This is a genomic window from Aliidiomarina sanyensis, from assembly GCF_003987175.1.
GTDB lineage: Bacteria > Pseudomonadota > Gammaproteobacteria > Enterobacterales > Alteromonadaceae > Aliidiomarina > Aliidiomarina sanyensis.
Genome location: NZ_PIPM01000004.1, coordinates 57,672 through 173,014 on the forward strand (window position 1 = coordinate 57,672; position 115,343 = coordinate 173,014).

General features: G+C 51.0%; 110 protein-coding genes, 1 pseudogene and 1 riboswitch (2 of these 112 cut by a window edge). Of the genes and pseudogenes, 48 read left to right on the forward strand and 63 right to left on the reverse strand.

Annotated elements, in window-relative coordinates; all coding sequences use genetic code 11:
* The 5 genes from CWE11_RS05510 to trxA all read right to left on the reverse strand — a co-directional run.
* On the reverse strand, positions 1 to 1,214 hold the 5' portion of the coding sequence (locus CWE11_RS05510) for a TonB-dependent receptor (RefSeq protein ID WP_126776607.1). It extends 916 nt beyond the left edge of the window; 1,214 of the gene's 2,130 nt are visible here — the first part of the coding sequence; the start codon lies at positions 1,212 to 1,214; its stop codon lies beyond the left edge, outside the window.
* A gap of 61 nt (positions 1,215 to 1,275) precedes the next feature.
* Positions 1,276 to 1,389, reverse strand: a riboswitch (TPP riboswitch).
* A 47-nt stretch (positions 1,390 to 1,436) separates the two neighbouring features.
* Complete coding sequence (fre, locus tag CWE11_RS05515) at positions 1,437 to 2,162, reverse strand: NAD(P)H-flavin reductase (RefSeq protein ID WP_126776608.1); 726 nt, start codon at positions 2,160 to 2,162, stop codon at positions 1,437 to 1,439.
* 2 nt (positions 2,163 to 2,164) lie between these two features.
* The gene (ubiD, locus tag CWE11_RS05520) at positions 2,165 to 3,634 is read right to left on the reverse strand and encodes a 4-hydroxy-3-polyprenylbenzoate decarboxylase (protein WP_126776609.1); all 1,470 of its coding nucleotides are present in this window, start codon (positions 3,632 to 3,634) and stop codon (positions 2,165 to 2,167) included.
* A gap of 3 nt (positions 3,635 to 3,637) precedes the next feature.
* Positions 3,638 to 4,900 carry a transcription termination factor Rho gene (gene rho, locus CWE11_RS05525; protein ID WP_126776610.1) on the reverse strand — a complete coding sequence of 421 codons (1,263 nt, stop codon included), beginning with the start codon at positions 4,898 to 4,900 and terminating at the stop codon, positions 3,638 to 3,640.
* 311 nt (positions 4,901 to 5,211) lie between these two features.
* A complete protein-coding gene (trxA, locus tag CWE11_RS05530) occupies positions 5,212 to 5,538 on the reverse strand; it encodes a thioredoxin TrxA (RefSeq protein WP_126776611.1) in 327 nt (108 codons plus the stop codon).
* 98 nt (positions 5,539 to 5,636) lie between these two features.
* On the opposite strand from trxA, the gene rhlB reads away from it, so the two are divergent.
* Both rhlB and CWE11_RS05540 read left to right on the forward strand, forming a co-directional pair.
* Complete coding sequence (gene rhlB / locus CWE11_RS05535) at positions 5,637 to 6,902, forward strand: ATP-dependent RNA helicase RhlB (protein ID WP_126776612.1); 1,266 nt, start codon at positions 5,637 to 5,639, stop codon at positions 6,900 to 6,902.
* A gap of 24 nt (positions 6,903 to 6,926) precedes the next feature.
* Positions 6,927 to 8,414 (forward strand): Ppx/GppA phosphatase family protein, encoded by a 1,488-nt coding sequence (locus CWE11_RS05540; protein ID WP_126776613.1) that lies wholly within the window; start codon positions 6,927 to 6,929, stop codon positions 8,412 to 8,414.
* A 5-nt stretch (positions 8,415 to 8,419) separates the two neighbouring features.
* Here CWE11_RS05540 and hemB read toward each other — a convergent pair whose 3' ends face one another.
* From hemB to CWE11_RS05605, 13 genes are all read right to left on the reverse strand, one after another.
* Entirely contained in the window at positions 8,420 to 9,430 is a 1,011-nt protein-coding gene (hemB, locus tag CWE11_RS05545) for a porphobilinogen synthase (protein WP_126776614.1), read from the reverse strand.
* A 61-nt stretch (positions 9,431 to 9,491) separates the two neighbouring features.
* Positions 9,492 to 11,153 (reverse strand): sensor domain-containing diguanylate cyclase, encoded by a 1,662-nt coding sequence (locus CWE11_RS05550; RefSeq protein ID WP_338022161.1) that lies wholly within the window; start codon positions 11,151 to 11,153, stop codon positions 9,492 to 9,494.
* Positions 11,110 to 11,325 (reverse strand): hypothetical protein, encoded by a 216-nt coding sequence (locus CWE11_RS05555; protein WP_126776616.1) that lies wholly within the window; start codon positions 11,323 to 11,325, stop codon positions 11,110 to 11,112. The genes CWE11_RS05550 and CWE11_RS05555 overlap by 44 nt, the downstream gene beginning before the upstream one ends.
* The gene (locus CWE11_RS05560) at positions 11,318 to 12,142 is read right to left on the reverse strand and encodes a TatD family hydrolase (RefSeq protein WP_198675602.1); all 825 of its coding nucleotides are present in this window, start codon (positions 12,140 to 12,142) and stop codon (positions 11,318 to 11,320) included. The genes CWE11_RS05555 and CWE11_RS05560 overlap by 8 nt, the downstream gene beginning before the upstream one ends.
* 11 nt (positions 12,143 to 12,153) lie before the next feature.
* Entirely contained in the window at positions 12,154 to 12,837 is a 684-nt protein-coding gene (locus tag CWE11_RS05565) for a hypothetical protein (protein ID WP_126776617.1), read from the reverse strand.
* Positions 12,834 to 13,562: a twin-arginine translocase subunit TatC gene (gene tatC, locus CWE11_RS05570; protein ID WP_126776618.1), complete on the reverse strand. Its 729-nt coding sequence runs from the start codon at positions 13,560 to 13,562 to the stop codon at positions 12,834 to 12,836. Before tatC ends, CWE11_RS05565 begins: the two co-directional genes overlap by 4 nt.
* Positions 13,563 to 13,564: 2 nt before the next feature.
* A complete protein-coding gene (tatB, locus tag CWE11_RS05575; protein WP_126776619.1) occupies positions 13,565 to 13,945 on the reverse strand; it encodes a Sec-independent protein translocase protein TatB in 381 nt (126 codons plus the stop codon).
* A 40-nt stretch (positions 13,946 to 13,985) separates the two neighbouring features.
* Positions 13,986 to 14,234: a twin-arginine translocase TatA/TatE family subunit gene (gene tatA, locus CWE11_RS05580; protein WP_126776620.1), complete on the reverse strand. Its 249-nt coding sequence runs from the start codon at positions 14,232 to 14,234 to the stop codon at positions 13,986 to 13,988.
* A gap of 15 nt (positions 14,235 to 14,249) precedes the next feature.
* On the reverse strand, positions 14,250 to 15,890 hold the full coding sequence (gene ubiB, locus CWE11_RS05585; protein ID WP_126776621.1) for a ubiquinone biosynthesis regulatory protein kinase UbiB: 1,641 nt from the start codon (positions 15,888 to 15,890) through the stop codon (positions 14,250 to 14,252).
* Positions 15,891 to 15,893: 3 nt separating this feature from the next.
* Complete coding sequence (locus CWE11_RS05590; protein ID WP_126776622.1) at positions 15,894 to 16,490, reverse strand: ubiquinone biosynthesis accessory factor UbiJ; 597 nt, start codon at positions 16,488 to 16,490, stop codon at positions 15,894 to 15,896.
* Complete coding sequence (gene ubiE, locus CWE11_RS05595) at positions 16,490 to 17,242, reverse strand: bifunctional demethylmenaquinone methyltransferase/2-methoxy-6-polyprenyl-1,4-benzoquinol methylase UbiE (protein ID WP_126776623.1); 753 nt, start codon at positions 17,240 to 17,242, stop codon at positions 16,490 to 16,492. The genes CWE11_RS05590 and ubiE overlap by 1 nt, the downstream gene beginning before the upstream one ends.
* A gap of 85 nt (positions 17,243 to 17,327) precedes the next feature.
* A complete protein-coding gene (recG, locus tag CWE11_RS05600) occupies positions 17,328 to 19,406 on the reverse strand; it encodes an ATP-dependent DNA helicase RecG (RefSeq protein WP_126776624.1) in 2,079 nt (692 codons plus the stop codon).
* A 12-nt stretch (positions 19,407 to 19,418) separates the two neighbouring features.
* Positions 19,419 to 20,948, reverse strand: coding sequence for a carbon-nitrogen hydrolase family protein (locus tag CWE11_RS05605; protein ID WP_126776625.1), 1,530 nt, complete (start codon positions 20,946 to 20,948; stop codon positions 19,419 to 19,421).
* Positions 20,949 to 21,106: 158 nt separating this feature from the next.
* Here CWE11_RS05605 and CWE11_RS05610 point away from each other — a divergent pair, with 158 nt between their 5' ends.
* Complete coding sequence (locus tag CWE11_RS05610) at positions 21,107 to 22,465, forward strand: Na+/H+ antiporter NhaC family protein (protein ID WP_126776626.1); 1,359 nt, start codon at positions 21,107 to 21,109, stop codon at positions 22,463 to 22,465.
* 23 nt (positions 22,466 to 22,488) lie between these two features.
* Here CWE11_RS05610 and CWE11_RS05615 read toward each other — a convergent pair whose 3' ends face one another.
* The 4 genes from CWE11_RS05615 to gmk form a co-directional block, all read right to left on the reverse strand.
* Positions 22,489 to 22,881, reverse strand: a complete 393-nt coding sequence (locus CWE11_RS05615; protein WP_126776627.1) for a RidA family protein — start codon at positions 22,879 to 22,881, stop codon at positions 22,489 to 22,491.
* Positions 22,882 to 22,885: 4 nt separating this feature from the next.
* Positions 22,886 to 25,000, reverse strand: coding sequence for a bifunctional GTP diphosphokinase/guanosine-3',5'-bis pyrophosphate 3'-pyrophosphohydrolase (gene spoT, locus CWE11_RS05620; protein WP_126776628.1), 2,115 nt, complete (start codon positions 24,998 to 25,000; stop codon positions 22,886 to 22,888).
* Between the two features lie 183 nt (positions 25,001 to 25,183).
* Positions 25,184 to 25,465 carry a DNA-directed RNA polymerase subunit omega gene (rpoZ, locus tag CWE11_RS05625; protein WP_126776629.1) on the reverse strand — a complete coding sequence of 94 codons (282 nt, stop codon included), beginning with the start codon at positions 25,463 to 25,465 and terminating at the stop codon, positions 25,184 to 25,186.
* Between the two features lie 104 nt (positions 25,466 to 25,569).
* Positions 25,570 to 26,199, reverse strand: coding sequence for a guanylate kinase (gene gmk, locus CWE11_RS05630; RefSeq protein WP_126776630.1), 630 nt, complete (start codon positions 26,197 to 26,199; stop codon positions 25,570 to 25,572).
* 221 nt (positions 26,200 to 26,420) lie between these two features.
* Here gmk and CWE11_RS05635 point away from each other — a divergent pair, with 221 nt between their 5' ends.
* Entirely contained in the window at positions 26,421 to 27,011 is a 591-nt protein-coding gene (locus CWE11_RS05635; RefSeq protein ID WP_126776631.1) for a LemA family protein, read from the forward strand.
* Positions 27,012 to 27,026: 15 nt separating this feature from the next.
* The gene (locus CWE11_RS05640) at positions 27,027 to 28,988 is read left to right on the forward strand and encodes a M48 family metallopeptidase (protein WP_126776632.1); all 1,962 of its coding nucleotides are present in this window, start codon (positions 27,027 to 27,029) and stop codon (positions 28,986 to 28,988) included.
* Between the two features lie 34 nt (positions 28,989 to 29,022).
* Here CWE11_RS05640 and CWE11_RS05645 read toward each other — a convergent pair whose 3' ends face one another.
* On the reverse strand, positions 29,023 to 29,964 hold the full coding sequence (locus CWE11_RS05645; protein WP_126776633.1) for an alpha/beta fold hydrolase: 942 nt from the start codon (positions 29,962 to 29,964) through the stop codon (positions 29,023 to 29,025).
* Between the two features lie 135 nt (positions 29,965 to 30,099).
* On the opposite strand from CWE11_RS05645, the gene CWE11_RS05650 reads away from it, so the two are divergent.
* Positions 30,100 to 30,843, forward strand: coding sequence for a ferredoxin--NADP reductase (locus CWE11_RS05650; RefSeq protein WP_126776634.1), 744 nt, complete (start codon positions 30,100 to 30,102; stop codon positions 30,841 to 30,843).
* 3 nt (positions 30,844 to 30,846) lie between these two features.
* On the opposite strand, the gene CWE11_RS05655 is transcribed toward CWE11_RS05650, so the two are convergent.
* A complete protein-coding gene (locus CWE11_RS05655) occupies positions 30,847 to 32,304 on the reverse strand; it encodes a PH domain-containing protein (RefSeq protein ID WP_126776635.1) in 1,458 nt (485 codons plus the stop codon).
* Entirely contained in the window at positions 32,301 to 32,849 is a 549-nt protein-coding gene (locus CWE11_RS05660) for a PH domain-containing protein (protein WP_126776636.1), read from the reverse strand. Before CWE11_RS05660 ends, CWE11_RS05655 begins: the two co-directional genes overlap by 4 nt.
* A 193-nt stretch (positions 32,850 to 33,042) precedes the next feature.
* Between CWE11_RS05660 and CWE11_RS05665 the strand changes: the two genes are divergently transcribed.
* Positions 33,043 to 33,948 (forward strand): ABC transporter substrate-binding protein, encoded by a 906-nt coding sequence (locus CWE11_RS05665; RefSeq protein ID WP_126776637.1) that lies wholly within the window; start codon positions 33,043 to 33,045, stop codon positions 33,946 to 33,948.
* 12 nt (positions 33,949 to 33,960) lie between these two features.
* Here the strand turns inward: CWE11_RS05665 and CWE11_RS05670 are convergent, their stop codons facing one another.
* Positions 33,961 to 34,917 (reverse strand): ATP-grasp domain-containing protein, encoded by a 957-nt coding sequence (locus tag CWE11_RS05670; RefSeq protein ID WP_126776638.1) that lies wholly within the window; start codon positions 34,915 to 34,917, stop codon positions 33,961 to 33,963.
* 160 nt (positions 34,918 to 35,077) lie between these two features.
* Between CWE11_RS05670 and CWE11_RS05675 the strand changes: the two genes are divergently transcribed.
* Positions 35,078 to 35,554, forward strand: a complete 477-nt coding sequence (locus tag CWE11_RS05675; RefSeq protein ID WP_126776639.1) for a peroxiredoxin — start codon at positions 35,078 to 35,080, stop codon at positions 35,552 to 35,554.
* Between the two features lie 52 nt (positions 35,555 to 35,606).
* Here the strand turns inward: CWE11_RS05675 and recD are convergent, their stop codons facing one another.
* The 4 genes from recD to CWE11_RS05695 all read right to left on the reverse strand — a co-directional run bounded on the left by recD (position 35,607) and on the right by CWE11_RS05695 (position 45,904).
* On the reverse strand, positions 35,607 to 37,577 hold the full coding sequence (gene recD / locus CWE11_RS05680) for an exodeoxyribonuclease V subunit alpha (protein ID WP_198675603.1): 1,971 nt from the start codon (positions 37,575 to 37,577) through the stop codon (positions 35,607 to 35,609).
* 14 nt (positions 37,578 to 37,591) lie between these two features.
* Positions 37,592 to 41,338 (reverse strand): exodeoxyribonuclease V subunit beta, encoded by a 3,747-nt coding sequence (gene recB / locus CWE11_RS05685; protein WP_126776641.1) that lies wholly within the window; start codon positions 41,336 to 41,338, stop codon positions 37,592 to 37,594.
* On the reverse strand, positions 41,335 to 44,895 hold the full coding sequence (gene recC / locus CWE11_RS05690; protein ID WP_126776642.1) for an exodeoxyribonuclease V subunit gamma: 3,561 nt from the start codon (positions 44,893 to 44,895) through the stop codon (positions 41,335 to 41,337). Before recC ends, recB begins: the two co-directional genes overlap by 4 nt.
* Positions 44,896 to 44,974: 79 nt before the next feature.
* Positions 44,975 to 45,904, reverse strand: coding sequence for a LysR substrate-binding domain-containing protein (locus CWE11_RS05695; RefSeq protein WP_126776643.1), 930 nt, complete (start codon positions 45,902 to 45,904; stop codon positions 44,975 to 44,977).
* A gap of 137 nt (positions 45,905 to 46,041) precedes the next feature.
* Between CWE11_RS05695 and CWE11_RS05700 the strand changes: the two genes are divergently transcribed.
* A complete protein-coding gene (locus CWE11_RS05700) occupies positions 46,042 to 46,653 on the forward strand; it encodes an FMN-dependent NADH-azoreductase (RefSeq protein ID WP_126776716.1) in 612 nt (203 codons plus the stop codon).
* Between the two features lie 276 nt (positions 46,654 to 46,929).
* Positions 46,930 to 47,529, forward strand: coding sequence for a hypothetical protein (locus tag CWE11_RS05705; protein ID WP_126776644.1), 600 nt, complete (start codon positions 46,930 to 46,932; stop codon positions 47,527 to 47,529).
* Positions 47,530 to 47,554: 25 nt separating this feature from the next.
* On the opposite strand, the gene rimO is transcribed toward CWE11_RS05705, so the two are convergent.
* Positions 47,555 to 48,958: a 30S ribosomal protein S12 methylthiotransferase RimO gene (gene rimO / locus CWE11_RS05710; protein WP_126776645.1), complete on the reverse strand. Its 1,404-nt coding sequence runs from the start codon at positions 48,956 to 48,958 to the stop codon at positions 47,555 to 47,557.
* A 198-nt stretch (positions 48,959 to 49,156) separates the two neighbouring features.
* Here rimO and CWE11_RS05715 point away from each other — a divergent pair, with 198 nt between their 5' ends.
* From CWE11_RS05715 to deoD, 3 genes are all read left to right on the forward strand, one after another.
* Positions 49,157 to 50,695 (forward strand): putative bifunctional diguanylate cyclase/phosphodiesterase, encoded by a 1,539-nt coding sequence (locus tag CWE11_RS05715; RefSeq protein WP_126776646.1) that lies wholly within the window; start codon positions 49,157 to 49,159, stop codon positions 50,693 to 50,695.
* A 27-nt stretch (positions 50,696 to 50,722) separates the two neighbouring features.
* Positions 50,723 to 51,319 carry a hypothetical protein gene (locus CWE11_RS05720; RefSeq protein WP_126776647.1) on the forward strand — a complete coding sequence of 199 codons (597 nt, stop codon included), beginning with the start codon at positions 50,723 to 50,725 and terminating at the stop codon, positions 51,317 to 51,319.
* A gap of 89 nt (positions 51,320 to 51,408) precedes the next feature.
* Positions 51,409 to 52,110, forward strand: coding sequence for a purine-nucleoside phosphorylase (gene deoD, locus CWE11_RS05725; RefSeq protein WP_126776648.1), 702 nt, complete (start codon positions 51,409 to 51,411; stop codon positions 52,108 to 52,110).
* A gap of 25 nt (positions 52,111 to 52,135) precedes the next feature.
* On the opposite strand, the gene CWE11_RS05730 is transcribed toward deoD, so the two are convergent.
* The 4 genes from CWE11_RS05730 to CWE11_RS05745 form a co-directional block, all read right to left on the reverse strand.
* Positions 52,136 to 52,900, reverse strand: a complete 765-nt coding sequence (locus CWE11_RS05730) for an META domain-containing protein (RefSeq protein ID WP_126776649.1) — start codon at positions 52,898 to 52,900, stop codon at positions 52,136 to 52,138.
* Positions 52,901 to 53,040: 140 nt separating this feature from the next.
* Positions 53,041 to 53,367: a YbjQ family protein gene (locus CWE11_RS05735; RefSeq protein ID WP_198675604.1), complete on the reverse strand. Its 327-nt coding sequence runs from the start codon at positions 53,365 to 53,367 to the stop codon at positions 53,041 to 53,043.
* Entirely contained in the window at positions 53,364 to 53,822 is a 459-nt protein-coding gene (locus CWE11_RS05740; protein WP_157981295.1) for an anti-sigma factor family protein, read from the reverse strand. The genes CWE11_RS05735 and CWE11_RS05740 overlap by 4 nt, the downstream gene beginning before the upstream one ends.
* On the reverse strand, positions 53,809 to 54,324 hold the full coding sequence (locus CWE11_RS05745) for an RNA polymerase sigma factor (protein WP_157981296.1): 516 nt from the start codon (positions 54,322 to 54,324) through the stop codon (positions 53,809 to 53,811). The genes CWE11_RS05740 and CWE11_RS05745 overlap by 14 nt, the downstream gene beginning before the upstream one ends.
* 179 nt (positions 54,325 to 54,503) lie before the next feature.
* On the opposite strand from CWE11_RS05745, the gene CWE11_RS05750 reads away from it, so the two are divergent.
* Complete coding sequence (locus tag CWE11_RS05750; RefSeq protein ID WP_126776652.1) at positions 54,504 to 55,457, forward strand: sodium-dependent bicarbonate transport family permease; 954 nt, start codon at positions 54,504 to 54,506, stop codon at positions 55,455 to 55,457.
* Positions 55,458 to 55,507: 50 nt separating this feature from the next.
* Here CWE11_RS05750 and CWE11_RS05755 read toward each other — a convergent pair whose 3' ends face one another.
* Positions 55,508 to 57,514, reverse strand: a complete 2,007-nt coding sequence (locus tag CWE11_RS05755) for a bifunctional metallophosphatase/5'-nucleotidase (protein WP_126776653.1) — start codon at positions 57,512 to 57,514, stop codon at positions 55,508 to 55,510.
* Between the two features lie 152 nt (positions 57,515 to 57,666).
* On the opposite strand from CWE11_RS05755, the gene CWE11_RS05760 reads away from it, so the two are divergent.
* Positions 57,667 to 59,010, forward strand: coding sequence for an MFS transporter (locus CWE11_RS05760; protein ID WP_126776654.1), 1,344 nt, complete (start codon positions 57,667 to 57,669; stop codon positions 59,008 to 59,010).
* Between the two features lie 18 nt (positions 59,011 to 59,028).
* Here CWE11_RS05760 and pgsW read toward each other — a convergent pair whose 3' ends face one another.
* The 4 genes from pgsW to CWE11_RS05780 form a co-directional block, all read right to left on the reverse strand.
* The gene (pgsW, locus tag CWE11_RS05765; protein ID WP_126776655.1) at positions 59,029 to 60,180 is read right to left on the reverse strand and encodes a poly-gamma-glutamate system protein; all 1,152 of its coding nucleotides are present in this window, start codon (positions 60,178 to 60,180) and stop codon (positions 59,029 to 59,031) included.
* An 11-nt stretch (positions 60,181 to 60,191) separates the two neighbouring features.
* Positions 60,192 to 60,767, reverse strand: a complete 576-nt coding sequence (gene pgsC, locus CWE11_RS05770; protein ID WP_126776656.1) for a poly-gamma-glutamate biosynthesis protein PgsC — start codon at positions 60,765 to 60,767, stop codon at positions 60,192 to 60,194.
* A complete protein-coding gene (pgsB, locus tag CWE11_RS05775; protein WP_126776657.1) occupies positions 60,764 to 61,969 on the reverse strand; it encodes a poly-gamma-glutamate synthase PgsB in 1,206 nt (401 codons plus the stop codon). The genes pgsC and pgsB overlap by 4 nt, the downstream gene beginning before the upstream one ends.
* 135 nt (positions 61,970 to 62,104) lie before the next feature.
* Positions 62,105 to 62,611, reverse strand: a complete 507-nt coding sequence (locus CWE11_RS05780) for a TspO/MBR family protein (protein ID WP_198675605.1) — start codon at positions 62,609 to 62,611, stop codon at positions 62,105 to 62,107.
* A 233-nt stretch (positions 62,612 to 62,844) separates the two neighbouring features.
* On the opposite strand from CWE11_RS05780, the gene CWE11_RS05785 reads away from it, so the two are divergent.
* Together CWE11_RS05785 and CWE11_RS05790 are read left to right on the forward strand one after the other, a co-directional pair.
* Complete coding sequence (locus CWE11_RS05785; RefSeq protein WP_157981297.1) at positions 62,845 to 64,332, forward strand: S10 family peptidase; 1,488 nt, start codon at positions 62,845 to 62,847, stop codon at positions 64,330 to 64,332.
* A gap of 193 nt (positions 64,333 to 64,525) precedes the next feature.
* A complete protein-coding gene (locus CWE11_RS05790) occupies positions 64,526 to 66,583 on the forward strand; it encodes a GGDEF domain-containing protein (protein WP_126776659.1) in 2,058 nt (685 codons plus the stop codon).
* A 1-nt stretch (position 66,584) separates the two neighbouring features.
* On the opposite strand, the gene CWE11_RS05795 is transcribed toward CWE11_RS05790, so the two are convergent.
* From CWE11_RS05795 to coxB, 3 genes are read right to left on the reverse strand one after another with little or no spacing between them, the layout of a single operon-like run.
* The gene (locus tag CWE11_RS05795) at positions 66,585 to 67,382 is read right to left on the reverse strand and encodes a cytochrome c oxidase assembly protein (RefSeq protein WP_126776660.1); all 798 of its coding nucleotides are present in this window, start codon (positions 67,380 to 67,382) and stop codon (positions 66,585 to 66,587) included.
* A 4-nt stretch (positions 67,383 to 67,386) separates the two neighbouring features.
* Complete coding sequence (ctaD, locus tag CWE11_RS05800) at positions 67,387 to 69,882, reverse strand: cytochrome c oxidase subunit I (RefSeq protein ID WP_126776661.1); 2,496 nt, start codon at positions 69,880 to 69,882, stop codon at positions 67,387 to 67,389.
* A complete protein-coding gene (coxB, locus tag CWE11_RS05805; RefSeq protein WP_126776662.1) occupies positions 69,875 to 70,585 on the reverse strand; it encodes a cytochrome c oxidase subunit II in 711 nt (236 codons plus the stop codon). The genes ctaD and coxB overlap by 8 nt, the downstream gene beginning before the upstream one ends.
* 32 nt (positions 70,586 to 70,617) lie before the next feature.
* On the opposite strand from coxB, the gene CWE11_RS05810 reads away from it, so the two are divergent.
* Positions 70,618 to 71,097 (forward strand): DUF2231 domain-containing protein, encoded by a 480-nt coding sequence (locus tag CWE11_RS05810; RefSeq protein ID WP_126776663.1) that lies wholly within the window; start codon positions 70,618 to 70,620, stop codon positions 71,095 to 71,097.
* A 2-nt stretch (positions 71,098 to 71,099) separates the two neighbouring features.
* Here CWE11_RS05810 and CWE11_RS05815 read toward each other — a convergent pair whose 3' ends face one another.
* Complete coding sequence (locus CWE11_RS05815) at positions 71,100 to 71,546, reverse strand: CopD family protein (protein ID WP_126776664.1); 447 nt, start codon at positions 71,544 to 71,546, stop codon at positions 71,100 to 71,102.
* Positions 71,547 to 71,752: 206 nt separating this feature from the next.
* Here CWE11_RS05815 and CWE11_RS05820 point away from each other — a divergent pair, with 206 nt between their 5' ends.
* Together CWE11_RS05820 and CWE11_RS05825 are read left to right on the forward strand one after the other, a co-directional pair.
* Positions 71,753 to 73,960 carry an exonuclease domain-containing protein gene (locus CWE11_RS05820; protein WP_126776665.1) on the forward strand — a complete coding sequence of 736 codons (2,208 nt, stop codon included), beginning with the start codon at positions 71,753 to 71,755 and terminating at the stop codon, positions 73,958 to 73,960.
* A gap of 13 nt (positions 73,961 to 73,973) precedes the next feature.
* The gene (locus CWE11_RS05825) at positions 73,974 to 74,447 is read left to right on the forward strand and encodes a DUF4442 domain-containing protein (RefSeq protein WP_126776666.1); all 474 of its coding nucleotides are present in this window, start codon (positions 73,974 to 73,976) and stop codon (positions 74,445 to 74,447) included.
* A gap of 72 nt (positions 74,448 to 74,519) precedes the next feature.
* Here CWE11_RS05825 and CWE11_RS05830 read toward each other — a convergent pair whose 3' ends face one another.
* On the reverse strand, positions 74,520 to 75,461 hold the full coding sequence (locus tag CWE11_RS05830; RefSeq protein WP_126776667.1) for a phospholipase A: 942 nt from the start codon (positions 75,459 to 75,461) through the stop codon (positions 74,520 to 74,522).
* Positions 75,462 to 75,501: 40 nt separating this feature from the next.
* A complete protein-coding gene (locus CWE11_RS05835; protein WP_241971738.1) occupies positions 75,502 to 76,065 on the reverse strand; it encodes a DUF924 family protein in 564 nt (187 codons plus the stop codon).
* Positions 76,066 to 76,207: 142 nt separating this feature from the next.
* Here CWE11_RS05835 and CWE11_RS05840 point away from each other — a divergent pair, with 142 nt between their 5' ends.
* Together CWE11_RS05840 and kynU are read left to right on the forward strand one after the other, a co-directional pair.
* Positions 76,208 to 77,014 (forward strand): alpha/beta hydrolase, encoded by an 807-nt coding sequence (locus CWE11_RS05840; RefSeq protein ID WP_157981298.1) that lies wholly within the window; start codon positions 76,208 to 76,210, stop codon positions 77,012 to 77,014.
* 43 nt (positions 77,015 to 77,057) lie between these two features.
* Positions 77,058 to 78,302, forward strand: a complete 1,245-nt coding sequence (gene kynU / locus CWE11_RS05845; protein ID WP_126776669.1) for a kynureninase — start codon at positions 77,058 to 77,060, stop codon at positions 78,300 to 78,302.
* 103 nt (positions 78,303 to 78,405) lie between these two features.
* Here kynU and CWE11_RS05850 read toward each other — a convergent pair whose 3' ends face one another.
* Positions 78,406 to 78,840: a nuclear transport factor 2 family protein gene (locus tag CWE11_RS05850; protein WP_126776670.1), complete on the reverse strand. Its 435-nt coding sequence runs from the start codon at positions 78,838 to 78,840 to the stop codon at positions 78,406 to 78,408.
* 73 nt (positions 78,841 to 78,913) lie between these two features.
* Between CWE11_RS05850 and CWE11_RS05855 the strand changes: the two genes are divergently transcribed.
* Positions 78,914 to 79,231, forward strand: coding sequence for a hypothetical protein (locus tag CWE11_RS05855; protein ID WP_126776671.1), 318 nt, complete (start codon positions 78,914 to 78,916; stop codon positions 79,229 to 79,231).
* Positions 79,232 to 79,329: 98 nt separating this feature from the next.
* Here CWE11_RS05855 and CWE11_RS05860 read toward each other — a convergent pair whose 3' ends face one another.
* Together CWE11_RS05860 and CWE11_RS05865 are read right to left on the reverse strand one after the other, a co-directional pair.
* Positions 79,330 to 79,656 (reverse strand): hypothetical protein, encoded by a 327-nt coding sequence (locus CWE11_RS05860; protein WP_126776672.1) that lies wholly within the window; start codon positions 79,654 to 79,656, stop codon positions 79,330 to 79,332.
* Positions 79,657 to 79,662: 6 nt separating this feature from the next.
* Complete coding sequence (locus tag CWE11_RS05865) at positions 79,663 to 79,899, reverse strand: DUF1653 domain-containing protein (RefSeq protein ID WP_126776673.1); 237 nt, start codon at positions 79,897 to 79,899, stop codon at positions 79,663 to 79,665.
* Positions 79,900 to 80,098: 199 nt separating this feature from the next.
* On the opposite strand from CWE11_RS05865, the gene CWE11_RS05870 reads away from it, so the two are divergent.
* Together CWE11_RS05870 and CWE11_RS05875 are read left to right on the forward strand one after the other, a co-directional pair.
* Entirely contained in the window at positions 80,099 to 81,091 is a 993-nt protein-coding gene (locus tag CWE11_RS05870) for a GGDEF domain-containing protein (RefSeq protein ID WP_157981299.1), read from the forward strand.
* Between the two features lie 203 nt (positions 81,092 to 81,294).
* The gene (locus tag CWE11_RS05875; RefSeq protein WP_126776675.1) at positions 81,295 to 81,783 is read left to right on the forward strand and encodes a DUF2165 family protein; all 489 of its coding nucleotides are present in this window, start codon (positions 81,295 to 81,297) and stop codon (positions 81,781 to 81,783) included.
* A 107-nt stretch (positions 81,784 to 81,890) separates the two neighbouring features.
* On the opposite strand, the gene CWE11_RS05880 is transcribed toward CWE11_RS05875, so the two are convergent.
* Positions 81,891 to 83,258: a M24 family metallopeptidase gene (locus CWE11_RS05880; RefSeq protein ID WP_126776676.1), complete on the reverse strand. Its 1,368-nt coding sequence runs from the start codon at positions 83,256 to 83,258 to the stop codon at positions 81,891 to 81,893.
* 23 nt (positions 83,259 to 83,281) lie between these two features.
* The gene (locus tag CWE11_RS05885; RefSeq protein WP_157981300.1) at positions 83,282 to 84,601 is read right to left on the reverse strand and encodes a plasmid pRiA4b ORF-3 family protein; all 1,320 of its coding nucleotides are present in this window, start codon (positions 84,599 to 84,601) and stop codon (positions 83,282 to 83,284) included.
* Between the two features lie 161 nt (positions 84,602 to 84,762).
* Here CWE11_RS05885 and CWE11_RS05890 point away from each other — a divergent pair, with 161 nt between their 5' ends.
* From CWE11_RS05890 to CWE11_RS05900, 3 genes are all read left to right on the forward strand, one after another.
* Positions 84,763 to 85,617 carry a hypothetical protein gene (locus CWE11_RS05890; RefSeq protein ID WP_126776678.1) on the forward strand — a complete coding sequence of 285 codons (855 nt, stop codon included), beginning with the start codon at positions 84,763 to 84,765 and terminating at the stop codon, positions 85,615 to 85,617.
* Between the two features lie 92 nt (positions 85,618 to 85,709).
* Positions 85,710 to 86,723 (forward strand): isopenicillin N synthase family dioxygenase, encoded by a 1,014-nt coding sequence (locus CWE11_RS05895; protein ID WP_126776679.1) that lies wholly within the window; start codon positions 85,710 to 85,712, stop codon positions 86,721 to 86,723.
* A gap of 72 nt (positions 86,724 to 86,795) precedes the next feature.
* A complete protein-coding gene (locus tag CWE11_RS05900) occupies positions 86,796 to 86,987 on the forward strand; it encodes a hypothetical protein (protein WP_126776680.1) in 192 nt (63 codons plus the stop codon).
* Positions 86,988 to 87,004: 17 nt separating this feature from the next.
* Here the strand turns inward: CWE11_RS05900 and CWE11_RS05905 are convergent, their stop codons facing one another.
* A complete protein-coding gene (locus CWE11_RS05905) occupies positions 87,005 to 88,312 on the reverse strand; it encodes a sensor domain-containing diguanylate cyclase (RefSeq protein WP_126776681.1) in 1,308 nt (435 codons plus the stop codon).
* A gap of 155 nt (positions 88,313 to 88,467) precedes the next feature.
* Here CWE11_RS05905 and CWE11_RS05910 point away from each other — a divergent pair, with 155 nt between their 5' ends.
* From CWE11_RS05910 to CWE11_RS05935, 6 genes are all read left to right on the forward strand, one after another.
* Positions 88,468 to 89,352 carry an alpha/beta hydrolase gene (locus tag CWE11_RS05910; protein WP_126776682.1) on the forward strand — a complete coding sequence of 295 codons (885 nt, stop codon included), beginning with the start codon at positions 88,468 to 88,470 and terminating at the stop codon, positions 89,350 to 89,352.
* Positions 89,353 to 89,423: 71 nt separating this feature from the next.
* Positions 89,424 to 89,630, forward strand: coding sequence for a hypothetical protein (locus CWE11_RS05915; RefSeq protein ID WP_126776683.1), 207 nt, complete (start codon positions 89,424 to 89,426; stop codon positions 89,628 to 89,630).
* Positions 89,631 to 89,676: 46 nt separating this feature from the next.
* A complete protein-coding gene (locus CWE11_RS05920; protein ID WP_126776684.1) occupies positions 89,677 to 91,575 on the forward strand; it encodes a tetratricopeptide repeat-containing diguanylate cyclase in 1,899 nt (632 codons plus the stop codon).
* Positions 91,576 to 91,631: 56 nt separating this feature from the next.
* Positions 91,632 to 93,071 (forward strand): FAD-binding domain-containing protein, encoded by a 1,440-nt coding sequence (locus CWE11_RS05925; protein ID WP_126776685.1) that lies wholly within the window; start codon positions 91,632 to 91,634, stop codon positions 93,069 to 93,071.
* A 117-nt stretch (positions 93,072 to 93,188) separates the two neighbouring features.
* A complete protein-coding gene (locus CWE11_RS05930; protein ID WP_157981301.1) occupies positions 93,189 to 93,854 on the forward strand; it encodes a HEPN domain-containing protein in 666 nt (221 codons plus the stop codon).
* 53 nt (positions 93,855 to 93,907) lie between these two features.
* Entirely contained in the window at positions 93,908 to 95,623 is a 1,716-nt protein-coding gene (locus CWE11_RS05935; RefSeq protein ID WP_126776686.1) for a class I SAM-dependent methyltransferase, read from the forward strand.
* 18 nt (positions 95,624 to 95,641) lie between these two features.
* Here CWE11_RS05935 and CWE11_RS05940 read toward each other — a convergent pair whose 3' ends face one another.
* Positions 95,642 to 96,175, reverse strand: coding sequence for a hypothetical protein (locus tag CWE11_RS05940; protein WP_126776687.1), 534 nt, complete (start codon positions 96,173 to 96,175; stop codon positions 95,642 to 95,644).
* Positions 96,176 to 96,459: 284 nt separating this feature from the next.
* Between CWE11_RS05940 and CWE11_RS05945 the strand changes: the two genes are divergently transcribed.
* The 6 genes from CWE11_RS05945 to CWE11_RS05970 all read left to right on the forward strand — a co-directional run bounded on the left by CWE11_RS05945 (position 96,460) and on the right by CWE11_RS05970 (position 102,282).
* Positions 96,460 to 96,765, forward strand: coding sequence for an Mpo1-like protein (locus CWE11_RS05945; protein ID WP_126776688.1), 306 nt, complete (start codon positions 96,460 to 96,462; stop codon positions 96,763 to 96,765).
* Positions 96,766 to 98,049 carry a DUF4236 domain-containing protein gene (locus tag CWE11_RS05950; RefSeq protein ID WP_126776689.1) on the forward strand — a complete coding sequence of 428 codons (1,284 nt, stop codon included), beginning with the start codon at positions 96,766 to 96,768 and terminating at the stop codon, positions 98,047 to 98,049. It begins immediately after the preceding gene.
* 47 nt (positions 98,050 to 98,096) lie between these two features.
* Entirely contained in the window at positions 98,097 to 98,942 is an 846-nt protein-coding gene (locus CWE11_RS05955; RefSeq protein ID WP_157981302.1) for an alpha/beta hydrolase, read from the forward strand.
* A gap of 66 nt (positions 98,943 to 99,008) precedes the next feature.
* Complete coding sequence (locus CWE11_RS05960) at positions 99,009 to 99,812, forward strand: DODA-type extradiol aromatic ring-opening family dioxygenase (protein ID WP_126776691.1); 804 nt, start codon at positions 99,009 to 99,011, stop codon at positions 99,810 to 99,812.
* Positions 99,813 to 99,901: 89 nt separating this feature from the next.
* Complete coding sequence (locus CWE11_RS05965) at positions 99,902 to 100,876, forward strand: GGDEF domain-containing protein (protein WP_126776692.1); 975 nt, start codon at positions 99,902 to 99,904, stop codon at positions 100,874 to 100,876.
* A 77-nt stretch (positions 100,877 to 100,953) separates the two neighbouring features.
* A complete protein-coding gene (locus tag CWE11_RS05970) occupies positions 100,954 to 102,282 on the forward strand; it encodes an ethylbenzene dehydrogenase-related protein (protein WP_198675606.1) in 1,329 nt (442 codons plus the stop codon).
* A 1-nt stretch (position 102,283) separates the two neighbouring features.
* Here the strand turns inward: CWE11_RS05970 and CWE11_RS05975 are convergent, their stop codons facing one another.
* Positions 102,284 to 102,730, reverse strand: coding sequence for a YaiI/YqxD family protein (locus CWE11_RS05975; RefSeq protein ID WP_126776693.1), 447 nt, complete (start codon positions 102,728 to 102,730; stop codon positions 102,284 to 102,286).
* Positions 102,731 to 102,840: 110 nt separating this feature from the next.
* Positions 102,841 to 103,239, reverse strand: a complete 399-nt coding sequence (locus CWE11_RS05980) for a pirin family protein (RefSeq protein WP_157981303.1) — start codon at positions 103,237 to 103,239, stop codon at positions 102,841 to 102,843.
* A gap of 156 nt (positions 103,240 to 103,395) precedes the next feature.
* On the opposite strand from CWE11_RS05980, the pseudogene CWE11_RS12210 reads away from it, so the two are divergent.
* Together CWE11_RS12210 and CWE11_RS05985 are read left to right on the forward strand one after the other, a co-directional pair.
* Positions 103,396 to 103,521, forward strand: a pseudogene (locus CWE11_RS12210) (LysR family transcriptional regulator); the annotation flags it as partial.
* 78 nt (positions 103,522 to 103,599) lie between these two features.
* A complete protein-coding gene (locus tag CWE11_RS05985) occupies positions 103,600 to 104,250 on the forward strand; it encodes a LysR substrate-binding domain-containing protein (RefSeq protein ID WP_241971739.1) in 651 nt (216 codons plus the stop codon).
* Positions 104,251 to 104,415: 165 nt separating this feature from the next.
* Here the strand turns inward: CWE11_RS05985 and CWE11_RS05990 are convergent, their stop codons facing one another.
* The 5 genes from CWE11_RS05990 to CWE11_RS06010 form a co-directional block, all read right to left on the reverse strand.
* Positions 104,416 to 105,612: a low temperature requirement protein A gene (locus CWE11_RS05990; protein ID WP_126776696.1), complete on the reverse strand. Its 1,197-nt coding sequence runs from the start codon at positions 105,610 to 105,612 to the stop codon at positions 104,416 to 104,418.
* A 21-nt stretch (positions 105,613 to 105,633) separates the two neighbouring features.
* Positions 105,634 to 105,828: a zinc ribbon domain-containing protein gene (locus tag CWE11_RS05995; protein ID WP_126776697.1), complete on the reverse strand. Its 195-nt coding sequence runs from the start codon at positions 105,826 to 105,828 to the stop codon at positions 105,634 to 105,636.
* Positions 105,829 to 106,020 carry a YgaP family membrane protein gene (locus tag CWE11_RS06000; RefSeq protein ID WP_241971740.1) on the reverse strand — a complete coding sequence of 64 codons (192 nt, stop codon included), beginning with the start codon at positions 106,018 to 106,020 and terminating at the stop codon, positions 105,829 to 105,831. It abuts the gene before it with no gap.
* Between the two features lie 152 nt (positions 106,021 to 106,172).
* Entirely contained in the window at positions 106,173 to 106,382 is a 210-nt protein-coding gene (locus tag CWE11_RS06005) for a cold-shock protein (protein ID WP_126776698.1), read from the reverse strand.
* A gap of 421 nt (positions 106,383 to 106,803) precedes the next feature.
* Positions 106,804 to 107,847: a M23 family metallopeptidase gene (locus CWE11_RS06010; protein ID WP_241971741.1), complete on the reverse strand. Its 1,044-nt coding sequence runs from the start codon at positions 107,845 to 107,847 to the stop codon at positions 106,804 to 106,806.
* Between the two features lie 147 nt (positions 107,848 to 107,994).
* On the opposite strand from CWE11_RS06010, the gene CWE11_RS06015 reads away from it, so the two are divergent.
* From CWE11_RS06015 to CWE11_RS06030, 4 genes are all read left to right on the forward strand, one after another.
* Complete coding sequence (locus CWE11_RS06015; protein WP_126776699.1) at positions 107,995 to 108,753, forward strand: helix-turn-helix domain-containing protein; 759 nt, start codon at positions 107,995 to 107,997, stop codon at positions 108,751 to 108,753.
* An 11-nt stretch (positions 108,754 to 108,764) separates the two neighbouring features.
* Complete coding sequence (locus tag CWE11_RS06020) at positions 108,765 to 109,184, forward strand: secondary thiamine-phosphate synthase enzyme YjbQ (protein ID WP_126776700.1); 420 nt, start codon at positions 108,765 to 108,767, stop codon at positions 109,182 to 109,184.
* 165 nt (positions 109,185 to 109,349) lie between these two features.
* On the forward strand, positions 109,350 to 110,174 hold the full coding sequence (locus tag CWE11_RS06025) for a restriction endonuclease (protein ID WP_126776701.1): 825 nt from the start codon (positions 109,350 to 109,352) through the stop codon (positions 110,172 to 110,174).
* Between the two features lie 113 nt (positions 110,175 to 110,287).
* A complete protein-coding gene (locus CWE11_RS06030) occupies positions 110,288 to 111,025 on the forward strand; it encodes an endonuclease/exonuclease/phosphatase family protein (RefSeq protein ID WP_126776702.1) in 738 nt (245 codons plus the stop codon).
* A 67-nt stretch (positions 111,026 to 111,092) separates the two neighbouring features.
* Here CWE11_RS06030 and CWE11_RS06035 read toward each other — a convergent pair whose 3' ends face one another.
* The gene (locus CWE11_RS06035; RefSeq protein ID WP_126776703.1) at positions 111,093 to 111,572 is read right to left on the reverse strand and encodes an Mpo1 family 2-hydroxy fatty acid dioxygenase; all 480 of its coding nucleotides are present in this window, start codon (positions 111,570 to 111,572) and stop codon (positions 111,093 to 111,095) included.
* 341 nt (positions 111,573 to 111,913) lie between these two features.
* On the opposite strand from CWE11_RS06035, the gene CWE11_RS06040 reads away from it, so the two are divergent.
* Both CWE11_RS06040 and CWE11_RS06045 read left to right on the forward strand, forming a co-directional pair.
* On the forward strand, positions 111,914 to 112,519 hold the full coding sequence (locus CWE11_RS06040) for a hypothetical protein (RefSeq protein ID WP_126776704.1): 606 nt from the start codon (positions 111,914 to 111,916) through the stop codon (positions 112,517 to 112,519).
* Between the two features lie 5 nt (positions 112,520 to 112,524).
* Entirely contained in the window at positions 112,525 to 112,728 is a 204-nt protein-coding gene (locus CWE11_RS06045) for a helix-turn-helix domain-containing protein (protein ID WP_126776705.1), read from the forward strand.
* Between the two features lie 320 nt (positions 112,729 to 113,048).
* Here the strand turns inward: CWE11_RS06045 and CWE11_RS06050 are convergent, their stop codons facing one another.
* On the reverse strand, positions 113,049 to 114,518 hold the full coding sequence (locus tag CWE11_RS06050; protein ID WP_157981304.1) for an ATP-binding protein: 1,470 nt from the start codon (positions 114,516 to 114,518) through the stop codon (positions 113,049 to 113,051).
* A gap of 163 nt (positions 114,519 to 114,681) precedes the next feature.
* Positions 114,682 to 115,343, reverse strand: partial view of a HEPN domain-containing protein gene (locus CWE11_RS06055; protein WP_198675607.1) — the 3' portion only. It continues 451 nt past the right edge of the window; the window shows 662 of its 1,113 coding nt (coding positions 452–1,113); its start codon lies off the right edge, out of view — the gene reads right to left on this strand; its stop codon occupies positions 114,682 to 114,684.

Here is a 115,343-nt window from a genome sequence, read left to right on the forward strand (position 1 = left end):
TGCTGTAGCTCAGCGTACACGGCAGTGCGGTCGGTATCGTATCGGCTGCTGAATGGCGTATTCAAAAATGTGTATTCACGGTCCAAATCCTGCCGACGCTGCTGATAATAGATGCCGTAGAGCCACTCAGTCTCAAGGCCAAGGAACTGTACCGGCTCGTCCGAAAGAACGCGAGTTTCGAGCTCCATCTGTTCACGATCCCGAAAATAGGCATCGAAGCTATTGTATTCCCAGCCTGGCGCAATCCCTTCGAATGCCCAATCCTCGTCGTAGCTATATTCTGACTCTGCCCACAGGCCGCTTGCCATCACTTCCACAACGTAGCCCGGGTTACCGGTGTAGATTGCACCAATACGGCCTGCATGGCTATCAAGGGTGTCTCGTCCCGGCGTATCCGACAAGGTTTGACGATTGCCATCCAATGACCACGCGTCATACCCATTATCAATATCAAATCGGTGATAGGTAAAATTCAGGGTCAGATCATCCGTGGCCAACCAAGTGGCATTCAGACGCAGGGTCAGCTCATCTTGATTCTGGGTATCTTTTCGATTTAAAAAGATATTCTCTTGAAAGCCATCACTGACATAAGAGTAGAGTGAACCGCGCACCGCAAACCGGTCATTGAGTGCGTTACCAAATGCAACACCGGCAGCATATGTATTGTAGTTCGCCCATAAGGCTTCCACGTGGCCACTTGGCGCAAACTCGAGGGGTTCCGAGCCAAGATAAATCACCCCGGCCATCGCATCTGCACCGTAGCGAGTGCTTTGCGGACCGCGAAATACTTCGACTTGGCCGATATCAAACAGGGTCCCGGCACTGCCGATTCCGCTGTAGTTGATTCCATCAATAATTAAACCAACCGAGGGGTTAATTGGATCGACAAACTGGCTACGCTCGCCGATGCCGCGAATCTGGAAAAAGCTCGCCCGACTCGCACCCGAAGCTAAGTTCACGTTGGGAGCCATAATCAGGGCCGACTCGAGATGCTCTGCTTGACGAGCGCGGATATCATCGCCCTGAATGACGGAGACACTGCCCGCTACATCTTCAACACCGCGTGCACGAAAATCACCTACCACGACAATCCGCTCAATCGGGGATTGTGTCGTTGTTTCGGCAGAGGACGCGTCGTCGCCCAGAGCGACAAATGAGAAAGAGGATAGTGCGAGTGCGCTGAGAACTGCGCGAGATACTTTTGATTTGTTCATGGTGGATCTCTTCTTTTAAAAACGGATAAAAAGTCGAGATCCGGTTAGCCGCTGAATTGGTCCGTTCTGTATTACCAATCCCTACGCCAGTATTAACCGGATCAGGTGCAAAGAGTTTGAAGTTGGTAAAGACCAACTTACATCTCAGCCCTTGCGGGCACCCCTTTGGTAATGATGCGACGCGCCTTTGGCTCGCCGACGGTGCGAAGTATACGCGTTTCGCTAGATAAAACTCAAGGCATCGCCAAATAATTGGTCTTTCGGTAAGCCCAGTGCGGTGAATTGATCGCGGGCTACGCGCACCATGTCAAAGCGCCCAGCAATGTAGACATCATAAGCCTTCATTCCCTCGGCAGCGGCACTGGTAGTTGCACTCAGATCGTCAATGACGACATCCAGTACTTTCCCACGCGGATCCGCCCAATTCTCGTCCTGCGGACGTTCCACAACCGGTACATAGGTCAAGTTGGCAAAGCGTTTCGCCATCTCAACCAAGGCTTCATGGTAATAGAGATCCGCCTCTTCCCGAACCCCCCAATAAAGCAACACGGGTTGAGTTTCGGTGCGCGCAAGATGCGCTTGAAGAATTGACCACGCATAGGAAAAACCGGTCCCCCCAGCGATCAGCAACAAAGGGCGTGAACGTGTGGGCTCATAGCCTGCATTCCCATGCGGAAGACTAACCGAAATAGCGCGCTCGCGTTGGATCCGCTCCAACACTTCCCATGCATACGGATTATCTGGACTTGCTCCAATATGCAGCGTCACCTCTTTGCCGTGCGCTGGAATGGAGGCGATGGAAAAGGGTCGTTGATCACCCTCGCCCATATTGACCATCAGATATTGTCCCGGGATGTAGTCGACGGCTTCCTCGAGCACTAACTCAACAATATGGACAAACGAATTAACCGCTTCGCAGCGGCGTACTGTTGCAACACCTTGATACATGCTTAATCCAGAATCCCAAGTTCGTCCCACAACGCATCAATGCGCTGCTTCACGGCATCATCCATTACGATCGGCGTGCCCCATTCACGATCGGTTTCTCCAGGCCATTTGTTCGTCGCATCGAGGCCCATTTTGGAACCAAGACCCGCCACCGGCGAAGCGAAATCGAGATAATCAATTGGGGTGTTTTCAATCATCACGGTATCCCGTGCGGGATCCATGCGGGTCGTCACCGCCCAAATAACATCTTTCCAATCTCGAGCATTCACGTCGTCGTCGCAGACAATGACAAACTTGGTGTACATAAACTGCCGTAAGAATGACCAGACCCCGAGCATGACTCGTTTTGCATGGCCCGGATACGACTTTTTCATCGTGACCACGGCCATACGATATGAACACCCTTCAGGCGGCAGATAGAAATCGACAATTTCCGGAAATTGCTTTTGCAAAATCGGCACAAAGACTTCGTTTAGTGCGACACCCAACACCGCAGGCTCATCAGGTGGCCGCCCGGTGTAGGTACTGTGATAAATCGGATCCTTGCGATGGGTTATATGCGTTACCGTAAACACTGGGAATGATTCGACTTCGTTGTAGTAACCAGTGTGATCCCCATACGGACCTTCGGGCGCCGTTTCCCCCGGCTCAATATAGCCCTCAAGAACGAATTCCGCGTGCGCTGGAACTTGTAAGTCATTACTGACACACTGCACGACTTCCGTTTTGCTATCACGCAACAAACCTGCAAACGCATATTCCGAAAGGGTATCCGGAACCGGTGTCACAGCGCCCAGAATCGTCGCCGGATCCGCGCCTAATGCAACGGATACGGGGAAGCGTTGCCCCGGGTTTTGCAAACAAAATTCACGGAAATCCAGTGCTCCGCCCCGATGACTGAGCCACCGCATAATGAGCTTATTTTTCCCGAGCAGTTGTTGTCGATAGATCCCGAGATTCTGACGCTTCTTGTGGGGTCCGCGTGTGACTGTCAGCCCCCAAGTTACTAAGGGAGCAACATCTCCCGGCCAACAGTGTTGAATTGGGATGTTCGTCAAATCGACGTCATCTCCTTCAAGGATCACTTCCTGGCACGGCGCTTTCTTCAATTCTTTGGGCGCCATACTCAGGACTTTCTTCAACAAAGGCAGCTTCGACATGGCATCTTTAAAGCCAGCCGGCGGCTCGGGTTCTTTTAGATAAGCCAATAGCTTGCCGACTTCACGTAAAGCAGCCACATCAGATTGGCCCATTCCCATTGCAACCCGCTCCGGTGTGCCAAATAAATTGGCAAGCACCGGAATGGAGTGACCTTTGGGGTTTTCAAACAGGAGTGCCGGACCGCCCGCTTTGAGCGTTCGGTCGGCAATTTCGGTCATTTCTAACTTGGGGTCAATTTCCTTCGTGATGCGCTTCAACTGTCCTTGTTGCTCAAGCTTCGCAAGGAAATCTCTCAGATCACGATACTTCATGGATTATTTGGACCGTTTCATGGAGTCAAAGAATTCGTCGTTGGTTTTCGTCATTTGTAGTTTATCGATGACAAATTCCATCGCTTCAATCTCACCCATCGGGTGTACGATTTTCCGCAAAATCCACATTTTCTGAAGCTCATCCGGAGTTGTCAGCAGCTCTTCACGGCGGGTCCCGGAGCGGTTGTAATCGATCGCAGGGAATACACGCTTCTCCGCGATCTTGCGGTTCAAGTGCAGTTCCATGTTCCCGGTTCCTTTGAACTCCTCGTAGATGACTTCATCCATCTTCGATCCGGTATCGATCAGAGCAGTCGCGATAATGGTCAGTGAGCCGCCTTCCTCGACATTTCGAGCGGCACCAAAGAAGCGCTTTGGCTTGTGTAAGGCGTTGGCATCCACACCCCCGGTCAGTACTTTCCCTGAACTCGGAATCACGGTGTTGTAGGCGCGCGCAAGACGTGTGATGGAATCGAGCAAGATCACGACATCTTTTTTGTGCTCAACCAACCGCTTGGCCTTTTCGATCACCATTTCGGCCACCTGTACGTGACGGCTCGCAGGCTCATCAAAGGTCGAAGCAATTACTTCGCCCTTCACTAAGCGCTGCATTTCGGTGACTTCTTCCGGACGCTCGTCAATCAGTAGCACCATCAGATTACATTCTGGGTGATTGGCTGCGATGGATTGAGCAATGTTCTGTAATAACAGTGTTTTACCGGCTTTAGGTGGCGCCACAATCAAACCACGCTGACCTTTTCCGATCGGTGATGCTAAGTCCAAAATCCGGGCCGTAATGTCTTCGGTCGAACCATTACCACGCTCCATGCGAAGTCGCTCGTTCGCATGCAGTGGTGTGAGGTTTTCGAATAGGATTTTGTTGCGGGAGTTTTCTGGTTTATCGAAGTTAACTTCGCGGATCTTGAGAAGGGCAAAATAACGCTCACCTTCTTTCGGTGGCCGAATTTTTCCGGCTACGGTATCACCAGTCCGCAAGTTAAAACGTCGGATCTGGCTGGGTGAGACATAGATGTCATCCGGGCCGGCGAGATACGACGAGTCCCCTGAGCGCAAAAATCCGAATCCATCCTGCAAAATCTCAAGCACGCCATCGCCGAAGATGTCTTCACCGCTTTTTGAGTGCGCTTTGAGGATTGCAAAGATAATGTCTTGCTTGCGCAAGCGGGCCATGTTCTCGAGACCCATCTCGGCGGCGAGGTTTACCAGTTCGTTGACGGGCTTGTTCTTCAGTTCTGTAAGATTCATAGTAGGTAGGTTTTTTCAATTGGTTAGATTTTGGATATGTCTCGTGTTCACGAATATACCGTGAGACGCCACGGAAAGTTCATCGAATTTGAAAGTGTTTTGTGTTTGGATAAATTTTGCTCGCAGATGGGCGGGCAAATAAAAAGTTCTTGAGCAGCAATCTGGAAAGCAATGGAATACTGAGGCGAGTTCGATGTGAGGCTCAGCATCGTAAGAGCTGCCGAGTTAAAAGTAACACCAAATTGGGAAACCGTCCAGTTTTTAAGCGCCCTTGCGCAAAACTTGCACAGGGCGCTTCCAAACCATTGAACTTAGACGTGCTCGTTCAGGAACTCAGCCAGCTGAGTTTTCGACATGGCGCCCACTTTAGTTCCCACAACTTCACCATTTTTAAACAGCAAAAGCGTCGGGATACCGCGGATTCCATACTTAGGAGGCGTTTGGTTATTGTGGTCAACGTTCAACTTGCCCACTTTCAATTTACCTGCAAACTCGTCAGCGACTTCGTCGAGGATCGGCGCGATCATTTTGCACGGACCACACCACTCGGCCCAAAAGTCCACCAGTACGGGTTGATCAGCGTTTAAAACGTCGGCTTCAAAGCTATCGTCACTCAGCTGAACAATATTGTCACTCATGTTGCATCTCCAATCGGTTGCATGCGTCGCATTTTTTTGTAGCAGCGCATTATATTCTGTTTTCTAATGCAAGTCTAAACCTGTTAAACTGTGCACCTATGAGCAAAAAACACCTTACAGAAACCCAATTTGCCGCCTTGGGTTTGCATCCTAAAGTTCTGGATGCTTTAAATCAAATCGGCTACGAGCACTGTACGCCCATTCAGGCAATGAGCTTGCCTATCGCGTTGCAGGGTAAAGATGTTGCAGGTCAAGCACAGACCGGCACCGGAAAAACTATCGCTTTTCTTGTGGCATTATTCAACCACTTGATGACGAATCCGAAACGAAACCCAGACGAAACGCAACCCCGCGCGCTTGTTATGGCACCTACGCGAGAACTCGCCGTTCAGATCGCTAATGACGGAGAAGCCATCGCAAAAAGTTGTGGATTGAAGATGGCGGTAGTTTACGGTGGCGAAGGATATGACGCCCAGCGTGCAGAGCTTCAAGAAGGAGTCGATGTGCTCATCGGCACCTGCGGCCGCCTGATCGACTACTTTAAGCAAGGCGCTTACAAACTTTCGAATATTGATGTCGTCGTGCTCGATGAAGCAGACCGGATGTATGATCTGGGCTTTATCGACGATGTGCGCTATATGTTGCGGAAGATGCCTCCTGCGGGTGAGCGCTTAAACATGCTGTTCTCCGCGACACTGTCCCACCGGGTTAAAGAGCTCGCCTACGAACACATGAACGATCCGACGAGTGTGGAGATCGAACCGGAACGGATGACTGGTGCGCGCATCGAAGAAGAGCTCTTCTATCCGTCCAAACCCGACAAAATTAAGCTGCTATTGACGTTGGTTGAGGAAGATTGGCCGGAGAAAGCAATTGTTTTCTGTAACACCAAGCACGGATGTAACTATGTTTATCATTGGCTGCTCGGTGACAAGCATCGGGTCGGACTCCTCACGGGTGACGTGCCTCAACGCAAACGTCTTCGCATTCTCGAGGATTTCACCTCCGGAAAAATCGATATTTTGGTCGCGACTGATGTTGCTGCGCGCGGATTGCATATCCCAGCTGTAAGCCACGTATTCAATTACGACTTGCCAGACGATTGTGAGGATTACGTACATCGGATTGGCCGCACAGGTCGAGCGGGAGCCAGCGGGAAAGCCATCAGCTTTGCCTGCGAAGAGTATGTGTATAACTTACCTGCGATCGAAAGCTACATTCAGCATGAGATTCCGGTTACCAAATACAACTCGGACGCCCTGCTAACCGACTTGAAAAAGCCGCATATCCCACAAAAACGGCGCATGCAAAGTGGTCGCGAGCATAGTCGTCGGCATTCCGGCCCACGCCAGCGAAAGCACTAATCAAGCGACGAAGGAGCCTAACCGATGCGTTCAAAAGATTATTATGCGGCCATCGACTTAGGCTCCAACAGCTTCCACATGCTGGTCGTGCGTGTGGTAGCCGGCTCCCTCCAAGTAGTCTCAAAAATACGCAGAAAAGTCCGCCTTGCTGGGGGACTTCAAGCGGATGGAACCCTCGATGCTGCGGCGCGAGAGCGGGCTCTCGATTGCCTCGCCATTTTCGCGGATCGGGTCCGCGACATTGCTCCAGAAAATATCACTGCGGTCGGCACAGCCACCCTGCGCAAACTCAAACCCGAAGACCCGTTTCTTGAGCAAGTTCGCAGTACACTTGGGCATCCACTTCGGATCATTAGTGGTGACGAGGAAGCCGCGACCATTTTTCAAGGAATCGCCCACACGACGTCCGTGCAAGGCGCTACCTTGGTCATTGATATAGGCGGCGCAAGTACCGAAATTGTAGTGGGCGAGGGTTTTGAAGCGCGTTATCTGCAGAGTTTGGATATGGGCTGCGTTACGCTGATTGGGGCGTTCTTTGACGACGGCCGGATTACACCAGAAAATACCGATGCGGCGATCACCCATGTCATGCAATTGATTGAGCCTCATGCGGCCGCTTACAAACGCCATGGCTGGGACGCTGCACTGGGTGCGTCCGGGACATTCAAGTCCTTGCAAGAAATGGCGCTCGCGCGCGGATTGCCGTTGCGCTTTACCCTTCCATGGCTCGAACAACTACTAAACGAATGTTTGCAGTACGGTCGTATCGACGCGCTCGAGCTTCATGGTTTACGGCCGCCCCGTCGTCCTGTCTTTATCTCCGGTCTGTGTATTTTGATCGGCGCATTTCGCGCCCTCAAGCTGACGACTATTGAGGCAACAGAAGGGGCACTTCGTGAAGGTCTGATTTACGGAATGCTCCATGAGCTTCAACACACGGATGTTCAACTTCGAACACTTATGAGTTTGGTCGAAAGTTACCACCTAGATTATGATCAAATCGCGCGGGTGGAGAAGCTCGCGCAGCAATACCTTGAGGCATGTCCAACCCAGTGGCACGATATTCAAGGGGAAGATGCGGTCCGTTTGGTGCGTGCAGCAAGCTACCTCCACGAGATTGGCTTAACCCTCAACTACAAACATGCCAGTAGCCATGGTCGCTACGTCCTCGCTCACTCAAATTTACCAGGGTTCTCGGTCCGCGAGCGTGAATTTTTACTGGAGCTTCTCGGTGGAGTCGCGGGAATCATTGATGACGATGCCGAGCCGGACGAACTTCCTGATTATCCGCCTCTCGCTCGTTTAACACGGGTCATGCGCCTCGCAGTGATGGGTTGTCAACGCCGCCGCGATGATATGATCGCCAATGGTGTGTTGACCACCGACGATGAACACCTCACCTTGCACTTCCCGCGTGGCTTTTTACAAGCGAACCCGTATCTTCGAAGCTTGTATGAAAAAGAAGCGCTGTGGCAACAGCGCTTCGGTGGATTGACCCTGAAAGAAGTGTAGGTGTGTTATCCGCGCTGTTGCTCGCGAAGTTGTTGAGCGACTCGTTTGGCGAAATAGGTCAGAATTCCATCCGCCCCAGCGCGTTTAAATGCCAAGAGAGATTCGACAATTGTCTCTTCGCCCAACCATCCTTTTTCAATGGCGGCCATGTGCATCGCGTACTCTCCGCTCACTTGATAAGCAAAAGTAGGCACCTTGAACGTTTCCTTCACGCGCTGCACAACATCGAGATACGGCATGCCTGGTTTCACCATTACCATGTCTGCTCCCTCCTCGAGATCGAGAGCAATTTCATGGAGCGCTTCATCACCGTTCGCAGGATCCATTTGATAAGTCTTTTTGTTGCCACCTTTCAAATTTCCAGCTGATCCCACTGCATCACGAAACGGCCCGTAATAACTTGAAGCATACTTTGCCGAATACGCCATGATCATCACGTTTGGGTATCCCGCTTCTTCAAGTGCAACTCGGATCGCGCCGATGCGCCCATCCATCATATCTGAAGGTGCAACAACATCCGCCCCGGCCTGCGCATGAGATAGCGCCTGACGCACCAGAGCCTCGGTGGTAATGTCATTCTGCACATACCCCTCAGCATCAATAATTCCATCTTGCCCATGGGTCGTAAATGGATCGAGCGCGATATCTGTCATCACACCGAGTTCAGGAACAGCTGCTTTCACCGCTCGGACGGCTTGCTGCGCGAGTCCCTCTGGATTCCAAGCCTCTTCCGCCTGCTCGGACTTTGCCGAAGCGGGCGTCACCGGGAAAATAGCAATCAGTGGAATGCCGAGATCATGCAATACCTTCGCCTCGGCCACGAGCAGGTCGATCGAAAGCCGCTCGATTCCGGGCATGGAGGGGATACTCTCACGCTGCTGCTCGCCGGGCAGCACGAACATCGGATAAATCAGATCCGCGCAACTTAGGCTTTGTTCTGCGACGAGGCGGCGACTGAAATCATGGCGGCGCAAGCGGCGCATCCGGCGCATAGGAAATCCAGCAAATGGGTACATAGAAGCCTATCCTGTGGTAAAGATGTTGCGGACGATTGTACTGGAAAATTCGTAAAAATGCTCACGCATCAGCGTTTACGGTCACGCGGATAACCTGATCGCGACCCTTTGATTTAGCCCGGTACAAGGCATCATCGGCCGCTTTGAGCAACACAAGCGCGGAGTGCGCGGGCTTCTCTACGGTAGTGGTCGCGACGCCAAAACTTGCCGTAACTTGAAGTGGACCCGCTTTACTGGCAAACGGCCGTTTGCGAATAGCATCTTGGAGTCGCTCAGCGACTCGTTTTGCCGCCTCGGCATCCGTGTCCGGTAACACGACCGCAAACTCTTCGCCGCCATAACGACACACAAAGTCTGTCGGACGACTTGCGGTTTCTTGCAGGCGCTTCGCAAACGCAATCAGAACGTCGTCTCCAATCAAGTGACCGTAGGCGTCATTGAGCGGTTTAAAATGATCGATATCTACCATGACAATTGAAAGCGGCTTTCCCTCTTCTTGCGCTTGGTGAAATACGTGCTGCAGCTGTTCATTGAAATAACGACGGTTGAAAACGCGTGTAAGTCCATCCTCACGACTTTTCTGCTCGAGTTCGCTATTGGCCACTTGCAAGCGGGCCGTGACATCCTCTAGCGCTTGTGTCCGCTCCGCAACCCGAACTTCCAACTCTTCGTTTAACTGCCGTTGTGCTTCTTGTGCAACAAATGCCTGCGCCAGCGCTTCATCTTGCGCGGCGATTTTTTGCGTGCGCTCAGCAGAGTACATCAGGGTCACCACCCACGACAGCAGGAGGACTTCAATTCCTGAACCGATCATGATGGCGTAGCGCTGAATAAACTGCCCATCCAAAATACCCAAGTAGGCCAATGAATTGAACAAGATCGAGGCGAGAAAGGTAATCCAAGCCAACATAAAGATCTGCGCGTGCATCATCCCACGGATCCACATTGCGGCGCCCAACACCATCACGTAACTGCAAGCGATGATGGCGAAGCCTAACAACATACGGATCGTCACCGAGTACGGCAACAACACGCTACAAATCGAGATAATGGCGGCACCCACACCGAGCGCAACTAAACCTTGGTGCCAGCGAATTCCATTTGAACGAAGGTTCATGAGCTGGGTAATGAAAATCGAGGCAAAAACGAAAGCTAATCCACCGAAAAGGACGATCGCCCGTTCCTGCATCCACAGAAACTCAGGCCACAAATAGCGGAACCCAACCCCACTGAGTGCAGCCATGAGAAGTCCAGTAAAGATGACGTAGATAGAGTAGCTAAAAAAGCTCGGCTCACGGGTGACAACATAACCAAACAGGTTATACACCACCATACAAATCAGCACGCCAAAATACAGGCCAACCGCAACGTTCAATGGTCCCTGAGCGGCGTGAAAATCACTCTCTTGCCAGATATAAAGTGGGACACGAACCGAGCTGCTGGTTTGCACGCGGACAAAGGCTTCATGTGCTTCGGTGTCAGGCACAGGAAGCACAAAAGAATTGGCAAGCACTGGGCGCTCGGTGAAGGGCTGTTGGTCTCCCACATGATATTCACTGACGACTTCACCATCCAATACGAATGCAACATGCACATTATCAAGTAATGGATATTCGATCTGCAGCAGTCGCCGCCCTTCCCCTGCGGGAATTCCGACCCGGAACCAAATTGGTGTCGTATCATAACCAAACGAGATCGGGATCGGTACCCAAATAGGTCCAATTCGCTTGAGAGAATGTCATGACATCATTGAGGGAGTGCTCATCCTGATGATCAATAAAGTAATCCGCCGACGGCACAATGCGGGTATCCTCGCTCGCCTGCACTGTCGAAGAAAATAACCCGAGCATCAAAAAGACATTCAACAGCAGGCGGAGGTGTTGCCATTTACTCATGGGCTGCCTCCTCATCTTGCCCGACCGACAGTGCCGACCATTCGCCAAATAGGCGCTGCGCATTTTCAGTTGTCGTGTGCATCAGGGCTTGCGCATCGGTTCCACGCAGCTGAGCAACGGTCTCGACGATATACGGAAGGTAACTCGGGAGATTGGTCCGCGATTTTGGCCGAGGCCGAATCGTGCGTGGCAACAGATAGGGCGCATCGGTCTCGAGCAATAAACGAGATTCAGGAATGGCCGGGATTGCTGCTTGCAGGTCGGCACCGCGTCGCTCATCACAGACCCACCCCGTCACCCCGATGTAGCAATCCCGTTCAATGTACTGCTCGAGTGCAGCACGGTCACCGGTAAAGCAATGGGCAAATAAAGCCGGAATATCTCTGCGGAACTCATCCAGAATAGCAAGTTGATCATCTAACGCGTCCCGCTCATGCAAACACACAGGAAGTTTTAAATCGGCCGCCAATGCCAACTGAGCCGTAAAAACACGACGCTGAATAGCCGGAGGAGAGTAGTTTCGATTGTAGTCGAGGCCGCATTCACCCACTGCGCGGACCCGTGGATCGGCCGCCAGCGTGCGTAGTACATCAAGATATCCGGGGCTCACATTGGCCGCATCGTGGGGGTGTACCCCCGCGGTTGCGATACAGCCAGGGTGATGTTCGGCCAACGCGAGGGCTTCTTGGCTACTGTGTTCGGATGTCCCAATCAGTACGAATCGCGTCACCTGCTGACGCGCAGCCTCATCTAAAACCGACGCGTGCCGGTCTGCAAAGGCAGGTGCACTCAGATTGAGACCACAATCGACCAGCATGTGAAAGCAGACTACCGTTCTATCTGCACACGAATACGCCGGTTTGAACCGTCCGTGCCCATGAAGTAGCTATTCAGGAAGCGACCCTCTTCAATGTAGTAGCGGGTGTTCGGGTCGTAATTAAAGCGTCCGGCTTCTTGCTGACGCCAAACTTGTCCATTATCGAGCCGGAAGAACCACAAACCTCGCGCATTTTGCCAAGCCTCATCAATGGTTACATATTCCTTGCCCTCAATCGGCTTTCCACTGCTTCGCGCTTGTTCTTGACGCCGTGCCTCAGCCTCTTGGGCACGAGCTTCGGCCTCTTGCGCTCGAGCTTCCGCTTCACGGGCCCGCCGCTCTGCCGCTTCTGCTCGTTCGTCCGCACGTTGTTGGGCTTCACTCCGCGCTTCAGCTGCGCGCTCTAGCCCCGCACCTTGCCCTTGGCTTTCACCACGCCCTTGACCTAACCCCTGACCTTGACCACGCGCTGGGCCTGATGCGACTTCAGCGCCAAGCTCAAGCGCAATTTCGTCATAACACACCAGACGCTCAAGTGGGTTTTGAATCTCTGCACAAGCTTGAATTCGATTGGAAACGGAGTTTTCGTCCGACCACGCCGGGGCACTGAGCCAAGTCAAACTGACCGCTGCGCTTGCGAGCAGAGCGATCCGTCCAATTGGGCGTTGCGTACGTTTCTGGATACGAGTATTCATGGCTGTTCCTCCTGATTCTTGTTCTTATAAAAACCAGCCAAGATGATACCTAGTTCATACAGCAACCACATGGGAACTGCAAGCAAGGTCTGTGAAATGACATCTGGCGGCGTGAGCAACATGCCCACCACGAAGAGTCCGACAATCACATACGGACGCTTGTTCCGCAACGCTTCTTGGGTGACCGCACCACTCCATACCAACAGTAAGATGGCCACCGGAATTTCAAAGGCGATGCCAAAGGCAAAGAAAATCTTTAATACAAAATCCAAGTAGCTGGAAATATCTGTAGCGATCGTAATGCCCTCCGGAGCCATGCTCGTGAAGAAGGCGAACGCCAAAGGAAGCACCACGTAATACGCGAATGCAATACCAAGATAGAACAGCAAGCTACTACTAATTAACAATGGGGCGACTAAGCGTTTTTCTTTTTTGTACAGTGCTGGGGCTATAAAACGCCATACTTGATGCAGGAGAAAGGGGATGGCAATCAAAATCGAGACCACCAGAGTCAGTTTAAACGGCGCAAAGAAAGGAGCCCCAACATCCGTTGCGATCATACTGGTACCTTCCGGCAAGTGCGCCATCAACGGGTCCGCAAGCCAGCGATACAAGTCGCGTGCAAAGTAAATCAATGATACGAAAATCACCAGCACTACGGTAACCGACCGCAATACAGTCCGCCGAAGTTCAGCTAAATGATCAAGTAACCCTGTTTCTTGCATGGCTACGGGTCCTTTTTATCGTTTGTCGCTGAAGGGGTGTCTTTCGGTTCTTCCGAGGCGTCAGTGGACTCCTTCGACGGTGTTTGTGCACCATAGGGATTACGCACCGAATCCGCAGCTTGCTGCAGCTCAGCCAGGGAACGTTTTAATTCAGGAGACAATTTCTCGATGTCTTCGGCCGACTCGATTTTCTTCAGGTGGTCGTGAAGCTCTTTCACGCGCAGTTCATGATTAATCTCTGCTTCCATCCGGCTTCCAAAAGCGCGCACTTTTGCCAGGGTTCGCTGCATGGAACGGATAGCCCCGGGCAGCCGCTCGGGCCCAAGCACAAGCAACCCAATCACGAGGATAATCAGTAGCTCCCAGAACCCAATATCAAACATACGTCCGTCCGCGTTTCATCACGATGCTGCATCACCACGCTTAGTCGCGCGGTTTGGCGTCGTCATGTTCTTTCGACTGTGGTTTCTGATCAGCCTCAGGTGAAACGGAAGACTTCTCTTCAAGCGATTTCTTTTCCTCGTCAGATGGCTTTTTCTCGTCATCCATCTCTTTTTTGAAACCTCGAATCGCCGATCCGAGATCGCTTCCGAGCGTACGCAGACGCTTACTACCAAAGACGATGACTACCACAAGGAGGATAATCAAAAGTTGCCATAAACTGATACCCATAAATCCTCTCTGCTCTTAAGGTTTCGCTGACCAGGCTCGCCACCAAGTCATTGCGGACAAAATTCCAGTACACAGCGGCCATACAAAATGCATCGGCGCGACGACAAATGCGGCTGTGGTAATGGTCAAACTCGCGGCCAGTAAACTCCACCACCGGCTCACTGCAGCTTGCTTCTGCTGCTCTATAAACAAATCTGCGACTCGTTGCGCATCACGACTACTGTTACGCACTTGCTTTAATGTATCGTACAGCAAGGTGGGCATCTCAGGTAACTTTTCCGCCCAGTACGGCGCTTGCTCTTTCAAGCTGCGGACCAATGCACGCCACCCCACTTGTTCTTGCATCCAACGCTCAAGGTAGGGTTTTGCTGTCTTCCATAAATCAAGCTGCGGATAAAGCTGACGCCCCAACCCTTCCACATACAGGAGGGTCTTTTGCAACAACACCAGTTGCGGCTGTACTTCCATTTCAAATCGGCGCGCTGTATTGAACAAGTTCAATAGCACATGTGCAAATGAAATTTCTGCTAACGGCTTTTCAAAGATAGGCTCGCACACCGTGCGAATCGCAGATTCAAATTCTTCAATGTTCGTTTGTGGCGGGACCCAACCGGAATCCACATGCAACTCTGCTACTTTGCGATAATCGCGATTAAAAAAGGCGATAAAGTTCTCGGCAAGATATCGCTTGTCGTCTCGGTTTAACGTCCCCACAATTCCAAAGTCGACCGCAAAATAGCGGGGACGGCTCGCTGAATCTGGATCGACAAAAATATTGCCTGGATGCATATCGGCATGGAAGAATGAATCTCGGAATACTTGGGTGAAAAAGACCTCGACACCTGTCTCTGCGAGTGTTTTCAAATCAATTCCGAGTGCCTGAATCCGCGCCACATCATTCACCGGAACGCCGTAGATTCGCTCCATCACCATCACCGAAGAGCGCGTGTATTCGCTATACACTTCAGGGATGTACAGCAACGGTGAGTCGGTAAAATTGCGACGCAACTGGATTGCGTTAGCTGCCTCGCGATCAAGACTTAACTCATCATACAGCGTCTTGCGATACTCTTGGATCACTTCCACAGGCTTTAAGCGCTTGCCATCGGGTAGGTATCGGGCTGCAAGCGCAGCAACGGCCTCCATGAGCTCTAGATCTGCGTCAATCGTCTTCACAATGCCCGGACGGATAACCTTCACCACCACGTCTTTGACTGCCTCGTGCTCGGGTAGCTTGAGTGTCGCTGCATGCACTTGTGCGATCGAAGCTGAGGCGAGCGGAGTGACTTCGAAGGTTTCGAAAATCTCGTAAATATCTTCGATTCCGAGCGCTTTCTCGATCATCTGTTTGGCTGCTTCACCAGGAAACGGTACCACTCGGTCTTGCAACAAAGAGAGTTGCAAAATCATATCCGGTTCCAGTAGATCATGGCGTGTGGAAAGCATTTGTCCAAGCTTGACGTACACCGGCCCAAGCGCCTCAAGGGCCATCCGCAGCCTTTCCGAAAGTGGCTTCTCTGGGTATTGATTACGCAGCCAAAACGCGGCTTTACGCCATAATCGGATGTACCATGGGAGCCAACGGCGCGGAATCATCTCGTCGATACCATGCTTGAGCAGGGTGCTTAAGATTTTATAAAGCCGAAATGCGCGCACGGGTTACTCCATATCCTTGATTCGTTTTTCGAGCGCAGATAACCGACGCTCAAGGGCCTTCACATCATCTTCTAATAGCGCAAAAAACACCGGACTCGCAGCCAACGTCGATTCTTGAGTAAGGAATTCACTCACACGCTTTTGCATCTGCTCCGCTTTCGGCATGGCTCCTTTCAGACGGTCAATGCCTTGCGCCAGCCAATACCCCGGCACATCACCGAAGGCATCGGCAAATGCCTCTTCCCAATCCACATTAATTTGCAAAAAGACCTGCGCGGCCTGCTGTGCGAAGACTGGATCGCCCGCAATTGAAATCCGACCCTGTTGAATCATACGCGTGACCGCACTGGCATCTTGCAGCTCCGCAAGATCATGGAGCGCAACGGTAACCGAGCCGTCCACGGATTCATACTCAGGACCAAGTAACTGAACGCTAGTTTCCTGAAAGAACACCGTGATGGGTTCGGGGAGCTCTGGAACGCTCAACCGAAAGCACTTTTCGCGAACACTCTGCAGCCGTTGACGGGCACGGGGATCATGAGAAAGCGCGAGATTGAGTGCGCGTTCTAAACTGGCCCGGACTACCATCATCATCGGCATTAGAACTTGTAACCCCGATGCAGTGCAACAATGCCACCGGTCAGATTGTGGTATTCCACCGAGCCAAAGCCTGCTTCTTCCATCATATCCTTCAGGGTGTCTTGATCCGGATGCATCCGAATAGACTCTGCCAAATACTGATAGGAGTCTTTGTCGTTCGCGATCCACTCACCCATGCGTGGCATGATATGGAACGAATACATGTCATAGGCTTTCGAGAGCGGCTCAAGGACTGGCTTGGAAAACTCAAGCACCAATAACCGCCCCCCAGGCTTCAGGACTCGGAGCATAGAACGCAGCGCGGCATCTTTGTCGGTCACGTTACGCAAGCCAAAAGCAATCGTGATGCAGTCGAAGGTGTCATCTGGGAAAGGCAGTTTTTCAGCGTCTGCTTGGACGTACTTTACGTTCCCGACAATGCCCATGTCGCGCAACTTGTCGCGGCCCACTTTAAGCATCGAGTCGTTGATATCTGCCAGCACAACTTCACCGGTAGGGCCAACCATTCGAGAGAATTTAGCCGCAAGGTCACCGGTTCCACCTGCGAGATCGAGCACCTTTTGTCCACGACGAACGCCACTGCAATCAATGGTAAACCGTTTCCACAAGCGATGAATACCAAACGACATCACGTCGTTCATCAAGTCGTACTTGCCAGCTACGGAATGGAAAACTCCGGCGACCATGTTCGCTTTTTCATCTTTTGCGACGGTTTTAAAGCCAAAGTGCGTGCTGTCATCGTGCTTTTTCATGAAATACTGCCTGCCTCGTAAAATTCCCGCCTAGTGTATACGATAGCGGCAGAATGCCCAATATCCGAAGGACAATCTCACGGATTTAAACTGCCGCGTATCGTTCTTTATCTGGCAGCCAACGTTGCATGATTGCTTCACTTTGGGCTGGGTAATCCCGAAACAGTGCGTGCGCAATGGTTTGAATTTGTGGAATCAGATCACCATCACGTGTGAGATCCGCCACTTTCATTTGGACTAAGCCGGTCTGCCGTGCGCCGAGTAGCTCCCCCGGACCGCGCAACTCGAGATCCTTCTCAGCAATCACGAAGCCGTCATTACTCTCTCGTAGCACCGCGAGTCGCTCCGTGGCCTGCTTTGAGAGCGGTGTCTTGTAGAGTAATACACACGAGCTTGCGACTGCACCACGTCCAACCCGTCCCCGAAGCTGATGGAGCTGCGCTAAACCGAGTCGCTCAGGGTTTTCAATGACCATCAGGCTCGCATTTGGCACGTCCACTCCCACCTCAATCACGGTGGTCGCGACCAACAAATCCAACTCATGGGCTTTAAATGCCTGCATAATCGCTTCTTTTTCGGCACTTTTGAGCCGGCCATGGACTAAACCGACGCGAAGCTCCGGCAAGACTTCTTTTAAATACGCGGCAGTATCTTCAGCCGCTTGGCATTGCAGCGATTCAGATTCTTCAATCAGCGTGCAGACCCAGTAGACTTGACGCTGTTCACCCGTCACCGCATCGCGCAAGCGAGCAATCACCTCATCACGCCGGGTGTCAGGAATCGCAACCGTGACCACCGGTGTGCGCCCCGGAGGAAGCTCATCAATGATGGACGTTGCGAGATCTGCATAGGCAGTCATGGCAAGAGTTCGTGGGATTGGCGTAGCGGTCATCACAAGCTGATGTGGGTGTAACCCTTGCTGCTCACCCTTCGCGCGAAGCGCAAGCCGTTGATGCACACCAAAGCGATGCTGCTCATCGATTATCACCAATGCCAACCCGTGAAAACGGACTGCATCTTGAAACAATGCATGAGTCCCTACCACAAAGCGGATTTCCCCGGCTGCAAGATCAGCAAGGGTGGCTTCTCGTGCTTTTCCCTTGAGCTTACCTGCAAGCCAGCCAACCCGAACCCCCAAGGGTTCAAGCCACATAGCAAAGCTTCGTGCATGCTGTTCGGCCAGCAATTCGGTTGGTGCCATCAGCGCCACTTGATGACCTGCTTCAATTACTGACATCGCCGCCATTGCTGCCACCAGCGTTTTGCCCGAACCAACATCACCTTGGACCAGACGCAGCATAGGGAGCGAACTGGCAAGGTCCTGTTCAATTTCTCGCACGACTCGTGTTTGCGCACCGGTGGGCTGAAATGGCAACGATGCCAGTAATGCAGACTTAAGTCGCTGTGATGCAGGAATAGCGGGAGCCGAAACGGCTTGTTGTTGCTGACGCGCATACAACATACTTAATTGGTGCGCGAGCAACTCTTCAAGCGCTAATCGGCGCTGAGCCGGGTGCGTGCCCGCCAGCAATTGTGCTTGATCCGCATCCGTTGGCGGATGATGTAGAACCCGAATGGCTTGGGCAAGTTGCGGCAGCCCTACTTGCAGATCAGCGGGCAATAATTCTGGCAAGCTCCGGTCATTTAGGTAAGTAAGCGCTTGCTTTACAACATTACGCAAGGTTAATTGATGCACGCCATCGGTAGTCGGGTAGATTGGCGTGAGCGTTTCTTCCACGTGAACCGGTCCATCGGGTTCAATTAATTTGTATTCGGGGTGAACAAATTCAGGACCCGTAGGGCCCGGACGCACTTCACCATATAAATGAATTTTCTGATGGGGCGCAAACTGTTTTTGCTGAGCTGCGCTGAATTGAAAAAATCGCAGAGTCACCGTTCCAGAACGATCCGTCAAACGAACAAGAAGCGCCCGGCGCCGTCCAAAATGAACGCGCGCATCGATCACATCGGCCACGACAGTCGCATGGTCACCCACGCGCAAGGCTGCAATCGGGGTGACCCGCGTGCGATCTTGATAGCGAGTGGGTAAATGAAACAGCGCGTCTTGAACCGAGTGCAGTCCAAGACGTTGGAGCCGTTCTGCCATTTTAGGGCCGACCCCTTTGAGGGTCGTCAGCCCAATCGCTGCGAGCGGACTACTCACGGGCGGTTGGCCTTAGGTCCGCCACTTACGCACAACATCATAGAGGTCGGTGCGGCGATCTTTCAAATTCGTCACGGAACCCTCATGGTGCAAATACCGCAATTCATCCAAATTCAAATCAGAGAACATCAGCATCTCTGTGTTCGGTGTCGTTTCTGACATGACTGCATCATGGGGGAAGGCAAAGTCTGAAGGGGAGAATACCGACGATTGTGCGTACTGCACATCGAGGCTTTCAACTTCTGGCAAGTTTCCAACACTGCCACAAATCACCACATAGCATTCGTTCTCGACGGCGCGCGCTTGCGCACAGTGACGCACGCGCAAGTATGCATTGCGCGTGTCGGTCCAGAAGGGAACAAACAAAATCTCCAGGCCTTCATCGGCCATGAGCCGACCTAATTCTGGAAACTCCACATCGTAGCAAATCAGAATACCAACGCGGCCCGCATCGGTTTGAAACACTTGAACTTTATCGCCCCCTTCAATGACCCAGTCTCGCTTTTCATGAGGTGTGATATGGATTTTCTTTTGCTCTTCCACTGAACCATCGCGGCGACACAAGTAAGTCACGTTATAGAGCGAATCACCCTCTTGTAAGGGCATCGAGCCGGTAATGATGTTGACGTTATAGCTCACCGCCATTTGTGACATTTCTTTTTTGAAACGCTCGGTAAAGCCGGCCAAAAAGCGAATTGCCGACATCTGCTGACTCTTGTCTGATAAACCCATCAACGGTGCATTGAAAAACTCAGGGAACAATGCGAAGTCGCTTTTGTAGCTCGCCATTGCATCGACAAAATACTCGACCTGCTGCAGGAGTTCTTCTACGGAATCGACAGCACGCATTTGCCACTGCACCGCACCCACCCGCACATTGCGCGAGCGTGCAGAGATGACGGTCTCTGCAGGTTCGTACAAGAAGTTGCTCCACTCAAGTAGCGTTGCATAGCCTTTGGATTTGAGGTCTTCGGGCAGATATTTATAGAGCAGACGCTTAACCACAAAATCATTGGCTAGCTGGAAGCTTAAGATCGGATCATAAATTTCGCGGCGGCGGACCTTCTCAAGGTACTGGCTCGCGGTCATATCATCCGCATATTTGTGGTAATTGACGATCCGCCCTCCGGCAAGAATCGCTTTAAGATTTTCCTGAATACACAACTCCTTGCGAGCATCGTAAAGACGCCGGCCAAGTCGGTAGCCACGATAATCTGGGTGAATCAAGACGTCGAGGCCATACAGGGCATCACCATCTTCTTCATTGAGAATGGTATCTCGTTTACCCAACAAGTCATCATATTGGTGGGGGTTGGAAAACTTGTCGTAGGTCACCTGCACAGTTAAGGCAACGCCAACAATGGTCCCGTTATCTTCAAGACAGATTTGTCCTTCCGGAAACTCGCGCACCAATTTGCGAATCGTGTGCTCTTCCCACGCTCCACCAATGTCATCGTAAACTCGGTCCATCAGTGCTTTTAACTGGGGGTAATCATCGTGACGTAAGTTACGTAATTGCAAGTGCAGATCTTCTGGGCTCATCCGGATACCTCATCATGATGTTAGTGAATTTAGTGTACACGCTTTCAAAGGGATACGGGAGGGTCGGAGGCAATTCCCCGTAATCGCCACGAAACGGTTGCACATCGCCATCAAGATGTTTATGCTTCTGGACGTCTAAAATAAATCTGAGAAGTGGTATGTCTGCAAACTATTCATCTAGCACGGCCGCGCCGGTAAAGCCGAGTGCCATTGCACTGCTCCCGCTCGCGCTGTTCCTCACCCTGTTTCTTGGTACGGGTGTTATTTTGCACCTGCAAGGGGTCGAGATGGCCTTTTACCAACTGGCGAGCCCAGTGGCAATTTTGCCCGCCATTATTTTGGCGGTCTTGCTCAGTAAACAGGAACTCAATCGTCGCATTCAAACCTTCGTCGAAGGGGTGGGGCATAACAACATCATCACCATGTGTTTGATCTACCTGCTCGCCGGTGCATTCTCGACCGTTGCCGCGGCGACCGGTGGTGTTGATGCGATGGTCGCGCTCGGCTTAGCCATCATTCCCCCCTCGTTCATTTTGCCTGGTATTTTTCTGATAGCAGCCGTGGTCTCAACCGCTATGGGAACCTCCATGGGTACGCTTGCGGCGCTTGCGCCGGTCGCCTTGGGCCTCTCTCAGGCGGCTGGAATCAATCCAGCATTAATGGCTGGGGTCTTGGTCAGTGGGGCGATGTTCGGCGACAACCTGTCGTTCATTTCTGATACCACCATCGCGTCAACCCGTACGCAAGGCTGTGCAATGAAAGACAAGTTCCGCACCAATCTGCGGATTGCGCTCCCCGCCGCGTTGCTCACGGTGATTGCACTCGCCTTTTTTGATACCGGCAGCGCGCCGATTGATGTCCCGAGTGCGAACTATTGGTTGGCGCTCCCCTACTTTTTCATTATTGCCTTAGCGGTCACCGGGCTAAACGTATTTGTGGTGCTCACGCTTGGGATCATACTGGCTGCCCTATTTGGTTTCGTCGCAGTCGATTACGCTGTCGTTTCGTTCACGCAAGACATCTACGAGGGCTTTACAAGCATGCAAGAAATTTTCTTGCTCTCACTGCTGATTGGTGGGCTCTCGGCCCTGATTCGCCAGCAAGGTGGCTTAGCCTTCCTCTCACAAACAGTGGTCCGTGCAACGCAGAACATCAGCCGCCGGAAAGACCGCTCAGCAGCCTTTGGTATTGCGGGACTTACTGCGTTGACCAACCTCGCGGTTGCGAATAATACCGTGACTATTTTGCTCTCAGGAGAGGTCAGTAAGAAGCTGGCTGAAGAGGGCAACGTTGCCCCGCGGCAAAGTGCGAGCTATCTGGATATCTTCGCCTGTGTCGTACAAGGCGTGTTGCCTTACGGTGCGCAAGCACTGTTGATGGGCGCCACCTTTGGGGTCTCCCCGCTGGCGGTCAGTATGAACACGTTCTACTGCTTTATTTTAGCCGTGGTAGCAATCATTGCGATTCTCACGGTGGGACCTATTCAGGTCAAAGAACCTGAACCGGCCCAACCGTAACATTAAGGACCAAATGGGGCTTCCTAGTTGGTTGAAGGAAGCTCCATGATTCCATCGATTTCGATCTGCGCATTTTTGGGTAAGGCGCGCACGCCTATCGCTGCTCGAGCTGGATACGGGGTCGTGAAATGCTCTGCCATCACCTCGTTGACCACCGCAAAATTGCTGAGGTCCGTCAGATAGATTTGTACCTTGACCATGTTTTGCAATTCACCGCCGGCAGCTTCGCAGACCGCACTCAAATTCTTGAATACTTGCACTGCTTGCGCACGAAAATCTTCGGAAACCATTTCCATGGTTTCAGGAACAAGAGGAATTTGGCCAGACAAATAAACCGTGGTGCCAATTTTAACCGCTTGCGAATAGGTTCCGATTGCCGCGGGTGCTTGATCCGTGGCAACAATCACTTTTGACATGAAGTTATTTCCTTAAACGAGAGACCCTTTGAACATTGGGCATTTTTCGAATCTGCCGCATCACATCCGCAAGGTGTTTTCGATTGCTGATAGTCAATGCAACATCAATATAGTAGATCGTGGCGTCAATTTCTTCTGTTTTTAGCCCCTGAATATTACATCCAGTTTTCGCAATTGACGAGGTTAAGCGAGCCAGAGCACCCTGTTGATTTACGATCTCAACGCGAATCTCTGAGGTAAACATCGCATCTGGTTTATTATCCCATTGCACTGGGAAGTAACGACCAGGCTCATCTTCATGTCCTCGCACGTTTTTACATTCACGCCGGTGAATGACTAAACCTTTGCCAGGGCTGACGTGCGCAATAATGTCATCGCCTGGGATAGGTCGGCAACACTTCGCAAAACTGAGCAATAATCCATCTGCACCCTTGATCGCTAGGCTCCGGCCACTCTCATCATCACCCAGTGCCGCCTTGACCCGCTTGTCATCCCCCAATAAACGCCGAGCGACCGCTAAGCTCATTAAGTTACCTAAGCCAATCTCACGAATCAGCGTCTTTTTATCTTCCCGTTTGAGCTCTTGGGCAACGCGCACAAAGTCTTCTTCTGGAATATCGTCCATGCTGTGTGAGCCAAGCGCTGCACGCAACAAACGTTCGCCAAGTTGTAAGGCTTCATCCGCTTCTGCGTTCTTCAGGTACTGGCGGATCTTTAAACGCGCTTTAGCCGTCACGACAAAGTTCAACCACGCAATATTCGGACGCGAACCTGGGGCCGTGCGAATCTCGACGGTTTGGCCAGTTTCTAGCGGTTTGCTCAACGAATGCGATTTATGGTTCACCCGCGCACCAATACACGTGTTACCAATGTCGGTGTGTACCGCGTATGCGAAATCAACCGCCGTGGCTCCTTGCGGCAGTTCAATAATGCGGCCATCTGGCGTGAACACGTAAATCTCGTCTGGGAATAAGTCTGATTTAACGTTCTCAATAAACTCAAAAGAATTACCAGCACTTTGCTGCAGCTCAATCAAGCTCTGCATCCATTTCTGAGCCCGCACTTGCGCCGTGGTGCCGCTGTCTTCAATGTCTTTGTACAGCCAATGGGCAGCAACCCCGCGGTCCGCCATTAAGTCCATTTCTTCGGTGCGAATTTGGATCTCCACGGGGATACCATGGGGTCCTTTCAATGAGGTATGGAGTGATTGATAACCGTTACTCTTGGGAATCGCGATGTAGTCTTTAAAGCGCGTTTCAATTGGCTTGTACAGGTTGTGGACCGCACCGAGCACCCGATAACAGGTATCCACACTATCCACTACGACACGAAACGCGTAGATATCCATCACCTGATCAAACTTCAGCTCCTTGTTCAGCATCTTTTTATAAATACTGTACAAGTGCTTTTCACGGCCATAAACCCGCGCTTGGATGCCCTGTTCTTCAATGCGCGCAACAAGCTCATTGTGTGTGCGTTCAAGCAGCGCTTTTCGATTACCACGTGCTTTCCGCACTTGGCTTTCCAACAAGCGAGCACGCCACGGATGCATCGCCCAGAACCCAAGGGTTTCAAGCTCATTCTTTACATTGTGAATCCCCAAGCGATGAGCCAAGGGTGCATAGATTTCAAGCGTTTCGCGCGCAATCCGGCGACGCTTGTCGGGGCGCAAGTGGCCTATGGTCCGCATATTGTGGGTGCGGTCTGCAAGCTTGATCAGAATAACGCGAATATCTTGCACCATCGCCATGATCATTTTGCGATAGTTTTCTATCTGCGCTTCTTCTTTGCTGTTGAACTGGAGCTTATCGAGTTTCGAGACCCCTTCCACCAACTCAGCAACTGTCGGACCAAACTGTTCAGCCAAGTCTTCTTTGGTCACAGGGGTATCTTCAATCACATCGTGGAGTAGCGCTGCCATCAGGGTTTCATGATCGAGGCGCATTTCAGCCAGCATGGATGCGACGGCCACAGGGTGCGTAATATAAGGTTCACCGCTTTGCCGCTTTTGTTCGCTGTGGGCATCGAACGCCACTTCAAAAGCCGCTTCGAGGCGGTCCACATGTTCTTTCGGCAAATAGGCTTCGGTTAACTTGCGCAACCCTTCAAACAAATACACTACAGCACTCTCACTTCTTTTGCGTGGCAACCCAATCGAAGATGCCTAAAATTCGTTACTTCTGCCGACATGATGACCTAAAGGCCACTGGATGTGCAAGATCGAGATGATGGGAAACGCGCGGACATACGCGAATGGATGGGGTTTGCAAAAAAAAGCCCACGGGGCGTGGGCTTCTTCGTACTATTCTTCGTTTTCGCTGGTTTTCAGCGCGGTCATAGCCGCCACGTCCGCTTCGTCTCGTGCGAACTTCTCTTCCTGATCATCCTGATCTAAGCGTTCTGCATCGATTAAACCGGCTTCGATCTCGCGCAATGCGATAACGGTGGGCTTTTCATTCTGCGTTTCAACTAATGGCTCTTTGCCCTGACTGGCGATTTGACGCGCCCGACGTGCAGCGACCAGAACTAAGTCAAACCGGTTGCCAATACGATCTACTGCATCTTCAACTGTTACCCGTGCCATTTTTTACTCCGCCTTAAAAAGAATCTTTCGTATTCGTTCAAATTCGAGCCAAAACGCTCAAAAGGGCAAATATTGTACTGTAAACTGCCCACTTAAGCCAAGCGCTATTCCTGAATGAGGTCCTTTAAAACCTCGCGATGACGAATCTGCTGCTTCGAACGTCGCATCCGCTGACACATGACGATATGCTCCAAGTTGGCCACTGAGTCCTCAAAATCCTCATTCACGATCAAATAGCTGAATTCCGCATAATGAGACATCTCGTGATGTGCTTTAGCCATTCGCTTCGCAATCACTTCATCTGAATCTTGCCCGCGCGTCCGCAACCGACGTTCTAATTCTTCAGTCGACGGTGGCAAGATAAAAATGGTGTGGACGCCCGGGTAGGCTGCTTTTACCTGGCGCGTTCCTTGCCAATCAATGTCTAAAAAGACATCAATTCCGTCCGCTAAGGTCTTCTCGATCACGGTGCGTGAGGTGCCGTAATAGTGGTCAAACACCTTTGCCCACTCGTAGAAGTTTCCTTCTTCAACTTGCTGCAGGAAGGTTGCTTCATCGACAAAATGATAGTGCACCCCATTCACCTCTCCGGGACGAGGCTTGCGGGTCGTGGTGCTCACTGAGACCACCATAGAGCCATCGTCGTGACGGTCTAAGAGTGCTTTGATAAGACTGGATTTTCCGGCACCGCTCGGAGCGGCAATGACGAACAGGTTTCCACTGACGTTTGACATAAGCAACCAAGAACCCGTGTATTTTGATTGCACGTTAAAGTACACGAAAATCCCCAAATGCGCCAATAAAACCTGAATCTTTGAGGGATCCCTGGGCCAGTTTTTATTCGTTTGGGACATCGTTTAAATATGCGAGATGACATGTCTTTTCGGGAACTTCCGTGCTATAAAAGTGCCATTGAAAACAGGGACAAAATCCCATTCTTACGAGGATAAAGACCATGGAACTTTGGATTATTATTGCCATTCTCGTCCTGCTCGTTTTCTATATCGTGCGGGTCTACAACCAACTAGTGGCTTTAAAAAACCGCTATCAAAATGCATTTGCACAAATTGATGTGCAACTGAAACGGCGTTATGACTTGATTCCTAATTTAGTGGAAACCGCGAAAGCCTATCTCAAGCATGAGCGTGAAACACTGGAAGCAGTGGTCGAGGCACGAAACCAAGCAGCGGCGGCCCTGAAGAATGCCTCTGCAGCGCCCGGTGATGCGCAAGCGATGGGCCAATTAGCGGGCGCCGAAGGTGCATTGTCCAATGCACTCGGGCGCTTAAACGTAGTCATGGAAGCCTATCCTGATTTGAAAGCTAACCAGAACATGATGCAGTTAAGCGAAGAGCTAACCAGCACCGAAAACCGAGTTGCGTTCTCACGTCAGTCGTTCAATGATTCGGTGATGGCCTACAACACGTATCGCCAATCCTTCCCGCCCGTTTTCTTCGCCAGCATGTTCGGTCATCCGACCGATGCAACCCTGCTGCAATTCGAAGATCGGGAAGCGATCCAAAAAGCGCCTGAAGTGAAATTTTAAGGCGCGAAGTACAGCATGGCATCGATGGACTTTTTTGAACATCAAGCAGTTGCAAAACGGAATACACGACTGCTTGTAATTCTCTTCGGCCTCGCCGTGATCAGCTTGCTGATTCTGACGGGGCTTTTGGTCGCTGCATTTACCGGCGGGGTGCACTCGACCCAGCAGCCGGTTGGCGCAACACAACCATCTGAGTTCATTCTTCAGTGGGATATCATCCTTGCGGTCATGGGGATGACTCTCTCTGCGATCAGTCTTGCGGTACTCTACAAATGGTCTCAGTTGAGGGGTGGCGGCCGTGTGGTTGCCGAAGCACTCGGTGGGCGAAGACTATCTCCCGACAGTACGGATCCGGTTGAGCGGAAGATTCTCAATGTCACGGAAGAAATGGCCATCGCGGCAAATATGCCCGTTCCGCCCGTTTACATGCTCAGCAACGAGTCGGGGATCAATGCATTTGCTGCAGGTTACTCACCGCGCGATGCGGTGATCGGCGTGACCCGCGGCTGTGTCGAAAATCTCACCCGCGACCAACTACAAGGGGTTGTGGCCCATGAGATTGCGCACATTCTGAATGGTGATATGCGCATGAACATCCGCATCATGGCCATTCTCAATGGCATTTTGTTCATCAGCCACGCTGGCTATTTGCTGATGCGCACCGGGATGTACAGCCGACGCAATGATAAAAATCCACTGCCACTACTTGGCATCGGCCTCCTGATTATTGGTTCGGTTGGTATCCTCTTCGGCAACCTCATTAAAGCAGCGGTGAGCCGACAGCGCGAGTATCTAGCAGATGCCTCTGCCGTCCAATTTACTCGGAATCCCGATGGCATTGGGGGAGCTCTTGAGCAAATTGGCGCGCTGCAAAAGAAAGGTCCCGGCAGCAAAGTGGAAAGCAAGAATGCTGATGAAGCAGCGCACCTGTTCTTCGGGCAGGCGGTCAACAAATTCATGTCAGTTTTCGCCACCCACCCTCCACTTGAAAAGCGCATTAAACGCGTTCGTCCATCGTGGGATGGGGTCTTTCGTGCCAATCCTCGGCAAACCCTTGCTGAAGAGCTTGCCCGAGAACCCGGTGCGAACCAAGCGTCACAGAAAGAGCAGACTCAAGCGCGCAAAGACAAGTTGATGCAAACCGTTCTCACCGGTGCCGTCTTAGGGTCCGGTGCTGCAATTGGCACCGGTGTTGCCGGTGGAGCGGATGCCGCAACCATGGGAACACAAAGTGCGATCGCCTTAAGCGACGAGTTGCGGCAAGAAGCCCGCCAGCAAGCAGGCGCAGAAGCGATCATTTTTGCCCTTGCCCTTTCCAGTGTGCCCGATATGCAAGTTCGACAATTGGCCGTCATCGAAAACTCGCACGGGGAGGAATTGCGGAAACGGACAGAAGTCGACTATCAGCGAGTTGTTGATCTCCCGCTTGAACAACGTTTGCCGCTCGTCGAGCTCTCTATCCCTGCGTTGAAGACCTTGGAAGAGAAAGAAGCCTTCGCGATACTTAAAACCCTTGAGCGGGTCATTGCCGTCGACCAACAAATGACTCTCTATGACTGGTGCTTAACACAGATCGTACGGCGCTACGTGCATGCTGAATTTAAACCCAATCAACGGGTCCCACTGGTCAAAACGCGCTTTAAAACCGACGCAGAATATACGCTTTCGGTCCTTGCTCACTACGGTCATCCAGGGGATAAATCGTCGTTTTACGCAGCGTTTGATGCAGGAGCGAAATGTTTCGGCCGCGATCTGAAGCCATTTGAGCGCGATCACTTCAGCTTCGGTGACCTCGGTGACGTGCTTGATCGCGTGAATGAATGGGGCCCTAAGGACAAAGAAACCTTGGTTAATGCATGGATTCTCTGCGCCGAATACGATGGCGAAGTCACCATCATCGAACAAAAGCTACTTACCGCACTTTCCGCGTGCATTGGCGAACCGATTCCTGACACCAGTCTAAACGCAACCGGTTAAAGGTTTGACGCATCAACAGAGAATGTCGGGGTGCTTATGGCGCCCCGATCTCTTGGATCAACTGCTCCGCCGTCATCACTGGATGCTCCTGCATAAAGCAATGACCGCCGGGAACCACTGCCACTCCCCGAACTGCTGGATTGCGCTGCCAATAATTCATCGAGGTGTGCACAAAGGGATAGGTGTGTTCACCCACCCAAACTTGAGTCGGTGTCTCGAGGGTTTGTAATGCCGGCCACAGCCCTTCGGCATAGGACGAGAAGATCTCCGCCTCACGCTCGGGAGCACACTTTAAACGACGTCCACCACCGCGCATGGGTTCAGTTGCGTGCTCCGCATAAGCGAGAAGTGCAGCATCAGTCCATCCGCGAAACATTCCCCGCCCCTGCAAAGACTCAATCACGGCGGCGAGTGATGGCCATTCCATCCGACGTCGGCGCGCCTTACGGGCGATCGGGTTGAGTTTATACACGCCAAACCAGCGAAGCGGCGACAGTACTTGAATCATCCGAGGTGAGAAGACGATCGGATCAAGTAACAGTAACCGATCAAACAGCTGAGGATCTTGAGATGCTGCCAAAGACGTGAGCACGCCCCCAAAACTATGGCCAACGCCCACGGGCTGCTGTCCTGGATAGTGCGCACGCAGGTGATACCAAGCTTCTCGAACGATCAACGCTGAATTGTTCCAGCCAATAAATGGACCACCATGATCACTATCACCATGACCTTGTGCATCGTGCAGGACCAGATCCGCATGGGGGTGAAGTGCCATCAGGAGCGGTAAGTAGGTCAATCCTGAGTAGGAATTACCATGGATGAAGTGGAGCACGGGGCGACTTGAACCTGCGTGGGATTGCGTCCGGAGTCCTCTCAGCTTGAACCCTGCTTTTGTCTCAATAACATAAGGAATCCACGGAATCTCACCATGCTGAACCGTGGTCTTTTGATCGTAAACCCGCGTAACCCATTGCATATCAAGCAAGCACTCCATCCATCTTGTTCTCGAATCGTCGCAATAACATACGTGGGGTGCAAGCCAATTGGTTGTGGTGTGATAAAAAAGTCTTCATCATACCCCTTTTCGATTTAGATAAAGCATGAGGAACCTATGGCCACTTGGATTACCGGCACTGTGGTTGAAAACAAACGTTGGCATGATTCGCTATTTAGTTTACGAGTCAAAACGGAGCCCTTTGAATTCACTGCGGGACAGTTTGTTCGTTTAGGACTCCCAGGACCAGAGAAGCGTATCCAACGGGCCTATTCTTTGGTGAATTCGCCCGGCACAGAGATTCTCGATTTCATGGTAACCACGGTCCCCGAAGGCGAGTTATCGCCCCGTTTAGATCAACTCAAACCCGGCGACACCGTAGAGGTTAGTCAGCCTCCGAGCGGCTTCTTCATTTTAAGCGAGATTCCCGATGGAAGAAGCTTGTGGTTGATCGGCACGGGGACTGGAATTGGCCCGTACTTCTCCATGTTAGGCACCGAGGAGCCCTGGGAACGTTACCAAAACATTTACCTTATCCATGGGGTTCGAAGCCAGGCAGACCTTATCTATCCAGAACTAATCCACCAGTGGCAAGACCGGTACCCAAACCGCTTCACTTACCAACCCGTGGTTACCCGGGAACCGGTCGTTGGTGCCCTACAAGCGCGAATTCCTGCCCTGATTCGCAGTGGAGAGCTTGAGCGAGCCACTGGAGGCACCTTAGATACCGACGCACAAATCATGTTGTGTGGTAACCCGCAAATGATCACCGATGCAAAAGCCGAGCTGTCCGCCAAAGGCCTTGAAATCAACCTTCGTCGCCGCCCTGGAAATGTTACCGTAGAGCAGTACTGGAAATAACGATTACATCCAGCGCCGGTAATCGGAGCGGGTAACGTCCAGCAATTGCGCCTGCAGTGCTTTGGCTTCCTCCAAGGGAACGGAGGCAATATGCAATACCCCCGCGGCACTACTTATGTGCAGATTGGCGACGCCGAGCACACGCTGCAGGGGGCCTTGCGTTCGGGTCACCGCCTGCATTTTTGCCGCCGGCATCCACATTTCGCGTTGCCCGATAAATCCATGGCGGAGCGCCAGCCACAGCCCGTCAAAGTGATAAGCGAAACGTCGCCACCACCGCAAACGCACAACCAGCAAAAAAACAAATACCCCGAGGGCCACCCAAACCCCAAAGAATAACCCAGCGACCAAGGTTAAAAGGGCCACATGCTGCGGAAAATAGCTCCAATGGACCGATTGCCATTGAGGTGATGTCAGTCGTAAATCCGACCGAATGTCTTCAAGCAACGCTTGGTGAGCGCAGGGAATGGTGAATTTCCCATCTTGCTTCTGGGCATGGCCGCCAGCTTGTGAAATTCGAATTTGAAACCGTTGCAGCAAACGCCCCATCCAAGACTGCCGAATATCCACCTGCTGTAACTTCTGCACCCGAAAACTGCGCGATAATGTGGAGGTAAATCCAGCTTGGTAGCGCACGCGGTCGCCCTGCCGTACCAAGCGATAGCCATAGTACTGGTTGAAATAAAACAACACCGTGCCAAGTACAAAAATGACCAATGCAAACAGTGTCACGCTGCCAACCACTAGCACGGCTTCTGCCGTACTCGGAAACTGCTCGAAGACGGTTTCAATCCGATCACGGACACGCTGGCCAACATAAGGGTTTGAGAAAAGCAGGGTGGCAAGCACACCCACAACCACAAACACGTTTTGCATTAATCCAATCCGCAACACTTCGGCATTTCTCAACGTGAATCCAAAATCTGCTTGTTCAGGAGTGACTGAGCTCAACGCAGTGTCGGCGGATCGCTCCACATCAACGTGCGCCGTGGCAGCAGCTTGCTGCTCAGCAAGAATGTCCCGTTGGACTTGCTGGGCCCGCGCACTCCGAATCCCAGCCACTTCGACTTCTTGCGCTTTGCTTCCGGCACTTTGTAACTTGAGTACTGCGAGACCAAACGGACGGAAATAAGCAGGTTGCTCCACATCCGCTTGCTGAATTCGATCATAATCAAGATTGAGTTCAACTTTTCGAAAGACCCCTTGGCGGACCCGAATGCGCCCCTCCTCCGTCACGAAGAAAAAGCGCCGATAACGCAGCACGGTCGTGATCAATAATAAAACGAGAAAGCCGACCAGAATATGGGGAATGAAATCACGCACGCGGTCCACCGCGATAAATAACCCGGCAAGTACGGGAACTGCCTGATACAGATGTTTTCCGGCTAAGCGCACGCTGCTAAAAAAGAAGAAAATCAAGGCGAGCAGTGGCAGGCGCTCCCAGGTTAAACGTCCACTCATAGCGACGTTCCTGTATCGCGCTGAGATTCTGCAGATTCCGTTTTCCCCGCAACGGTAATCGGTTCATCAAGTTGCGGCTCCTCCCGAATGATTTTTAATAAGTCATCACGAAGCGACGTCGCACGGTCTACGGGAAGCCCCGGCAAAATCAGATCCGCCCCGCTGCCACCTGCGGTGAAAATGATCAGTCGAGAGAGACCTAAAAGACGTTCAAATGGGCTTTGCTCGATTTCAAGATGCTGAATTCGATTATGGGTCACAGCTGTGTGGCGAAGCCACAAAGCACCAACCCGAAAATGCACCTCCTCAGGGAGCACCGCATACGCAGTCACGCGATATCGACGTGGAGCCCACAGAAAGACCATTCCAAGCCAAATCAACAGTAAGCTCCCCCAGCCGATATATCCAACCCACAGGGGAATCCGCTCAACAAACACGACGGCCACTGTGAGTGGGATCACGAGCATGAGGACAAAAAGTGTTTTATCGATACGGAGTAGATGGGTGTATTTGGGCGACACCGCCTGCCAATTCGGTTCTTGCATGATCCCTCGCACAGCGAAATGTTTACTTACACTTAAATGTACCAAGGGCGCTGGACGCTGAGAAGTTTTTCTTCAATAGTTAAAGAACGTGAAGGCGGGAATATAGGCCTTCGGACGTTCGTTATCGGTCAGGTACAGCTCGTCTGGCTCCCCTGCATAGAATGAAGAGGAGACGCATCGCAAGGAGGTTCCTATGAAACGCTGGACAATGTGGATAAGTGCCCTCTGCCTTCCCTTGACTTGGGTTGCGACAAGCGCAACCTATGCATCCACAGATATCTCAGGCAACCCCAATGCCAATGCAACAGCAGATAGAATTCATTGGGTCGTCAATACCGCACCTCCATTTCATGTGGTCTCAGGCCCCTTGCAAGGCCAAGGTATTTGCGATGTCCTCATGGAGGCCGTTAAAGAGGCGTTACCAGACGTTCAGAGTACCCGCTACATACTGCCGCAAACACGGATTCGCCAACAGTTCGATCGCAATGAAAATCAATGCTTTCCCTGCATGATATATCGGCCCGAAGCGGTTCGTGGTGTCGCGTATTCAAAGCCGACTCATTTTTATTATCCCCACGGGATTATCACGACCGCAGTGCATGCTCGTCGAATTCGTGAAACCTATGGTGAACCACTCCCCCTACGTCAATTTCTGCGTGAATCTGATCTTCGTTTTGGCTATCCGGCCGGTCGAGTGTATGGCGACCTGCAACCCATCCTCGAGGAAGTCTCACCAGATGATAGCTATCGTGTGGTCCACACCGGAGAAAACGCGACCTTGGCCATTTTAGCAATGATTAAAGCCGGTCGAATTGACTACACCATTGATTACCAAATTCTGGCTGAGTTTGATCGTCAAGTAAGTGGAAACACATTGGAGTTTATTGAAATTGAGGAGACGGCGGGAGCACACATACTCGGCGCCATCGGATGTACCGACAATGCGTGGGGGCACGCCATCATTGAACAAATCAACAACGTCATGCCCCGTGTGCGAGAAAATGCGCAGTTCCTACAGGTCCTCGATCAGTGGTTTCGCCATAAACCCGAATCGACACCCTACCGCGAGCTTTTGAGGGACCGCGTCTGGAACGAATAGAAATGCAAACCCTCAGCTAGCGGACCGAGTGTCCGCCAGCGCAATAAGATAGTCAGCGAGCGCACCCATTCCCGTTTTTTTAACCCCGGCGACCCGTTCTGCACCTTGGTTGTAATTGGTATTGGTATTCACGTCATACACATACAGACGTCCATCTGCAGCTTCGATCACCTCAATCCCAGCTACATCGACCTGCGCGTGATGCAGGAAGGTTTCGAGCTTCTCGATCAGCGGATGACCATCGAACCGCTGAGTAATGGTGAACTTCGAAGGCGCAGGCGTCGGAGCTTCTGTCGTCGGGCAAAAAGCATCCCCCACGGCGCATACATCGGCAGGGCAGAGTTCAAAGCCCTGCTCGGTATTCACATCAACGGCGTAGACAAAGCGCCGACCAACAAATTCACAGCGTGTGATGTGCGGTGCTTTCGGTTGAATATACGCTTGCAAGAGCCATAAGCCATCAAGAGGCTCTTCATACTGCGCTGAATCAACAAACAAACGGAGTTCATCAAGGGTGTTGAACCGCATGACACCTAAGCCTTTCCCGCCCCGGTTCGGTTTCAGTATCAGCGGCCACACACCAAATGCTTGTGCCGCAGGAACGAGTTCATGGCGCCCGACAACAGCGCGGGTGCTGGGGACATCAAGCCCTGCTTTTTGTAAGGCTGCATATTGGGAAACTTTGCAGACTTCCAAGTACAGTGCGGGTGTGCCATTGACGACGGTGCGTCCGTGCTGCTCCAACCAAGTCAATGCCATGCGCGTGAGCTCCGGTGCAAACCGATGGCCTCGCGTGTGGGAGCTCGCGCTCATGCGGTTGTAATACACCGCGTCTTCCGGCGTTTTATCAAGGCTAATGGTGCCGGTATCCAGAAACCATTCATTGAATTCAACCCCACGCGCTGCAAACTCGGCACGCAGGGGCACAAGCCACTCTTCATTTTCGTGGAGCACGTAAATTGGCCGCATGAATACCTCTCTTGAATGGAAAATATCTATAAACTTGATTGATTTTAACCGATTCTCAAACAATGCTTTATTCAAATAAGATGTAAGACAGATCGAAAGTGACTAACTCTCACGTAAGAGAGAGTCACTCAATCCATTTCTGATGAACTAGGAAGGAATTATGATTACTGAAAATAGCGCAGTTCCACCCGGCACGTTAACCTCTCGTGGACAAGTTGGCTTGGATCAGCACAATCCAGCAGAGCTTTTCGCGAAGGGGACTCACGTTCTCTTTGCCGTCCCCGGTGCTTTTACGCCGACGTGCTCTGAACAGCATCTTCCCGGTTACGTTCGTCAGGCTGATGCGCTTGCAGCAAAAGGTGTGGATGGTATCTACTGCCTCGCAACAAATGACGCGTTCACGATGGCGAGCTGGGCAAAAGACCAGAAAGTAGGTGACAAAGTGAAAATGCTGTCGGATGGTGATGCAAGCTGGCTGAGTTCCGTTGGCCTCACGATGGACACCGGAAATTTCGGTGGCGTGCGTGCTCAGCGCTTTGCCATGATCATCAAAGATGGCGTGATTGCGAAGCTATTTGTAGAAGACCCAAAGAGCTTTGACGTGAGTTCAGCGGACCACGTATTAAAGAATCTCTGAATCGATTCTGAACCAACCCGTTGAGATGGGGCGCCTATCGAGCGCCCCATTTTTATAGGCCACTGCTGCGAATGACCCGCGTTTGGATTGCTTGTGCCAAGATACGGGCTTCAGGCGTCACCAATGTGAACTGATGACTGGCGCGTGTAATACCGGTGTATACTAGCTCGCGTGTGAGCACAGGATTCATTGCATCGGGCAACACCAGTACGGTATGCGTGAATTCCGAGCCTTGTGACTTATGCACCGTCAGGGCATAGACCGTTTCAACATCCGCAAGCCTACTTGGCAACACCCATTTAATTTGGCCATCCGGCTGCTCAAATACAACGCGCAAACTCCCGGAGATAGGATCACGAACCGTGAGCCCGATATCCCCATTCATGAGTTTTAGCGCATAATTGTTGCGCTGTACGATAACGGGTCGACCGACATACCAACCATGGGTCTGCGCAATCAAGCCCGCGCGGTTCAGCCAGTCGGCAATGGTCTCATTAAGTCCTGAAATCCCCCACGGACCGGTACGCAAAGCAACCAGCACCTGAAAATCTCGATGGGCGCGAAGGACCTGTTTGGCCCAGATATCAGCTTGGCGCTGCACCGTATTCTCGGTATCCGCAGAGTCACTCGCTCCTTGCGCTATTGGGCCTGTCTGCATCGTCTTGAGGTAGGATGCATAACCCGTGACGCAGAGCTTCCTGAGAGCATCCAAGGCCTCAGTGCCCTCGAACCACTGGATGTCCGCGAAGCGCTCAAAAAAATCAGATTGAACCGACTCGCCCCGATTGATTGCACCGGCGAGCTGACCGATACCGGAATCGGCACCAAAGCGATGACTCTCGCGCAGCATGACGGTGGCCTGATTATAGTCCGAACCTGCCCCGGCAAATGCGTTCAAATCTCCAGTGGTATAGGGCAAAAGAAGGTCCAGTGTTTCTTTACGGTACCCCCCTCGTTCGGCCCCCGCACAGAAATCCCCAAGCACCGATCCAGCCTCCACCGATGCCAATTGATCTTTATCGCCGAGCAGAATCACTTGTGCCTGCGGCGGCAGCGCATCCATCAGGGAAGCCATCATTTCCACATCAATCATGGACGCTTCATCCACAACAACCACATCAACCTGCAAAGGATTGTGCCTGTTGTGCAAGAATGCGCGCCGGTGTGGCCGAGCTCCAAGCAACTTGTGCAAGGTCACAACCTCGGCGGGAATTCCATGACCCAGCCCGTCCGGTAACTCTTGAATTTTGTCGCGGATGGATTCCGTGAGACGGGCTGCTGCTTTTCCAGTGGGCGCAGCAAGTTGAATTCGAGCCTGGCCCGCACGGACCCGCTGGAGTACGGCGAGCAACCGAACGACGGTTGTCGTCTTTCCGGTACCCGGACCACCGGTAATAATCGTGAAGGGTCGTTGCGCAGCCAACGCACAGGCTAGGCTTTGCCAATGGATTACACCTTGGACACGCACTTGGTCTGGTTCGAATACCTCAGCAATCGCTGCTTGCAAAACATCAGAATCAAACGCTAAGGGTTGCAGACGCGCGGTGACCGCCGCACGTACCTGCCGCTCTGCCAAAAACAAACGAGTGAGGTAAAAACGCCCCTGACTCCACGTTAATGGAGCCTCCTGAACCACGCCCTGCTCCCCTGCGGACGCAGCAATCCACGGGCTCTCGAGCAGTGCAGCAGATGACATTTCTTGCAACGCTCTGAGGTGTGTGCGCCACGCCTTTTGCTGCCGTTCACTCAAACGAGCAAGCGCTCCCTCATCTATGCCCAAAAGTTGATCCGCATGTTTGCAAAAGGTTTCCCACGGAATACAGGTATGTCCCCGTCCGTACTGAAAACTCACCAAGGCACATAACAACCAGACTTCGGAACGAGTTTCCGGCGCCATGCGATGCAGTAACGCAGGAAGTTCGGCATCAATGGCGCGGATGAGCCGCGTGTCGACCATCGCTTGAAGCAGCCCTCGAAGGGAAATCTCATCACCTGATGCGACATGCTGTGGGGTTGATTTCACAGTAAATTCTCCCATCACATCGCCCCCTCGCTCATTGTCGTCGTAGAACGTTCAGCGCGAAATAGGGTATCGAGTGCGCGCACGAGCTCATGTGGCGTAGGCAGCCAAAGCTGACCCATGGATGGGTCACGCATAAACCAATACATGGCGCCGCCGAGGTACTTTGATTCATTCCCTTCATAATCACGTACACGTGCTTTCAATAGCCGATGTAACGCGAAAACATAGAGTGTCGCTTGGACATCGTAGCGTTTTTCGAGCATGGCTGTTTGCATAGACTGCTGAGTGTATGCCGACCGATCCGCTCCAAGCCAATTAGACTTAAAGTCACATACCCAATACCGACCGTCCGAACCGATAAAAGTTAAGTCGATAAACCCCTTGAGCATTCCATTCAACGTGTCTGCTTCCAATGCAGGACGGGCGACTCCAGGCCAAAAGAATTGCTGGGCCAAGGCGTCGATCTGTGCGACCGACACCTGCTTTGCCTCTAGCCAAAATTCGAGCTCTGAAACTGCACGGGGGAGTGTCGCAAGGCTCATAATGGGATGATCCCCAGGAAACGCGAGCGGCGTCGTCAACATACGATCAAGCCAATGCTGAACCGCTGGTAAAAAGTCCTCCAACCCGCGTTGTTGCAATCGTTTCTGTAAGTAATTCTGTTGTTCATCGATTGCACCCGCAACCTTGTCGAAACCTTCCTCACACGCCCACTCCAAGAGGCCATGCAAAAAAGTACCGATACTCGCCCCGCGCGGGAAGTCATGGAGCCCATCGTCAGCGGCATCGAGCGGGGCCGACGAGAGCGGCAGGGCAATTTGCGCAGCAGTCATTTCATCATCGTCCTGCAATTGTGCATGACGAGCAGAATCTGGTGTTCCAGCAAACCCTATTTGTTCCGCCTCTAACCTTGCTGCATTCGCTCGAGTCCGCAACGCAGAGTAGCTCGCAACCCACCACCGTTCACGTGTCACATGATCCGATAGCACGAGTGCGGGGAAGGGCTTCGCCGACGAGACGACTTCTTGCCACATTGCCGCTGCTGGGAAGGGTTCCTCATGCCATTGGAGCCTCGCAAGCGCTGCTCGCACATCGTCCGGTGCCGGCCGATCCGGTAGATCAAGCAAATAACCCAATGCGCTGCGGTTCAGTTTACTGTACTTCGCATTGCCCTCGCTGAATGTTGCAAGACCGAGCCAACATCCATAAACCGCACGCGTTAACGCAACGTAAAGCAATCGCACATCCTCAAGCAATCGCTCCCAATCGGCGCGTTCTTTGACGGTTTCATTCGGTGCAATATCGACAATGGTCTGATCGTCTTGCCCATAACGCAGAGGAGCATCTGATGCCGATTTGAAGCTGGCAATGAACGGTAAGAAGACAAAGTCGTATTGCAGCCCTTTCGATTTATGAATGGTGACAATTTGTACGCGACTTGCGTCACTTTCGAGCCTCTGGATCTGTTCATCGGTGCCGCTTGGCGCTTGCACATGGGTTGCAAACCAGCGCATGAGCCCGGTCTCTCCGTCTCGATGTGCGCTTTCTCGTTGCAGTAGCTCGGCCAAATGCAACATATTGGTGAGAATCCGCTCTCCTTCCACCAATGCGAGCCAACGACTGGGTAGGGCTAATGTATGAAGCCAAGCGCGAATCATCGGCAATACACCTTGTTGGCGCCAGATCCGCTGGAAATCGCGACAATGCTCCAACATAGTTTCCCATGCCTGTTCGTCTTCAAGCCATACACCGAACTGTGCATCGTTCTGCATCGATAGACGCATCATAAGCGCCATTCGAAGCTTTTGCTCATCTTCCGGCGCATGAATTGCCTGCAGCCATGCGAGCAATGTTTGCGCCTCTTCGGTGGCATACACCGAATCGCGGTCTGATAAATAGACGGTGCGTACCCCTCGAACCGCCAAGGCTTCTGCTATTTGTTTGGCTTCCATTCGGTTGCGCACGAGGACCGCAAAGGATCCAGGCTGTAGCGCTTTTAAAGACCCCTCCGACTGCAATCCACAGTGCTTCGCATCACTATCCGTCAACATCTTGGCAATGCGATCCGCACATGCACGCGCCATGCGGTCCATGTAATCAGACTTTTTAAACTGCTCTGCTGCCTCTGGCGCAAGCCAGTAATTCAGCATCGGAATTATTTCACCATGCTCTACATAGGTTGCGCTCTGCCCCTGCGCTTCAACTGGGAAGTACGGGAGCGCGTTCTGTCCTATCGCCGAGGTATCTTCAGAGTCATCATGTCGAAATCCAAAGCTTCCTTTGGGCAACGCCTCACCTTGCACAAACAAACGATTCACAGCATCGACTAGCGCTTGGGCGGAACGGAAATTTCGGGGCAAATTGAAATGCCGCCCTGTGGTCCAACGCCGCGCCCGCAAATAGGTTTGTAAATCCGCACCACGGAAGCTATAAATCGCCTGCTTCGGATCGCCCACTAAGGTCAAACTGTATTCATTTGCATCAATCTGCGGGTAAATAGCACGAAAAATGGAGAACTGGATAGGATCGGTATCTTGAAACTCATCCACCATAGCCACTGGGAATTGCGCACGAATCCGCTCAGCCAACACAGCGCCCCCTTCCCGATCTAGCGCGTGATGCAGACGCGTCAAAAGGTCGTCAAAACCGAGCACAGCGCGTCGTTCCTTTTGCTGCTCAATGCGTCCCGCAATCCACTGTGCGGCGTGTTGCACCACCGCGCGATACGCATCCGGTCGGTCGTTTAGAACCGTCATAAGGTGATCGAGCGACACAAACGCGGGATGGGCCGGTAGCACGTGTCCCTTTTTTAATCGGCTTCGCAGCACCTCTGGATTGAACCGCTGAAGATGTTCCGCATCGTCGGTTTGCAGGATCTGAATTTCGTCTGGATGGGCGAGCCACCGTTTCCATGTTGGGAGATCAACCTCGTGCCATTTCGCATCACTGTAGCTGCGCTTATTCAACTTCGATGCTTGCAGCTCAGTTAACAACTCGAGCAGTGACGTATCCAAGTGCGGCGTCAATGCAGCGACTGCCGCATCGACCTGCCGATACCATGTGCGGAGCTTCTCGCCCATTTCATCAGGTCGTTGAGACGTTGGAAGGGGCTGACCATCCGCATGAAACGCGATCAATTTTCCATCGGGGCGGAGCCAAGGCTGAACTTGTTTCAACAGCATCTCAGGAGCACGGGCTAACGCGCCTAAGTCATCCAGAACACGACTGTCCTGTAATGGATACAACCAAGTCCGCCAGTAGTCGCGCGCTGCTTGCAGTTGTAGCTCTGTGAGATCATGCTCCATCTCTTGAGCAAATCCCATGCCTGAGTCGAATGCATGCTCGCTCAGCATGCGTTGACACCAACCATGAATGGTGAAGATGGCGGCCTCATCCATCCACTCGGCCGCCATTTGCAGTCGCGCAGCACAACCTGCAAATTGGTCCTCGGAATATTCTGCGCGAAGAGCTTGAAGAAAATCATCGCCAGCAGACTGGCCTCGAAAGACTGCCGCGGCCTCAACAAGCCGTGCGCGAATCCGATCGCGGAGTTCTTCGGTGGCTGCTTTGGTAAAGGTTACAACCAAAATATCTGGCGGTAAAAATGCTCTCCCTCCAGGAGTCTCCCCTCCGTGGGCGAGCACAAAGCGGACATACAAAGCAGCGAGCGAGTATGTTTTTCCGGTTCCGGCACTTGCCTCAATTAATTGAATGCCCCGGAGCGGAAAGCGAAGCGGTTGCAGACGTTGCGGAGTGCTCATGCGCGTGCTCCTTTATGCTCGTGCTTGGCTTGAGGCATATCCTCGCCGTCGTTCTCGCGGTAGCAGGCCAATAGCGGTCCATACACCCGTTCAGCCCAATCCGAGAAACCAGATTCAATCAGATGTTCGAATGTTGGGTAGTAACGGCCCAATTCTGGCGATTGTTCCACCTCCCCTTTTTTCTGATATCCACCCTCATAGGTATCCCGTAGTTGATTTTCACCTGCGCCCATCAATGCTTTGATGGCTGTCGCACGCGCCAACGGAAGTGGCTGTTGCAATCCTTCCCACCACATTTGGATCAGGCCCTGCAATGTTTCATAGGCTTGTGCCCGCGGAACCGCCGGAAGCTCTATCGCAGTGTCGAGACCAAAATGCCACACCCGAAGCGCGTGCCCCGCCGCATTCGCAACCAATTGTTTTAGCATGGCATCAAGTAACAGCTCCCACCGAGGCTGCTGCTTTTCTGTAATACTGCCGGGACGCGCTAATAAAATCGCAAGCTCATCAACTTGGTTCCTAAACAGATCATCAATCTGTGTCTTGAGCTGCAACACACGACTATGATTTGGATGCTGCGCACCAGGCAAGCGCTCGAGCGGAAATTCCAGCGCAACTTGTCGTCCGGTTGGCTCTGCTGTCCAGGTGTAGCCCGAATCGATTATGCGGTGCTGCACGGTCGCGATCGTTCGACCGAGCTCTTGCTGCTCGCGTTGGCCCATCAGTGCAAGCGGTAACCGCCCCTCCGCCTGTAAAACGCGCAAGCGTGGCTCGAGCTGGAACGATGCGCCGTGTTTGATGGCGTCGCGCAACAGCTCACTCCCAACCTGGTATCGGCCTAAGCCATCAAGCGCAAAAGGCTCATCATCAAGCAGGGTGAGGTCATCCTGAAAAAACCGACCTTGCAATCGCTCACGTAAGAAGAACCGTACAGGATGGTTCAAGAACCTGCGCAAGCTATCGAGGGTGAGTTCTGGAACGTTCTGCAAGCGCGGTAAATTTTCTGCCGCTTCCGGCGCATGCGGGGTGAGCGCCTCCCACTCCCGCGCGTACGTCCGCAATGCAGACTGAGGCGCAAAATAATACGGGGAAAACGGTTGCAGTGGGTAATCCGTAGTCAAGTGTGCAAGCACATCCCCTAGCACGCCACCCTTCTTATCTGCAGCAAGTTCCCACCCTTGGGCAATAACATCGCGAACTTGGTTTACTAGGACACTCGCAGGCTTCTCGGTTTTATCTCGGTCACTAAACCCAATCCAGCTTAAGTAGAGCGATTCGCGAGCACTCAAGAGTGCCTCCAAAAATAAATACCGATCATCATCACGCCGAGAACGGTCGCCAGGGCGGTATTCTTGCGTCATCAAATCGAAATCGTCCGCACGCCGAGCGCGTGGATATTCCCCGTCATTTAAACCTAAGATATAGACTTTACGAAAGGGAATAGCGCGCATTGGAAGGAGGGTTGAAAACGTAATCTGCCCTCCCATGAACCGTTGACTTAAACCCTGTTGATCGGCCTCTGCTAACCACGCATCGCGCACCACTGGCAAACTGACAGCGTCACGGAAATCGCCAGCATCAGCGGCGTCCATAACGCGACTTAGAGCCTCGGTGAGGCTTGCGAGCAGGCGTTCATCCTCGGGTGCTTGAAAATCAAAGAATTGTTCTAACAAGCTTTGCGGTACCTCCGCTTGATGATCAGCTTGCCCATCTCGGCCATAGAACATTTGGGTCCATTCCAATACGCTTCGCTCTGATTTCATGTCCAGAGCCTCGACCCAGACCTTCAGCGCACGCAACAGGCGTAACACGGAACCCAAATCATCTGCTGCCAAGCCCGCCACTTCGCCGTACGGTCGACGGCCGTGCCACATCGTGAGGGACGAATCGAGCGCCTCGCCATGATCTCCACCCATGGCATATCCAAGCAAAATACGCTCTAAGCCAAAAATCCAACTAAAGGCATCACCCATGCTCTCAATGCCAAGGGTTTCCCGGTGATTTCCATCCAGACCCCAACGTACCCCCGACTCCGTCAGCCACAGGCGTAATTGCGGGAGTACATGCGGCTTTACGTCAAAACGACGCTGAATTGCGGGGACTTCGAGCAGATCAAACACATCGTTCAGGGTGACCCGTTGGTCTGGCAGACTCAGCAAATATTCAAGGGCAATCAAGAGCGGTACGCGGCCCCGATTCGCTTGGTCCGCCAAGCTATAAGGCAAGTACCGTCGATCGTCCCGCTCGATTCGCCCGAACACGGCATGTACATGGGGCGCATACTCGCCAATATCCGGGGTCATGACGATCACGTCTTTCGGGGTCAGTGTGGGGTCTGCAGCAAAGTCTGCAATAAGTTGATCCTGAAGAATTTCAACTTCCCGTTGACGGCTGTGCGCCCGGTGGAAGGTCAAGCTTTGGTCTTCGGGCGACAGAAGCCTTTTCGGATTTGGTACTGGCTCCAACTCCAGAATATCCTGCTGCAATTGTTGGAGCAGTGGCAGTGATGCAACGTCTGCGACCGGTTCGCTGAACAAATCAATTCGGTCGCTAAACCAATCTTGATATTGCTCTGGCGCATCAAATTGATCCAACAGGCTCAAGTAATCGCGCCCTTGTTTACCAAGACTGGCTAGTAACGGTGGCGCAAATAAATGCAACGATGCGGGATCAATTGCCTCGGGAAGATCGGCTTTCCGTTGCTGACGTTTTTGTTGTCGACGCACCTCATCCTGCACGCTTGCAATATCGCCCCAAAAATGACGACACGGATTCAAAACCGCCAACATGACCTGACTGTGCTGCCCAAGCGCAGCCAAAAGCTCGAGCGATTGGTAGGGCAGCGATGAAATCCCGAAAATAATAACCCGATCAGGCAACGGCCCTGCCGCAATCGTTCCCGCTCGAAGCGCATCGAGGGCACGGTGGTGCACATCTGCCCGACTGGAATACGCGGCTTCGGCCGTCACCTCAGATAGGTCTTTTCGCAACGCGCGCCAAAGGGCAGGCTGCCACGCTTGCTCCGGTGGAACCGTTTGAGTGTCACCTAATTGTTGGCGCACAATGACATCTTCAGCACGAGACCAGGCTTGCAACCAATCTGCCCGATACACTTGGTACTGATCGAATAAATCCGCAAGACGCGCAGCAAGATGCCAATGCTTCCGCCCATCCGAATCGTCCGCAAGATACCGTTGCAAAGGGGTAAATACCGGATCGTTGAGGGTTGGCAAAAGCCGGAGAATACGCCAAGTGAGGTTATTTTTGTCATACGGCAAGGATGCGGGGATATCCGGGCCCAATATCATCCGGTACAAACGCCAAATAAACTGGTTCGGTAATTCAACACGCAATCCAGCGGCAATACCAGGATGATGATTTTCAGTGCTGGCCAGCGCCATCTTCAGCCACTGTGCAATCCCGTTACTTTGCACCAGAATCTGCTCTTCACCAAGCGGATCCAATGGGTGTGAGGCCATCCATTGAACCAATGCATCGCGCAGCACCTCAAGTTGATTGCTGTGAAGAATGGCGAATCCCGAGTCGAGCTTATTCATGCAGCCGCTTCCTTGATCGGTCAAATGAATTATTGGCTATGTGCTAGCTATCTCATGATGTATCTCAACGATACACCCCCTATGCGTCAGTATCTGTCGCAATACCTGCAAGTCCAGCGGCACCCGGCATGGTCTCAATCAAATAATCAATCAAAACCCGCACCGCTGGAAGTAGACCCCGTCGATATGGGTAAACCATATGAAGCTTTCCGACGGGCAATCGCCAATTTGGAAGAACTCGAATGAGTCGTCCTTGCGCCTGATACTCGCGACACAAATATACCGGCAACGATACCACGCCTTGATGTTCTGCGGCAGCTTCTCGCAGCACCCATAAATCATCGGTAATCAAACGCGGATGATAATTAAGGGTCAATGCTTCTCCTTGATTCGAATTGAAATTCCATTGATATCGTCCGGAAGAATAATGCATCGACATACTTGGCCAATCGAGCAGATCGGCTGGATGACTTGGCTCCCCATGGCTTTGGACAAATTGCGGACTGGCAAAAAGCGCACTTGCACTTGGTAACAATTCCCGGGCGATCAACGAAGAATCTTCAATCGTCGGACGAACACGCAAGGCGATGTCGACCTGCTCCTCAATGAGATTGACCGGTTTATTGGTCATGATCAAGTCAATCTGAACATCCGGATAACGACGCAAAAACTCCGGCATAATTGAAACCAGCAACGACTGGCTGATCGCATAGGGACTGCTGATCCGTACCTTTCCACGGGGTTTTTCTTGGACGAACTGCGTGACCTGTTCAGCTGCTTCTGCCGCCGCAACAACGGTTTGGCAATGGACGAGAAACTCGCGTCCAACATCCGTGAGATAGAGTTTTCGCGTGGTTCGATTTAATAACCGAACCCCAAGCTCCTCTTCAAGGTCAGCAATCCGTCGACTTAAGGTTGATTTTGGAACCCCAAGCGTACGGGCCGCAGCACTAAAACTTCCATGCTCCACCACGTGAGCAAACCAGGCAAGGTTGGTAATGTCGCGCATCTTATTGTTCCATATTTGAAACAGTTGTTCTCATTTTAGACCTCTAGTCCTTAAATTGGAACATCTTTAAACTGTGTCACGTGATGAAAAAGAACCCATGCTCTTCAGAGCATTTCCTATTTTGAAGTGAGGTTATGATGAAAATTCTACATATTGAAACGGGGTTGTTTGAAGGCCAATCAGTCAGCCGTCAGTTGAGCCAAAAAATCGTTGACCGTTTGGTCGCGAAACACCCTGACGCGCAAGTCATTACCCGTGACTTGATCAAAACGCCAATTGCCCACTTGGATGCCGAAATTCTTTTGGCGGGTGGAACGGATGAAGCCCAGCGCACTGAGCGCCAGCGCATCGAATCCGCGCTGACCGAAACCCTGCTTGAAGAACTCTTTGCCGCGGATGTGATTGTTTTAGGTGCACCAATGTACAACTTCTCAGTGCCCTCACAGCTCAAAGCTTGGATTGACCGTATTGCACAAGCGGGCCGTACCTTCCAGTACACAGAAGCAGGCCCTGAGGGCTTGGTAACTGGCAAGCGCGTTTACCTTGCGTCTGCGCGCGGTGGCATCTATAGCGAAGGCGCTGCAGCCGCAATGGAACACCAAGAAAGCTTCCTGACCACCGTATTTGGCTTCTTAGGTATGACGGACGTCACTATTGTGCGCGCTGAAGGCGTGAACTTAGGTGAAGAAGCGCGTACCGCGTCAATCGCCAAAGCGAGCGACACCATCAACAGTGTAGTCGCCGCCTAAAATAAAGGATTTGACGCCGCGTAAAAGCCGGAGCTCCACTCCGGCTTTTTTCTTGCACCTTCGACATGACCGCGCCATTTGTAATCAAGACGACAGCACAGAAAATCTCCTGTAATATCAAGATTACGCTCTTGCGGCTGATATGATTACGTTGGCGCGTCGTGCGTCCATGTATGGTGCCAAGCGATATGGTCGTGGACGGGCTGAGTTATTCAACGATACGATGACCGCCTATACTTCACCATGCTACGCCCCAGGCTTTTTTCGGAGAACTTCATGAAGCATCGCTACCCAATATGCCTTCTTCCTTTGTTTCTATTGTTCAGCTCGAATGCTGCGGCAGAAACGTTCCAAGGCCCAAATTGGAATACCTTGGACCTGCTTTACCATCATGAAGCTGGCCGCGGAAGTAATGCGCCGAAAGCCGATTTGGGCGGACTTCGTGGTACCGCGACTTTCAAAGAGCGTTGGCTGATTGGTGTGGAGGCCTTTGGCGGTGAGCTCACCTCAACAAGCGAACTCTCCCGCTCGACAGCGACGGCATATCAGACAGCAGCATACGTGGGATATCGAAGCGCAGCGAGCGAACAGGCTGATTTATATGTGACTGCGGGTGCCATGCGAGTGGATGTAGATTTTGGCCAATTTACTGCGTGGCAATCTGGTTTTCTGTCACGGGCAGGCATGCGTGGTGTGATTGATAATACCTGGGATTTAAATGCTTACTTGCAGTATAGCTATGTAAATCGGAGCTCCGCGACATCCCTGCACGCGGAAGCTCGTTATCCACTTTTTGAGCGCGTCCATCTCGTTGCTGGAGCCGCGATGTACGCCCGCGCTTACTCCGGGACCTTTGGCATCTCGATCCAATTCTGATCAACGAAAAGACCGCGCTACGCCCCTATTCCGGGACTCGAACACCCCACAGGTCATATTCATCGGTGTGGATAATCTCAACCCACACCTTATCCCCTGGCTTCACATCCGTTTCATCGCTCAAGTAGACTAATCCATCAATCTCAGGTGCATCTGCATAGCTCCGGCCAACCGCACCTTCGGGGTTCACTTCATCGATCAAAACCAACATCTCTTGACCAATACGGGCCCGAAGTTTTGCCGCGCTGATTTCCTGCTGAACCGCCATAAATCGCTCATAGCGTTCTTGCTTTACAGCCTCAGGCACCGGATCCGGCAGCTCATTCGCTTTTGCACCTTCCACTGGAGAATACGTGAAGCACCCCACGCGATCGAGCTGTGCTTCTCGTAAGAAGTCGAGCAGTTCAGCAAAGTCTTCCTCCGTCTCTCCAGGGAAGCCCACAATAAATGTACTGCGGATCACTAGGTCTGGGCAGATGGCCCGCCACTTGTGGATTCGCTCGAGCACTCGCTCAGAGCTGCCTGGCCGTTTCATCAGTTTCAGAATTTTCTTACTGGCGTGTTGAAAGGGAATATCCAAATAGGGAAGAATCTTGCCCTCTGCCATCAATGGAATGATGTCATCGACCGATGGATATGGATACACATAGTGGAGCCGAACCCAAACACCCATTTCACCCAAGGCTTCACACAATTCCTGCATCCGTGTTTTTACTGGACGACCGTCCCAAAACCCTGTCCGGTGCTTCACATCCACGCCATATGCGCTCGTGTCTTGCGAGATCACCAATAGCTCTTTTACGCCGGCGTTTACCAAGCGCTTTGCCTCGTCCAGTACATTCCCGATCGGACGGCTCACCAAGTCTCCGCGGAAGGAAGGGATAATGCAGAAGGTGCAACGGTGATTGCAGCCTTCCGATATTTTTAGGTACGCGAAGTGCTTCGGCGTCAATTTGACACCCGTGTCGGGCACTAAATTTTCAAACGGAATCTGCTCAGGTTTCGGCAAGTGCGTATAAACCTGTGACATCACCTCTTCGTAAGCATGCGGACCGGTAATGGCAAGTACATTTGGGTGCACTTCACGAATTTCGTCATCACGTGCTCCAAGACACCCTGTCACCAACACTTTGCCATTTTCTTGTATAGCTTCACCGATCGCATCAAGTGATTCTTGGACGGCTGAGTCAATAAAGCCACAGGTGTTTACAATCACCATATCCGCATTGTCGTAGGTCGGGACAATGTCGTAACCCTCAACCCGCAATTGCGTCAAAATACGCTCAGAATCGACCAAGTTTTTCGGACAACCAAGACTTACAAAACCGATGGTTGCTTTGCCACGGGTTGCACCCTTTGGACCTGTGACAGATTCACGGTTTTCACCGGCGGGTGATTGCGGGTCAAACAGAATGGGATGTGATGACATATCAACTCTTTTAACTAAACTACAAATACCACTCGCTCCGTGAGGACCTCATCCGTTGATGAACCTCACCTGCGACTAAAAAATAGCCCGTTATTTTACCTGATTCGGACAGAAGAAACAGTCCGGATGTTTGTTTTAACCCTTTACCCTGCTAAATTTACAACAGCAGAATAATTATATTCACCCATTGAGGAGCTGATGTCCCCATTTCGGACCGCGATATGGCGAACAGCCATCTATCTAGTGTTTGGTTTTTTATGGATTCTTTACTCTGACCGTTTTCTAGAGCAAATCGTCGATAATACCGAAACACTGACCCAAATGCAGACCTACAAGGGCTGGTTCTTCGTCACGATGACCGGCCTCTTATTCTTTTTTCTCATGCATAGTGCTCTAAAGCGGGAACGTCGGCTCTTTGAACGTGACAATCTCACCTGTTTACTGAATCGCCATGTTTTTTCTCAAGAACTTGACGTATGGATCCGTCAAAGCGAACAAAATGACCAAATTCTGGTTGCCATTCTAAATATCGATGAATTTCGTCAAATCAATCACACGGCAGGCTCACGAGCCGGTGATGACCTGTTGATCGCAACCTCGGAACTGATCGCACAAGCCGGTAATGGGGATCGTTCCTTAGTCGCCCGGATTGGGGCAGATGAATTTGCCATTGCGATTCCATTGGTAAATTCTTTCGAGCACTATATCGAACGCCTGCGCGAGGTGCAGCGCAAAGTCCACGATTTACCTATTGACGGCATGCCGGAACATCACACACTTATTTCTCTCGGAATTGCGTTGTATCCACAAGATGCACTCGAAAGCAAAGCCTTACAAACATCAGCTGCAATTGCACTGGAAGAAGCGAAGGAAATCGGTGGAGGTCAGTTACGTGTTTACGATCATGTGTTTGGTGAAGCGGTCCACAATCGCCTCAAGCTTAGTCATGATCTAAAAGCTGCGATCGCCAACGACGAGTTTCACCTCGTTTATCAACCGCAATTTGATTGCTGCTCTCTCCGTATTACCGGTGTTGAAGCCCTTTTACGTTGGACGCATCCTCACTTTGGCCCTATCCGACCCGATGTATTTATTTCCCTTGCGGAACAACAAGGCATGATTACCGCAATCACGGATTATGTCTGCAAACAGGCCATTGAGGAGCTCACTCACAATCAACTCATGGGTGAGAAAATTCCACGCCTATCAATCAACGTTTCCGCGCTCGACTTCGAAGGCGAAGAATGTCACGAGAACTTTTTTAAAAAACTTGAAGGGCTCTCCGACTGGTCTCAACTACAGCTCGAGCTCACGGAAACCGCCATCACAAAGAATTTTGAGAAAAGCCAGCGCGCGCTGGATATTCTGCGCCGTGCAAAACTCCAGGTTTCAATTGATGATTTCGGAACGGGTTATTCGTCTTTGAGCCTTTTGCAACGTTTGCCGGTTCATGAGGTCAAAATCGACAGAAGTTTTATTTCTGACATCCCAAACAACGAGGATAGTTGTAATATCGTTCGCACCATTATTGCAATGTCTCGTACAATGCACCTACGGGTTGTGGCCGAAGGCGTCGAAACCAACGATCAACTCGCGTTTCTGCAGGCCGAAGGGTGCGACGAGGTACAAGGTTTTTATCTTGCGAAGCCTATGCCTATTCGGGAGCTCATCACGTTTTGTGAGCATTATACGGCGGAACCACAGCGTCGGCAGCAGTCGTCTGAAACAAAATCATAATCTATGCAGTAAAAGGTCTTTTAGAACATGTTAAATTGGCAATCTCTCATTATTATCGGTCTTGCAACCCTCGCGCTTGTGGGATGCAGCACACCCCCACCCCAAGAGCATCGCGTTGAAGCACCACAAATCCTACCCGAGCCGACGATGGATGAGTACTGCTCCGTTCGCCCATGTCGAGGTGACACCCATATTTTCCTTGCCACGGTTGAAGGTGAATATCACTACCGAAATGATTACTTTTGGCCGGTGGTGCAAGACAAGACCATTCGTGTCTTACCAGGCGAACGCGTATTGGTAGAAGCTCAAATTGATGAAGATGGCGCGCTCGCCAACTTCCAGCAAGTGAATGAAATAGAGAATCCGGACCGCACGTTCGAGTTTTTCTTCCGTCAGTTGCGCGGCAATTATGGGATGATGGTGAGCATGCGGAACCCCTTTCCGTTTCCCGTTGATCTCCAAGTGGAATTGACTGATTTAAATGGGGAAACGCGCCCGACTGGAACCTGTCCAATCAGAGCGCAGCGTTCGTTTATTGATCAGTGGATGCAGCCTGCTAAAACATTGGTGATCCGGGAAATTCGTCGACTCGAGCACGATGCTCCGATCATTTGCCGCGTGTAGGGTTCGAACCAAATACGATCCGGATCAATTTACAGTCACTGAAAGCATGACATACTGCACTAGAGTCCATGGTGAAACGAGGATAGGTCATGACACCCCATATTGAAGCTGCTCCCGGTGCATTTGCAAAAACCGTCCTCATGCCGGGGGACCCGCTTCGAGCGCAGTTTATTGCCACGAACTACCTTGAGAATGTGCGTGAAATCAATCGCGTACGAAACATGTTCGCCTACACCGGAACATTTCGCGGTAAGCCGGTGAGTGTTATGGGTAGCGGCATGGGAATGCCGAGTATTGGCATTTACTCGTGGGAACTCTTCAAAGAATATGACGTAGAACGCATCATTCGAATTGGCTCCTGTGGAGCCTATACGGAAGATTTAGCGCTGTATGACGTGGTTCTTGCCACCCATGTCTATAGTGAAACGAGCTTCGGTCAAACACAGAATGGTGAGTCGAGCCCCTACCGCAAACCATCCTCGGCATTAAACCACGCCTTAATTCAATGTGCCCACGCATTGGATATCCCGCTCAAAACCGGAACCATCCACTCATGTGATGTGTTCTATCGTGAAAATTTTGAAGATTTTAGACGAATATACGCGGATTTCGGCGCAATTTGCGTAGAAATGGAAGCATTTGCATTATTCCATAACGCACAGGTACTGGGCAAAGAGGCCGCCTGTATCCTGACGGTTTCGGATAACTTGGTAACGCAAGAAGCCGCGTCTGCAGAGGCCCGTCAAACGGCATTTACCCGCATGATGGATGTTGCACTCGGAGTGCTATAAACGTACCCCGAGTACAACGATTCGTTTATTTTAATTCGCGTGGCAGATAGCTTGCACGAATCACTTCACCTTGCACGGTACTCAAGAGAAGTTCGTTTTCCTCATTGAATGAAATCTGCGTCACATTCCCCAAGGTATTCACGTACTTCACTTCAAAATCCATACGAGCCTCTGCACACGCCATGCGGGTGAGGCCCATTTGGCTGAAACTGATCCCCTCGCCGGTCAGGTTATAGCTTCCAAAATACCGGTTGCAACCACCCTGCCCATAAATGCGCCCGTCGGTATCAAAATTTAGCGTCACGGATGCATCACGTGGGGGCTGAGTTCCATCCACGTCGACAACGTGCCACTGGCTACCGAGCAATAAGTCTTTTGTATCACCTGCACATCCTTGATAGCGTGCACCGTCCACCGAAAGCTCCGCAGTGTATGGGAATGGCATTCCCGCCATCGTGTCATGGCAAATCGATTGGGTAATCGTCAGTCCGCCGCGTCCTCCGGAGAACTGATACTCGGCTTGGCTCTCATCCATTTGAACACCCACGATGGGCAGGAGGTTCCATGTATCCCATGAGTCCGCAGCGAGCATGTAGCGCACGTAGTCAGCATAGACTTCAGCCGTCCAAAACGGTTCATTGCCAGAGGCCCGTAAGATTCGCTCTCCAAGTTCGACTTCAGGTTCGGCTGTGACAACATCGTCTTCAGGTGTTGAGCTGCACGCCGATAAATTAAGAGCGAAAGCCATTGCTGCGCCCGTCCATACCACTCGATTTACTGTATGCATCATATTGAGTTCCTCTCCACGACCAACCCGGCGTATTGTGCATCGGAGTGACCTTCACGCCTAGAGTACTCCTTTGACCATTAAACAACCTTTACATCAGGTTCAATTTTTTGGTAGCCGCGACGAGCGATTTAAAGCACGAGTCAAGAACGCAGCTTGACCGCCGTACCAAAAACGAGGATTTCTGCAGCGCTTTGCGCAACAACCGATGTCGAGAATCGGACGCCGACGACTGCATCGGCACCTAACTCCCGCGCCTCATCGAGCATTCGATCAATCGATTGTTCCCGACTTTCTGCCATGAGTTTGGTGTAGTCGTAAAGCTCACCGCCCACTAAATTCCGCAACCCTGCAAGAATATCCCGGCCTAAATGGCGTGCTCGAATGGTGTTTCCCCGCACTATCCCCAGTGTTTCGATAATTTCATGTCCAGCAATTGTTTCGGTTGTCGCGACGAGAATGGGTTTCATAGTTTCACCTTTTTATATTTATCCGTTTTTGAGGCAATCAAGCGTTGCCGCAGTACCATCAAGAAAAGTCCAATAAAGCCAAGATAGACCCCTGCTATGCCAAGGCGCACCCACCAGGGCACATTTCGATCGGTTAGCAATTCGACCGCAAGATCCCAAAAAAAGAACGTCGTGAGGAGCAATGCCCCCAGAACTAGGGCAATCCAGCCGAACCACCCGAGGAACCGGGCCGACCGATCATTCATAACTTTAGGCAGGTCCCGCGCATCAGCAGAAACATGAACGGCTCGCTTCATATCGCCTCGCAATGTAGTCATTTCTTCAAGTAATGCCTTACAACTGTGACACGTTCGTATGTGAACCATCACCCGCTGTTGCTCTTGTTGAGTTAATTCGTCATCGAGGTAACCCGACAATTGCTCGGCAACGGCACAATTCGTTTCATGGGTTTGCATTGGATAATCCCCCATCTTCAGTTATTTCACTCAGTTTCGTTCGCAACGCCATCCGCGCGCGGTGCAAGCGAGACATGACAGTGCCTCGTTCAATCTGCAACACAGCCGCTAAATCGTCGTAACTCAGGTCATTGACCTCACGGAGCACCAATATTTCTCGCTGCTCAGACGACAACAAAGCAAGCGCTCGCCGCACCCAAACCACTTTTTCCTCACGCTCACCCAAGGTTTCGTCGTCAACAAAGGCTTCGGTAAATTCCTCGACTACAATGGAACGATCCATGCGCTTTTCTTGTTGCAACCAATCGAAGCAGGCGTGCCGGACCACTTTATAAAACCAGACCTTTTGAGCCGCTGTATCCGATGGGACCCGACGTGCACTCATACTCTTATACAAAGCGTGTTGGACCATATCTTGAGCTGCCTCTCGGCAACCCAATAAGCTCACGGCAAATGCGAGCGCTCCCCCATACCATTGCATGAACGGATGAGAACCTGTCATGCGCTTTTCCTTATGTTGTTGCATTCACTTCACTATAAACCGCTCAGTCGAGTTTTTATTCCAAACGGTCGGCGATTTTCCGATAAAACTGGTCCGGCCAGTGAGATTTCCTATACTTTTCGCAGCCTTTTTCAATAAACTAGCGACGGTTTTGACTTATTTAATGTGCAGGAGTCCGGATGTCGAACATTCCACTTCCCGATATTGTTGTCATGTTTTTCCTACTCGGAGTGGTCGCGGGACTGGTTAAATCAGACCTAAAGCTTCCCAAAGCAGCCTACGATGTTTTGAGTTTATTGCTCATGTTAACCATCGGTCTGAAAGGGGGGATGGCCTTGCATGAGAGTATGTCCGCGGGATTGTTCGCTGAACTCGGCGGTGTCTTACTCCTCGGGATTATCTCTCCTCTCCTTATTTTCCCTGTGGTTTACTACGTCTTGCGATTAAGCCTGGCCAACAGCGCCAGCCTAACAGCCCACTACGGTTCAGTCAGTGCAGGTACCTTTGCCGTCGCACTTGCCTACGTCCAAGGTCGTGAATTGCTGGCCGGAGGACAAGTCACTTTGTACTTAGTTCTCCTTGAGCTTCCCGCGATTGTCCTCGGCTTGCTTATCTACCGAAAACTCAGCGGAGAGCAAACCGGTTCAGCGCGCGCGTTATGGCATGAAACACTCACCAACCGTGGCGTAATCTTACTCGTTGGAGGGGTCCTGATCGGTTGGTTGTATGGTCCGCATGCAGGTGAACCTGTCACGAACCTATACAGTAATGCATTCCATGGCGTCCTCGCACTGTTCTTACTCGAAATGGGTATGGTCGCCGCCATCACCCTCGCAAAGTTCCAACGCAGCCATATTCGCGTGGTCATTTTTGCACTTCTAATGCCGCTTGTTTTGGCCTGTGTTGGAATGGGCATGGCCATCTTCCTCGGCCTACCTGAAGGTTCTGCCGTTATTCTCGCAACCCTAACCGCCAGTGCATCCTACATTGCTGCCCCAGTGGCCATTCGGGGCGCAATTCCAGATGCGGATATTGGTCTTGCGATGCTCGCCTCCTTGGGTGTGACCTTCCCTTTCAATGTCATTATCGGGATTCCGCTGTACCATTCAATGTGGATTTGGCTTGCTGGATAAACGAAAGCGCACCTCAACGAGGTGCGCTTTTTTGATAGGTTAACACGGCGTTATTCAGCGCGTCTTAAAGTAACCGTCGGGTCGGGTAATGGCGTAATCGTATCCCATTGCTGACGAATAAATTCAACCACCGCAATGGCGTCGGTATTGCAGATCACTGCTTCGCGATCACATGCAATTTCTTCGTCCGCATAGACCACCCGTAAACGTCCATCACTCGAAACGATTCGTTCCACCGGGAAGGCTCGCAGCTCTCCATCGACGTAGGCCAAATCAACCCGCCCGGAGCTTTCTCGTTGTGACTCATAGAGTATCGTCCAACCATCGTTGCCGGTTGCGTTGTAGGAATTCATGACCACATGATAGGTCCCATCGCGCTCCAGAGGCTCCCATTGCGGATCCGCCAAAGTGCCTCGATTTACCTCAATTTGTGTAATCGCGCCGCGCACACCCGGATCAAGCTCATCGAACGCAAAACGCAGATTCCCGCCGTAAGGAAACTTTCCTGCATGCGAACCCTCAGGCAAGGTTTCATTGATCACATCGGTCAACAAGCGGACAACCTCGGCACCGGTCAGCGGAACAACCGCAAGGAAATTCGAGAAGGGGAGTAGCTCCAGTGTAATGTCACCCTCGCGGACTTCCCCCTCCGGGATGGACATGCGAATTCCGCCGGCCCCGACCAGCGAGAAGTCAACAGACATGCCAGTGAGTTCGGCGACTTCATCACGAGCCGCCCACCAATACTGCGCATAAGCAACCAACGGCGCCACTTCTGAACCATGTTCGTCACTTGCGCCATCCCCTGGACGACGCACATGGCGCAATCCCTGAGCAGCCATCCCAATCACCTCACCATAAGCCGCTTCTACTGCAGGCTTGTACACCGAATCAATATGCGCACGGAGATCCGCATGTTCAGAAACAATCGCAATGTTCGCCTGTTGCTCAATAAAATCCACTACACGCTCATGATCAATTGCATCAAGGCGCGTTTCGTCGGTGCGCTGGTTTTCACTGTAAAACGTATCGTTACTTAGCAAGGTATTGCCGCCCTCACATGCTTCAAGCTGTCCTTCTGCATTAAAGGTCAGATGCACCCGCCCGATAGCCTGTGCATACTCCCCCGCCTGAACCACACAAGTCCACTGCGCACCATCTGGGTTCATCACACGTGCTGCATATTCCCCACCATGACCAAGGTTCAAGTTAGAGAAATCGCCCAATAGCGTATGTGAGTGCCCACCAACAATGGCATCGATGCCGTTCACTCGACTCGCAATATCGACATCGACGGCATGACCCACATGAGTCACTGCAATAATTTTGTCGATGCCCAGCGCAGTGAGTTCATCGACCGTTGCTTGTGCGGATTCGACCATATCGAAGAACACCACATCCCCAGTGTTTGGCGAAATATTCGGCATGTCATCTAAGGCAATTCCAAACACACCAACCAACTGACGTCCATCGGGGTACAACGGTGCCTGCTCGAGCCGCTCTTTCTCGAATCCATCAAATGCAAAAATAACGTAGGGTTTCAGGTTTTGCTGGTCACGGAGATCCGCATCCGCACTGGTATCAATGTTCGCTGCAAGCACGGGAAAATTAATCGTGTCGAGGAACGCGTTCAAAAGCCGGTTATTCAAATCGAATTCGTGGTTTCCAAGCGCCATCGCATCAATTCCCATACGACTGAGAATATCCGCATTCATACGCCCTTCATTGAGTTTAAAATAAGCGGAACCCTGCCATGCATCGCCGCCATGCAAAAACAAGAGAGGTTGATTCTCTCGTTCAGCAATTGCACGATAAGATTCAGCACGTTCGAGGAGTCGCGGGTGCCCACCAAATTCGTTGTATATGACCTCGTCTTGCAACCAAAAACGAGCCCGCACCGGGTCAAACGCGGAGTGTGTATCATTGATATGCGCAATTGTCAGGGTAAAAGGCTCAGCGGAAACGTCGGGTTCCGGGGCTGGGGCGCAGGCCGTCAAGATCCAGCCTAACGCCAGGATCCAAAACCATCGTTTTTGTGTGTACTTTCCGTCTATCATGCTGCATCTCCCACATCAAACCCAAGGCCGTTAAGTGTAAACGCCCACCCAAGAAATGTGAAATCACCGAGATCTGATAAATTGCGTTACGCTGCATAAACGCTCACAATAACGTCGCCGAATCGCCAAAAATAACAACAAGAGCTCCTACTATGCATTCAGAGTCCAACTCACTTCCGCCGCCGAGTCCAATGTATCGCTGGCTCGTTTTGCTGTTTGTCAGCCTCGCAATGTTCGGAAATTACTACGTCTACGATTCACTCTGGCCCGTGGTGGATCTGATGCGCGAGCAACTCGGATTTTCTTATCAACAGATCGGGTGGCTCTCGACCGCCTACAATATTGCAGCACTATGCGTTCTGCTGATTGGTGGGTACATCATTGATCGGTGGGGCACCAAAAAAGCCATCACTTTCTTCGCTCTGGTCTGTCTTGCAGCCGCAGCTCTGACAGCGGTCAGCTCGCGCTTCGAGGTGATTTTAGCCGGTCGATTCTTACTTGGAATTGGTGCAGAGCCGCTGATTGTTGCAGCAACAACCGTATTGGCCAAGTGGTTTAAAGGCCGCGAGTTAAGTTTTGCATTCGGGATTAACCTATCCATCTCTCGCTTAGGCACCGCCTCTGCCGATTGGTCTCCGAACTTTGCAGGGCCCTTGTACGCAACCTGGCAAGATCCCCTTTGGTTGGCCACAGGCGTTGCCTGTGTTTCGGTGACGGCCGCATGGCTGTATTGGGTCACAGAAAAACGTGCCGAAGGTCGTTTCCAACTGGCAACCCCAAGCGCAACCGAAAAACTGGACATCAAAAGTCTCTACAAATTCAGCGCGAGCTATTGGTACATCGTGGCGCTATGTGTGGTGTTCTACGCCACTATTTTTCCGTTCCGCTCCTTTGCCATTGATTACTTTCAGCAAGCACATGGCGTAACTCGTGAAGCCGCGGGACTCCTCAGTAGCATGTTGCCGATGGCCGCAATTATTCTCACGCCTCTATTTGGCCTGTGGGTTGATCGCGTTGGTCGACGCTCCATTTTCATGCTCGTTGGAACCGTCCTCATGCTGCCGCTTTTCCTTGCGGTCAGTTATCTGCCGCCGGGCCCCTTGGTGAATCTCACAGTACCCTTTATCGGCAGTGAAATGGTGCCCCTTACACTGGTCGTGGTGATCTTCTTTTTAGGTGCCGCATTCTCACTCATTCCAGCGGTCATGTGGCCTTCGGTGGCCTATATTGTGGACGGAAGACGCATGGGCTCAGCCTACGCCATGATGACCATGTGCCAACAACTTGGGTGGGCGGTCGTCCCGTTGGTGGTGGGTCTTTTGAATGATCGAAATTCGGCAGGACCATTAAATCCGGCCGGTTATGCGCCAGCCATGTGGCTCTATACGGCACTGGTGGCTGTGGGCGTCTACTTCGCCTTTAAGTTATGGCAAACCGAAAATGGTCCGAACGGCCATGGCCTTGACCGCACCCGCATGCAATCACCCGCAAGCTAGAAACAATGGCGTTCGGCTCTACACCATGGGTCGAACGCCCTTTCCGCCCTTGCCTTTCCCACGCCAGAACGAACTTATGCCATCTGAATAGACCATCAACCAGGTCAACCCAATGAGCACGATGCCCAGAAAAAAGGCGAGACCGCGACGGTACGTACTGGCCGTATAGACACCACCGGAGCCAACCGGAACCGCTTCGTCTGGCGCGATGGGCAATCCATGGCGTTCCGCCATGGTGTTCACCCCAATAAAATGAATTGCCGGCACACGCTCGCGCAAGAAATACCCCATCACGGTGTCCACGGCAAATGCCCGAGCGGGCGCACTGCGCTGCAATCCCGAACGGAACTGGCTATCAATCCCGGGAGGACCCACAATGGTCGCTCCGCCCCCGACGTTCACAAACGCAGCATAACGACGTCCGCCCGAGTGTTCGCGGTACAAGGCAATACGGTCAGCGACCGCTTCTTGGTAGTTATTCGGTTCGAGCAAGCGGATATCCGCCCGCTGAATACTCTGCCGCACACTTTCAACCCCTTCACGAGGCAGATCCGCTCCACGGTCCTCAACACCACCGATGGAAGCGGCAATGGGTTTAAGCGAGATAAGACCAACGGCTCTTAGCTCTCGCTCCATATCAAGCCATAACATATTCGGAATATTGGCACCCCATTGCGACGATGAGCCCGATGCGATAATAACCGGCTCAGCTCCCATCGCTTCGAGGGCCGCATACACCGCCAAGTTCAAGCCAGGAAACGAGCCCGATACCGCAACCGCCACGAGATCACCCTCTTGCACGCCCGCTTCGGCAAGCAGCTTAACCGCCACCGCAGCCCAGTTAGGATTCACCGAGGTTTGCTTCGATTCCAGTCCCCCGCGCGTGGTGGTGACAATACTGGTCGCTGACCCAATCAGTCCCGACCGCTGCGGATCAAACTCTGGATTAATGGGCTCGACTTGACCTCGAATGGGCCGGATGACCTCAATTGCATCACGCACCGTCCGCGAGGCGGTCACCATGGTGGCATAATGTGCTTCAACGATCGGATCGCGTTTTTGCACGCCTTCTGCAATGGCGAAAATCAGGATTGCGGCAAGCGCGAGGAATACCAAACCCCACGTCGGGACCTGAGACGAACGCCAATAGATTTTTGTGTAGCTTTTCATGGCTTCTCTCCTTACCAACCGGGAACACGGAATGCTTGTGATGCCTCATACGCGGCGAGCGTTTCAGGCATAATCACAATCAGTGTCAGACGCACCAAGACAGCCGTCACTGCGAGCCCACAGAGGGTTTGCAAGACCCCTTGCCGGTCAAACCAAATGGCGATCAAACCCGGGATGATGTAGCCGATGATGCTACTTTCCATCACCGCCATCATGAGTGGGTATTCGAGCTGCGCTACTTTCGCTTCCGCATCGCCGGTTTCAGCAACCATCTGCAAATCCATGAACGCGATTACATTACCCAAGAACAGATCGAAGAAGCCCGCAATCAAGTACCCGGTTAAAATCATAATGATGGTTTGCCGGCGTCCATAGATAATGGCGTAACTTGCAATCAACCGAACAATTGCAAAGGTGAGCCATGCGGCCACCAACGTGACCGTAATATTAAGCGGATTCATCAGTTGCAACGCCATGTAGCCGGGAACCACCAAGCCTCCGGCAGCCAGCCCAAACACTTGGCTAAGTAGCAGGGTAAAAAAGAGGCCAATGCCGATCGCGACGGCCAAGATATTCAGGGCAATCATAAATCTTCCTCCACCGTCGCACGGTTATGGAAGAATCGAGCAACCTCTTCTCCTCCCCCATGAATATTTGCCATTCCAACAACCAGCGCATGGCGGTCACTTTCTTCCAAGAGCGTTTCTGTGATCTCCACCATATCCGCATTCTCCAACACCAGAATTTTGTTGGGATCGAGTCCCGCTTTCAGCCCAAACCGAACAAAGATGGAGGTTCCACTTCCCATCACGATATAGCGATCGGCAGCGGGCCAGGTGACCACGGCTTCAGCAATCTGCATCGAGCGATGGGGGCGATCCGCCCGACAATTAATCAACGCAATTTTGCGACGGTCTTTTCCTTGGCTCTGGCATAACTGGGTCCAAATACGGCCCGTAGACTCGGGATCATTCGCTGCAAAGGCGTTCACAAAAATAATGTCCCGTTCAAAATAATTGACGTGTAATAGCCGCATCGCACCGGTTTCAGGCTCAAGGGCAATCATTCCTTTGAGAGCGTCTTCCCGTGACACGCCGAGGTGAGCACACACTTTCAATGCGAGCGCGACATTTTCTGCATGCTCCGCATACTGAAACTGACTCAAAGTATCCTTGTCGATGGCCTCAACTTCATCGTACGACACCTGATGTAACGTGCTTTTACGGTCGTCACAGGCCATCTGAAAAACATCAATCAAGTCATGTTCAGCGGTGAATAGCGCACCGTGCACAGGACTGCTGCCCGCGAGGGCCAATGCCACATCACGCTCGCCTGGCCCCATCACATCGAGGTGGTCCGCTCGTGCGTTGGTGACCACACCGACGTTGGAACGGACCATCTTTAATTCCGTCAATGATTGATAATGAGGTTGCAGGGCCATGCATTCGAGCACGGCGATTTCAGGTTTGATTTTGGCCATGCGTTTGAGTAAACGCATTTGCTCAATGATGTTGGCTCCGGCCACTCGGTACAGGGGAAACTCACGACCATCCGGATCGGTATAGGCGGCGGCGGAACCTGTGGTCTTGGCACAGACACGTTTTCCCCCACCGCGGAGGCCCGCCGCAATCAGGCGCGTTACGCTGGTTTTCCCACGCGTGCCGTTGACATGCACGCGGACTGGAATTTGTTCGACAATGCGTTTGTGCCGCCACGCTTCCCAAAGAACTGCGACCACTAACAAAAACCACAAGGCCAATGTCATGGCCAGCATATCAGGTAACCCCATGGCGACTCCTTCACGTGATTCCTCTTTACGTGTGTAAAGAGGTATAACCACAAAGCCAAAAAAAGCAAAGGGAGCCAAGCTCCCTTTACAAATCATTTAGTTGCACGCGTGAAATAAGCGCCGTGGGTGGTGCCTTTACAAAACGGTCGGATTCAACCGCCACAACGAGAAGGTCAACACGGTTGCGAAGGTGACCCAACCGAGATAGGGCAACATCAGAAATGCGGCCACCTTACTATGCTTCCAAAACGCAGCGGTGGTGGCGACAATCGCAACGAGCAGGGCGAGGATCTCCACAAGTGCCCAAAACCCTTGATACCACGCGAAGAAAATCCAGCTCCACAGTCCGTTCAGAATCAGCTGGACCAAAAAGAGAATGAGTGCGGTGTCTCCATAGCGCCATCCAGCCCGCCGCCAGACCAAAAACGCGGCGATGGCCATCATGCCGTACAGCACGGTCCACACCGGTCCGAAAAGCCACGCGGGCGGCGCAAATGCGGGTAGATTTAATTCCGCATAGAACTGTTGTGCGTTTAACGACCCCACCGCCCCGATAGCAGCCGTCAGATAGGTCACAATTAAAAATCCGGCCAACGCGAGAAATTGTTTTCCCGTAGACGGAGTGTGGCGGAACATATGCATGCAAAACCTACCTTGGATAAATCACTGGGCGAAAAGGAAATTCGTAAAAATCCAGTATATGCCCACTTTGCGGAAACGCAATGGGGGATATCACTTACGTAGACTCCACGAAGCCCTTGCAGCGACTTGTCGTTGAAATACGCAAAATCACCGAGTTTTAGTGCCTCCAAGTAAAAAACTGCGTTAGGGTGAAGTTTGTTATCTCTCACACAACCCACATGAGGACCAGATTCATGGCTCGCATATTCACTACTGCGGCATTCGCCCTTGTACTCGTTATGAGTAGCTTTGCGATGATTTCGCCCAGTTACGCTGACGAAACCACCATGGCGACCGGCGAAGGCCAAGTCCGTATTCAAGGCGAACGCGTCCGGTATCGCACCGAAGCCGGTGATACCGTCATCACAAATGAAGATGGTCAGCCCATCGCGAGTATTTTCTCAACCGCCTATTTCCGGACCGACGTGCGAGATGGGCACACACGCCCAATTACCTTCGTTTTCAATGGCGGCCCCGGCTCTTCATCGGTTTGGTTGCACCTCGGCCTATACGGCCCGAAGAAAATTGTCGTGCCCAGTGATGCAGAGAATCCTGGCGCAGCGCCTTATGATTTTCGTGACAATCCGCACAGCTTGCTTGATGTCTCTGATCTCGTCTTCATTGATCCTGTGGGGACCGGCTTCAGCCGTGCGGTAGGCGAAGGACGCAACAGCGACTTCTGGGGTGTGCAAAAGGACGCGCGCGTACTCGCTGAGTTCATCCGTCAGTTTGTGACGAAGCATAACCGCTGGAACTCACCAAAGTATCTCTCCGGTGAAAGTTACGGCACGGCTCGAGTCGGTGCTTTACTAGCCGAACTGCAACATGGCTGGGGTAGCATGACCTTTAACGGTGTGCATTTGATTTCATCCATCGTTGATTTCCAAACGACCCGGGTTACCGAAGGCAACGACATGCCGTACATTATGTACTTGCCAACTTACGCAGCGACTGCTTGGTATCACGATGCACTGCCAAATCGTCCCGATGAACTCGAGCCGTTTTTGGATGAGGTTCGTCAGTTCGCGCTTGAAGAGTATAGTGTCGCGTTGCTTCAAGGCAGCCGAATTTCCCCTGAAGCACACGCACGTGTTGTTGAGAAACTGCATCAATATACCGGCTTAAGCACGTCATACATTGAACAGACACGGTTGAGAATTGTCCCGCATCGCTTCTTCCGCGAGCTTCTACGCGATCGCGGTCAAGTGGTTGGCCGGTTAGATTCACGGTTCATTGGCATTGAGAGTGATGATGCCGGCGAACGTCCGATTGCTGATCCGTCGGCATACGGGATTGATGGTGCGTATACCGCAGCGATTAACTACCATCTACGCAACAACCTGAATGTAAACCGCAGTGATGAATACCGCATTTTGAGCGGCCAGGTGTTCGCTGGTTGGGACTGGAGTTTGCCACGGGGACAGCAGCAAGGTTTCCACAATCTTGCGCCGCACTTTGCCGTGACGCAGCAACGCAATAAAGACTTCCGAATCTTTATCGCCAACGGTTACTACGACGCAGCGACACCCTTCTTCGCAACCGAACACTCATTCAGCAACTATGGAATGGATACTGATCGTGTTGTCATGAAATATTATGAGTCAGGCCATATGATGTATATCCATCACCCTTCACTGGAGCAGCTCTCTCAAGACCTCCGTGCGTTCTATCGCGGAGAGTGATAAAGCGAAACAGCGCAAAACAAACGCCCGCCTTGTGTGGGCGTTTGTTTTCACGGACCCGTTCAGTTATACAACTAGACTGGAATTACCTTTACCTTTAGTTGATTTAGCCGATAAGTAACTTCATACTCGGTAAAATGCTGCAGTCTAGGCTGTAAAGCATTCCCTGAAAAAGCATACAACAAGGATTTGCATGTTTTTGCGACTCGCCTATTCATCTCGTGCTCGCTCCGCTTGGCGCAATCTCAGTGCTTTGGTTTTGCTTTCCGCGATTCTTGCCCCAAGTGCGCTCGCACAAGCTATAACGCCGCAGGAAATTGAACGAAGAATTCAAGGTCTGGAATGGACTGAAATGCGTGCCGCGGATCGGGAATGGTTGGCGCGTGCCGTAGATTCCCTCGATGCTGTTCAATACTTTCATTTATTTGCACGAACCAAGGGATTCTTGCTCTACGCCGATGCGAAAGATGGCGCAGATCGTACCGATGTTCTGAATCGACTCAGTGAGCTGCAAATTCTTTCGGAGGCGAATAATGATCTCAATGCGCTGACCGGGCTTATTGCCATTGAAGCGGAGATTTATCTTTACTACGAAGAGATCGAACGCAGTCTTGGGTTAATTCCTGCACTTCACTCCATGATGGAACAAGCATCGCGCCCCCGCGTCCTCTACGAAGCAAACCACACCATCGCTCGGATTTTACAACGAGAGGGGCGTTTACAAGAAGCGCTTGAGCATCTCCTTGCTGCCCAACTCCAACTCACGCACCTCGATACGGAGTACACGCCACGGCATCGACAATCTCTAAACATCCAGATCGCCCGTATTCAGCTGTCCCTCAGCAATTACACAGCGGCATCTATTCTATTAGACAACACCATTGATGAATCCAATCGCCTGGGCCTAACAGAGCGTCTTCCTGAGCTTTGGTTGATGCGTGGATATGCGCAGCAATACCTCGAAGGCCCCTCCAACGCCGTGGTCGAAATCTTCTTACGGGCCGCAGAGACCGCAGAGCAAGAAGGAATCCCACGGGTGCACATGCTCGGCTACAACAATGCAGGAGCAGCACTTCTGCACCTCCAACGTTTTGAAGAAGCACTTGAATACCTGCGCCTCGGAATTGAAATTGCGGAAGCAATTGGCAATGTAAATGAACGCTCTGTGATGGAATTCAATGTCGGCTATATCGAGGTCATGCGCGGAAATCATGCAGCGGGCATTGAAAAGATGCGAGCTGCCGGCGATGTTTTCCGCAGTTTCGCGAGTCCGTATCAAGTTGTAATTTTCTTGGGTCACATGGCACACGCATTTGAACTGGCAGGCATGTATCAAGAACAAGCAGGCGCACTAAAAGAACAACTTGAGCTACGTGAGATCCAATTCACATCGGAGCGTGATCGTGTTTTTAGCGAGTTGCAAATTCAGTATGAGGCGCAAGAGAAGTCACTACAGATTCAACTACTCGAACAAGAATCTGCGTTACAGCAACAAGACATAGAAAACCGGAAACGCAACCAATTATTCACAGTGATTGTGGTCAGTCTCTTAATTGCAATCATCGCACTGATGGCTTTCATTTTTACCCGGATGCGCCGATTAAACGGGTTGTTAAATCAAGCCAATCACGATCTCAAACTACAAAGCTTACAGGACCCGCTCACCGGCTTGTGGAACCGGCGTGCGGTCAATGAGCGGATCCGCACCCTGAAATCCACACCAAAAAGAAAAGCGAATTACGCACTTTTCTTGCTCGACATCGATCACTTCAAACAAATTAACGATAAGTATGGGCATGATGCGGGTGACGTGGTCTTGCGGGAAGTTTCTCGTCGACTCAGTCAACTAAGCCATCATAATGACCTCGTGGCGCGCTGGGGCGGAGAAGAGTTCTTGATCTTGATTGAAAATCCAAATGTCGATGGTCTGCCGGCCCTTGCGCGCCGAATTCTCGACAGTGTGAGTATCGATCCCATTCGTTGCGAAGGGCGCCTTATTCGGGTCACACTCAGCGGGGGTTACCTCTACTCACAAACTCCAGTCACTCGGAATAAAGGCCTTAAGTTTGACGACATGCTACGGATTGTCGATATCTTGCTCTACATGAGTAAGCATCAGGGACGAAACCAAATTACCGGATTAAAGTCTTTGGTCATCAAACAAACCGTGCAGGAAAAAGAGGCCTATCGTGAACTACTCCAAAGCGCCGCAGCCGACACTATGGTGATTCCAGGTCCGCGTAAGCGTTAGGTTAAGCGGATCGGACTATGGTGCGACCAATCTGACGATACCAACGGACGCCTGCCCATATTGATCCCAAAATGTAGGGGATCCCGCCGAGCACCCACATAATGAGACCGGCAAGCTGCTGGTCTGCAAGGTCTCGTGATTCACCATAGAAAGGCTCCGCACCAAAGGTTAACAACGCGCCCAAGAATCCTGTATGCATTAAGGTGAAGAGCAATGCTAAAAACGCAAAAGCAGACTTCTCTCGATTGGCATACAAGCAAGCCCACCAAAACCATATCGCCGTGATCAAGAAACAAAAGTGTTCAAATACGTGCACCCACGGATTCTCAATTGCCAGCATATAAAAGGTTGGAATGTGCCAGAACCAAATCATAAATCCATGCAAGTAGGCACAAAGCATGGGGAAGCGGGTAATTTTGAATGCTGCATGCCAGAACGTGCGTAACCATTGCCCTCCAACCGCGTAAATTTGCGGTAGAGGTTTCGCAATCGCGAATAACGGGGCAATGACCACCATGATCAGCATGTGTTGTGTCATGTGGGCGGCTGAGCTTGTTTCAGCCCAGTCATCAAGCGGTCCGAGCATGGTAATAAACGTAATCACTGCGGTGCCATGGAATAACCAAAATGCCCCGCGTTTGACGGGTGTCCGTCGGCTACCCCACAGATAAAGCCCCCAAAAAATCAGCAGCAAGAACGCAGAGAGCAGCGCGGCGACTTGGTCTTGCCCGCCACTGGTAAACGGATTGTGCGCCAGTGCCGGTAACGGCAGCAAACCGAACAGCAGTAACCAACGCATGAAATTAGCCCCACACCATGGGTAAGCCAATGAACACCGCGACACTACTCCAGAAAACGCCAAGAGTGTAAGTCCACCAAGGGCGAAGCACGATAGGCTCGTAAGGGAATGCACTACCGACGTACCCCAAACGCACGCGCATGGCTTGCATCAGAGTCAAAATTGCGCCCAATCCACAGTGAAAAATCAGATAGGCGAGCATCACAAACAAGACCGCATCATGGGCACTTTCTTGTAACTCAAGGGGTGCCAGTGCAGTGACCGTCACAAGCAACGCAGTTTGCACCAAGCCCACAAAGCCGATCAGCCAGAAATTCCGCTCGAGGCCATCGTCGTAGCTTTGCTTTAATAGACGGACCTGCAGGTGATAAAAGAACACCATGGCACTGAGCAACACCCCCGAGAACAACAAAATAGGTACATTCAATGGACTGGTATCCGGCATCGACCAATTGGGGGCCACCAACCACAAATAAAGCCACCCAAATAATAGCGACAAATACAATGCACCGTTCGCCATGAGGGTCACGATCATTCCCCACAAGCCTGGGCCATCGAAGGTGCGCGAATGCAGTGGCAATTCGGGATGATCGTAGGGCGTTGGAGGCGCCATTTTGGGGTGTGCCCCGTTCTCCCAACTCCAACGCAATAAGAACACCGCCGCCAATACACAGCCCACAATCGCGAGCGGATAGAATCGAATCAATAAACTAACGCAGACGAGCGCCAAAGCGAGGGAACCCAGTAACGGCCACCAGGAATGTGTCGGAATATGGAAAATCGATACTAATTTGCCGCTAATGGCTTCCGTTCCGAGAAGTTCGCGCCGTCCATGCCGGATTTCTGTGAGGGCATGTTTACCTTCAGGGATTGAGCGCAGCAAGCTCGGATCATCCCACAAAGGGTGACGTGAGCTCACTTCAGGGAGCGATGCAAAATTATACGACCGTGGCGGTGTGCCGGTGGCCCATTCGAGTGTATCCGCATGCCACGGATTCGACTCTGCATTCTTACCAAACTTAAAGTGCAACAGAATGTCGAGGAGGACCAAACCAAAACCTAACGTCATGATAAAGCCACCCACCGATGAGAGCAGGTTTAGCCCATCCCAACCAAGGCCTGCCTCGTAGGTGAAAACACGCCGAGGCATGCCGAGCAAACCCGTCAAATGCATCATCAAGAAGGTGGTGTTCATGCCAATGAAGGTCATCCAAAAACCCCAGCGGCCCAAGCGTAACGAAGGCATGCGACCTGAGAAGTGCGGCAACCAATAATAAAGCCCGGCAATCAAGGGGTACACCATGCCCCCAATCAACACATAATGGAGATGTGCCACCACAAAGTGTGTGTCATGGACCTGCCAGTTAAACGGCACAAGCGCCAGCATCACCCCAGTTAAACCGCCGCAGACAAAAACAATCAGAAAACCGAACACCCATAACATGGGGAGGTTATAGCTCGGCCGGCCAACCCACAAGGTTGCCAGCCAGGCAAAGATTTGAATGGCCGTTGGAATGGCAACTAACATGGTTGCTATGGAGAAGAATGCTTGCGCTAACGCCGGGATCCCCACGGTAAACATGTGGTGAACCCAAATTCCAAAGCTAATAAACGCGGTGAGAATGATCGACAATACAATCCACTTGTAGCCGATAATCGGGCGCTTGGAGAATACCGGAATAATGGTGGTGATCACCGCCGCAGCGGGTAAGAAAATAATGTAAACCTCAGGGTGGCCGAATAGCCAAAACAAATGCTGCCATAGAATCGGGTCACCACCGCCAGCAACTTCAAAGAAAGGCATCCCAGCAGCCCGCTCTAATTCAAGGAGCACCGAGCCGAGAATCAGCGGCGGGAAACCAAACACAATCATGAGGGCCATGGCCAAGATGTACCAACAAAAAATGGGCATCTTGCTAAGGGTCATGCCCGGTGCGCGACTTCGCAGTATGGATACGGTGAGCTCGACTCCCGCAGCCATCGCAGAGATTTCCACAAAGGTAATCCCTAACAACCAGAAATCAGACCCAGGTCCGGGCGCAAATTCTGCACTACTGAGCGGGGTATACATAAACCAGCCTGAATCCGGCGCAATGCCCAAAAACAAGCTCGACATGATGATAATCCCACCAAATAAATAGCAGTAATACCCAAGTGAACTAATGCGTGGGAAGACAAGATCGCGTGCCCCAATCAGCTTGGGAATCATGTAAATTGCCAACCCTTCCAAAATAGGAATGGCGAACAAAAACATCATCACCGTGCCATGCATGGTAAACAACTGACTGTACACATCCGCAGGGACAATGGTCTGTTCCGGCAAGGCGAGCTGTGTCCGAATGAGCATCGCCATGATGCCGCCGATCAAAAAGAAGATCCCACCGGTGACCATGAACCGACGTCCAATCGACGTGTGATTTACCGCGGCGAGCTGCCCCCAACCGGGGAGGTTGTCCCAGACTTTGGCAAATGCTTCGTGAAGTTGCCGTGCATTACTCATGGTCCGCTCCCTGGGCTTCCAGCCATTCAGCGAAGTCTTCCTCACTCACTGCGGAAACTTCAAATTTCATGAATGCATGGGCCGTGCCACAATATTCCGCGCACAAGCCACGGTAGGTGTCGATTTCATCTGCTTGCAGTCGCAATACATTGGTTCGGCCGGGAATGGCATCAAGCTTCCCGCCCAGACGCGGCACCCAAAATGAGTGAATCACGTCCGTGCTGCTAAGGCGAAAATCAATTGGGGTTGAGACCGGAATCACGATGGTGTCGATGAGCTCGATATTATGATCGGGGTAGGTCACGCGCCAAAACCATTGATTGGCCTCCACATCAATGCGCACCACGTTCTCATCGGGATGAGGCAGCATACGATGCCCAAATGGAATACCAAATGCGAGGAGTAAGGTAATCGCAAGAACCGGCAAGCCGATCCCTCCCAACCACACCCAACGATGCAGTTTTCGTTGCGCTTGTTCTTGCGGTACATCTCGCCCATCGCGCTGCATGGCGACCCACCAGCCCCAGCACAGCAATGCCATGACGACCACAGAGAACCAAAACATCCCCCACCACAACCACACCACCATTTGCGCTGAAGGTCCGGCTGGATCGAGCATCGAAAATGGGCCCGAACAGCCGGTGAGCAGTAACACACTGGCGAGCGGCGAAAATTTTGCTAGTCTAAGCAACAGACGTTGCATTAATTCAACCCTCCTGAAATGAAGGAACCCTCATGCCAACCGCCAAGATTGAAAGCCGTGCCGCCGTGTTGGGCCACCCGGTGCATCCGGCCTTGATTCACTTCCCGATTGCCGCCTTGATTATGCTGGTGGCCAGTGATCTGGCTTATGTGTTTACCCAAGATGCCTTCTGGGCGCGGGCAAGTTATTGGTTGGCTTTCATTGGTGTGATGTTTGGTGCCATTTCTGGCTTGGCCGGATCGATTGATTTGTTCACGGTCCGCAGAATAAGAAAGCTGGTGACTGCGTGGGCGCATGGCATTTTGGCAGTGATGATGCTTTCTTTGGCGGCATGTAATTTTATGCTGCGCTGGGACGATATGGCCGCCAATATTATTCCGTGGGGACTGTATATGAGCCTGCTGACCGCAGGATTGATCAAAATTACCGGCTTTCTGGGTGCACAGTTGGTCTATGAGTATGGCGTGGGTGTGGATATTACCGAAGCCACTCAGCGCGATGTTCGTCCCTAAATTTAGAGCGTCCATGGAACCCCCTCAGGCACGGCTGGCTTGGCAAGTACGATCCACAGGATGGCGACAATCAACACGGAAAGCAATGCGATAAACACATAGCTCCATGCACGAACCATGGCGTATTGCTTGCGCTCCACGCGAATGATCAAGAGCCCCAAGCTGGCATGAGCAGCCGCCATGATCGCGACTAAGGTCAATTTAGCGAGCAGCCAGAAATCGGCACTTTGGTTGATAAGAAACACCACAGACCCGGCGGTGATACTAATGAGGGCGGCGGGTGTTGCGACATGGGTATAGACAAACCGCGCCATCGAATCGATGCCTTGGGGCGGATCACTGAAGTTATTCTCGTGACGACCAGCTCCCGCCAAAATCACAGGGACAAAATACGCGCCCGCAACCCAAATCGTGAGAAATATAATATGGAGCGAGAGCACCCAAAGCACGCTATGTCACCTCAATTGGTCGATGATGTTGTTGTAATATTATGTTTTATTTAAAAAAGTCTGGCTCATATTCTCACTTTTGCAAGTTTTTCTGCCTGTTTCTTAAGCGCTCAACACCCACCCTTTCCTTATTTTTTTCGTGCAATTTTCGCTCCGCTCGAATACTGTATGCATAGACAGTGTTTTATTGTTTTGGAGTCGATGCGGTGAGCCACACACGGGAGTTGCCCCCCAAATATTATCGGGATCATTTCCTTGAGTTTTTAAGCTATATCCAGGATATCTGCGGACACTTGCTCGATGACAGCGATCAGCAATTCCTCTCGATCGTAAACGCGCTCAATGACGATGCACTCTGTTTATTTGTTCGGCTAGTGAACCGGAAGGCTGATTTTGTTAACGTCGCGCGGCTCCAGTACCACGAGATTGAAGATCTGCCGGGGGCGTTGACACAGCTACATGCCCATGAGCTAGTGCAAGGTGTTAAGCCCGAGCGGCTATCCTCCGAGAACTGGATAGAGCTCCTCAATACGCTGACCAAACCTGAGCTCATGACCCTCGCCCGAGCCCTACCGCTCGATACGCCCCCACCCCCAGTAAGTGCGCAAAAGGCGCGTTGGGTCGAGTGGCTGCGTCCCCTTCAAGCTGACGTTTCATCAGATCACGGGGTCCTTGAGAATTATGTTCAAGAATGCGAACCCGCCTTCCTTCAATATTTTAAATATCTGTTCTTCGGTAATCTGCGCGGAACGCTAAATCAATTTTCAATGCGTGACTTAGGACTGCTGCGAACACGCGATGAATTTGTTCCCGATGAGGGCGGAAGTGCACGTTTTGATACGCTTGGTGAGGCCAAATCTGCATTTTTCTATGCGGAAAAACTGAACTGGCTCAAGCGCGCTGTCCACTCCATCGAGCAACTCAAATACCAAGCTGATATGGCAGCAAACTGGCCTGAACCCTCTGGACCCGTCGCGCGCGATCTCCATGGCAAGTGGTGCTATGAGCTCGGTCGGAAACTGCTCGAAGATGACGAAGCGACCGCGTTAAGGCTGTTACATCAAAGCAGCGATCCGCGCGCCACCGAAAAATACATTCGCGTCCGCTACCTAGCGGGCTGCAAAGAAGAAGTGGAGGGTATCCTACAGAACATCATTGAAAATCCAGAGAGTGAACACTTACTTTTATTCGCGCAGGATTTTCTCGAGAGAAAATATCAACAAAAACGCACAAGCCTTTTAACGGATATGCTTCGGGATGCTCCGGCCCCTCTCCCATTGGATGAAGCTTACCGAGATCGCGCTGAAGCTGGCGTTAAAGCCTTTCTGCAGCGCAAGGGATCAACGGCATGGCATACGGAAAACCGGGTATGGCTGTGCCTGTTTGGGCTGACCTTTTGGGAAGAGCTATTTGGGGCGGATCATGGACTATGCACACCGTTTGATCGCCGACCGACAATATTGACGCACAACCAGTTCTACACGCAGTCAAAAACAGCAATCGAATCGCGCTTATCGTCACTGGCCGGACCGCAGACGTCACCCGCTAACTGGATCGCTCATATTCGAAAAGTCGCGACCCGAGCCTATGGAAAGCCGAATGGGATTTTTCGCTGGCACCCAGCGCTCCTTGATATTCTTACCACCCTTATCGCGCACAGTTCTCTTGAGTCACTCGCCCAGCTTATGCGTGACATGGCGCAAGACTTCAATGGTCGCAATGATGGCTATCCCGATTTAATGGTTCTTGAAAGCGAAAGGCTGCGTTTTGAAGAAGTGAAAGCACCGGGGGATGTCCTCCGCCGCAACCAATTAGCGCGGATACGCCGCCTGCGTGAACTCGGTTTCGAGGTCCTGATTCGACGGGTCGAATGGCAACTCGATCCGAATCAGCCCTATGTGGTGGTCGACGTTGAAACCACCGGAGGCGGTCAGTCCTATCATCGCGTCATTGAGATTGGGATGGTAAAAGTAGTGGGTGGTGAAATTGTCGATAACTGGCAATCACTCATTCATCCGGAGCGCCATATCCCTCGGCACATCACCGAGCTGACCGGCATTAGCAATGATATGGTAGCGAACGCGCCTACATTTGCAGAGAAAAGCGACGAAATTCTGGCATTTCTACAAGATGCGATTTTTGTCGCCCACAATGTGAATTTTGATTATGGATTCTTTAAGCGGGAGTTTGAAAGGGTGGGAACGTTTTTCCGCCTCCCGAAACTATGCACTGTCCGCTTGGCACGCGCAGCATTTCCGGGGCTTCCGTCCTACTCCTTGGGAAAACTCTGCCAATCATTAGATATCCGCCTCGAGAGTCATCATCGTGCACTCGATGATGCACAAGCGGCCGCAGAGATTCTGCGGCTAGTACAGGAACCAGTTTTCCGGCATACTGGTCCAATCAGTGAATAACAAGGCAAGATGAATGCGAAAATCCATTCGATCCTGGTTCAGTAGCCCTCGAGGGCTTCGTTTTCTTCTTAATTGGTATCGCCCTTACCGAGGTGCCGCCATTCGTGTTGCGCACATCAGCGACGATTTTAAACATGCGCGCGTGGAAATGGGCTTGCGGTGGTACAACCGTAATTATGTCGGAACGCAATTTGGTGGATCGCTGTATAGCATGGTCGATCCCATGTACATGCTGCTTCTCATGCGGTTACTCGGGCGGGAGTATATTGTGTGGGATAAAACAGCACACATTGATTTTATTCGCCCCGGCCGTGGCAAAGTGCATGCTGATTTCACCATTACCGACGAAGAACTTTTGGCCATCAAAAATGCGGCAGACAATGGCGAAAAGGTCCTACCGCATTGGGACGTGTGGATAAAAGATAAAGACGGCGAGGTCGTCGCCAAAGTGCGCAAAGGTCTTTATGTGCGCAAGAAGCCCGCGTAACCAAGACAACCTATTCGGCAGGCACTCGGCCCAAGGCGCCGTTACGGAACAGGCTTCGGCTACGTCAGGGAGCTAGATATTCAACAATACAAAGCCGATACCAATCCGGTTTTGCCGGTGGTTATAATCAATCATGGTCTCGCCGTATCCGGAAAAAATCTGCAAATGAAAGCGCAAGCCATCAGGAACCGAGCGCCGCACCGGATGCGTCACATCGACCTGCCATGACCCACGATTGATCGATACATTCGGGGAAACTCGCGTTAACGTAAGACTCGTCATATCCCACAAGCCACCAATGCGAGTCTCGAGGTTGCCACGGAAATGGGTCAAATCTGGGTTATCGTCATCGCTCTCACCGATCCGCAGTTTATAGGTACTTTCAACAATCAATCCCTGAACCTCAAGTGCTCCACCAATATTCCAATAGTTCCAACTTCGTGATTCCGGTTCCCGTTGTCCATTCGATTCATGGGCCAGCCCGAAGCGCAGCATTTGGAGTCGCAATCCACCCGGGATCGGGTCAAATCGCTCCGCCAACGGAACAATGTAAAAAATTTCTGGATTGTGATCGGTGCTCCGAAATGGTGCTGAGTCTTGGTGGTTCCACGCCTGCCACAAAGATGTCTGGGTATAAGCCACCCATACATCGGCATTTGGAAGGAGGAAATCTTCAAGAATTTTTGTGCGCAGCGAGAGCTGAATCTTTACTTCATAATTCCGGTAGGTGTCATTCCGTTCTGAAGCACCGCGGGTTGGACTGGTTGGCTGTTGATTGACATTCGATGAGTAATGGTACGGAAGCAAATAATTGGCATGATAGGTTCGCATTTGATAAAGCCCACGCTTATGGTCACGTTCAAGTTCCCAAAACCGACTGAGCAACTCGCCTGCGTCTAACATCAACTCTTCGGCATCCAGTGTGTCAAACTCCGTGACCGCCTGGTCCGCTTTGACACTGCCCATCCCACACAAACCAATAACCAAGAACCCTAGGACCGTCAGTGGACGCATCGTTTCTTCCTTACTCTCTGTGGTGCATCAGACCCACTGATTAAAACGAGGAACCTGGCTGCTTTAAAAAGGCAATTTCTGCCTCCGTCGATTGACGTCCAAGAATAGCGTTGCGGTGAGGATAGCGACCGAATTCTACAATAATATCTCGGTGCTTCACCTCAAACTCAAGATTAAACTCCAGCCCCGGTTGATCATAGAGCTCCATCGCGACGTCATGGATTGGCAATGATTCACTGTGCATATAAGGCATGTAAAGGAATGCTCGCTGGGCCGTGTTCAGTTGGTTGTCCGCACACTGAGCAACTGCCTCTTGCGCCAACGCGAGCGCAAGTGCGTCCTGGGCAAACGCACCGGGTTGATCACGAAAAATATTGCGTGAGAACTGATCAAGCACAATGATTTCCGCGAGGCGTCCTTCGGGTGTATGGCGCCAACGATAGAGTTCACACTGAGAAGCGGCGCGGTGCACCTCCGAAAACCTCCGCGTGATGGTGGCATCGAGTCCGCTGTCCTTTTTGAACCATTGCTGCGGTGTTAATTCCTCAAACCAAAAATCCAAAATCTCTTGTTCTTGCATTGCAGACCCTCGACGCAGACTCATAACTTTCTTTTCCATCTTAGAGGAAAAGTCCGAAGATTTCCCGCAGCGACACAACAAAAGATTTATTTCAAAGCCTGCTTTGCGTATTGTATACAACCAGAGCCACAAATGGCCGATGTTGTATAGTTTTTAGGGGTTGAATTTGCGCGTCGTTGTCCTCTTTTTTATCTTACTGAGCCTTGGTATCGCTGCGGTCGCACAGCCCGTCAGCTTCCGTGATGTGCTTGAGCTCGAAGTCCCAGAGCCCGATCGAGTTATCCGCTATGGGGAAGCCTCGCCTCAGTTTATAGAGCTTTATGTACCCGCTGAGTCATCTGCACCACTACTCATTTTTATTCATGGCGGATGTTGGCTTAATTCCTTTGATGTAGGCCACTCCCACCCCCTAGCCCATGCGCTACGTGATGAGGGATATGCCGTGGCAGCCTTAGAGTTTCGACGCCTAGACGATGAAGGTGGGGGCTGGCCGGGAACCTTTGACGATATTCAAACAGCGCTCAACACACTTCACGGCAAGGAGGGAGATGTGTTCGATACATCCTCAGTCACCTTGATTGGCCACTCAGCCGGTGGCCACCTCGCACTTCTTGCCGCAAGTCCAATCATGCAACGCCAAAACGAAACCCTTCCGATCCGCGCAGTGATCGGATTAGCAGCCATTACCGATATAGAGATGTATGCGCAGGGTGAAAGCGGCTGCGAGAATGCTGCGGCCCGGTTTATCGCGAGCGATCCAGATGCGCGAAATACAATGAATCCTTCGCTTCATCCCATTCATCCACAGACGATTCTGTTGCAGGGGACTGAGGACACCATTGTACCGCGTGAGCAAACCGAGTTGACCGGTGCTGAAGTGGTGATGCTAGAGGGCCTTGGCCACTTTGATGTCATTCACCCAGAAACGGACGCATTCCCCGAGCTTATCCGGGTGCTGCAATCCGTTCACTAATTTCGAATAACGACCCGAACCAGAACGAAGCAAAGAGGTACCCATGGCACTTGAGAAGGCCCGTGGATTAGACCAAAGCGACCCACTAGCTGCCAAACGCGCACTGTTCTCGATCCCCCACGATACGATTTATCTGGACGGTAATTCACTCGGTGTGATGAGCCACGCAGTGAACGAACGCGTGGCTGACGTCACCCGCCGTCAATGGGGTAAAGACCTTATTACGAGTTGGAACAAACATGGGTGGATTGATCTACCGATTACCGTCGGGGATCGAATTGGGAAGCTTATCGGTGCGGCGCCAGGACAGGTCATTTGCTGTGATTCAATATCCATCAACTTGTTCAAAGTACTCTGTGCAGCACTGCAGATACAATCGGGTCGCACGCAATTCGTATCCACAGAGGATAATTTCCCAACCGACCTCTATATGATTCAAGGGGTTGAGCGCTTGCTCGGCGACCGTTGCTCATTAACGACCGTGGCTGAAGACGATTTAATCGCATCAATCACCGAAGAGACGGCTGCAGTCGTTGTCACCGAGGTAAACTTTCGCACAGGACGTCGACTCGACTTAGCGAAAATCACGGCTCAGGCTCACGACAAGGGTGCGCTCGTCATTGTCGATCTTGCCCATAGTGCAGGCGCCATGCCAGTCACACTCGACGCGTTGGGCATAGATTTCGCAGTAGGCTGCACCTACAAATACCTGAACGCGGGCCCTGGTGCTCCTGCTTTCGTATATGTTGCGAAGAAATGGCTATCGAGTGACTTTGCGGGAGCACTACAACCTCTGTTTGGTTGGCTTGGACATGCGGAACCTTTTGCTTTTTCGCCTCAATACACCGGCGCGTCTGGGATCCGTCAATTTTTGGTTGGCACACCGCCTATTATTTCCCTTTCCGCTGTGGACGCAGCACTCGACGCCTTTGAGGATGTTTCCATGGAAGCCATTCGTGAAAAATCCCTTCAACTTATGGAGTTTTGGCTGAGTTGCATGGGTGATCACGGTCTTCTAACGATCATGCCATGTGTTTCTCCCACTGAGGGGACCATCCGGGGAAGTCAGCTCTCGTTCGCACATGATGACGCGTACGCCATCTGTCAGGCTTTAATTGCGCGCGGTGTTGTCGCAGATTTCCGGGCGCCTAACTACCTCCGATTTGGCTTTGCCCCTTTGTATAACACCTATGAAGATGTAGCGCGCGCCGTAGCGAGACTCTCAGAGATTGTTTACAGCGGTGCCTATCAAGACAAAGCGTTTCAATCCCGCGCCGCTGTAACCTAAGGTAACCAACGCAAATAGAAGGTAACCAACGCACCGCGTTGGGACGAGAAGGTAGCCAACGCACCGCGTTGGGACGAAATAAGAACCCAACGCAATGCGTTGGCTACCCCTGTGCTTTATGTGTTGCGTGCCAACGAATGGCCTGCCAGCGACCATCAATAATTTTCAGAACGCCAGAATTCAAAAAATACGCTTCGCTCTCATCCGCAACATTTGCTGCAACGAGGGTGAAACTAATCAAAGCGAGCGGACCCTCATACTGAATATCCAAATCATCCGCACGATACCAGACAGCAACCTCATCTTCGGGCGTCGGCGTGGAGCCCTCCATTCCGGACATCAACTCTGCTTTTCCAAAGCGTGTCCCATTGGAGCTGGTATAGATAAGTTCTTCTGCCCAAAATGCATCATGAATCGCTGCGTCTCCAACACTGGCACCATGCAGGAAACGATCAACCGCCATAACCACTTCGTCCTCGCCCGCTTGCACAGGCATCCACCCGACGAGTAGCAACACCATTAAAATTCGAGTCAGCATTCTTTTTCCCTTTTGGTTGATTTCAGATAATCTGTATTGAAGAAGTATAAACCTTAATCATTCAGGAAAAACCATGCGCTGGATTCTACTTATTCTCGTCACGTTCACTTTAGCGGCCTGCGTACCTCAGCCCCGCGAATTAGCACTTCACGTGGTTGCGGCTGAAGCTCAGACGCTGGATGGGCAATTAGTGAAAACGTCTGGTGTGGTGCGTATGTATGATGACCCTCTCCATTATTGGGTCGAAGATGGCCAACTTAATCGAGTGGGCCTTGAAGGGCAAAATTTTGCTCGTTACGTCGATCAGGATGTCGTGGTGATGGGAGTGTTTCGGATGAACGCCGATCGCGGCCGATATATTGAAGTATCCCAAATCCGCACCTTACGGTAACCGCTGCGTTTGACGTAACCAACGCACCGCGCTGGGAAGAGACGGTAGCCAACGCACCGCGCTGGGAAGATACGGTAACCAACGCACCGCGTTGGGATTCAGAACCGTAAAATAACCCGTATAAACAGAATAATAAAATACAAGTAAGTAAACATCAGGAGCCAATTCACCCCCCAGAGCGCATACCCCGCTCGGTTATCGAGGTTATTCTTCCTCCGCTTTTCGGGGTCGAGTAACATCAATGTCGATGGAATATTGAAAGCGGCCGATGCCAAAATCAGTGGAAGCGAAATAACCATCACCAACATGCCAATGCCACCTGCGGAATATGATGGGGAACTCATATCCACTTGTTCATAGACTAACCAGGCGAAGCCGAATCCCATCAAAGCGGTGATCAGGGCAAGCTGCTGTAGCTTTTTCATGATGTCTCACACTTCCTCAAGCTGAGTTCCGATAAACGCAAAACGAGGAACTGCTTTTCCCTCCCACTCAACCATTTCAGTAAACATCGTAAACGGACGAACCCACAATTCCTGATCACCATAACAAGGGCGATACACGACAACCCACTCTTCCGTTTCTGAGTGGCGCGCCAGCCCCTCTACAAGATAAATCGGGCCTTTGTAGTGGCGGTAATAGCCAATATCTAACGGGGGCTTCTGCATTACAATCTCCAGAGTTCTCAAACAATCTAACGCGCCCATAATCATTGGCGGTGCGCGGCGTACCTCAACCGCTCAAATGGCTCCCTAACTCATGATAATAACCAGATTTTGACCAGAAGTCCCCCGGTCACTTTTCGTTAGCCAAACTCCCATAATTCAGGTTATGCTGCGATTCAGAAGGCAGTATGGAAATGCACCCGTGTCAATCAAATCACTGAACACCAAACAACTTGAATACTTCTTTGAGCAACTCTGGAAGCAGACGTTGAATCCAATTTGGGTTTGCAAAGTCGTGCCCGATGATTTTGAAATGGTCAGTGCCAATGAAGCAGCGTTTCGAGTCGATCCCAATCAAAAGCCGGGGGTCCTCGTCAGCGAAGTAATACGAATGGGTGGCCATGACAACGAAATTCTTGCCGGGTACTACACCTGCCTCGAAACCGGCGATGTGGTCGAGTTTGAACAACGTCCGTGGGTAAATGGTAAAGAATATTTGTTTCGGACCTTGTTGGTTCCAATAAAAAACACGCAAGGGAGAGTAACCCATATCTGGGGCACGGCGCACAACCTGACTGATTTCCTTGACCCACAAAAAGAACTGCTCGCCATTAACGAAATTCTTGAACAGCGGGTGAAAGAGCGAACCGAGCAACTGAATGATGCGCTCAAGAAGTTAGAAATTCTCTCAACGACAGACGAGCTCACAGGGCTCGCGAATAGACGTTTCCTGGATGAGAATCTAACGCGGGCAGTGCTCCGAGTGCATCGCACCAAAGAGCCGCTCGCTGTGTTATTCATCGATATCGATGACTTCAAATTATTTAACGATGAGTTCGGACACAGTATCGGTGATTATTGTTTGAAACAGGTCGCGGCGACACTGCTCAGTTTGGACCGACGGGAAGACGATGTTGTGGCGCGGTACGGTGGGGAAGAATTTATGATTCTTCTGCCGAATTGCTCCAGTTCCGATGCCATGCGTATTGCAGAGCAAGTACGCCACGCGGTCGAACGCCTTGAGCTGAATCCAGATAACACAACAAACAAGCCTTCGCATGTGACCATCAGCGTTGGCGTCGCGGTGAGCGGCACCCTGCGGTTCACCTCTGATGAGCTACTCAAAGAAGCCGATGATGCCCTCTATGCTGCAAAAGCTGCTGGGCGTAATCAATGTATTTTACGAGAGCTTTAGGTTCCGTGATGCCTTATATCCTGGCCCAATGCCCCGTTACGGAATATGCGTTGGTTACCAATGAGTGCCCGTAGCCAACGCACTGCGTTGGGGGTGTTTAATTTTTAAACACTACGCTAGGATAGTCTGGCAGAGTGGATGCTAGAAGAAGTCACAGCACATGATGTCGCTCTCTCTTTAATAATCAAAATAAGGAAAGAGAGATGGCTTTACGAACAATTAAAATCTTGTTGGCGTTATTTATCGGTCTCTTGTGCGTTTTCTATGCCGCACAAAATGTCGTTAACCTGGCTGAAGCCCACTTCTTTATGGGTTACGTTCTAGGACTTTCAGACCATCAAGCCTACCCCAATACCTTCGCCTTTGGCATTTCAAACCCAGTCCTCGTGTGGATTCCACTGACACTGGTCATAGCCTTAGAATTTATCGCAGGTTTTGTGGTGCTGAAAGGAACCTATGCCATGTGGCAAGCGCGCAGGCGTGATGTTGCCACCTTCCAACACAGTAAATCGACCGTTTTTCTTGGTGCAGGTATTGCGCTGCTCGTGTGGTTCGGTCTCTTTACCGTGATTGGCGGGGCGTTTTTCCAAATGTGGCAAACAGAGCTCGGTGCCGGCTCGCTGATGGGATCGTTCCAGTATCTTGGTTCCATCGCTTTGGTGTCGTTGTTTATCGCCATGCCCGACTCGTAGCCAACGCATCGCGTTGGGCGTGCGTTTTGCGATGCCTCATATCCCGGCCCAACGCCCCGTTACGGAATACGCGTTGGTTACCGGGTGTGGGCCTCGCAATGCGTTGGTTACCGAACCAAGTGAAACTGGGTTTGCCGTCCGGCCAAATAGATCACTCGCTCACCATTGAAGTATGCACTTTGCTCCATTTTGATGTGGACGAGCTGACCACCCCACTCCGCGACGGGATGTTTGATGTTCCCTTCAATCGCGTACGCGGTGTTTGGATACAGTGGCCAATCGCCTTGAACCGGCGTTGGCCCCTGGTTATCCCACATCCCAATGGTCGGCCCAGGTGCATGGCCATAGAAACCAATTGGGTGCGTATATGTACTGCTTAAAATACCTTCCGATTCAGCTTGTGCGATGGTCGCTGCAAGAATCTCGTTTCCCGTGCGCCCCGTCACAAACTCGCCAGTCAGAATGTCCTGCCAACGATTCCCCACCCGATATGCATCTTTGAATCCTTGCGGTACATCATCCTCATCGACGCGAAGAACATAAGCCATTTCCTGCGTATCAGTACATAGTTTCAAATAACAAATACCCACATCGGTATGGAGTAAGTCGCCCCGCTTGATGACACCCGTATCGCCACAAAACGCGGTCTCGGGATCACAGGTGATACCCTCACGTTGAAAGCTCACATACGGCATGAACCAAATAGGCAGTTGGAGTTCTTTAAATCGCTCACGAATGTACCAGGCCACATCATCCGTGGTCGTAATTCCAGGCGTTATAACCCGAGAGCTAAACGCCTCGGCAATGACGCCGCGCGCGATCCCGACAATATGCGGATACACTTCGAGCTCAGCTTCGGTCCGTTGCTCAATCCACCGAACAACTAAAGCTTCCGCCGAGACAATTCGCTCATCAAAGCCCTCCGGCAGAACCTCCAGTAACCGGGTATGCAGAGCAGACGTCAGTCCGTCAGCCACAGACCAATCGCGTGACACATTGATTCCAATGGTGCCTGGATTTTTCTCAGCAATCAGTTCCCCTAAGGCGTCCCATTGCTCATCAAGACTGCCCCCTTGCCAAGCTGCTTCGTAGGGGGCGCCCAATGGATAGCGATTAACCGTCAACCGCTCAACCGTTCCATCCTCAAGACGATTAAAGACCAACATAGTCGTGCGCCGCGCCGCGAATTCCGGCTGAGGAATCAAGGTGAAGTAAATTGGATCCTCCGCCTTTTCACGATTGAGCACCAGCCACATATCAATGTTTTGCTCTTCCATCAGACGTGGTAGCAAATGTTCAAGTCGATCCGCGAGCATCTCATTCTCAGGCGCAATACGCGCCCGGGGCGACAAAATTGAAAAGTCGGTGGCATTTTCAATCACGCGACCTTGCGTCGGTTCAGCCGAATTCGCATCACACCCAGTGGCATTCAGCAATAAAGCTGCCGCCAACAAACCTATGTGTTTTATGCCCATGTCATCTCCTATTGTGCTTATTTTTATAAGTGCCACTGCAACCAATGTGCATTTGGACCGGGACGAATTTCCGCCTCAGTCGGTTCAGCTTCTTTGCGTAATTCAACCAAGCCAAACAGCTCAGCAACCAACGTCATCCGCCGTAAGTAGGTTTCAAGCAGTTCCGTAATGGGTCCCATAAACGGGGACTGACATTCAAAATAAATATCCGGTATCAGTTGAGCAAGATAGTCTGTATACGCGTGAAGTGGGGTCCAATCCTCGGTTTCGCATATCTTCCACAGAACCAACGGGAAGCTAAACTGGATCGCGGGGATATCTGAATGGCCTCCGAATCTGGCCCAGTTGTATGCGCCGAGCCCCGCACGCAAAAGCGCCAAGGTGAGCTCAGTGCTTGCCGCCTGAGGAAGCACCTGCTTTCCTCGCTTGCTTAAGGTAAGACTGCCCTTATCCACCGTTACCAAATCGGTACACTCAAGAATCCCAAGCGCGTGCTCTTCAAGCTGCAACGGTTGAGTCAGAATATCAGTCGGTGCAATTTCGCGCTCAAATGCCGGGGCTCGAGGGACACTGCGATCACGCAACGCCAAAAATGTCGGGGCTAATACGTGGGTGATGGGTAACGCTGCGTGCCCATCTGGAATCACAATCTCCAAAAATTCAGGGGCATCGTAGGGGCGGGCAAGAAATTCATGCAGGAGGCCCGGTAATTCATAGTCCTCGTCGTGGGTAATAAACTGTGCCGCCACATCCTCGTCAGGCAGTTGGTCGGCCTGCGAAAAAATCTCTTCGATCAGATCGTTTAGGTTGAGTTGCAACAACTCGAGTTGCGGATCCATTGGGTCCCACTCTGAAACCCCAAGCCACTCGATGATCCCTTGCTTACTCTCATCGTTACCCGCTGAACCGAGTGTTTTTAAGATTTCCTCATAGCCGAAAACCCCACCCGCATTCTCCGGTGGGCACCGACCCGATGCACTCAGGACTTGTGTTAGCCCCTCATCTTCTGGGACCCATTCGAGCAATTGAATAAGGTGTGTCCAGTTATCACCAAAATCATACACATAGTGTATACAGGCGCCGACTTCGGGGAGCACATCGCGCAATGTCACTTCGTGGTCGAGAAGGTTGCTGGTTGCCTCACCCAATAAATCATCCGTATCGGGGTAAATCGAACCGAGCGGTGTGTGAAAGCAATAGAAATGCTCATCACGCCAACCCATGGCTTCTTGCAAAAACATATGCACGAAATCAAGGGTGAAATCTGCTGGGATCTGCAAAATGCGCTCAACAGGAACAGGAGCGTCTTCTAACGAAATTAAAATGGTCGCGTAATGACTCAAAATAGCTCTCTCTTCGGCAAGTTATCGCTAGCATAACTGTCGATGCTTGGGATGCAAATAAAAGTCTGGTTTTCTTCTGTATATCTGAAGATAGGAATATTGCTTTATCTCCCTAAGCTCCCTATTTTTGTAGCAACAAGAAAATCACGAGGAGAAAACCCATGGAAGGACAATCATTTCCGATGCACGAGCCACCCCAAATCCGTTATTGGATTATGGTCGCGCTGCTCTGGTTGGCGGTCGCTTATATTCTAACTGGCATCTGGGAATTCCGCTTTGAAACCTATCTCGCGTTCTTACTCCCCGTCGCGCTAGTGCTCGGTTGGCGCATGCAGCCAGAAAATGAACACATGGATATTTATGTGACTAAGCAAGGGATTGCGGTTCGTCGCTACAAAGAAAATGTGAAATTCGTAGCGTGGGAAGATATCGCTGACGCGCACGAGACCGATGATTTCCGCGAGATTCATTTAATGAACGATGCGGGCGAAACCATTCTCAAACTCAGTCGTTTTGTGGATAAGTTCAACACGCTGCACACGCTTATTCTCGAGCGCATGAAAAGACCAAGCAAGCAGAAGGTCGTATTTCACCGCCAACCCCTCTCAAAAGATACGTTGAAATGGACCATGAGCTTGCTTGCAGGGATTATTTTCGTGCCGGTCATCCTGAACTTAATCCGGGGAGAGGCACTGACAACCATACTTGCCAATCAAGCCTATCCGGTCGGCGTGGCTCTGGTCATCGTAGTACTCACGCACTACAGAAATCTAACCGCAGCGCGTCGCATGACGATCGACCGTGAGAAAGTGCTGATTGAGAGCCCACTACAAACAAAATCCATCAAAATTTCCGATATCAAAGGTGCCTATTTAGAATCCAGTGCTCGTGCACCTGCCGTCACCCGATATAAACATGTAATCTTAGACACGGCGCAAGGGAAGGAGATCAAACTCAATGAGTTTTTATTTCGCTCCGAGCACATCAAAGAATTCTTAGATGAGCGACTGCTCTAGCACTTTCCGCTATATCAAATAGCAAAACGGTTTTTCGGGCGAAGCACACTCAAGCCTATAATTCATACAGGCATTCACACTTAGGAGCCTGTATGAACACACATTCGACTGTTCTTCCTGTCCTCGATGTCCGCGATCTTCGCGCGGGCGGCGAACAAAAGCATGCGTTTTTAACACAACTCGCTGAAGCGGCACGCACCGTTGGCTTTTTTTACGTGACCGGACATGAATTGTGTCGTCTGCAACAGCAGGTCCTGCATAAAACCAAGCAGTTTTTTGCGCTCCCAGCAGCACAAAAACAAGCAGTTGCCATGGTCAATTCACCCCACTTTCGGGGGTATACGCAATTGCAGGGCGAGCTAACCCAAGGGAAGCCTGATCGACGCGAGCAGTTTGATCTGATGCAAGAGCAAGCGGCTGTCCATCTTGATCCGAGCGATCCACAATGGTGGCAGCTCGTGGGCCCGAATCAATGGCCGCAGAGTTTACCTGGATTAAAGCCAGTCGCCCTTGCTTATCAAGATGCACTCACCGAGCTGACTGTCGATTTGCTCGGCGCGTTTGCAGAGTCGCTCGAGCAACCCGCAGATGTGTTCGGTGAAACCGTGCAAAAACCTTACACCCATATGAAATTGATTCGCTATCCCGGCGCGTCAGATCAAGAGGCCGGTGAGCGCCAAGGTGTGGGTGCGCACAAAGACCCAGGCTATCTCACAATCGTGACACAAGACCAACAAAGCGGCCTTGAAGTCCTAATGGATGAGCGAGGGTGGGTCACAGTACCTCCACTCGAGGGCGCTGTGGTGGTCAATATTGGCGAACTCCTTGAGCTCGCCTCTGATGGCTACTTACGTGCGACTTATCATCGGGTCGTTACACCAGCAGCGGGGATTGACCGTTATTCGGTGGCTTTCTTTATGGCCGCTCAGTTGGATAGCGAGGTCCCGCTTCTGCAGCTCCCGGACCACCTCAAAGTGAAGGCCTTGGGCCCAAGTGCAGATCCGGAAAACCCACTGTTTTATCAGGTCGGTGAGAATGTCTTGAAAGGACGTCTACGCTCTCATCCAGATGTCGCGGCAGCACACTACATCAAGCGGGCATCCTAGCCCGCTCGAATTGAGCTTCCTTGAAAGTTATTGGCTATACTCAAAGACAGGACGTCGAAAAGGAGCATAGCTATGCGAGGAAAAATATTAGGATTTAACGCGGAGCGCGACGAAGGAGCCATCGGCGGAGATGATGGCGTCCGTTACTTCTTCAAACTGCATGATTGGGTATCAGAAACAAGTCCCATTGAGCAGACCCGCGTCGAATTTGAGATTCGTGGAACCACGGCACTCAACGTTCGCGCCGAAGGCGAAAACGTCTAATCTATCGCGCCCCGTTCTCAGGGCAACGGATGATCATCAGGTGTCGCGGCACACACTTGGTCGCGACCCTTTCGCTTTGCTTGATACAAGTACTTATCAGCGAGTGCATAAATCCCCTCAAACGACTGTAAAGACTTTGCGCTTGCTGCAACACCAATGCTCAAGGTGACCGTCACATGATTATCCTCAGGGAATTTAACAGGGTTCATGCGCGCCAGCTTGCAAATGCGATTCGCGACTTCCGTCGCCGCGTTAAGCGGGGTGTTTGGCAGTAATACTGCAAATTCCTCTCCGCCAACCCGAGCGGCAATATCCCCGCGCCGCAATGATTTTACGATACGTCTGGAAATCTCGTACAACACCATGTCTCCGATAGGGTGACCATGCTCATCATTGACCTGTTTGAAATGGTCAAGATCAATGAGCAGAATTGATGTGGTCCGACGGCTGCGCTCAGACTCTGCCAGAGTTTTCTCCGCAAAATCCATAAAGAAACGCCGGTTATATAAACCCGTCATCGGATCTTGAGTGGATTGCTCACGCAGCTTTTCTTGTAATTTAAACAGCTCCGTCATGTCCGTCGACAGGCCAATAATGACTTTTTCCTGTTCTTCATTCACATAAGGGACTTTCACCGACCAAAAAACACGTTGCTCGCCATCCGGCCCCATCACATTCTCGCGAAATGCCTGCTTTTCCGCAGATTCGAAAACAAACTGGTTGTGTTCAGCGAGTTCTTTGTATGCATTCTCATCCACAAAGGATGCAATGGGTGTATGTTGCGGCCCGACACGCTGCAATTTGAACTGCTCCGCAAGTTGTTTATTGGCATACAACAGATTGTTGTACTCATCTAACATAAAGATGGCCGAATCCACATTATCCATGACAATTTGCAGCAATTCATTTTGCTGGCGTAACTGTTTTTCAAGCATTTTTCGCTCCGTAATGTCTGTGGAAACGCCAAACATGCCAATAATATCTCCAGTCTCATCGCGCAGCGGTTTCTTCACGGAGAGAAAGGTTCTGGATTCACCGGTTGATTTAAGAATATTTTCTTCTTCGGTGGTCAGGGTTTCGCCGGATTTTAAAACACGCACATCGTTATCGCGAAGGGCTCGGCTTCGCTCTAAATCAAAAAAATGGCCGTCTGTTTTGCCAGCAAGTCCTTGTAGGGTGATATCAAAAAGGCGCAACGTCTGTTGATTTGCATACAGATATTGTCCGTTTAGATCCTTGATATAAACATAGGCACCCACGTTGTCGAGCACCGAGCTAAGGATCTCTGAAGAGACCCCAGCACGCTGCAGCAAATCGAAACTCACGTCTTGTCCTTTTTCTTATTGTCTTTTCAATAGTAGCCAATCTCGATTAATCGGGTATATAACGAATAGCATAAGATTCAAGGTGATAGTTATCCTTGAGCGCTGATCGCACAACGCCCTATTTACGTAGATAAACCATCAACAAAGGGAGTCTTATGCGTTTGTGGATCTTAATTGCCCTCCTCTGCGGAGCGTTCGTTCTTACTGCATGCCAACCGACGCGCGTGCTCAATACGGTTGTGCCAAGCGGAAGTTACAATCGCCTCGCTGACGTTCCTTACGCGACCGACAGCCGTCAGCAGATGGATATCTACATCCCAAGCCAAAAACCGTTACGCGAGAACATTATCGTGTTTGTTTATGGTGGGGCCTGGGATCAGGGGGATAAAAACGAGTTCGAATTTGTGGGGCAAGCGTTCGCGCGCTTAGGTTACGTCACCGTGATCCCCAACTATCGCCTGTATCCAGATGTTGAATTCCCACAATTTATCGATGACATCGCCAAAGCCATTGCAGCACTTCCTGAGCACCTCAATGAACCGTGCCCAAGTCCCGACAATCTCATCTTGATGGGCCACTCGGCCGGCGCACATTCCGTTGCTATGCTGGTTGCCGATCCGCGTTATTTTGATGAATTCGTGCCGTTCTCACCCACCGTCCATGCCCTGATTGGTATGTCGGGGCCATACGACCTGCCACTTGAGCACGAGCGGGTGAAAGACAAATTCACGACAGTAGAAGGTGATGAAGCGAATCCGGTGGCACTCGCACATGAGAATATGCCCCGTACACTGTTGCTGCACGGCGGATCAGATACCATCGCTGCACCCGAGCACACGGAAAAGTTTGCTGCTCGGCTCGCTGAATTGAACGTGCCGGTTGAAACACGAATGTACGAGCGAGCACGACATGTTGCATTGGTCGCAAGTCTTGCGAGTCCTCTGCGATTTTGGACACCTGCCTACAACGACATTCAGGAGTTTTTTGAGCTACATCAACTCAACGAGATTTGTACGCCAGAATCCGACATCACCAATTGAGCTTTACTTCCAAGTCACCTATAAATAACTGATTGACGAATCAATATTAAAATAGGCGTTAGGAGTTTCGAATGATGTTTGGTGGTTTTGTTGAGTACTTGGCGATTACGATTGCTGCGCTCTTTGTAATCGTGAATCCGCTCACAACCGCCTTTATCTTTGTCTCGCTGCTACCCCATGCGAAGAAAAAGACCATCCGAGCAACTGCCAAGCGCTCATCACTTGTCGCGGGTGTTCGGAATTATCTTGGCGGTGATTGCTGTGCAATTCGTTATTAATGGGGTTCTCGATGTGTATCGAGGAATTTAGAGACCGGCACTGTACATGAAAAAAGCGTATATCATCCTGATCGGATTCTTGTTTCTCGACCTCCTCTTTTGTGTACCGATGAGCCATGCTGCCGAGCGGGACCCTGCTTTGGAGCAACGTTTAAGTAGCACTCTTGGCGTAGGACTCGCCCCGCGGGATCGAGATGCACTACGCACAATTCTCAGCGAACTGGATGATCAAACACCGGTCGCCACCTATGCTCGGGCACGCGCCTATGAAGCGCTTGCATTGGCCATTCATGATCATTTGATTGAGGATGCCCTTGAAATCATCGACACCACACTTGGGCACGATGATATTACCAATCATCCCATTGCTCGCGCCGAGCTAGTGAATGCAAAAGGCGAGATTTATATCCATGCTCAAATGCGAGAAGCGCTTGGCCAACTGCTTCCCGAGCTCATGGAACCGGGTATTGACGACGCCCGAGTCTACTACCATCGCCTGCACTTAATTGGCCGAAGCTACGAATTTATCCATGACTACGAGCAAGCGCTGACCTATTTGCTGCGCGCCCACGAAGTGATGATGACAATTGAGGACGAGCATCTGCAGCGACGCCGTCAGTTCCTCAACCTGCACGTTGCGCGAACCCACGCGCGACTCAGACACTTTGACCGAGCACGACAGACGCTCGACAATACCATTGAAGAATCGTATCGCTATGGACTTGAAGGGCGTCTGCCCGAACTCTACATGGTCCGTGGCTTTGTGATTCAAGTGACCGAGGGTCCGAACGAAGCTGCAGAAGCTGATTTCCTCAAGGCAACGCAAGCGCCCGAAGGTGAGCCCGTTGGCCGCACACAAATGCTCGCGTTTAATAATCTCGGAGCGCTCAATCTGCACAATGGAAACTATGAAGCCGCCGAGCGATATTTTGAGAAGGGCGTCGCTATTGCCCAAGCAATCAGCAACACCTATGAGCTGCACATCATGTTATTTAATCAAGGCTACGTGATGGTCAAGCAGGGCGAGTTCGAACCAGGGCTCGCCATTATGGAAACCGCCTTTGAGGACTTCAGTCAAACGGCACCCCCGAGCTCCCAGGCCGATATGTTGAACTACTTAGCCGATGCGTACCAAACGGCTGGCAACATGGAGCGGGAGCTCGAAGTCGTCAGACAACAGCTCGCTCTGCGCGAAGCATCGTATCGGGCGGAACGCGAGCGCGTGGTTGGAGAGCTACAAGTGCGCTACGATGCGCAAGAAGCCGCATTACGCATTCAGTGGTTGGAACAAGAGTCCGCGTTGCGCGAGGCGCGCCTTGCAGAACAGCAACGAAATCAGCGGTGGATAGGATTGCTAAGTATTTTCTTGTTTGTCGCTCTCGCATTTGCGTTGCTTGCGATGCGCCGTGTGCGCAAGCTTAACACCCAGCTCTACCTCGCCAACAAAGAACTGACCGAGCTGTCCAATCGGGACCCGCTTACGCAACTGTATAACCGCCGTGCACTGTTTAATTTTCCAGAGCAACGGGGTGATCTCATTATTTTATTTGATCTCGATAATTTCAAAAGTATCAACGACCAATTCGGCCACGATATTGGCGACCAAGTGCTGTTAAGTGTTAGTCAACGACTCACCGCCGCGCTGCGTGCCGAAGACCTCGTGGTGCGTTGGGGTGGCGAGGAGTTCTTGATTGTGATTCGTCGCGTGAATGATGTGGGTATTGACGTTATCAAAAACAAAATTAGAGACGCAATTATCCATACTCCGTTCCCCAACATAGACGTCAATGCATCCGGTGGAGCCGTGTACATGGCAGGACGAACCGACACATGGCAAGACGCCATTCAGCGCGCCGATGATTTACTCTATCAAGCAAAACAAGGTGGTCGGGGACAGATTCGAGCTGACATCGAAGGTGAATTGCAAACCTGGCCCATGAAATAACGCGGCCTCCGTCAAACAGGTGATCGCATCGATATATCTGATGCGTATTGCCTGACATGATCAATATTGTCTGGTTAAAACGTGATCTTCGCCTCACTGATCACGCCCCACTCGCAGCTGCCCAAGCAGCCAATAAACCCTTCATTATCCTCTTTGTGGTGGAGGACTTTCTGCGGAACGATCCCCATTACTCGGATCGGCATTGGCGCTTTATGTGGCAATCGCTAACCGAGATCAATCACCAACTCGCCGGAAGGCTGACCCTCACCCAAGGGCGCCTGTCAGACACACTAAACAACTTGCACCGAACGTACCGCATTGGGACTATTTTTAGCCATGAAGAGATTGGCATTGAGAGCACCTACGCGCGTGATAGAGCCTTAAAAAAGTGGTGTATAAAACGGGGTGTGCAATGGCAGGAATTCCCATGCGGAGCGGTTATTCGGGGGCTATCTGACCGCAGCGGATGGGACCAGCATTGGCGCTCCGTGATGAATCAGCCCTGCCCCTCAGTTGAGCTCACGGCGCTTTCTCAGCTTTTCCGCGCAGATCATTTACCACCCGTATCACCCCCACGAGAATGGCGACAACCGGTGCCAGAGCAACAGATTGGTGGGGCACAACACGGCTGGAGAGAATTAAAAGAGTTCATGGCGGGCCGCGGTGCGAGGTATCATCAAGACATCTCCAAACCCGCAGCAAGTCGCAGCAGTTGCTCACGTATTTCACCATATTTGGCGTGGGGCAATTTAAGTATTCGCGAAGTATGGCAATATGCTCTGCAACATCACACGCAACTCCCGACCCGCGCTTGGCGCGCTTTCAGCTCACGATTGCATTGGCGTTGTCACTTCTTGCAAAAGTTCGAATCTGGAATGGATATGGAACATGAACATTTCAATCCCGGATACCGGGCCTTTCCATTTCGTGCAGACGTGAATGTCCCCAAAGATCTAAAAGCTTGGGAGCAAGGCCAAACTGGAATTCCGCTGGTAGACGCCAGTATGCGTTGCCTCAATACCACGGGGTACATCAACTTTCGCATGCGTGCCATGCTGGTCTCTATGTTGAGTCACCACTTGAATATTGACTGGCGACTTGGAGCACCCCACCTCGCCCGCGTGTTCCTCGATTTCGAGCCCGGAATTCACTACCCTCAACTGAACATGCAGGCAGGGGTGACCGGCATCCACACCATCCGAATTTATAACCCCGTGTATCAAGGCCAGAAGCAAGATCCAAATGGCGATTTTATCCGCCATTGGGTGCCCGAACTTGCATCCTTACCCAACGGGCTATTGCATCAACCGTGGGAAATGACACCCATGGAACAAACCATGCATGGTGTGGTCCTTGGCCGAGATTACCCCGAGCCGTTGGTGAATATTGCAGAAACACACCGGGCAGCACGTGACCGACTTTGGGGCTTTCAACAAAAATCCGAGGTTCAACTCCACAACCCGCACCTCCTTGCACGACACACCCGCCGCGCCTGATCGGCATACGAGTTTTCAGTTTCTTTACACAACCCTTTCATCCTGCGCCTCAACAGGTTAATTTATGGTCATAACAACATGACCGAAGCATCGGCACACGGAACGAAGGGTTAATACATGGACATCCCTGCACACGCCACATTAAAAGACTATCAACGTGAACACCGCGAGCATTGGGGAAAGGGCCTCAATTTACGCGTTCACCGCGCACTTAGCTGGCTCAATAAGGCCGAAGAGGAGCGCGCCGCTGGTGATACCGACTGCGAATTCATTTTCTTATGGATCGCGTTTAACGCAGCCTATTCGAGCCAATATACCCAAGAAACCCGGGTCCGCGAAAAGCTCGCATTTGATTCTTTCCTAGAGCGAATTATTCGGTATGACACCCATCAGCGGCTCTATGGAATCATCTGGGAACGTTACACCACCGACATTCGGGCATTGATGGATAATCAATACGTGTATCAGCCGTTCTGGGAGTGTGTAAACGCTGACCCGCTTGATGATTCATGGCGCGAAAGCTTCACTGCGGCCAAGCGACGCAGCCACCAAGCGCTTGCAGAACAAGATGTTGTGACATCTTTGTCAATTTTACTAAGCCGCCTCTACACCTTACGCAACCAACTGATTCATGGCGGTGCCACATGGAAAGGCCGATTAAACCGAGAGCAAATTGAAGATGCGACCGCTATTTTACGCTGCATTGTGCCCATCATTATTGAGCTTATGATGGAGCACGGCACCGAGCCTTGGGGTGATGCGGCTTATTTTTTGGAGGATTGATTCTCCTGAAGACATAAGTTCATATAGGGAAAGCGCTCGGACGGACATCGAAAATGACTCACTTGATTGATCAGCAAACAACTCGCTTCTACGAAGACAACGCGGAGGATATTTTCCTGCGTTACGAAGCCGTTGCGCAAAGTGGGATTTCAAAACATTTTTCCTCAAGTTTTGCAGAGGGCGCGTCCGTTCTGGACGTAGGAGCAGGTTCGGGGCGGGACGTTCGGGAGCTTTTATCGCAAGGATTTGATGCATATGGTGTCGAGCCGTCCGATGCCTTGCGTAAACTCGCGCTAAAGCATCACCCCGAGTTAACAGAACGACTCTTTGCCGGGCAGCTTCCCGATAAGCTGAGTACCTATAAAAAATATGATGGTGTGGTCTGCTCCGCAGTCCTCATGCATTTGCCTCCAAATGTGCTTTTTGACTCCATACTTGCGTTACGAGATCTATTGAATGTGAATGGTCGGCTACTTATCTCAATCCCAGCCTCCCGTCCTGACATTGGTACAGATGATCGTGATAGACATGGGCGACTCTTCAATCCCATCACCCCAGGGCAATTAAAACTACTGTGCAAGCGTTTGGCGTTTGAATGCATTGCAGAACATGACGATGGCGACGCCCTCGGAAGAGCAGAAACAAGTTGGCACACGTTTTTGTTTGTTCGGCGCTCATCACTTGGTAAGCCCCTCGATCGGATTGAATCCGTCTTACGCAATGACCGTAAAACGGCTACATACAAGCTGGCCCTTCTGCGGGCGTTTTGTGATGTCGCCGAACAAGACGAACACGCAGTCACTTGGTATCCCGATGGCAATATCGGAATTCCAACCAAACGAATCGCTGAACTCTGGCTAGCATACTATTGGCCTTTGGTGGCGTCCCGAACCTTCATCCCCCAGATCAATGCAGAGGGCCGAGGAGGCAAGCCTATTTCGTTCCGGTTTTTATTGGATGAACTGATAAAATCAGCAAGCGAATACTTCCAAATTACCGATGTATCCTCACCTCAGCTGTTCTCTATGTTTATGTTGGCATGGAAGAAGCAAACACTCCCTGAGCCGATAAATAAAACGTTGCGCAGTACGCTGACTAAAATCCGAACCGCGATTATCAACGGACCCGTCAATTTCGCGGCGGAAGGGAAAATGTTTCATCATGAGAAAGCCACCGATCGCGTCGTTGTTGAAGCTGAGCTTTGGCTCGAGTTTTGTTTGACCGGTTATTGGGTAAGGGACTCACTGATCCTAAGATGGGCCGAGCTATGTTCCCGATTCGGTGACAAACTCCCAAATGTCACACTTGGGTTAGTGATGGACCGTTTGCTCGAAAAACCAGAGGTTGCCCGCGAACAAAGCTTCGCCCGGAAGATTTATCTGGAAATAGGGACGCCTCAATGTGTTTGGTCCGAAAAATCACTTCGCTCGAACTCAATGGACATCGATCACGCACTGCCGTATAGCCTGTGGTACAACAACGATCTTTGGAATCTGCTGCCGACACATAAAAAAGTGAATAATCAAAAACGCGATAGAGTCCCCAATAATCAAGTCCTCCTTAACGCAAAAGATCGGATTATTGAAATATGGCGTTGTGCACACCAGATAGAACCCGCAGTTTTTGAGCACGAAGTAACGCGATCACTGGGTGAGTTTGTAAAAAGTGACTGGGAAAGACCGCTCTTTGATCACCTGAAACGGAAGGCTGAAGTGGCGATATTTCAGCGTGGCGCTGCTGAGTGGCGTGGTTGGCAAGATCCACACTAGCGAAGACTAAATACCCCATCACAGACCACTCAGCTCCCCCTTCCAAAACGCTCGCCAATGCTCGACATGGGCTTCACTTTCAAGCTTTGCGTGTTCTACCGTCAGAGAGGCTTTGTCTGGGCTTTTTTGATAGATGTTCACTGAAATCGAAGAACCATCTGCAAGGCCGCAGCGCCAATAACGCCACTTCTCGGTCGTTGAGGTATCGGGCCCACGGCTGATCATCACGTCTGAGAACTGCCCGCGGGTTTTCATAAGTTTTTGCCATGTGCTCAACGCTTCGTCCATGCTTCCTGAAAGCGTTTTGCTGACCGAGACTCGAAACTTACCACTGCAATCTTGGCCTGGGACACGCCGACCAATTTCCTGTTCGTAGTTAACCGCCAAGGTCTGTGCCCACCAAGCGGGAAGACTTTCTTGGTTGAGAAGATATTCAGCAATTTCTTTGTGCTCCAAATAACGCGCACCGGCTCGGTCGAGTACCTCACACCAATGTTGCCAGGTATGTCCCGTAGCTGCTTCAATGGACCGATTCGAAACTGCGTGTGCCATGCCCCATGCACCTTATTAATTAGAACTTTCTAAATATTGAACAGAAGCCAAGTATGATCAAGTGATTAGGACCGAGAAACCGTAAAACTATTCGCTTTGATATAGGTGACGCATACAAAACTGACGGATTGCGACTCGATTCCTCCCCACAAAGACCGAAACTCCCCGCTTGTTCGGAGCATTTCAACGCGAGAACTTGTGAGATATGTTGTAATTTTGTTTGTAAAGTGGAGTATATTGTATAGACCACGCAAAAAGTGGCGAAATACCAGCAGGAGTCGCGTATGCCGAAAGAATTCAAAAGCTTTAAAGAGTTTTATCCCTATTACCTTCAAGAGCACAAAAACCGAACCTCTCGGCGCTTGCACGTGATTGGCTCACTGTTGGTCATCGCAATTTTGCTTTATGCACTGATTTCCGGTGCGTATCTGTGGCTTTTAGCCATTCCCGTCGTCGGTTATGGCTTTGCCTGGGTGGGCCACTTTTTCTTTGAGAAGAATAAACCCGCAACCTTTAAGCATCCTCTGTATAGCTTAATGGGTGACTGGGTTATGTTGAAAGACGTGATGACTGGAAGGATTCCTTGGTAAATGGCTTTTCGATTTCAACGGCGCGTCCGCATCGCGCCAGGTGTTCGCTTAAATTTTAGTAAGTCCGGCATGAGTGTCTCTGCCGGTGTGCGCGGCGCCAGCCTCACTGCAGGTAAGCGAGGGATTTGGGGTAATACAGGGATTCCGGGGACGGGGCTTTCGTATCGGAGCCGCTTGGATAAAAGCCCGGCCCATCAGCGTCGGCTTGCGCGGGAGCAAGCACGCCATGTGCAACAATCAAGCACACGAATTACCGTACAGCTCTCCTGTGATGAACGCGGTCAGTTGATCATGCGGGACTCGGAAGGAAATCCGATCGAAAAGTCGCTAGAGCGTCAAATGTGGGCCACCCATGGGCCCACCATCGATGCCTTCTTGCAGCAAGAGCTCGAGCGCATCAATGATGGCCAAGAGCTCCTATTAAATATTCATTTAGATACACCAACCCTCAACACGCCTGCCCCGGAGTTTGAAACCATCCCCTATGGTGAACCTCCTCCACGCCCACCATCACTTCCTATGCTTCCGGCCGCTTATGTCCCACCGAAGCGTTGGTTCTGGCATCACTGGTTTGAGGGACTAGAAGCCCGTCGTCAAGCCCGAGAATACGAAGGCCGAGCTGCGTGGGAGCGCGATGTATTTGCAACGGAAACCGAACGCAACCGGTTAACCGAGAGTTATGAGAAAGCTCTCGCTCAGTGGCAATTTGAAAAGTCAGCTCATGATACACAGCAACAGAAATTCGCTGCAGACTTTGCCGCGCGCCGTGATCAAGATAGCGAATTTATGAGTGAACTTCTCGAGCATGAAATTGCACGCCTCGATTGGCCGCGGGAAACACTCGTGGACTTCGATATCCAGCAAGGCGAGCAAACCTGCGTTCTACTCGATGTCGATTTACCTACCGCGGAGAGCTTCCCTAGCCAAGAGGCCGATTTAGGAAAGACTGGGAAACGCTTGGTCATCAAAGACAAAAGCGCAATGCAGCAGCGAAAGGATTACATGCGGCACGTGCATGGTGTGGTGTTACGCCTCCTCGGTGTAGTCTTCGTGACCCTTCCCGCCGTCCAAGAAGTGCGTCTTAGTGCCTACACTCAGCGCCTGAATGAAGCAACGGGCCACGAAGAAGATCAGTACCTTCTGAGTGTCAGCGTAACGCGCGAAGCGTGGGCAACCCTCAATCTTGAGTACATGGAACGGATCTGTCCGGTAGCCGCGCTCGAGCAGTTCAATTTGGTCCGTGACATGACCAAAACGGGCATCTTCCGCCCTATTCAACTGTAACCAACGCATCGCGTTGGGCCACTCACAACATGACAACGAGGCCACACATGACCACCTTGCTCGCAAGCGCCGCTCGTATACTGGCTATCATTGCATTGGTTTATGTGGTCATCCTGCTGCTCTACACCCTGTTTCAGCGAAACCTGATTTACTATCCACAAACCGCTAGCGAGACCTCCCTTGTGGCGCAAGCGAAGGCCAATGGGCTGGAACCATGGCGCAATTCGTCGGGTGATCTTATCGGCTGGATTGGTCGCTCCGAATTTGACACCGCGCAACCGACCCGACGTATCCTGGTATTTCATGGCAATGCAGGAAATGCCGTTGTGCGGGACTATTTCGTGTCGTTATTTAATCAAGGTGAGTTCAACTGGCAGGTCTATTTGCTTGAATATCCGGGCTATGGTGCTCGCTCCGGTCGACCAAGCGAAAAAGCCTTTGTCACTGCTGCGCTTGAAGGCTTTGACTTGCTTCAAACAGATAACGAAGGACCCATTTTCTTACTCGGAGAATCGCTCGGGAGCGGTATTGCAACACAACTAGCAGCGCAGCGGTCAGATCACGTCACAGGACTTCTCCTCATCACGCCATTTACGCGCCTCGCTGATGTTGGCCGCCACCATTTTCCATGGCTTCCCATCAATACACTGCTGCGAGACCGCTATGACAGCAAGGCAGCACTTCACCATTATCATGGTCCGGTGGCGATCGTCACTGCAGAGCACGATACCATTGTGCCAGCCAAGTTTGGTCGAGAACTATATGAACACTATGCAGGACCCAAGATCTACATCCAACTCGAGGGACGAGGACACAACAATATCGGGTATCATCCTCGCGACCCGATTTGGAGCGAGGTAGTGCATTTTCTGGTGGGCAAGCAAGAAGGTTAAATTGAAGTTTGGCGGGGATGCGCGTCTAATGGTCTGAGCACCGATTTCATTGACGGGAGGTCAGCAATGCAACCTATTTTATTTGTGTCTCATGGGGGAGGTCCACTGCCGATTCTTGGTGACCCAAGCCACGAAGATATGCTGCGGGCATTTCGTGATCTTCGAAATACACTCGAGCAGCGCTTTCCCAAGCCCGATGCGCTGGTTTTTATCAGTGCGCATTGGGAAAGTTCGCCGATCGCCATCACATCTTCGGCAAAACCGTCACTTTATTATGATTATTACGGATTTCCTGAGGAAGCCTACACACTACAATATCCAGCACCGGGGGCACCGGAGTTAGCGAGCCAACTGGCAGAGTCGCTCCGTACAGCAAAGATTGACGTTCAGCTCGATACAACCCGTGGCCTCGATCATGGCGTTTTTATTCCCGGCAAGCTCTTGTTCCCTGAAGCTGATATCCCATGCCTACAAATTTCTCTGCACCCAAATCTCGATCCAGCCACTCATTTGTATTTAGGCGAGCAGCTGGCACAGTTGGCTTACGAAAACATCCTCGTGATCGGCTCGGGGTTTTCCTTCCACAACATGCGGGCATTTTTTGCAGGGAGCGATTTGGAAGCTGATCAGAAAAATTTGGCGTTTGAAGAATGGTTAGAAGACACGCTACGCCTTGACGATGCCGATGACCGAAAAGCGCGTCTTACGCAGTGGGAAAAGGCGCCCCACGCTCGGTTCTGCCACCCGCGTGAAGAGCATTTGTTACCGCTGCACGTCTGTGTCGGAGCGGCCCAACATAATCGGATCAGCGAACGTTGGCGGTTTAGTGCGCTTAAAAAGCAAGGCAGTTGTTATATGTGGATCGTCTAGGAGGATAATCACAAAATTGTCATCTACACTTTCAAGAAGCCAGTAACTTACTCAATTCACATCACTTCTTGTCCTCAAAAGGAGCATCTGTGGCGCATTCTGCAGAGCGAAAAGACACCAGTTACGAAGAGCTTGCTGAAGTCTTAGCACAGACCCAATTTGAATTGGGCAAACTGAAACAGCATCATGACCTAATCAACACGCTGCTGGAAAGCGTGAATGCAGTGCTGTGGGCGTTTGATTGGCGCACTCAAAAAGTGCTGTATGTCAGCCCAGCGTATAATCATATTTTTGGTCGCGATTCCGATGCTCTCCTTGAAAGCTATGATGAGTGGAAACAGTCAATCCATCCCGATGATTTAGCCTATGCCATGCAAAGTTTTGCAGAGGTCATCGAAACCGGAGCAAACGAGGCGCGTCAGTACCGAATTATTCGCGGAGACGGCGAAGTTCGCTGGCTGAGTGATAAATGTTTCTTTAACCGTGATAAAACCACCGGCAATGTGCTCACAATTGTGGGAATTGCGGAGGACATCACCGAAAAGAAAGAAATGGAGTTGGAACTCATACGCCTCGCAACCACGGATACCTTGACCCAGGCCATGAACCGGCGTCACTTTTTTGAGAAAGCGCAAAAATCGCTCGAAGAGGCCATCGAAAAACGTGAGCCAATCTCCTTTATTTTGATCGATATTGATAACTTTAAAGACATCAATGATACCTATGGCCACCAGATGGGTGATCGCGTTTTACGTGACTTTTCCAAAGTAATGCGCGGCTGTTTGCGTGGGATCGACTCACTCGGTCGTGTGGGCGGTGAGGAGTTCGCTGCTGTGTTCCCTCGCTGTAATGCAGAGAATGCCATGTACATCGCCAATAGGCTCCAATATGAAATTCGTAAGCTCGCCTTCGTCAAAGGTATAGATTCATTCCATGTGACAGTCAGCCAAGGTCTCACACAGCGCAGAGACGATGATACACACATTGACCATCTTTTCTCCCGTGCTGACAAAGCGATGTACGCAGCAAAAGAGAAGGGAAAGAACCAAATCGTCCAACATTAGTATTCATTTTAAGCAGTTCGTTCTTCGTGCGAATCTTGTTAAGCTAGAACAACAGATTTGCTAAAGGATGGCTTGCTATGTCCCGTTTTGCCCTTAAATTCGTCACTACGTCCTTAATTCTTGGAGCGCTGAGCGCTTGCTCGCCGGCGTCTGATATGGAGTCGCTCTCAGATGCGGAAGCGCCAGAACAGCCCAAAGGCAACCAAGCAAAGACACTTTATGTTGCTGCCGAATACAATGATGAGACATTCCGGTTGCACTATCGCTTAGAGGTTGAGAACCCGAGCTGGTATCACCAATATTGGCGCTACCAAGATGGTGAATGGATGCGCATGGGCGATGGTTCAGCGGGTCCTGATGAGCACGGATTGTATGAAGATCGCATTAGCATGATGCTAGACGACGGCTCCGTGGAAGGGTTCAGTCGCTATGGCGGCTGGATGCTGATTCACCCGGGAATGCGCAGCTTGGATTCGGCGGCTGACCCCGACGACGTGAGCGAACACCCGATTTTAGGAAAGGAGATGGGCCGCTCCGATGTGCGCAAATATATCCCCCAATCTCGCTCGATCGAGAATTACAATCGCCCTGCGCCATGGGATGCCGTGCGTCCACTCGAAGAGCTTGATGCGATGCAAAATCGCGGTGAATTTTTGGACCTGTGGCAATGGCGCGCCCATCGCTCAAACCCGGTGGGTTTCGCAGACAACGGGTATGTCCTGCATTATCGTCTGAGTTCAGAGGGCCGCAGCATGTACAGCGACAACCGATCGGCAGATGCCATGCAGCCCGCTTACATGTTCAATCCGGAGCTTACCGGGAAGCGCGCACTCGATTGGGAGCGCTTGCTGGTGCGCGGATATGGGCAAGACGACCATTATTTCCTCAGTGAGGATCTCGCCGTGCCCTTTGATCCTGATTACGAATGGCAAGATGGTGATGTGATCCCGTTTCGTCTTCTGCAAACGCCGGATGGAGCCCGTGGCGCAATCACAGCAGACGGTCGTTACAATGATGGCGCATGGCGGGTCACCCTTGAGCGCAGTATGGAAAGCCCCAACCCTCGCGATAGCAAGACGCTTGCGGTCGGTGAAATCTATCATGTCGCCTTCGCGGTGCATCATGGCGCGGTGGGAGCACGCCACCACCGTGTTTCACTTCCTCACACTTTGGGCATTGGAACCGAAGCGGACATCGTTGCTGTTTACTCTGAAGAGCCACTCGTCGAGCAAGAGCTAACGTGGCACGAAGTGGAACTCATTAACCCAGGGCAAGTGGACTGGGAGTGGCTCCTTACACGTCATCCTGGCGCGGGCTTCATTCGGGGAGATATCGACATCAGTGTGCGTGATCACCACGGCTACCTGCCATTGTTTCAACGCTATATAGAGCGGCGCCGACCTTAACTTACTTCGCCCGTGAAAGCAGCCGGTCCAAGTGATCGGCAAACTCCTTTTTATCGCGGTTGCTAAGCGGCGGTGGTCCACCATGGTGGACGCCAGAGCTTCGCATGGTATCCATAAAGTCGCGCATATTCAGGCGTTGTCGAATGTTTTCTGGGGTGAACAATTCGCCCCGAGGACTCAATACATGGGCCCCCTTTTCAATCGCTTCTGCTGCAAGGGGAATGTCTGAAGAGATAATGATGTCACCCGCTTCACAGCGGTTCACGATTTCCTGATCAGCCACGTCAAAACCATCCGCGACCCGCACGCTCTCAATGAACGGCGAACGTGGATGATTGATGAGACGATTGGCAATCATACAGAGCTTTATCTCGCGCTTCGTTGCTGCACGAAACAGGATCTCGCGGATTGGCACGGGGCACGCATCAGCGTCCACATAAATAACCATTGAATATTCCTTGGCAGTCATTCAAGACGCCATTGTATGCCAAATGCCTATTCAGTCCTACGGTCTGGTCAAGTATAAGCGCCCAGCAAAAGCTGGGCGCTTTGCCGAAGTTAAGAAAATTGCGCTATGGCTTCTTTGATTTCATTCCATGAGTTCATAACGAAGGGGCCATAGCCCACCACAGGCTCGTTAATGGGAGCGCCAGCGGCCACCAAGAAACGCGCTGTGTTGTTTGCTTCGATATGGACTGCTTCCCCGTCTTGTTGGAACGAAACAATGGATGCATCTCGCACAATCTCTTGTCCATTGACCAAGGCCGTTCCAGTCAGCAGGGTGAGCCACACATTCCAGTTGGGATTGAAATGAAGCACATGCTTCTCGTTCGCATGCAGCTCAAGATCCATCACCAATAAGTCACTGTGGGTCTTCGCGGGCCCGACCGTGCCCTCGTATTCCCCCGCAATCACACGAAACGTTGAATGACCATTACCTAAGGGTTGCTTCGGCATCGCATCACTCGTCAGGCTCTGATAAGTCGCTGGCGTCGATTTCGCATGCGCTGGGAGGTTCACCCACAGCTGCGCCATCTTTTTGGTAAGAAAAAAGCGTGCTCACAGGAAAGCCATTGCCAACCCAATGGGCATCTTTAGCTTGATGAACATGGCGGGTTTGCTCCGGCCGGACGGGCAATTGGCATTCCTAAATCAAAACTCAGTCGCCGAGTCCGTCAGCTTGAAGAGCAGTTAGAGACGATCCTCATTGTCCGCTCTTCTCGCACCTTTCAAATTACCGATGTCGGTCAACGCTTTTATACGCACTGCCAAGCGGTCTTAATAGAAGCAGAATCGGCCATTGATGTGGTCACAGAGATGCGCTCCGAACCGTGCGGTGTGATTCGGTTGTCTTGCCCGATCGGCTTACTCAACTTTCATGTGGGCAACATGCTCGCAGACTTTATGACGCTCTATCCGAAAGTTACGGTGGAGCTTGACGCCACCAATCGGCGGGTTGATGTATTAAATGAGGGATACGATATCGCAATTCGGGTCCGGCCGTTTCCGCTAGAAGATAGTGGATTGGTCTACAAAGTTCTCTCTCGGCGGGAGCAATGCTTAGTGGCGGCGCCCAGCGTTTTGGAGACCTACGGAGCACCAAAACAACCTGCCGACCTCACCCGCTTTCCATCCATGGTGCGCGATATGCCCAACGAACAACATCAATGGCACCTTCTCAATGAACGGAAGGAACGGGTCACAATCGAATTACAACCACGCTATCTCACGACCGACATGCTCGCTTTAAAACAGGCCGCTCTGAAAGGTGTTGGCGTGGTCCAACTCCCCACATTAATGCTGCAAACACACTTGGAGAGCGGTGAGCTTGTGCACCTTCTGCCGGGATGGAAACCAGAAACAGAGGTCATTCATTGCGTATTCCCTACGCGTCGCGGCATGCTTCCTTCGGTACGCGCCTTATTGGACTTTTTGGCTGAGCGATATGCGCAAATCGCAGAAACTTAAACAACTGCAGTAAAAAACTGCGCATTTAAATTCCTAGCGCCCTTGCGCTCGCATTGGCTTATCACAAGATGGAATTTGAAGGGCGCCATCATCGTGGGATTGATGACGCACGAAATATTGCCCGACTGCTGCCGTTTATTGAAGGGCTCGAAACCGCCCCGTAACTCAGGTTGCCTTGACCTCGACGCGAAACGCTTTCAACAGTGGGATAACAATTTGGGAAAAAAGCGCGATCGACCACAGGGAGTTGCTAACGATCGCCGGAACAAATGGAAAGATAAACAAGAGCGCAAATGCCACCGCACAACCAAAAACCCGCACCCACAATGTATGAAAACTGCGGGTGTAATCTCGCCCTTCGACCAAACGCTGCAAGGGCCACAACGTGGCAATAAAAATAAGCAACCCAACGACGCCAAGGAATCCATAATCCAGCGGGTAGGACTCAAAAAACCCGACATACACTTCACCCGAGAGCGCCACACTGACCATAATTGCGCTCCACATGATCACCAAATGCGCTAACCAATAGGCAACCAACACCGATCGATTTTTACTTTTCGGGACCGCGTTTCCTACACAGTCGAAGTAGACCCAGGCGAGCGCAAACAACGTTAACCCGCCCATCACAAAGTTTACGATCGTGTCACCGCCCACCTCGCCAATTCCACGATTGCTCAAGGTGAGCACCAACTTGAAGAATCCCTCGCCGATGAGAATTAACATCAGTAGCCCGAAGCGCTCTGAAATGTGGTGTAAATGGGGGACAAAACGTTCATAACGGAGTGTTCCGACGCGCGGAAGCATATACTGGAGCTGGATCAGCGCCAGTCCCACAACAAACATCCAGAATGCGAATGGCGTCGGCAAAAACGCCGTGATTGCAAACCATACAGCGAGCAATGCAAAGTTACGGCTCTGCTCACCAGCTAAGCAAGTTTGCTCCGCCCCCACCGCTTTGGCGCGCCAATAGAGCAGCGCCAGCAACGCTCGATTGGTGGCAAACCCTAACGCGAAAAAGACCCAACCAGACGACAAAATATCGGGAATGGATGCCGCAATCACCATCATGGTGACCGACTGAAAGGCCATAATGGTGCGATGTGTGAGATCGGTCGAAATATACAGGGCGTTGTAGACCGAACTATCGGCCCAAGCAAAGAAGATGGCAACGAAGATCGCTGTGAAGATCCAAAAGCCCTGCATATCTAGGTTTTGTGCAAGAAAGGTGCCCAACATAAAAATGGTCACGACATGCACGAGGTCAAAAAATAGCTCGACCCAGTTCACCTGATGCTTCGGGTCCTTCACATCCATGTAGTGTTGTGGCTTGCGCCAGATGGGCGTATCTCGTTTCGGCATCGCGACTCCTTGGCTTACTAACTACTCATCATCGGTACGGGCGATAATCTCAAACTCCCCATCCATTGTTTCTATGACTGTGAGCTCAATCGGCTGGCAGCAGATCTGACAATCGACAATCTGCGCCTGCCCGATATCATTCATGGCATCAATCTCAAGTGAGTTTGGTGCCATACAATAGGGGCAGGAAAATTCAGATTCATATCCTAGCGACATTTAGGACACTTTACAGGTGTTGATACCCAAGATGCGATACAGCCCGCAGAAACGAAATACCCCGGTCGCGATCAGGGCTACGCCAAGAATCCACCAAAAGTTTCCGGCTGTAATCGCCCAAACTGCAATTAACAGACCCACAATAATACGAATTGCGCGATCAACATTTCCAACATTTGCCATGCTTGCCATACAGTTTTCCTCAAAGTTAACGGGACGTGCATGGCAAGTATAGATAACCGTCCTCATTCACGCTCGGTGTTTGAGAACAAATAGTGCTCCGAACAAAAGACATAAAAAAAGGAGCCTTTCGGCTCCTCTGATCAGCTTGAAAACAGAGCGATTTACAGCGCTACGATGTTCTCGGCTTGTGGACCTTTTGCGCCTTGGGTAATCGTGAACGATACCGATTGGCCTTCAGCAAGTGTTTTAAACCCGCTGCTAGCAATTGCGCTGAAATGAGCGAAAACGTCTGAGCCACCTTGGTGCTCAATAAAACCAAAACCTTTCGCTTCGTTGAACCACTTTACGGTACCAGTAACAGTATTAGACATAATTAGACTTCCTAAAAACAATAAAATTTGCCCGTTGAGGGCGTGCATCGGCGAGGAAATAAAAGGTAGTTAATGCAACAGAACGGAGGTAATTACGAATAATTTTGCTACGAAGTGTAGAACAACTTGATATTTACTAACCACAGCGGCCACCATACGCTGATCTGAGGGTAAGTCAAACGATATTAATTTTTATTTTGCCGGCCTCGTGTTTCGTTACGACGCATGCTGTCGCAGTGAGGGTTTAGCCTAAATACTTGCATGGACAGCAGCGCCGGCACAGGATGTGCCACCTTTCTCCACACGTTACCGCGTGTTCCCACTCCACGTGCGCAAGGAGGCCGCGCTGTTAGCCGAGCGCGGGCCGACTTAGCATTGCCGAAATGGGCGCGATCATGCGCGACAAAGCTTTCATTAATTCTTAAGGTATGTGCGCAACGCGCTGGCCACGCGTGATCTCCACCGGCGTGTCTGTCACAGTGCCATTAACTCGGGCCGTTTCGAATCGTATGGGCAACCCCATGGAGCTAAAGATGCTTTCACCATCTTGGAGATGAAAGTGTAAATGAGGTTCACTCGAGTGGCCCGTATGGCCGCATAACCCGATACGATCCCCTTGCGCCACGCGGTCCCCAATCTGAACCGGAATTGTCCCTTTAATCAAGTGCGCGTACACCCCGTATTCACCCTCTGCATGACGAATCACTACATGATTCCCCGCAAAATGACGCGCAAGAAAATCACAAACTCCGAAGCCGACAAGCGGTGCAGGGCCGATTCCATCCTGAACATGCACCACCTCACCCGAGGCTGCTGCGAGAATTGGCTCTTCATAGCAAAAATAGTGCTTTAAACGATTGCCAGCGCCGCTATGTCGTCTAAACGATGCGTCTGCTTTTACAAAATCATAGGCATAGCGCTGCGCCAGTACATCCCATGAATGGGAGGTCTCGCGGTGCAGGCCGCCATTAAAAATCAACCATTCGCCGTCAAATGGAAGGCGATAGCTGACCTTGTTCTGATAGTGCTCAAGGGCTTCGTAATGATCACGCATTCGTTTGTGTACGCGCGCCTGTCCGCCGATTTGCTTCAGCTGCTGAGTCAGCTGCCACGGATTGAAAATCGACAGTAACGAGGTGGGGATAAACGTAAACATAATTGCATAGCGGCCCAAATAACGTAGTGGACCCGCCACCGGCCATTGACTTGCAGGATGAGGCATACGCTTGGTCTTTTTCGGCCCCTCTGCATACGCTTTCAAACCAAAGCTAAGGATGCCAGCCAGGATAAGATATAACGCAATCACCAACCAGAATGGAAAATTCCATCCCCATAGCTGCCGGACAACCACCTGCAAAAGGATGACACAGGCCAGCGATAGCAACATTGGCCAATACCAAGCCCCAAGCTCTTTGCGCCAGCGCGGAATATCCGAAGTGTGAGATGGTTGCATAGGTTCGGGCATTTTTCTCGCCTGCTATTTGATGAAATTCACGATGTGCAACTTAATCTAGAGATCGAGACTGAGGCACGCAACTGATTTCCCTGAGTCAAACACAAGAACCAATTTATGATACCATTAGAATCATAATTCGATACTTTGTTGGGCATTATGGCTGATTTTAACTTTAGTCCACTGGTGATAGAGCGTGCCTTGGAAACCATTAAGATGACGCTCAAAGAACGCGGCCTGAGCTATACAGACGTTGCAGAGCGTTTTCAGGTCTCTCTCAATACCGTCAAGCGCATGCTCAATGGAGATGATATCTCACTCCAACGACTCCTATCTCTCGCAGAAATGTGCGATCTCGATGTCGCCACATTGTTGCGTTCGGCGACTTCCGGACATGCACCTCATCAGTATTTTACAGACGAACAGGATGAAGCATTCGCCGAGCATCCTGATTTGATGGTGTTGTTCTCTGCACTTCGTTACCAACAAAACACGCCTGAACAGGTCGCGAGAGAACAAGGTTGGAACCCTGCGACTTTGTATCAAAAGCTGCGCCAGCTTGAAAACATTGGATTAATTGCACTCGAGCCTGAGAACCGATTTCGTTTTTTGGTCCATGGCCCTTTGGGTTTTCGCCCCCACTCCCGGGTGCTTCGTCAGCAGGCACGGGATTATTTTAAGCGGGCGGAAGACGCACTAATACGAGGTGAGAAGCCCAAGGATATGATGATCATCCTTAAGCCACTGCGGCTTCCTCCGGGAGTTTATGCCCAACTATCAGAGGAACTTAAGCGCATTATTGATAAATATGCGGAAGCCTCGGAACTGATGTTCCATGCAGAACACAAAATGCCTGAGTATCAAGTGACCATTGTGGGGCAGCCGCTCAACGAAGTTCATTCCTTCGACAACCAGTAAGAGGAGGGGCTATGCCCGTTCAACAGACAACGATTGTTATTGCCGCCAAGCCACGCGGTTTTCACTTGATTACCCGTGAAGTAGAACAAGCACTCGCTCAGTTCAGCTATGTCGAAGCCGGGCTTTTACATGTATTCATTCAGCACACCTCCGCTTCATTAACCATCAATGAAAACGCTGACCCAACGGTACGACAAGATTTTGAAAGCCATTTTAACCAGATGGTCCCAGAAAATGCGCCCTACTACCGGCATACCTGTGAAGGGCCAGACGATATGCCCGCCCATTTAAAGGCGAGCCTGCTGGGCACTTCCGTAACCATTCCGGTGACGAACGGGCGACTCAACATGGGCACATGGCAAGGTATCTACCTGTGCGAGCACCGGGATTTTGGTGGCCAGCGGAGGTTGGTGGTGAGTTTGAGTTCTTAGGGGCAGCGCGCGAAAACTCAATTTCTTCATCCAGAGGGTCTTAAATGGGCCAAACTTGAAATGAATCCGCTTCTCCGAGCTCGATAATAATCAGTTGGGTTGTGACGAGAATTCGAGTATATAAATCAGTAACGACATGAGGATATAACCGAAGGATTGGACTCAATGGCACGAAAGACGACAGCCGATGCTTTATTCGAAATAGCAAAGACGCTCCCATGGTGGTTAAGTTTGTCATTAGCAGCCGTATTTTTCTTCGGCGCTCCCATAATTATTGACACCTTGTGGCCTGTTCAGCCCTCAACAACCGAAAACGCTACCGCATATATTTTCTATTTTTCCCTTCTCATGGTGGTTCAGTATATTTTCCCTTTTGCATTGGTCATGGGGTGCATCGCATCATTATTGGAGAAAGCGCGTGCGTCTCGATTACTCAAAAATGTTCGAGTTCGAGGACAGGTCGGAACGATGGCGCGATCAAGCGCTTTTAATCCTGTTACTTGGCGAGACTTTGAGAGAATTGCTGCAGCTTATTTTCGTGAACAAGGCTTCCGCGTGTATGAAACAAAATCTGGACCCGATGGTGGTATTGATTTGGAGCTGTACAAAGACTCTGAGCTTTACGTCGTGCAATGCAAACACTGGAAGACGCAACAAGTACCAGTTCAAAAGGTACGAGAATTATATGGCGTAATGGCTGCGATGGACGCGGTTGGCGGCTTCTTTGTAGCCTCTGGCGAATTCACAAAAGAAGCGCTGCGCTTTGCCCGTGACAAGAATATTATATTGCTCAATGGGGATGACATTCTCAAACGCGTCGACTCTGAGGTACAGCCTCAAGCGGCTCCATCGAAACACTCCATTTTGTGTCCCGCCTGCAACAGTGAAATGGTCATCCGCACCGCGACACGAGGTGTGAACGCTGGTCGTCAGTTTTATGGTTGTTCTCGCTACCCTCAGTGCAAGGGGATTGTGAACATTACTGATTAAAGGCTTTTCCCTTTGGAACCTATACAAATCTGCGCTATCAAATCATGTATAATAAATAAGCAGTGAAGCGTATTGCTTCAAGTCGAATTAACCTCTGATGTGAAGGCGGAGTAGTGCTTAAGCCCAAAATCATTGTCCCTCAGCGTTTTATTCATGAGCAACCCATCGTCCATGGCGAGGATTTTGGTGTGCTGTGTTGGAATACACAAAAGCTGACCGAAACCTTGCGGTTTCAAATGGCGCTTGCACGAATTTTGCAAAAGTTCCCAAGCCTTTTCTTATTGTTACAAGAAGCCAAGCTCACCCTCCATGACGATTGGAAATTGCCCCATTGGTCCTATGCGATCGCACCGAACATGCAAACAAAGCGCTCGGTGTATGGGGTGCTTACCGCCAGTCAAATTGCCTTTACTGATGCGCAACCTCGGCTTTCTCGCAATCGCGAGGGGCTGTTTACGACGCACAAGAGCTATATGCTTTCGTATCACCCGCTCCCAGATAAAGAGTCACTTTTGGTCGTGAACATGCACGCGATTAATTTTGTGCGTGCTCATCATTTTTTACGCGAAATGGAAGTGTTGAGAAATGAGTTGTTGGGCCACAATGGGCCATTGATTGTGGCCGGTGATTTTAATGTGTGGAATCGCCAAAGGCGTCTGCATTTACGGCGTTTTTGTCGAAGCGTGGGACTGCGCGAGGCCTACATGTCAGATTCGCAACATATTAAAACCTACCGAGAGCACCCGCTCGATTTTGTGTTCTACCGTGACCTGTCTCTCAGAGAAGCCACGGCTATCGACACCACGACCGTTTCGGACCACAACCCGATCTACGCCCGCTTCTCGCTTTAGCTTTAGCTTTAGCTGTAGCCAGGCCAACAAAGCGCCCCGGTTAGGGCGCTTGCAGCAACGTGCAGCATTAAGATTTCTTGAGCCCTAGCTTGTGCGCAAACTCAACGGACACAAAAATAGGACCAATCAATAAAAATACCAGATCGTCCAAAAACGATGGCTTCTTGCCTTCAATCTTATGGCCAATAAACTGACCTATCCACGCGACGACGAAAATAGCGAGTGAGATCCAGCCAAGCGGAAGACCCGCGTTGTAGATGGCGGTTACACCCCAAAAGGACAGCGCAAACCAGGCCGCCATCATGGCGAAGACCCACACCGCAAGCTTGAGATAGACGAGCATGGATAGCGCCCCAAATACCGTCGCCCCGTTCACCCAATATGCCGCCTGTCCGCTTAATCCAAGCCAATTACCGATCGGGATCAGCCAAAAAAGTCCCAATGTCGCGAAGAAAATTGCGGGCACACACACAATGTGGACCCATTGATTCACATGATTTTGATGGCTGACGCCATAATCTGCGAGAAATTGCTCGAGGGAACGCATGGTTTATCTCCCAATATGCTGCTTAACCCCAATACGATACGGTCAAATTTAACGTCTTTTCGCTGGCAAAGCGAATGTTTGCGATCAGTGCACAGTCTGCTCTCGGATAATCTCGCGCTCGTGCTTCTTGTCTGTTTTTCGCATGGTTTTTCCCCGAACAACTTCGTTATCTAATCGAAGCGTACTGCCTTGAGGCCGATAATGCCATTGAATTATCGCATCTAGAGCCCCAATGGAAACGAATAACAGCAATTATTTTATGTTTATCGTAAATTATTTATTGATATAAATTATCATTGCGTCTATGCTTCGGAAAGTCCTAATGCCGTGGAGCAGAGCAAATGAACGATTCAAACTTATTTCGCTATGGCGGTGGCGCCGCTATCTTACTCGCCGTGTTATTTCCGATATATTGGTTATATGTCCTGACCATTGGAGTGTCTGGTGAGGCAGGCATTTGGGGAGACTTCCAAACCCTAAATGGCTGGGATGCATTGTTTGTGCTGATTGGTGCGTTAGAGATCTTTGTCTACCTCGTGCTGCGCAAGTATTTATCGCATCATCTGAATGCAGGTTTATTATCCGCTCTATTGTGGGTCATGATTGGTCTAGTCGCGATTTTCCATGGGTTTGTGGTGGTGGATATTGCTCTGGCTACTGGTTTATTCAGCGCCTATGAAGATGCATTAATTGCATCTGCCATGGCTGGCAGTCTGACCGTCTTGTTTTTGTTTGCCCTGGTGTCGCTTATTTTCGCTATCGCGTTACTCACGCAGTTTTCGTCGCTTCCGACCTTGATTAAAGTATTTAGTATCGGGCTGATTGTTGTTGCACTGATGCAGCTGACGGTGATCTTGGGCGTTGTGAATATTGTCCTGTTCCCAATCCTGATATTGTTGCTTGCAATCCAGTTTTTGCGTGGTGAGCAATCTGTCGAAGTGGTGTAACAAGTATGGCTATTCGAATTAACTTGGATGTAGAGCTCGCAAAGAAAAAGATGTCGCTCACGGAGTTATCTGAACGTGTGGGCGTATCAATGACTAATTTATCGCTGCTCAAAACAGGTAAGGTCAAAGCAATTCGGTTTAGTACGCTAGAAGCAATATGCCGTGAGCTGGACTGCCAACCGGGTGATATTTTGGTTTATGAGGGGTGATGGTTAGGGGCGCGTTCAAGCTTATGTGTGTGCGTGCGTAATCCTGATGTGCGGGATGTTGAATCTGCTTGTTGATTCAACATCTTAATTAATTGATATCTATCGCTTATTATAATATTTCCAATTTTAAAATGACGACGCACTCGCCGATATACTCACCGTTTGTGCATGCTCTGTAGGTAGTATCCACTTCGCCCGTTAATTTCGCCTTTATGCACTAGGGCCCTTCTTTTGGAGCTAACATTTAGCTTTGCGGCGTGCCAGAGCGCTAACGTAAGCTCGTCCGACAACAGCGATGTGTTAATTGCTCATCACAAAGTTCAGCCCAAAACAGTTAGACATCTGTTAAGAATTTGTCGGTTCCCAATAATTATTAACTTCAGTTTCTTTCTGGTTCTCGTTATATTTTGAAACAGCATTTTAACTGAATCGTAGTAAGTTCTGGAATTATAGGTCAAAAATCCCTCGGAGTCGTACCGAAAGTATTGGTCGATCACAACCGCAACGTTGTCAAACTCCTGCCCAATCACCCGGTGTGACGTCTTGCTGGTCAGTTGCGAGTAGGACTCGTGGTGCTCATTATCGTATTGAGAGGGTGTCAACCTAAGCACCTCCCAACCCTCATTGCTTATCAGGGATATGTAATCTTTAACATTTGAAGTGCTCGTAAAATAATCAAAATCTACATTCCCGCAATTTGGAAAAGATATATCATTTCTATTAGCGTTAAAAAGGACCTTGATGAAACTCGCAATCTCTTTGTTCGTTCTAATTTTTTCCGATAGCTTAAATTTAGAAAAAAAACCTAAGGAATCAATTTTTCCTTCAATGTCAGTTCGTGACTCTGCTGAGGATAGAGTTTGCTGCTTATCATAGGAAAATATGCAATCTGTACTTTTTGCTTGTGCGTCTACGACTAAGTTATCGAACTGTTGAGGATATATTCTTTGCGCCTCATCCACGACGACCAAATCGATATCATTTAAATCATAATTTCTAAAATCTCTTATTGAAACTATTCTCCACCCAAACTGCCTCAACCGATGGTGACCATCATTCAGCTGCCCGCAGTGCACAACAACCACATTTTTCGAGTTTTTAATAAATCTTACAATATCATATGTTAGCAACGTTTTACCGGTACCTGCGCTGCCGGTAATTGAAATAAAGGCAGTTTTGTTATCATATATTTCGCCCAAAACTTCATCCCTAATATCTTCTTGCTGCCCTGTCAGAAAATACTGGCCGTTTAAGAATTTATCTGTGGAATTAAAAGGTGAAACCAAATAGTCGGACGGATTAAAAAGGACATCTGGACTATCGAGATCAATCAGGTTTTGGTTTGTTAAGAGCTGGATCAAATAGCTAAAGTCAATCGATTCAAGGTCACCGAATGAGTTTAGCCTATATAATATCTTTTTTTGAGCAACAAAGCATAAATTATGCACTACCTTACTTATGTGACCTAGGTAATAATTGTTTCTTGTTAGCTGCGTCTTTATCTTTTCAACCGTGCTTGTGCTTTTAATTTCTACATTTAACACATAGTTTCTTCCGAATCTGAGCAAATCAAACTCTTTGCTGATGTGCTTTATTTTATACCCCACATAAAAATCATTAAAAATACCCACATCTGGCAGGCGGAGAAAGATTTCTGAAACTAGAACTTTCAGATCGATAGTTTCATTATTTTTAATATCTACGCCATAATACTTTGTGAAGTTTTTATATTCGTCATGCAAAAGAGAGTCATGCGCTTGCGCGAGAGATATTAAATTAATGCTTTTCATAAACATTTTCGTCCTGATCTAGACTTCTAGTGGCCAACTGGCTGAAGTGAGTCGGCGAAATTACCTTCGCAACTAGCGCCTACGCTCAGGCGCATTTGAGACGATACCTGTTTTTGCCGTAGCAAAAATGTTTAGCGGGTCAAATGTCACCTGAAACGTATTGCTATGCATTCCTTTCTATCCGCTCTAGCTCTTCCTGAATTACTCGACTGACCAACCATCTAAGGGTATACAACAAGTCCTTCTCATGCCGCTTCAAGCGGTCTTTGCCACGGTGAACAATTTTAGAGCGTATTTCGTAGATTTTCTTAAAATCATCAAGAATCTCGTTGCGCTGAGCGTGTGTCTTCCCAACCAAATACGCGCATCGATTACGAAGCAACTCACCGAGTCCGATCAAATCTGATACAGTCTTCTCTCCAAGTAAAATTTCAAGGGCAACGGTAGCCTGAACAAACGAAAGAAGCTCGTTCTTTCCCGAATAGCTGTCGAGCAACCACTTCCCAGCGAGAAGAATCCGCTCATTTATAGCCTCATCAGACCACGCCCTTTCAAGCAATTTAAGCCGATTGGTCAGAAACGCGCGTTTCTTCTGGTCATTATCAATGGTGCCATCTAGGTCATCCAGAACTAGCTCTGAAATAATGTTTGAAACCGATTCATCAAGCTCAATGCTATCATAAAGTCGCCACCTGTTATCGCGCCATTCGTGAATATAGGCCCGCTGTTTTATCGTTGTTGGCGAGTAAACGTAACGTTGTCTGAATGCCCTAACCGCCAAACAGGTTCCTAGAACTGACTTCAGGACAGAAACTGCTGATTCTT

Excerpts from the sequence above, each read along its gene's own strand:
- fre (WP_126776608.1), bottom strand. The coding sequence starts at position 2,162 with ATGTATCAAGGTGTTGCAACAGTACGCCGCTGCGAAGCGGTTAATTCG.
- ubiD (WP_126776609.1), bottom strand. The coding sequence starts at position 3,634 with ATGAAGTATCGTGATCTGAGAGATTTCCTTGCGAAGCTTGAGCAACAA.
- rho (WP_126776610.1), bottom strand. The coding sequence starts at position 4,900 with ATGAATCTTACAGAACTGAAGAACAAGCCCGTCAACGAACTGGTAAAC.
- trxA (WP_126776611.1), bottom strand. The coding sequence starts at position 5,538 with ATGAGTGACAATATTGTTCAGCTGAGTGACGATAGCTTTGAAGCCGAC.
- rhlB (WP_126776612.1), top strand. The coding sequence starts at position 5,637 with ATGAGCAAAAAACACCTTACAGAAACCCAATTTGCCGCCTTGGGTTTG.
- CWE11_RS05540 (WP_126776613.1), top strand. The coding sequence starts at position 6,927 with ATGCGTTCAAAAGATTATTATGCGGCCATCGACTTAGGCTCCAACAGC.
- hemB (WP_126776614.1), bottom strand. The coding sequence starts at position 9,430 with ATGTACCCATTTGCTGGATTTCCTATGCGCCGGATGCGCCGCTTGCGC.
- CWE11_RS05555 (WP_126776616.1), bottom strand. The coding sequence starts at position 11,325 with ATGAGTAAATGGCAACACCTCCGCCTGCTGTTGAATGTCTTTTTGATG.
- CWE11_RS05560 (WP_198675602.1), bottom strand. The coding sequence starts at position 12,142 with ATGCTGGTCGATTGTGGTCTCAATCTGAGTGCACCTGCCTTTGCAGAC.
- CWE11_RS05565 (WP_126776617.1), bottom strand. The coding sequence starts at position 12,837 with ATGAATACTCGTATCCAGAAACGTACGCAACGCCCAATTGGACGGATC.
- tatC (WP_126776618.1), bottom strand. The coding sequence starts at position 13,562 with ATGCAAGAAACAGGGTTACTTGATCATTTAGCTGAACTTCGGCGGACT.
- tatB (WP_126776619.1), bottom strand. The coding sequence starts at position 13,945 with ATGTTTGATATTGGGTTCTGGGAGCTACTGATTATCCTCGTGATTGGG.
- tatA (WP_126776620.1), bottom strand. The coding sequence starts at position 14,234 with ATGGGTATCAGTTTATGGCAACTTTTGATTATCCTCCTTGTGGTAGTC.
- CWE11_RS05590 (WP_126776622.1), bottom strand. The coding sequence starts at position 16,490 with ATGCCGATGATGATGGTAGTCCGGGCCAGTTTAGAACGCGCACTCAAT.
- ubiE (WP_126776623.1), bottom strand. The coding sequence starts at position 17,242 with ATGAAAAAGCACGATGACAGCACGCACTTTGGCTTTAAAACCGTCGCA.
- CWE11_RS05605 (WP_126776625.1), bottom strand. The coding sequence starts at position 20,948 with ATGAGCCCAGAAGATCTGCACTTGCAATTACGTAACTTACGTCACGAT.
- CWE11_RS05610 (WP_126776626.1), top strand. The coding sequence starts at position 21,107 with ATGTCTGCAAACTATTCATCTAGCACGGCCGCGCCGGTAAAGCCGAGT.
- CWE11_RS05615 (WP_126776627.1), bottom strand. The coding sequence starts at position 22,881 with ATGTCAAAAGTGATTGTTGCCACGGATCAAGCACCCGCGGCAATCGGA.
- rpoZ (WP_126776629.1), bottom strand. The coding sequence starts at position 25,465 with ATGGCACGGGTAACAGTTGAAGATGCAGTAGATCGTATTGGCAACCGG.
- gmk (WP_126776630.1), bottom strand. The coding sequence starts at position 26,199 with ATGTCAAACGTCAGTGGAAACCTGTTCGTCATTGCCGCTCCGAGCGGT.
- CWE11_RS05635 (WP_126776631.1), top strand. The coding sequence starts at position 26,421 with ATGGAACTTTGGATTATTATTGCCATTCTCGTCCTGCTCGTTTTCTAT.
- CWE11_RS05640 (WP_126776632.1), top strand. The coding sequence starts at position 27,027 with ATGGCATCGATGGACTTTTTTGAACATCAAGCAGTTGCAAAACGGAAT.
- CWE11_RS05645 (WP_126776633.1), bottom strand. The coding sequence starts at position 29,964 with ATGCAATGGGTTACGCGGGTTTACGATCAAAAGACCACGGTTCAGCAT.
- CWE11_RS05650 (WP_126776634.1), top strand. The coding sequence starts at position 30,100 with ATGGCCACTTGGATTACCGGCACTGTGGTTGAAAACAAACGTTGGCAT.
- CWE11_RS05655 (WP_126776635.1), bottom strand. The coding sequence starts at position 32,304 with ATGAGTGGACGTTTAACCTGGGAGCGCCTGCCACTGCTCGCCTTGATT.
- CWE11_RS05660 (WP_126776636.1), bottom strand. The coding sequence starts at position 32,849 with ATGCAAGAACCGAATTGGCAGGCGGTGTCGCCCAAATACACCCATCTA.
- CWE11_RS05665 (WP_126776637.1), top strand. The coding sequence starts at position 33,043 with ATGAAACGCTGGACAATGTGGATAAGTGCCCTCTGCCTTCCCTTGACT.
- CWE11_RS05670 (WP_126776638.1), bottom strand. The coding sequence starts at position 34,917 with ATGCGGCCAATTTACGTGCTCCACGAAAATGAAGAGTGGCTTGTGCCC.
- CWE11_RS05675 (WP_126776639.1), top strand. The coding sequence starts at position 35,078 with ATGATTACTGAAAATAGCGCAGTTCCACCCGGCACGTTAACCTCTCGT.
- recB (WP_126776641.1), bottom strand. The coding sequence starts at position 41,338 with ATGAGCACTCCGCAACGTCTGCAACCGCTTCGCTTTCCGCTCCGGGGC.
- recC (WP_126776642.1), bottom strand. The coding sequence starts at position 44,895 with ATGAATAAGCTCGACTCGGGATTCGCCATTCTTCACAGCAATCAACTT.
- CWE11_RS05695 (WP_126776643.1), bottom strand. The coding sequence starts at position 45,904 with ATGCGCGACATTACCAACCTTGCCTGGTTTGCTCACGTGGTGGAGCAT.
- CWE11_RS05700 (WP_126776716.1), top strand. The coding sequence starts at position 46,042 with ATGAAAATTCTACATATTGAAACGGGGTTGTTTGAAGGCCAATCAGTC.
- CWE11_RS05705 (WP_126776644.1), top strand. The coding sequence starts at position 46,930 with ATGAAGCATCGCTACCCAATATGCCTTCTTCCTTTGTTTCTATTGTTC.
- rimO (WP_126776645.1), bottom strand. The coding sequence starts at position 48,958 with ATGTCATCACATCCCATTCTGTTTGACCCGCAATCACCCGCCGGTGAA.
- CWE11_RS05715 (WP_126776646.1), top strand. The coding sequence starts at position 49,157 with ATGTCCCCATTTCGGACCGCGATATGGCGAACAGCCATCTATCTAGTG.
- CWE11_RS05720 (WP_126776647.1), top strand. The coding sequence starts at position 50,723 with ATGTTAAATTGGCAATCTCTCATTATTATCGGTCTTGCAACCCTCGCG.
- deoD (WP_126776648.1), top strand. The coding sequence starts at position 51,409 with ATGACACCCCATATTGAAGCTGCTCCCGGTGCATTTGCAAAAACCGTC.
- CWE11_RS05730 (WP_126776649.1), bottom strand. The coding sequence starts at position 52,900 with ATGATGCATACAGTAAATCGAGTGGTATGGACGGGCGCAGCAATGGCT.
- CWE11_RS05735 (WP_198675604.1), bottom strand. The coding sequence starts at position 53,367 with ATGAAACCCATTCTCGTCGCGACAACCGAAACAATTGCTGGACATGAA.
- CWE11_RS05740 (WP_157981295.1), bottom strand. The coding sequence starts at position 53,822 with ATGCAAACCCATGAAACGAATTGTGCCGTTGCCGAGCAATTGTCGGGT.
- CWE11_RS05745 (WP_157981296.1), bottom strand. The coding sequence starts at position 54,324 with ATGACAGGTTCTCATCCGTTCATGCAATGGTATGGGGGAGCGCTCGCA.
- CWE11_RS05750 (WP_126776652.1), top strand. The coding sequence starts at position 54,504 with ATGTCGAACATTCCACTTCCCGATATTGTTGTCATGTTTTTCCTACTC.
- CWE11_RS05755 (WP_126776653.1), bottom strand. The coding sequence starts at position 57,514 with ATGATAGACGGAAAGTACACACAAAAACGATGGTTTTGGATCCTGGCG.
- CWE11_RS05760 (WP_126776654.1), top strand. The coding sequence starts at position 57,667 with ATGCATTCAGAGTCCAACTCACTTCCGCCGCCGAGTCCAATGTATCGC.
- pgsW (WP_126776655.1), bottom strand. The coding sequence starts at position 60,180 with ATGAAAAGCTACACAAAAATCTATTGGCGTTCGTCTCAGGTCCCGACG.
- pgsC (WP_126776656.1), bottom strand. The coding sequence starts at position 60,767 with ATGATTGCCCTGAATATCTTGGCCGTCGCGATCGGCATTGGCCTCTTT.
- pgsB (WP_126776657.1), bottom strand. The coding sequence starts at position 61,969 with ATGGGGTTACCTGATATGCTGGCCATGACATTGGCCTTGTGGTTTTTG.
- CWE11_RS05780 (WP_198675605.1), bottom strand. The coding sequence starts at position 62,611 with ATGCATATGTTCCGCCACACTCCGTCTACGGGAAAACAATTTCTCGCG.
- CWE11_RS05785 (WP_157981297.1), top strand. The coding sequence starts at position 62,845 with ATGGCTCGCATATTCACTACTGCGGCATTCGCCCTTGTACTCGTTATG.
- CWE11_RS05790 (WP_126776659.1), top strand. The coding sequence starts at position 64,526 with ATGTTTTTGCGACTCGCCTATTCATCTCGTGCTCGCTCCGCTTGGCGC.
- CWE11_RS05795 (WP_126776660.1), bottom strand. The coding sequence starts at position 67,382 with ATGCGTTGGTTACTGCTGTTCGGTTTGCTGCCGTTACCGGCACTGGCG.
- ctaD (WP_126776661.1), bottom strand. The coding sequence starts at position 69,882 with ATGAGTAATGCACGGCAACTTCACGAAGCATTTGCCAAAGTCTGGGAC.
- coxB (WP_126776662.1), bottom strand. The coding sequence starts at position 70,585 with ATGCAACGTCTGTTGCTTAGACTAGCAAAATTTTCGCCGCTCGCCAGT.
- CWE11_RS05810 (WP_126776663.1), top strand. The coding sequence starts at position 70,618 with ATGCCAACCGCCAAGATTGAAAGCCGTGCCGCCGTGTTGGGCCACCCG.
- CWE11_RS05825 (WP_126776666.1), top strand. The coding sequence starts at position 73,974 with ATGCGAAAATCCATTCGATCCTGGTTCAGTAGCCCTCGAGGGCTTCGT.
- CWE11_RS05830 (WP_126776667.1), bottom strand. The coding sequence starts at position 75,461 with ATGCGTCCACTGACGGTCCTAGGGTTCTTGGTTATTGGTTTGTGTGGG.
- CWE11_RS05835 (WP_241971738.1), bottom strand. The coding sequence starts at position 76,065 with ATGAGTCTGCGTCGAGGGTCTGCAATGCAAGAACAAGAGATTTTGGAT.
- kynU (WP_126776669.1), top strand. The coding sequence starts at position 77,058 with ATGGCACTTGAGAAGGCCCGTGGATTAGACCAAAGCGACCCACTAGCT.
- CWE11_RS05850 (WP_126776670.1), bottom strand. The coding sequence starts at position 78,840 with ATGCTGACTCGAATTTTAATGGTGTTGCTACTCGTCGGGTGGATGCCT.
- CWE11_RS05855 (WP_126776671.1), top strand. The coding sequence starts at position 78,914 with ATGCGCTGGATTCTACTTATTCTCGTCACGTTCACTTTAGCGGCCTGC.
- CWE11_RS05860 (WP_126776672.1), bottom strand. The coding sequence starts at position 79,656 with ATGAAAAAGCTACAGCAGCTTGCCCTGATCACCGCTTTGATGGGATTC.
- CWE11_RS05865 (WP_126776673.1), bottom strand. The coding sequence starts at position 79,899 with ATGCAGAAGCCCCCGTTAGATATTGGCTATTACCGCCACTACAAAGGC.
- CWE11_RS05875 (WP_126776675.1), top strand. The coding sequence starts at position 81,295 with ATGGCTTTACGAACAATTAAAATCTTGTTGGCGTTATTTATCGGTCTC.
- CWE11_RS05880 (WP_126776676.1), bottom strand. The coding sequence starts at position 83,258 with ATGGGCATAAAACACATAGGTTTGTTGGCGGCAGCTTTATTGCTGAAT.
- CWE11_RS05890 (WP_126776678.1), top strand. The coding sequence starts at position 84,763 with ATGGAAGGACAATCATTTCCGATGCACGAGCCACCCCAAATCCGTTAT.
- CWE11_RS05895 (WP_126776679.1), top strand. The coding sequence starts at position 85,710 with ATGAACACACATTCGACTGTTCTTCCTGTCCTCGATGTCCGCGATCTT.
- CWE11_RS05900 (WP_126776680.1), top strand. The coding sequence starts at position 86,796 with ATGCGAGGAAAAATATTAGGATTTAACGCGGAGCGCGACGAAGGAGCC.
- CWE11_RS05910 (WP_126776682.1), top strand. The coding sequence starts at position 88,468 with ATGCGTTTGTGGATCTTAATTGCCCTCCTCTGCGGAGCGTTCGTTCTT.
- CWE11_RS05915 (WP_126776683.1), top strand. The coding sequence starts at position 89,424 with ATGATGTTTGGTGGTTTTGTTGAGTACTTGGCGATTACGATTGCTGCG.
- CWE11_RS05920 (WP_126776684.1), top strand. The coding sequence starts at position 89,677 with ATGAAAAAAGCGTATATCATCCTGATCGGATTCTTGTTTCTCGACCTC.
- CWE11_RS05925 (WP_126776685.1), top strand. The coding sequence starts at position 91,632 with ATGATCAATATTGTCTGGTTAAAACGTGATCTTCGCCTCACTGATCAC.
- CWE11_RS05930 (WP_157981301.1), top strand. The coding sequence starts at position 93,189 with ATGGACATCCCTGCACACGCCACATTAAAAGACTATCAACGTGAACAC.
- CWE11_RS05935 (WP_126776686.1), top strand. The coding sequence starts at position 93,908 with ATGACTCACTTGATTGATCAGCAAACAACTCGCTTCTACGAAGACAAC.
- CWE11_RS05940 (WP_126776687.1), bottom strand. The coding sequence starts at position 96,175 with ATGGCACACGCAGTTTCGAATCGGTCCATTGAAGCAGCTACGGGACAT.
- CWE11_RS05945 (WP_126776688.1), top strand. The coding sequence starts at position 96,460 with ATGCCGAAAGAATTCAAAAGCTTTAAAGAGTTTTATCCCTATTACCTT.
- CWE11_RS05950 (WP_126776689.1), top strand. The coding sequence starts at position 96,766 with ATGGCTTTTCGATTTCAACGGCGCGTCCGCATCGCGCCAGGTGTTCGC.
- CWE11_RS05955 (WP_157981302.1), top strand. The coding sequence starts at position 98,097 with ATGACCACCTTGCTCGCAAGCGCCGCTCGTATACTGGCTATCATTGCA.
- CWE11_RS05960 (WP_126776691.1), top strand. The coding sequence starts at position 99,009 with ATGCAACCTATTTTATTTGTGTCTCATGGGGGAGGTCCACTGCCGATT.
- CWE11_RS05970 (WP_198675606.1), top strand. The coding sequence starts at position 100,954 with ATGTCCCGTTTTGCCCTTAAATTCGTCACTACGTCCTTAATTCTTGGA.
- CWE11_RS05975 (WP_126776693.1), bottom strand. The coding sequence starts at position 102,730 with ATGGTTATTTATGTGGACGCTGATGCGTGCCCCGTGCCAATCCGCGAG.
- CWE11_RS05980 (WP_157981303.1), bottom strand. The coding sequence starts at position 103,239 with ATGCCGAAGCAACCCTTAGGTAATGGTCATTCAACGTTTCGTGTGATT.
- CWE11_RS05985 (WP_241971739.1), top strand. The coding sequence starts at position 103,600 with ATGCGCTCCGAACCGTGCGGTGTGATTCGGTTGTCTTGCCCGATCGGC.
- CWE11_RS05990 (WP_126776696.1), bottom strand. The coding sequence starts at position 105,612 with ATGCCGAAACGAGATACGCCCATCTGGCGCAAGCCACAACACTACATG.
- CWE11_RS05995 (WP_126776697.1), bottom strand. The coding sequence starts at position 105,828 with ATGTCGCTAGGATATGAATCTGAATTTTCCTGCCCCTATTGTATGGCA.
- CWE11_RS06000 (WP_241971740.1), bottom strand. The coding sequence starts at position 106,020 with ATGGCAAGCATGGCAAATGTTGGAAATGTTGATCGCGCAATTCGTATT.
- CWE11_RS06005 (WP_126776698.1), bottom strand. The coding sequence starts at position 106,382 with ATGTCTAATACTGTTACTGGTACCGTAAAGTGGTTCAACGAAGCGAAA.
- CWE11_RS06010 (WP_241971741.1), bottom strand. The coding sequence starts at position 107,847 with ATGCCCGAACCTATGCAACCATCTCACACTTCGGATATTCCGCGCTGG.
- CWE11_RS06015 (WP_126776699.1), top strand. The coding sequence starts at position 107,995 with ATGGCTGATTTTAACTTTAGTCCACTGGTGATAGAGCGTGCCTTGGAA.
- CWE11_RS06020 (WP_126776700.1), top strand. The coding sequence starts at position 108,765 with ATGCCCGTTCAACAGACAACGATTGTTATTGCCGCCAAGCCACGCGGT.
- CWE11_RS06025 (WP_126776701.1), top strand. The coding sequence starts at position 109,350 with ATGGCACGAAAGACGACAGCCGATGCTTTATTCGAAATAGCAAAGACG.
- CWE11_RS06035 (WP_126776703.1), bottom strand. The coding sequence starts at position 111,572 with ATGCGTTCCCTCGAGCAATTTCTCGCAGATTATGGCGTCAGCCATCAA.
- CWE11_RS06040 (WP_126776704.1), top strand. The coding sequence starts at position 111,914 with ATGAACGATTCAAACTTATTTCGCTATGGCGGTGGCGCCGCTATCTTA.
- CWE11_RS06045 (WP_126776705.1), top strand. The coding sequence starts at position 112,525 with ATGGCTATTCGAATTAACTTGGATGTAGAGCTCGCAAAGAAAAAGATG.
- CWE11_RS06050 (WP_157981304.1), bottom strand. The coding sequence starts at position 114,518 with ATGAAAAGCATTAATTTAATATCTCTCGCGCAAGCGCATGACTCTCTT.